Below are 84,440 nucleotides of genomic sequence, written 5' to 3' on the forward strand. Positions count from 1 at the left end.
TCACGCATTCTCCAACACCGGCGCACGGCGGACGGCGGGGCTCAGCGACCCGGCCACCGCCGCCGCGAGCATGGCCGCCGACAACGCCAGCACCGACGGGACCGCGCCCGAGACGGTCAGCAACCACCCGGCCGCCAGCGAAGCCAACGGCATCACACCCCAGGTCAGGGTCATCGCGGCGGCCATCACGCGGGCCATCAGCTCGTTGGGGACGAGCACGGCGGCGTACGTCATGAGGACCACGTTCCACAGCGGGCCGACGAAGGCGCACGCCGCGCCGAGCAGGCCTAACCGGAGAAAACCGCCGCCGGGGAGCGCGAAGAACGGCAGCAGAAGAGCCCACACCCAGGTCACGCCGATGATGACCGCGCGGGCCGGGAACCAGCGATGCAGCCGGGTGGCGGCGAGCGCCCCCACGAAACCCCCGGCGCTGTAGATGCCGAGCATCACGCCGACGGCCGCCGACGACGCGCCTCGGTCGCGGGCCAGCACGACGATCACCAGCACCAGGGCCTGGAAGACGAAGTTGCTGACGGTCAGCAGCAGGATCGCCGCGCGCACCAGCGGATTTCGCCACACCCAGCGCAGCCCGTCGAGCGCCGAGCGCCACAGCGGTTCAACTGGCGACGAGGCACGAAGGTCCTTGCGGACCAAGAGCAGACCAAGGGCGGAGAGGAGGTACGAGATGGCGTCGGCCACGAACGGGACGGCGCGCCCGATGCCGAACAGCAACCCGCCCAGCGGCGGCCCGATGAGGCCGGCGCCCCGGGAGCGGGCCTCGTTCTGGGCGACCGCCGACGGCAACAGAGCCGCGGGCACGATCAGCGGCAATGCGGCCCGCTCGGCCAGGCCGAAGAACACGGCGCACAGGCCCTGCACGAAGGCGACCACGGCCAGGTGGGCGACCGTGATGCGGCCCCACCACAGGGCGAGCGGGACGGTCGCCAGGGCCAGGCCGGCGACGATCTCGCTGACCAGCAGGACCGTGCGGCGGTTCCAGCGGTCGACGAGCGGGCCGGCCGGCAGGTTGGCGATCAGGAAGGGCAGCGTGCCGGCGGCGCCGACCAGGCCGGCGTCGGCGGGCGAGCCGGTGGTGACGAGCACGAGCAGGGGCATGGCTGTGCTCGTCACGGTGGCGCCGAGGGTGGACACGAGCTGCGCGGAGAAGACGGCGACGAAGTCGCGGTTGCGCCACAAACTCATGGGGTCGGGAAGGCGTGGAAGACGACGGCGACGTGCCGGCTGCCGGGCGACGCCTCGGCGGGCGTCCGGTGCCACTTGCTGAGCAGCGCGATGTACTCCTCGCCGAATTGCGCCAGCTCGGAGGGGGTGAGGGCGGTGCCGCCGTACGAGTGCTGGGCCGCCAGGGCGAACTCCCCGAACGATTCCCGATTCCCCAGGTACGCGATGAGCTCGTCCTGCGACCGGGTGAACCACTGCCGCCCGATCTCCTCCGCCGCCGCGGCCACCGAGGGCGACGACGGCGCGCGCGGGAGGCGGATGTCCTGCGGGACCGCCCGCCAGTAGCGCCGCCGGCCGGCCGAGCGCGCGGCGTCCTCGGCGATGAAGCCGAACCGGGCCAGCTGCCGCAGGTGGTAGCTGGTCGCGCCGCGGTCCTCGCCGAAGGCGGTGGCGAGGTCGGCCGAGGTGGCCGGCCCGTTGCGCTGGAGCCAGGTCAGCAGTCGTTGCCGCAGGGGGTGCGCGAGGGCCTTCAGCGCATCGATGTCGGTCAGCTCGGCCATGATGACAAGATATCTTTGCAAAGGTTTCTTCGCAACAGCGTCCGGAGAACAATGAAGGCGTGCTGCTTCAGGTGACACCCAACGGGCCGTGGGGCAAGGACCGCCACCCGGCCATGCCGGTCGGGCGGGCCGAGCTGCTGGCCGAGTTGCGCGAGTGCTTCCGGGCCGGCGCCACCGGCGTCCATCTGCACGTGCGCGACGACGCCGGGGCCGAGACGCTCGAGCCGGCCGTCGTCAACGAGACCTGCCGCGAGGTGCGCGCGGCCGCCGCCGAGGAGGGCATCGCCGCCGAGATCGGGCTGACCACCGGCGCGTGGATCGTGCCCGGCGTGGCCGACCGCATCGCGATGATCCGGGAGTGGGAGGGCGTCGACTGCGCGACGGTCAACCTCTCCGAGGAGGGCTTCGAACGGGTGATGGCGGCGATGCTCGAGACCGGTGTCGGCATCGACGTCGGGCTGTGGGCGCCGGTCGAGATGGGCGCGCTCGTCGCGTCCGGCCTGCTCCCCCAGGCGCAGCGGGTCAGCATCGAGCTCGACCCGGGCGAACCCTACTTCCTGACCGGCGAGCCCACCGACCTGGCGCGGCAGGTGAACGACGCGCTGGACGCGGCCGGCTCGACCTGCCCCCGGCTCACGCACGGCATGAACGACTGGACCTGGCCCCTGGTGGCGGACGCTTTCCGGCGCGGTCACGACACGCGGGTGGGCTTCGAGGATTCCGTACGCCTACCCGGCGGCGCCGTGGCGAGCAGCAACGCCGATCTGGTCCGCGCGGCCGTGGAGCTGCGAACCAGGAAGAGCTAAATGTACTGAGTGGTCCGCGCCTCGAAGCCGAGCGGCGTCGCCACCGGGTTCCACAGGCCGACGAACTTCTTCTTGGCCGCCTGCGCCTGCTTCGAGTACTCCTGCGACTTCGTGTACGCCGCCTTGCGGGCCGCCGTGTTGGCGCAGCCGCCCTTGACCGTCGGCTCGGCCCAGGCCACGAACTGCTGGTCGGCGCCGAGCGCGGCCTGCAGCGCGGACTTCAGCGTGGACCGCAGCTCGCCGGAGTCGATGGCCGTGACGTCGGCGGCGTCGAGGTCGGCGATCTGGCCGTTGCGCTCCTCCCCCACCTTCTGCATGTCGGCCAGCGCCGCGTCGAGCTGGGTGCAGCGGTTGACCTTGTCGATCGCCTGGTTGAGCTTGGCCCGGCTGGCGGCGCTGCGGTCGAGGATCGCGTTGATCACCTCGGCCTGCTGCCGCGCGTCCGGCGCCGCCTGGTCGGACTTGCCGACGGCGGTCGTGGTGGTCGGCAGCGGCAGGGCGACCGGGTCGTCGGCGCGGCTCTGCCGGAACAGCAGCACGCCGACGCCGATCACGGCGAGGAACAGCACGACGGCGAACCCGATCAGGATCGGCACGAGCGGGCTGCGGCGCGGCGGCCCCGACTGCTGCGGCGCGCCGGGATAGGCCATCGGCGTGGTCGGCGCCGGCCCGGCCGGCACGAAGGCGGGCGCGGTCAGCGTGGCGTTGCAGCGGGCACAGACGGCCGCCGCGGGGTCGTTGGCAAAGCCGCACACCGCGCAATCCATGCCAGGCAGGCTAACTATCACCCGCCAACCGGCGGTACCCCCTTACGCACCAAGAGTGATCACTGCCAGTATCCCGACAGTTCGCCGACCAGGTAGCCGGGCTCGCCCCGCTTCACGCTGTGCTTGAGCATCGCGATCGGCACCGTGGCGTTGCCGTCGTCGACCTTCACGTACGGCCGGCCGGACCACGGGTCGCCGGGGCCGGGCGTGCCCGGAACGTAGTTCCACCGGGTGCCCCAACTGCGGCGGGTCACCTCGCCGAAGTACCAGACCGCGCCGTCGGCGAAGGACGACGTGAAGTCGGGTCGCTCGGCCATCACCTCTTCGAGGGCGGTCAGCGACTCCGGCGAGAAATCCCAGGTGGCTTCCGCGCGGCCGGTCTCGGCCACCCAGGACGGGAACGCGGCGGCGCGGGCGGCCAGCCAGTCGGCGAGCCAGGGATCGACGGCGGGCGCGGGCGCGGCCACGGGGGCCTCCCCCGCGGCGGCCCACCTTTCCAGAGCCTCGCGGAGAACGTGCGCGGACTTTTCCCGTACGGCCGCGGAAAGCAACCGCAAGGGAGCGATCGCCGGACCCGCGCCGGCCGGCGCGAGGACCGGCATGTCATCGCGGGAATCCCAGTCCCACCGGCCGCCGCCGGCCCGCCGGAATGCCTCGCCCACATAGGCCGTCGCCGATTCGAGAAAGCTGCCGCCGGGCACCCCGCGCGCGATCAGCTCCGATTCCAGAGCGTCGAGCGAATCGGCGGAGTAATCGAACGGGAAATCGGCGGGCAGCTCGAAGTCGCGCAGACGGTCGAGGACGATGTCGATCTCGTCCTGCCAGGTGGTGAGGCCGGTCATGGCGGCGAGCCTACTGAATCCGCGCCCGGCCGACCGGCCCCGATATGGCACAGATCGACGCCTGCCTGGGCTTTCGGCACCAAGATCCGATTTGTGCGGACAAGCCGCCCCCACGATTGATGATCGTCTAGATAAGGTCGGCCCTTCGCAAGGTCCGAACTGGACATACGGGGAAGGGCACGACGTTTTGAGCAAGCGGACGAGAAGCCCACGCGGGCTGGCGGTGGCGTGCGTTCTGGCCGTGCTGGCGACGGTGGTGGGGTGGCCGCCGGTCGCGGCGCAGGCGGCGCCGAACCTGCGGTGCGACAGCCGGTACAACATCACGAAGACGCCACCGAAGAAGAGCGAGCTGCCGGGCTTCAACGGCAAGACCGAGACGCCGAACCCGTCGGGAAACCGGCGCACCTACGACTACGCGAACCCGGGTGAGAACGCGCGCGGCATCAAGCTGCCCGACGACCCCGACGATTTGATTCCGTACGGGACGGACACCGGCAAATACCCGTCCGGCACCAAGGAGCACGTCTACGCGGCGTGGAACCGTTACGTCGAGCGCAAGAAGGCCGAGGGCAAACCGCAGCTCGGCTTCGACAAATGGCTCAACCGCTACGTGCCCAACCAGGGCAACGACGCGCGCGGCAAGGCGTACGAGAAACTGGTCGCCGAAGACCTCGGCCTGGGCGGCCAGGACTGGCTCTGCCAGGACAACATCCCGGGCAGCGACACGACCCGCAAATACGACGCGATCAACCACCGGATGAAGATCGCGTACGAGTTCAAGTCCGGCCGCACGTTCGACGTGGCGCAGCTGGTCAAGGACCGGGAGAACGCGGCGCGCAGCGGTTACAAGCTGGTCTACATCTTCGGCGACAAGCCGACCGCGAAGACCGTGCGCGAGCTCAGGGCGGCCGGGATCGACATCCACCGGATGAGCGCGACCGGCGTGGTCAACAACCGGGCGGTCCCGGTCAAGGGCGTGCCCAGCTCGCAGATCATGAACCCGCGCCCGAACGTGCCGTCCGGCGGCGCGCTCAACGACCTGGCCGCCGGCTCCGGCCGGAACAAGGCCGAGGCCCGGCTGATCGCCGACGCCGACGACGATCTGGCCCGCCAGTCGCCCCGGCCCGACGCGCGCCTGCGCCGGCCCGGCGGCATCGACTTCTCCACCATGGAACTGCGCTACGTCTCGGACGAGGCGACCAACGGCTTCGAGTACGCGTTCGAGGCCGACGACGTGGTCGAGGAGGAGGACGACCCGTCGTTCGGCGGCCTGGAGAACGCCGAGCTGTCCTCGGACTCGCTGTTCACCTGGCTGGCGCTGCCGAACTCGTCCTTCTGGGTGAACCTCAACCCGGACCAGCCCGACAAGGTCATCGACCCCGCGCTGGGCAGGACCGACGCCGGCCGGGTGCTGCTCGAGGCCGACTTCGCGCTCAAGAAGGCGCATGCCGAGCTGCTCGACCCGTCGACCGCGCTGGGCGACAAGTTCTGGGACGCGGTGCATTTCGACAGCGTCGAGACGTACCCGTGCCTGCCCCTGCGGCTCTGGATCGACGCGAAGCCGGCCAGCGTCCGCCAGGACGGCGGCAAGCTCTACATCCTCGACGCGCCGCTAAAGGCCAGCGCCGAGTACATGACGACCACGACGCTGCCGACCGGCGCCACGCCGTGCAAGCAGTCGGAAGCGGTCGCCAAGCAGAACGTCGCCGAGTACAACAAGATCATCCAGCCCGCGCTCGAAAAGAAGATCAACACCGAGCCCGAGTTCGCCGACCTGCGGCGCGTCTACATGAGCCGGATCGCGGCCGAGTGGATCAAGCAGCGGGACGCGAAGAAGGCCGGCGCGTTCCACGCGATCATCTCCTCGAACGACATCGCCCGCTGGCCGGCCCGCACCAAGTGGAGCGCGCAGGAGGTCTGGCAGCGGTACTACAAGTCGTTCAAGGAGGGCGAGTACCAGTACACCCGCGAGGTCTCCAGCGGCGGGCAGACGCTGACGCTGGAGTTCGCCCTCGGCGGCGTCGACTTCGGCAAGGCGCCGAGCGTCGCCATGCCGGCGAAGACCTTCACGACCCAGCACCCGGCGCTTCCGGCGACGGTCAAGGAGTCGGTGTACGAGCCGGTGGCGTACGCGAAGGCCGGCGACGACACCGAGCTGAGCTGGCTCGGCGGCGACGCCCTCGAGAAGCGCGACACCGGCGGTGGCACCGGCACCACGCCGCCGACCAGCGTCGTGGCCGAGCCGCCCGCCGGCGGTGGCGGGGGCGGCGAGCCCGGCCTGCCGATCACCGGCACGAACGTGACCGCGATCGCCGCGATCGGCATCCTGCTGCTGGGCGGCGGCGCGGCCCTGCTGTTCTGGCAGCGCCGGCGGGGACGGTCCTTCGAGGCCTGACCCACCGCTTCACCCAAGCTGACGCCCGGCCGTGCACGCCGTCACGGCCGGGCGTCACCGCGTCCGGCATCACCGCCGCCGCCCGGCGCGGCGTCACCACGTCCGGCATCACCGCCGCCGCCCGGCGCGGCATCACCACGTCCGGCATCGCCGCCGCCCGGCGCGGCATCACCACCTCCGGCATCACCGCCGCCGCCCGGCGCGGCGTCACCACGCGTCGGCCGCCGCGGCGTATTCACGCGTCGGCCGCCGCGGCGTATTACTGTGCCGTCATGGCGGAGATGCGGCGGTGCCCACGCTGCGGGCACCAGACCCGGGCCGACCGGATGGTGAAGGGCTTCGGCCGCGAGTGCGCGACCCAGCTCGGCTTGGTCGGCCGCACCAGCGACACCGGCCACGAGGGCCCCGACCTGCTCGACCTCCTCGACGACGAGCGGCCCGGGCGGTCAGGGCGGTCAGGGCGGTCAGGGCTCGAGGTCGACCGCGGCGCGGAATGAGCCGTCCATGTGGAAGGGCACCGAGTCGTGCTCGTGCGTGACCAGCCACCGGCCGTCGATGCGGCGCAGGCCCAGCGTCACGCGGTAGTGCAGGGTGAACTCGTGGCCGCCGGTCGAGGCGGTCATCGCGTCGATGCTGGTGGCGAACGCGACGTCGCCGTCGGCGGTGATCTCCAACGAGCTGACCTCGCGGCGGGGCGGCGCGTCGAACTTGTCGATCCACGCCTGCAGCGGCTTCGGATCGCGGCCGGCCTCGGCGCCGCCCAGGGGCGGGGCCAGCGAGAACGACACCACCTCGGTCGCGTTGTAGGCCTGCACCGCCGCCGCGTCGCCGGACTCCAGGGCCTTCGCCCGGGCCAGGATGACGTCCTTGATCTCCTGCATCTCGACCTCCTGAGGATTTACCTTCGCGGGTACGTCGAAGCAGCGGCGCCGGTTTCGACATCCTGGTGAGGCTCGTCGCGAGCCGGAGAGCCGGAGAGCCAGAGGGAGAGACCATGAAATACCTGATCCTCATCCAGTCGAACGCCCGGAGCCTCGCCGCCTGGGACAAGATGACCGACGACGAGCGCACGGCGTTCGGCCGCGACCACCTGAGCCTGTCCGCCGAGATGGGCGACGCCGGCGTGCTGGTCGTCTCGGAAGGGCTGGCCGATCCGGGGCTGGCCCGGTGGGTGAAGGTGCGCGAGGAGCGCACGATCGCCTCCGACGGACCGTACGCCGAGGTCAAGGAGCATCTGGCCGGCTTCTACCTGATCGACTGCCCGACCATGGACGAGGCGGTCGCGTGGGCGGCCAAGGTGCCCGACGCGAAGTACACCGAGGTCGAGGTGCGCCCGGTGCTCGACATGAGCGGATGGGAGTTCTGACCGGGCTCGAGGACCTGCTGCGTGCGTCCGCGCCGCGGGCCCTCGCCGCGGTCGCGCGCCGCTACGGCGACTTCGACGCGGCCGAGGACGCCGTGCAGGAGGCGCTGCTGGCGGCCGCGAAGCAGTGGCCCGACGAGGGCGTCCCGAATGATCCGGCGGCGTGGCTGATCCGGGTGGCGGCGCGCCGCCACATCGAGATGGTGCGGAACGAGCAGGCGCGACGGCGCCGGGAGGCGATTCCCCAGGATCCGCCACCGGAGGTACGCGGTGACGACGAGCTGACCTTGCTGGTGCTCTGCTGCCACCCCGCCCTGTCGCCGCCGGCGCAGGTGGCGCTGACCCTGCGCGCGGTCGGCGGCCTGACCACGGCCGAGATCGCCCGGGCCCTGCTCGTGCCGGAGGCGACCGTCGGGCAGCGGATCAGCCGGGCCAAGCAGCGCATCCGGGAGACCGGCGCGCGGTTCGCGATGCCGCCCGCCTCGGAGATCGGCGAGCGGCTCACCGGCGTACGACAGGTGCTGTATTTGATCTTCAACGAGGGATCGACGGCAAGCTCGGGCGGATCGCTGCACCGGGTCGAGCTGAGCGCCGAGGCGATCCGGCTGACCCGGCAATTGCGCGACCTGCTCCCGGACGATGGCGAGGTGGCCGGGTTGCTCGCGTTGATGCTGCTCACCGACGCGCGGCGGCCGGCCCGGACCCGTCCCGACGGCGCGCTCGTGCCGCTCGCCGCGCAGGACCGCGGGAAATGGGATCAGGCCGCCATCGCCGAGGGCATCGACATCATCACCGACGCCCTGAAGCGGTTCCCGGTCGGCCCGTTCCAGGTGCAGGCGGCGATCGCGGCCGTGCACGACGAGGCACCGGCCGCCGACCGCACCGACTGGCCGCAGATCCTCCAGCTGTACCGGCTGCTCGAGGCGCTCGCGCCGGGCCCGATGGTGACGCTGAACCGGATCGTCGCGCTCGCCGAGGTGGACGGGCCGCTGGTCGGGCTGCGGGAGCTGGAGTCGTTGTCGCCGGCGGTGGAGCACCGGGTGGCCGCGGTCCGGGCCCACCTGCTGGAGAGGTCGGGCGCGCGGGATGCGGCCTGCGGCGAGTACCGGCGGGCCGCGAAGCTGACGCTGAGCCTGCCCGAGCAGCGCTACCTGGAGTCCCAGGCGTCCCGCCTGTCCTGATTCCGCAGGGCCGCTCGCCGCGCGCCGATCTGCAGGAGGTGCTGACCAGCAGATGGCGGCCCGCCGCCTGGTAGGTCTCTACTGGATCCAGACCTGGGTGGCCGGCGTGCTCCACCTGAGCTTCGCCGTCATGCTGGCGATCGCCGTGGTCGGTCTGGTCCGCGCCCGCCGCCCCGGCAAGGACCTGCCCGGGCTGCTCGACGCGCTGATGATCTCGACCGGCGCCGCCATGCTCTCCTGGGTCTTCCTGATCGTCCCGTACGTCCGCGCCGACGACCTCTCGCTGCTGGACCGGGCCGTGTCGCCGGCCTACCCGGTCTCCGACATCCTGGTGCCGGCCGTGCTGGGCCGCCTGGTGACCGGCCGCGGCGAGCGCCCGGCGGCGTTCCGGCTGATCGTGGCGAGCGTGCTGGCGCTGCTGGTGGCCGAGGGCGCCGCGCCGCGCGGCCGGATCGTCGCGCCGGCCGTGGCCAGCCTGGTGGCGCCGGCCGTGCTCGCGATCGAGCGGCTGCGCGGCATGCCGATCGACGTGCCCGTCATCGTGGCCGGCCGCACGGTGCTGTTCCTGCTGGTCATCGCCCGGCTCCAGGGCCTGGTGCGACTGCTCTCCGGCGCGCTGCGCGCGGTCGAGGAGCAGGCCACGACCGACCAGCTGACCGGGCTGGCCAGCCGTCGCCGCTTCCACGACCGGTGGGCGGCCGCGCTCGGCGCGTCGGTCGGCCCGACGGCGCTGCTCTACATCGACCTCGACGGCTTCAAGCCGGTGAACGACGCCTTCGGCCACGAGGCCGGCGACGTGGCGCTCGCCTGGGCGGCGACGAGTTCGCGGTGATCCTGCCGTGGACCGACGAGCCCACCGCCGACGCCCGCACCGTCGCCATGTACGCGGCGAAGGCGGCAGGCCGCCATCGCGTCCACCGCGACCGCGAGCCGGCCGCTCAACCGCCGGCCCGGCGCCGGTTGCGGCATTCCGCAGCGGCCTGGACACGGCGGCGCCTCCGAAGAAACAGTGTGGCCGAAACGGGTGTGCGCACGGGGAGGAAACACTTGAGGCTGCTCAGAATCGCACCTACACCGCTTCCGCCGGGCTGAAGGGCGCCGGATGTCTACGCGGGCGGCTTCAAGCCGGACGGAATCTACGACGGCGTCGACGCGGTCGAACCCGCCTACCACCCGAACCACCCGAGACCGGGCGTGACACGTACAGCGAACAGACGTCCGCGGGGCGCGACCCGCCCTGTCGTTCGGCACCGAAGGGAGTACCAAGATGATCATGCCAATTGGCGCCGGCCGACGGCCGATCCGGACAATGCTGTCCCTGCTCATGGTTGCTGTCCTGCTCGTGGTGACGGCTACCCGGCCGGCAGCGGCCGCCGAGCCGGCGAGCGGCGTCGCGAAGCCGTCCCCGGCCGAACTGCGAGTCCTGCACGAACGAGCCCTTCGTCCGGCTCAGGCGCCGCGGCTGGGCGGCGGCACTTCCTCGAGGGCGACCATGCAGAACGTCCCCTCGCACCGATGCATCGGCATCAGTGCCGGCCTCGCCGGAATCTGGGACTGCACGACGAACGACGATCAGATGTGGCGTTGGGGCAACTGCCGCTGGGACGGGTCCCAGTGCTGGTACGAACTGGTCAACCAGAAGGAGGAGTGCCTGGCCGTCGCCAATCGCAGCACCGCGGCCGGGGCCCGCATCGTCGGTTACCGCTGCGTCTCCAGCCCGGACCAGTACTGGCTGCTGTTCGACAACCCGAGCTACCCGGGGACCAAGCTGCTGGCGAACTACAACGGGTTCTACTCGACCTCGTCGAGCTGGGTAGCGGGCGTTGCGGCGGGACGGACGGACAACGGGGCCGAAGTGGTGCTGTGGTGGCCCGACGGCAGCAAGAACCAGCAATGGGGCACGGCCCTCTACCCGCCGGAATAGCGACCGCTCGCCTCACCAGCTCCAGGCTTTGATGATCTCGGTGCGGTGGGCCGGCGCGCCGTCGACGGGGGCCGGGTCGTCGGGGGTGGGCTCGATGCCGCCGGCGGCCACCCGGTCGAGGGTGCGCAGGCCCACCGGGCCGACCGAGCCGAAGATCGTGTAGTTCGGCCGCAACGCGGAGTCGGCGTAGACCAGGAAGAACTGGCTGCCGTTGGTGTCCGGCCCGGCGTTCGCCATGGCCAGGACGCCCCGGGCGTAGACGCGGCGCGCGCCGGTCGGGTCGGTCGGCGCCGGCGGCAGGTTCGTCGGCAGCTCGTCCTTGAAGCTGTAGCCGGGGCCGCCCTCGCCCGTGCCGGTCGGGTCGCCGCATTGCAGCACGCTCAGCGTCGGGTACGCGGTGAGCCGGTGGCAGATGGTCCGGTCGTAGAAGCGGTGCCGCACGAGGTGCAGGAAGCTCTGCACCGTGCACGGCGCCGCCGCCCGGTCGAGCCGCACCGGTATCGGGCCGAGGTTGGTGCTCAGCAGCACCGGCGCGTAGCCGTGCGACGGCGTCCGGGCCGGGTCGCGGGGCAGCGGCACCGGGCGCGCGGCCGGATCGTCGGGCGTCGGCGTGTACTGGCAGGGGCCGCCGGTGGGCTGCGTGGGATCGCCGCCCGCCCACGCCGGGGAGGCGCCGCCGGCGCCGATCGTTACCGCGGACAGGACGGTGACCAGCAATGCCCGGATCATTCGTCTTGTTTAATCGACGGCTATTGATGCCGTCAACCGGTGCACCCCGGGAGATTCGCAAAATCGGATTAGCCACGACTCGCGCTTCCCAACGGGATGTGCAAGTCTGAAAACCGTTGTGATCTACGTCATAACCCAGTAATTGGCGGACGGAGGATCAATGAGGCTTCTACATCCGACAGAGGTGAGCGAACGCCCGGCTCGATGGACGGCGACCCTGTGCGTGCTCACCCTCATGGCATCACTCGCGGCCTGCTCCAGCGGTCCCCAGGGGACCGTGGTCAACCTGTACGGCGGAGCGAGCGGCACCGGCTTTGACAAGATCATCGCCAACTGCAACCAGGCGGCCGCGGGCCGCTACACGATCGTCGGGAACCTGCTGCCGAGCGACGCCGACGGCCAGCGCGACCAGTTCGTACGCCGGCTCGCGGCGCACGACTCGGGCATGGACCTGCTCGGCATGGACGTGACCTGGACCGCCGAGTTCGCCGAGGCCGGCTGGATCCGCGAGCTGACCGGCGACGAGAAGGCGCAGGCCATCAAGGACACCCTGCAGCCGCCGATCGACACGGCCACCTGGAAGGACAAGTTGTACGGCATTCCCCGTACGACCAATGTGCAGTTGCTCTGGTACCGCAAGTCGCTGGTGCCGACGCCGCCGAAGACCTTCGACGAGATGATCCAGATGGCGCAGCAGCTCAAGGCGCAGGGCAAGCCGTACGAGATCGGCCTGACCGCCGCCCAGTACGAGGGCTACGTCGTCAACATCAACAACCTGGTGACCGGGTACGGCGGCACGCTGGTCAACGCGGACAGCACGGCGCCCACCATCGACGACAAGACCGTGCAGGCCCTGGCCATGATGCGGCGGCTCGCCAGCTCCGGTGTCACCAGCGACTCGCTGTCCAACGCCCAGGAGCCGGAGGTCTTCGCCGACCTGCAGGCGGAACGGTCGGCCTTCTCGCTCAACTGGCCGTACGTGCTCAGCGCCATGCGCGAGGCCAACCCGAAGCTCGTGGACGACCTCGGCTTCGCGCCGTACCCGTCGATCAACGGCGGCGAGCCCAAGGTGACGCTGGGCGGGATGAACTACGCGATCAGCACGTACAGCAAGCACCCGGCCGAGGCGTTCGAGGCCGGCATGTGCATGCGCAACGAGAAGAACGCGCTGAGCGCCGCGATCGACGCCGGTGACGTGCCGGCCCTGGGCACCGTGTTCGACAACCCCGAGTTCATCAAGGCGTACCCGATGAAGGACGTCATGCTGACCGAGCTGAAGAACGCCGTGCCGCGCCCGATCTCGCCGGTCTACCAGAACATCTCCACCATCGTCTCCACCACGCTGTCGCCGCCCGGGAAGATCAACCCGCAGGCGTCCGCGGACAAGCTCCGCAAGTCGATTCAAGCCGCGATCGAGGGCAAGGGGATCCTGCCGTGACCGCAATGCCGACACCGGCGGCCGCGGAGACGGCCGATACCCGAATCGAAGACGAGACCACCCAGATCGCACGCCAGCGCGACAACGAGGCCAAGCGAGCGGAACGCAAGCTCGGGCTCCTCCTGGTGGCTCCCGCGGTCACCATCATGCTCCTGGTGACCGCCTACCCGGTCCTCTACGCGGTCTGGCTGTCGCTCAACCGGGCCGACCTGCGCAAGCCCAACGACAACAAGTTCATCTGGTTCGATAACTACATCACCGTGCTGTCCAGCCCGATCTGGTGGACCGCGTTCGGCGTGACCATGCTGATCACGGTGGTCAGCGCGGCCCTCGAGCTGGCCCTGGGCATGGCGCTGGCGATCGTCATGCACCGCACGATCGTCGGGCGCGGGCTGGTGCGGACGTCGGCCCTGATCCCGTACGCGATCGTGACCGTGGTCGCCGCGTTCTCCTGGCGCTTCGCCTGGACCGAGGATCTGGGCTGGCTCGCGCCGAGCGGCTCGGCGCCGCTGACCAAGTTCGGCAGCTCGATCGCGATCATCATCCTGGCCGAGGTCTGGAAGACGGTCCCGTTCATGGCGCTGCTGCTCATGGCCGGCCTCGCGCTGGTCCCCGAGGACCTACTGAAGGCGGCCTCGATGGACGGCGCCTCGGCGTGGAAACGCTTCTGGATGGTCACGGTGCCGCTGATCAAGCCGGCCATCCTGGTCGCGCTGTTGTTCCGCACGCTCGATGCGTTCCGGATCTTCGACAACATCTTCATCCTCACCAACGGGGCCAACCACACCAGCTCGGTGTCGATGATCACCTACAGCAACCTGATCCGCGGGCTGAACCTCGGCATCGGCTCGGCCATGTCGGTGTTGATCTTCCTCACCACCGGCATCATCGCGTTCCTGTTCATCAAGCTCTTCGGCGCGGCCGCACCGGGAGCCGACGCCGGAGGGAGGCGGTAACCATGCAGCCCGAGACGACCAACCGCAAGCTGATGTGGTGGGGAATCAACATCATCGTGCTGCTGTACGCGTTCATTCCCGTGTTCTGGCTCTTCTCGCTGTCCGTGAAGGACGCCGCCACGCTCAACGACGGCAAGTACTTTCCGACCAGCCCCACCGGGGACAGCTACAAGGCGATCTTCAAGAACGAGGACTTCGTACGCTCACTGATCAACTCGATCGGGATCTGCCTGATCTCGACACTGGTCGCCATCGTGCTCGGCACCATGGCGGCGTACGCGATCGCTCGTCTGCAGTTCCCGGGCAAGAAGGCGATCGTGGCGCTCGCCCTGCTGATCTCGATGTTCCCGCAGATCGCGCTCGTCACCCCGCTGTTCAAGATCGAGACGGCGCTGCGGCTGTTCGACACGTGGCCCGGCCTGATCATCCCGTACATCACCTTCGCGCTGCCGCTGGCGATCTACACGCTCGCGGCGTTCTTCCGGGAGATCCCGTGGGACCTGGAGAAGGCGGCGAAGATGGACGGCGCCACTCCGTACCAGGCGTTCCGGCAGGTCATCACGCCGCTCGCGATGCCCGGCGTGTTCACCACGGCGATCCTGGTCTTCATCGCGTGCTGGAACGACTTCCTGTTCGCCCTGTCGCTGACCTCGACGTCGAGGGCGCGGACCGTGCCGGCCGCGATGAGCTACTTCACCGGCGCCACCACCTTCGAGAAGCCGACCGGACCGATCGCGGCCGCGGCCGTGGTCATCACCATCCCCATCGTGCTGTTCGTGCTGGTCTTCCAGCGGCGCATCGTCGCCGGCCTGACCTCCGGCGCGGTCAAGGGCTGACCGACGAGACCCTGAGGAGCCGAAATGGCCGAGATCGTTCTGGAGCATGTCGTCAAGCGCTACCCCGACGGGTCGCTGGCTGTGGACGACTTCAACCTCGACATCGCCGACGGCGAGTTCATCATCCTGGTCGGCCCGTCCGGCTGCGGTAAGTCGACCACCCTCAACATGGTGGCCGGCCTCGAGGACATCACCGCCGGCAAGCTGATCATCGACGGTCAGGTGGTGAACGACAAGGCGCCCAAGGACCGCGACATCGCCATGGTGTTCCAGTCCTACGCGCTGTACCCGCACATGACCGTCCGCGAGAACATGGGCTTCCCGCTGCGCCTGGCCGGGATGGACAAGGTGACCATCCGGCAGAAGGTGGACGAGGCGGCCGAGATGCTGGAGCTGACCCAGCACCTGGACCGCAAGCCGTCCAACCTCTCCGGCGGCCAGCGGCAGCGCGTCGCCATGGGACGGGCGATCGTCCGCTCCCCCAAGGCGTTCCTCATGGACGAGCCGTTGTCGAACCTGGACGCCAAGCTGCGCGTCCAGATGCGTACGCAGATCTCCCGCATCCAGAAGTCGCTGGGCACCACGACGCTGTACGTGACCCACGACCAGACCGAGGCGATGACGCTCGGCGACCGGGTCGTGGTCATGCGCGCCGGCGTCGTGCAGCAGGTCGGCACCCCCGCCCACCTGTACGCCCACCCGTCGAACCTGTTCGTGGCCGGCTTCATCGGCAGCCCGTCGATGAACTTCCTGCCCGGGCAGCTACGCGGGGGCGGCACCGTGGTGACCGCCCTCGGCGAGGCCCAGCTGCCCGACCGGTCCCGGCAGGCGCTGGACAGCGCGGCCGGCGACCGGGAGGTGGTCGTGGGCATCCGGCCCGAGCACTTCGAGGACGCGTCCATGGTCGGCGACAAGCCGGGCGCGACCTTCGACGCGCCGATCGACATCGTCGAGGCAATGGGGTCGGACGTCTACGCGTACTTCACCGTCACGGGCGAGGGCGCGCACTCGGCCGAGCTCGACGACCTGGCCAAGGACACGGGCAACGACATGCACGGCGCCGGCACCTCGATCACCGCCCGGCTGGACGCCGCGTCCGACGTCCGCCGCGGCCGGAACGCCCGGCTCTGGTACGACACGGCGAAGATCCATCTGTTCGACGCGGCGTCCGGCAAGAACCTCCTCGCCGGCGACACCGCCACCGAACCTGCCACCGACGGCGGCAGCCACCGCGCCACCGACTGAGGGAGGACCGGATGAGCCCCGCGGGCCCCTGGTGGCGCCACGCGGTCATCTACCAGGTCTACGTGCGGAGTTTCGCGGACTCCGACGGCGACGGGATCGGCGACCTGCCGGGCGTCCGATCCCGCCTGCCGTACCTGCGTGACCTGGGTGTCGACGCGCTCTGGCTCAATCCGTTCTATCCGTCGCCGCAGGCCGACGCGGGCTACGACGTGGCGGACTACCGCGACGTCGACCCGCGCTTCGGCACCCTCGCCGACGCCGAGGCGCTGATCGACGAGGCGCACGAGCACGGCCTCCGGGTGATCTTCGACCTCGTGCCCAACCACACCTCCGACGAGCACCCGTGGTTCCGGGCCGCTCTCGCCTCGCCGCCCGGCAGTCGCGAGCGGGCCCGGTACCTGTTCCGCGACGGGCAGGGATCCCGGCCACCCAACAACTGGGGAAGCGCGTTCGGCGGCCGGGCCTGGACCCGGGTCGCCGACGGGCAGTGGTACCTGCACCTGTTCGCGCCGCAACAGCCCGACCTGGACTGGACCAACGAGGACGTACGGGCGGAGTTCCGCTCGATCCTGCGGTTCTGGTTCGATCGGGGGGTCGACGGCTTCCGCATCGACGTCGCGCACGGCCTGGCCAAGGACCCGGCGATGACCGACCTCGGCGCCGCGCACGCCACCTCGGGCCCGGCCGTCGCGGGCCACCCGCACTGGGATCTCGACGAGGTGCACGACGTCTACCGCGACTGGCGGCGGATCAGCGACACCTACCCCGGTGACCGGACCTTCGTGGGCGAGATCTGGGTGGCCGACCCGGTGCGGCTCGCCCGCTACCTGCGCCCCGACGAGCTGCACACCGCGTTCAACTTCACGTTCCTGCTGGCGCCCTGGGACGCCGAGGCGCTCCGGCACGCCGTCGACGAGAGCATGCGGGCGCTGACCGAGGTCGGCGCTCCGGCCACGTGGGTGCTGTCCAACCACGACGTGGTCCGGCACGTCACCCGCTACGGGGGCGGCCCGACCGGCCTCCGGCGGGCCCGGGCCGCGGCGCTGCTCATGCTCGCCCTGCCCGGCGGGGCCTACGTCTATCAGGGCGAGGAGCTCGGCCTGCCCGAGGTTCAGGACCTGCCCGCCGAGCTGCGACAAGATCCCTCCTTCCACCGTACGAACGGAGCCGACCCGGGCCGGGACGGCTGCCGGGTGCCGCTCCCCTGGTCCGGCGCCGCCCCGCCGTTCGGCTTCGGCCCCGGCGCGACGTGGCTGCCGCAGCCGCCGGCGTGGGCCGACCTGACCGCGGACCGGCAGGCCGCCGACGGCTCGTCGATGCTGTCGCTCTACCGCGCCGCGCTCCGCCACCGAGCCGCCGTGACCGCCGCCGGTGCCGAGACCCTGACCTGGCTGCCGGCCACCCCGGACGTGCTGGCCTTCGAGCGCGCCCCCGGCTTCTTCTGCGTGCTCAACGCGGGCGACCGCCCGGCCGCGACGCCGCCCGGCGTACGGGGAAAGTTGCTGTTGACCAGTGACCCGATCGCCGCCGACCGCGTCCTTCCCCCGGCCACCGCCGCCTGGTATCTCGACGAATCCGGCGCCGCGTAGCCGGTTGACAGTGTTGGCACAGTGGTGGTGTGAGTCGACCGGGCAGGAGGTGGTGGCAGCATTCCTCCGCCGCGCTGTTCGTCGGGGCGGCGCTGGCGCTGATCGGAAATCTCGCCACCAATACGGTCCAGGTCGACGCGCGATGGTGGCCGTGGTTGTTGTGGGGCCTGGTCGGCGCTCTGATCGCGGCGGCGGCGGCGAGCGAGGTGACCCGAGGCGACGGTGACTCCGTCGACGACGCGGAAATCAAACGCACCGTCCGAGACCTCGCACAACGGCTCCTGACCGCCTACCAGAAGCAGGAATGGCATTACGGCGTAAGCCAGACCCCACCGCTCGAAGTGCGATTCCGGTCCTCGGGGCCGGTGAACACCGACGGCTCGGAAGACCCGTTCGACGAGGACGGCTGGGAACGGTTTCCTCTCGACGGCGACGTCGGCCAGATCGTCGATGCCTTTCTCGGCCTCGCCCGCCGTCAGTTGATCGTGCTCGGCGAGCCGGGCGCCGGCAAGAGCGTCCTCGCGCTGCTGCTCTCGCGTCGCCTGCTCGCGGAGCAGACCGCCGACGACGCGGTGCCGGTGTTCCTCCCGATCTCGTCGTGGGACCCGACGGCCGAATCGGTCGATGAGTTCGTGATCGGACGGCTTCGGCTGGAGCATCCGAAGCTGTTCGCCGGGAAGAACGGCGCACACCTCGCGCGCATGCTGATGACGCCCCTGGGCACCAACGGCGAGCGGGCCCCCGTCCAGCATGTGTTCCCGATCCTGGACGGCTTGGACGAGCTCCCCGCGGATCGCGTCCCTGCCGCCATCACCAGGCTCCACGAGTTCATGTCGTCGGGGCGACCGGTCCTCGTGACCTGCCGCAGCCGCGAGTACGCGCTGTTCATGCGGGACCGGCGCGGTGACCTCGAACGCGCCGCGGTGATCGAGATCCAGCCGGTCGCCCTGGAGAACGCGATCGCCTTCCTCGGCCGGCCGCGGGCGGAGCGTGCTCGCTGGAAGCCGGTGTTCGCACTCCTGCGCGAGCAACCCGGCGGCGCCCTGGCCACCACCTTGACCACGCCCCTCATGGTCGCGATGACGCGCATCGCCTATCGAGAGCCGGGGAGCGACCCGGCCGAGCTCACGACCTTGCGGACCCGGACCGCGATCGTCTATCGCCTGATCGACCGCTATCTGGACGTCGCCTACGACCCCGACGAGCCGAGACTGGTTCCCGGAGCACCTTTGCACCGCTATCCGCCCGAGCGGGCAGCGCGATGGCTCGGCACGCTCGCGTACCACTCCTACCAACAGGGCACCCGCGACCTGGGCTGGCGCGCGCTCCCCTTCGCCCTCATGAACGCCCGGCCCGCTGTCGCCGAATTTCTGGTGGCGACCACCGCCGTGGTGGCCGCCGCCGCATGCGGTTACGCCGCCGGCGCGCTCCGCGGAGCGATCGCGGCGGCATTCATCGTCTTCGCGGTCAGTGTTGAATGGGCGCCGCTGCACGGCGACGGCCAGCGCGGGTTACGGTTCGCCGCCGTACCCTCGCTTGCCGTCGTCACGGGATTGGCCACCGGCATCCTGGTCAAGGCGCCCTGGACCGGTGTGGTCGCGGGCGTGGCCGGCGCCTCGGCCTACGTGATCGTTACCTCGTTGCGGCGGCCACGTGCACCATGGCTGCGCATGGGAGCCTGGTGGCTGCTCGGTACCGGCGCCTTCGCGATCATGGCAGCGTGGCAGGCGGCCGATGATCGCCGGAGCTGGACGGTGACCGCCGCGCTGGTGCTCGGCGGCGCCGCGCTGCTGAGCGGGCCCGGTTGGCCCTGGGCCGAGCACCAGGCGAACCATCTGCTGCTCGTCGTCCGCGGCTGGCTGCCGCTGCGCACCACCCGGTTCGCCGAGGACGCCTACACCCGTGGCGTGCTGCGCCGCAGCGGCTCCGTCTGGCAGTTCCGGCACGCGCTCATCAACGACCGTCTGGCGATGCGGACGCGGCGATGGTCCCTGTACCAACTGGCCGCCGCGGGCGACCTGCCCGCGCAGCGCGAGCTCGCCGACTCCGCGGCGGACGCCGGCGACAGCGAAACCGTGCTGACCATCCTCCGCCGTCGGGCTGCCCGGCACGACGGGGACGCCACCGTGATACTGGCCGGGCTGCTGCACAGCCGCGGCGAGACCGAGGCGTCAGTGACGTTGCTCCGGGAGGAGGCTCGGCGGGGACGCGAGGACGCCGCCAACGCGCTCGCCGAGCATCTGCTCGAGAGTGGCGACGAGGCCGAGCTGCGCGCCCTGGCCGAGCAGGGTTTCATCCAAGCGGTGCGGCACATGAGCGGCCGCCTCCGAGGCCGCGGCGACATCCGCGAGGCGGTGGCGCTCGAACGCGCCGCCATCCTGCGAGGCGATCGCTCCGAGGCGTACGGGCGTGCCATGGAACTCGGTTTGACCGCGGATCCGGAGATCATGGCGATCGTCATCAGGCGATCACAGTCGTCGGACACCTGGATCCGCCGACGCCTTCCGTCCGCCAGGCGGATACTGGCGAGACAGGACCTGGAGAGGCTGGCCTCGCGCGGGGACGTTGCCGGCTTGACCCGCATGGCGGATCGAGGGAACAAGCTTGCGGCCATCAGCCTCGCCGACCTCCTGGCCAAACTGGGCGATAAGGACGCGTTGACCGCGCGGGCCGCGCGAGGCGACAAGTACGCACGGCACGAGCTGATCGTGCTGCTCGAGAGCCTCGGCGACGAGGCGGCGCTGCTCCCACTCGTCGACGCAAAGCACGAGTACGACGCGGCCGAACCATTGTCCGGCCTGTACGTGCGCAATGGCCGGCCCGATCAGGCCATCGCCATCCTGCGTCCCGCGGCGCCGGTGCAGGTCGACGCGGCTGTTCTCCTGGCCACGCTCCTCGCCGACCGGACAGGTGTCGACGACGCGATCGCCGTGCTGCGACCCCACGCTCGCGGAAGTGCCCTCGCCGCCAAAGAGCTGGCCGGCCTGCTGCTGCGATGTGGCGACCGGGATCGGGCGGCCGGGACCCTGCGGCGTCATTCTCGACACGACAGCCCTTGTGCCACCGCGCTCGCCGACCTCCAGGCCGACCAGGGCGACATCCGCGGCGCGATCGAGGTGCTCGAAGAGCGCGCCGCGCGGGAAAAGACGATCTATGGATTCCATCAAGAGGCCGCGGAGCACCTTTTCGCCTTCCTCCGCCGACGCACGGATCAGACTCGGCTGCGCGCCTGGGCGGCCCGCGACGCGAAGGCGGTCCCTCACCTGGTCGCGCTGCTCACCGACCTCGGCGACATCGACGCCGCGATCGCCCTGCTTCGGCCGCACGCCGACCGAAGCAGGACGCCGAGGTTCCGGGCACCGCTTGCCACGCTGCTGCGCGAACGGGGCGACATCGACGAGCTGAGGAGGCGTGGCCAGCTCGGCGACGGGTTCGCCGGCCTCGGCTACATGCAACTGGCTCTGGAACGCGAGCAACACGCCGAGGCCGCGCCGATGCTTTCCGCCTATGCGGAAAGCCCCAGAAGATTCGGGCTGGACTCCTCGTCCGTGACCACGCTGGCGCGGATCCTGGTGCAGCAGGATCGCCTCGACCTGCTGCGGCGTTTGGCAAAATCCAGTCCCGGCAACGCCGCGGCGGTGGCGACGGCACTCGGCGATGAGGGCCGCCGCGGGCAAGCCATCGACCTGCTCAGCGAGATCTACGGCAAGGCCGTCGCCGAACAACTGAGCAGAAAATCCGCCGCGGGATCCATCCCGCCTCCCGCCTGACCGCTAGGGCTGGTCCCAGGCGATGTGCCAGCGGCGCCGGTTGGTCTTGGCGTGGTACATCGCCAGGTCGGCTCGGCGGACCAGCTCGGTCATCGTCGCCGGCCGGCGGTTGCCGATGGTGACGCCGATCGACGCGGTGACCGCGAGCCGGAAGCCGCCGATGGTCATCGGCTCGGCGACCGCGTCGGAGATCGCGCCGACCAGGGCCGGCCAGTCGCGGAGGGGGCCGGCCAGCGAGGACTCGGTGACTACGGCCGCGAACTCGTCGCCGCTCAGGCGGACCGCCAGGTCGCCGGCCAGGCCCGCGGACAGCCGCCGGCCGACCGTGCACAGCACCTCGTCGCCGACGGCGTGGCCGTAGCGGTCGTTCACCGGCTTGAAGCCGTTCAGGTCGAGCACCAGCACCGCGAACCGGGTGGCCTCGCGGAGCATCGCCGGGCCGACGGCGTTGAGCAGACGGCGGTTGGCCAGGCCGGTGAGCTCGTCGTGGTGGATGGCCCACCACAGTGCGGCGCGCTCGGACTCCAGCACGGCGACCTGCGCCCGCAGCCGGGTCAGCTCGGACTCGGCGGCCTCCTCACCGTCCGGCATCGCCGCGGCCAGGCCGACGGCGCGATGGACGATATCCATTGAGGTCCCCCTCTGACCACAGCGGACGGTGGGATGGATGGTCATCATCCCCTGTCAAACTTCCACCGTGCAAGATTTCACGGTGCAGAAGTTCAGGCCGACGTCTCGCTGGGGCGCTTGCCATCGCCTACGCTCGGTACGCAAAATTTCATGAAGAAAGAAAGACGGAGCCCGACGGCGGTATTTGGCGCCTTATTTCCGAAATTTCGGCGGTCTATGCCCTTCCGGAATTACGAAGAGTAACGGCCGTGTTATGGCAGAGGAGCGGGGATCATGCAGGGCGACCTGGAGTGGATGATGTCGAGCCGGTCGACCGGCAACGGCGGTAGCTGCGTCGAGGTCCGGCGGCACGCGGGTCTGATCGAGGTGCGCAACAGCAAGCGGCCCGAGGTGAGCACCGTGCACTTCACCGTCGAGGAGTGGGACTCGTTCCTCGACGGCGCTAAGAAGGGCGAGTTCGACGGGCTGCTGTCCGGCTGAGGTCAGGGCTTGCGGCCGACCCCGGCCCAGATGCCGCCGGCCCGGGGGCTCTCGACCCGGTCCACGACGGCGCCGGCTCGCCACTCCTGGGCCCAGACCACGCCGGGGTCGATCACGTCGAGGCCGGTGAACAGGCTCTCGACCTCGGCGCGGGTGCGGATGGTGCCGGGGGTCGCGGTCCGGCGCTGGTAGACGTCCTCGGTCGCGGTGAACAGCGCGAAGCTCTCGGTGGCGCTGTGTGAGATGACGAAGTGGCTTCCGGGGGCGACCGCGCCGATCAGGGTTGCCACCGCCTCGTCCGCGACCTCGTGCTCGGGGACGAAGTGCAGCACGGCGGCCAGGATCACGCCGATCGGCTCGTCGAAGTCGAGCAGGCGGCGCACCTCGGGGTGGTCGAGGACGGCCCGCGGCTGCCGCGCGTCGCCGAGCACCGCCACCGCGTCGGTGTCGCCGTCGAGGATGTCGAGGCTCTCGGCCACCGCCACCGGGTCGATGTCGACGTAGGCGACCCGCGTCCCGGGCCGGATCCGCCGGGCGATCGAATGCACGTTGTCGACGGTCGGGATGCCGGAGCCGATGTCGAGGAACTGCCGGATGCCGGACTCGGACAGGTGCCGCACCGCGTTCACCACGAAGGCGCGGTTGGCCCGGGCCGCCTCGGGAATGAACGGGAACCGCTCGATGACGGCGTCGGCGGCCGCCCGGTCGGCCGGGAAGTTGTGCACGCCCCCGAGGTAGTAGTCGTACATCCGGGCGGCGGTCGCGGCCTTGGCCTCAGTCATGTGGGTTCCTGCCCCCGTTCGATGCGTGGAACTCCGCGATCGGCACGGAGGCGTCGCAGATCAGGTCGAAGATGCGCCGGTACTCCCGCACCTCGGCCGGCTCCTCCAGGTACAGCGCCCCGACGTGGGACTCGAGGTAGACCACGTCGGGGTCCTCGGCGTCCTCGAAATCCATGATCCGGAATGCCCCGGCCATGGCGGCGTGCGCGCCGGCCGACCACGGCAGCACCCTGATCTCGACGTGCTCCTGCCGGGCCGCCGCGCACAGGTGCTCGATCTGCTCGGCGAGCACGCCGGGGCCGCCCACCTGCCGGGTCAGCACGCCCTCGCCGAGCACGGTGACCAGGCACGGCTTCGGGTGCCGCGACGCCATCGCGGCCTGGCGCTGCATCCGCAGCTTCACGTGCCGCTCGGTCGTCTCGGTCTCCGCGGGCTGCTCGGCGCCGTAGATGGCGCGGGCGTACTGCTCGGTCTGCAGCTCGCCGGGGACCACCTCGCCCTCGTACGTGCGGATGGCGCTCGCGCTCGCCTCGAGGCCGACGTAGAGCTTGAACCAGTCCGGAATCACGGGATTCGCGTCCCACCACTCCTCCTGGGACGTGCCGAGCGCGAGGTCGGACAGCGCGTTGGCGACGCTCTCGTCCACTCCGTACAGCCAGCACAACGCGCGCACGTTGGCGACGGTGACCGGAACCTTGCCGGTCTCGATGCGGTGCAGGGTCGGCTCGGAGATGCCGAGCTTGGCCTCCGCGACCTCGCGCCTGCTCTTGCCGTTGGCCACGCGTAACCGCGTCAGCCTGCGCCCCAGTGCCCGGCGCACCACGCGCTGACCGGTGACCGGCACCCTCTCACCTCCGCGCCGCGGCCGCGAGACCGTGCTGGTGTTGTGAGCCACACCATACCGTCGAGATCGCCGTGACCGAAAGTCACGGCACGAACCTGGGATTACACGGCCGCCCGGAGTTCCTAGCCTGGTCTCACCCTGCACTCTCGACGGAGGCCCCGGCCATGAGGGGAACGAAAGCACTCATCATCCTGACCACACTCGCGGTCGCCACCGGTTGCGCCGGCGGCCCGCGGACCACGACCGCCGGCAGCACGCCGGCCACGGCCGCCGGCAGCACGCCGGCCACCACCGCCCGCGGCACCGCCGCGTCCCCGCCCCTCACCTCGAAGGCGCGGCCGATAGCGGCCACGACCGGCGCCGGCTGGGCGACGACGCCCACCACCGTCCGGCACGACCCGCCCGTCCCCCCGGTGCCCGTGCTCTCCGGAGTTCGCTACGCGGCCCACGACGGCTACGACCGGATCGTGTTCGACATCCCGGGCAACCTTCCGGGCTATACGGTCAAATACGTTTCCGAGGTACGCCGCGACGGCTCCGACCAGCCGATGTCGGTGCCCGGCACGGCGTACCTCCTCATCGTGCTGCACCCGGCCCAGGCACACCGCCCGGACGGCACGCCGACCGTGAGCGGCGTCCACCGCACCGGTCTGGCCGGCATCGAGGCGTACGCGCTGGCCGGCGATTACGAGGGCTACGTCTCGATCGCGCTCGGCGTCGACGGCGTCCGGAAATACCACGTCGGCGAGCTGAGCAACCGGATCTACGTCGACGTCGCCGTCTGACCCGCTAGGTCACGGCGCAGGAGACGGCCGGGGGCGTGTTCGTGGTGGCGGACGAGGCGAGGAAGCCGAACGTGGCGGACGCGCCCGCGGCGAGGCGGCCGTTCCAGTCGGCGTTGCGGGCGGTCACCGTGGCGCCGGCCTGGGTGACCGTGGCGTTCCAGGCCTGGCTCACGGTCTGGCCGTTGGCGAAGGTGAAGGTCGCGGTCCAGCCGCCGGTGGCCGACGCCGAGCCGTTGGTGACGGTGACCTCGCCCTGGAAGCCGCCCGTCCACTGCGAGGCGACCCGGTAGGTCGCGGTGCAGGAGCCACCAACGGGCGGCGTGGTGGTCGGCGGCGTGGTTGGCGGGGTGGTCGATGGGATCGCGCCGCCGAGCACGGCCGCGAGCGAGGGATACCAGGCGTCGGACATCTTCTGGAAGCCGGTGTCGTTCGGGTGCACGCCGTCCACGTTGTCGGCGACCGCGTCGTACCCGCTCCACAGGTCGGCCACGACGATCGGTGACGCGGCCGTGCTGAGCCCGGCCGCCCACGCCGGGATCGCGTTGTTCAGCGCCACCACGTCGGCCGGGCAGGTGGCGCAGGCGGCCGCGCTCATCGGGATGATCTGCGCGACGACGATCTTCATGGCCGGGTTCTGGGCGCGCATCTGGCCGACCAGCTTGGTGAAGGCGGCCAGCTTGTCGGCGAGCGGGATGTAGCCGCCCCACATGTCGTTGGTGCCCAGGTGCATGAGCACGACGTCGGGCTTGGCGGCGGCCAGCCACGGCGGCAGCTGGTCGTTGGCGGCGATCCCGGTGGCCGCGTACCCGCCGTGTCCCTCGTGGTCGAAGTCGTACGCGTACCCGGGATTGCAGCCCCCGCCGTCCGACTGGGTGCCGACAAAGTCGACGTTGGTGTAGCCGGCGGTCTGGAGGCGATGCCAGAGCTTGGCCCGCCAGCAGCCCGGGCCGGCCGTGATCGAGTCGCCGAGCGGCATGATCCGCACCGGGGTGGCGGCGTGGGCGGCGGGCGCCACGGCGATCACGGCCGTCAGCGCCAGCAGGACGGAGAGCAGAAGTCTTCGCATGAGTACTCCATTCACGGGTATCGATGGGAGCGCTCCCGGGAGCATACGTCGCATTTTGCGACGCCTGGCGCGAGAAGCCGCGATTAACGTCGGTCGGCATGAAGGCCCTCGTCTATCACGGCCCCGGGCAGAAGTCCTGGGAGGACGTTCCCGACGCGACGATCCAGGAGCCGACCGACGTGGTCGTCCGGGTGGACACCACCACGATCTGCGGCACCGACCTGCACATCCTGCACGGCGACGTGGCCGCCGTGACCGACGGGCGAATCCTCGGCCACGAGGCGGTCGGCACGGTCGTCGAGACCGGCGACGCGGTCAAGGGGTTCGCCGCCGGCGACCGGGTGCTGGTGCCGGCGATCACCAAGTGCGGCCGCTGCGAGTACTGCCAGCGCGGCATGCCGTCGCACTGCCAGACCGTCGGCGGGATCGGCTGGATCTTCGGCCATCTCATCGACGGGACCCAGGCCGAGCTGGTCCGGGTGCCGTACGCCGACACGTCGCTCTACGCCGTGCCCGGGAACGTGGCCGACGAGCAGGCGATCTTCCTGGCCGACGCGCTGCCCACCGGGTACGAGGTCGGTGTCCTGGCCGGCGAGGTGCGGCCGGGCAGCACCGTCGCCGTGGTCGGCGCCGGCGCCGTGGGACTGGCCGCCATCCTGACCACCGGCCTGTGGGGCGCCTCCCGGGTCATCGCGATCGACTCCAACAAGTTCCGGCTCGAGAAGGCCCTCGAGTTCGGCGCGACCGACGCGTTCGAGGCCGGCCAGAGCACGGCCGGCGACGTCATGGCGCTGACCGACGGGCTCGGCGTCGACGTGGCCATCGAGGCGGTCGGCTATCCCGAGACGCTGCTGGCCGCCGCGTCACTGGTGCGGCCGGGCGGCACGATCGCCAACATCGGCGTGCACGGCGTCCCGGTCGAGCTGCCGATGCAGGAGATGTGGATCAAGAACGTGCGGCTGACCATGGGCCTGGTCGACACGGTCTCGATCCCGACGCTGCTGAAGATGGTCGCGAGCGGCCGCATCCCGGCCGAGAAGATGGGCACCCACTCGTTCACCTTCGATCAGATGGATGACGCGTACGGCGTCTTCGGCAACGCCGCCGCCAACGCCGCGCTGAAGGTGATCATCAAGCCCGCCTGACAAGATGGGCCCATGGGGCACACTTCCGGACCACCGCGGATCGCGCCGCTGACCGCGGCCGAGCGCAGCGATCGACAGGCGGCGCTGGTCGAGCAGGCCGGGGCGGAGCTCGGCGTCTACACGACGCTGGTGCGCCATCCCGACCTGTTCGGCGACTACCTGCCGTTCGGCCAGCGGCTGCTGCAGCACTCCACCCTGGAGGCGCGCGACCGGGAGCTGGTGATCCTGCGTGTCTCGTGGCGGTGCCGGTGCGCGTACGTCTGGGCGCATCACGTGGCCGTGGGTCGCGCCGCCGGCCTGGCCGACGAGGAGCTCGCGGCGCTGAGCACCGAGGCGGCGGCCGGGACGCTGGTGCGCGCGGCCGACGAGCTGGTGCGCGACCACCGCCTCGGCGATGCCACGTGGGCCGAGCTGGCCGGCCGCTACCCGACCGAGAAGATCATCGAGATCTGCCTGCTGGCCGGCCAGTACGCCATGCTCGCGGGCGCGCTGAACTCGCTCGGCGTGCGGCTCGAGGACGGCTTCCCGGCGCCCGGCTGGGCCGCCGATGGACGTCCTTGAGAACGGCTCCCCCGCCGACCGGCCGGCGACCTGGCCGCGCTACCTGATTCGGGTACGGGCGGAGACGGCGCCCGATCATGCCGGTTTCCAGAGACTGGTCGCCGCCGTGCTCCCCGCGGCCGCCGAGAAGGCGACGGCCGGCTATGACGCCGTCGAGGCCGCGTCCCACGCCGCGATCCCGCTGGACGGCGACGCGCAGGCGGCGCTGGTCGTGGCCGGCCGGGTCGACTGCGCCGCCGGGCGGGCCGGGGACGGGAAGGTGACCATCGAGGTCGACGACCAGCGGACGACCGTGACGCTACCGGCGATCGGCGAGGACAGCTGGGTGACGGCGATCAGGGGCCACCTGTGCCACCACCGAGGTCTTTGAGGATGCGGTGCAGGATGTCGGGCGTCTCGCTCAGCGGCGCCGCCTCGATGAACAGCCGCCCGATCGCCGCCGTGTAGCGGTCGACCTCTTCGCGCTTGTCCAGGTAGAGGCCGCCGGTCAGGTGCTCGATGTAGACGACGTCGGACAACTCCTGGTAGGGAAAGCGCAGCACGCTGAAGGCGCCGCCGGACGCCGCGTGCCCGCCCGAGGCGAAGGGCATGACCTGCAGCTGTACGCCGGGCGAGCCGGTGAGCTCGAGCAGGGCGGCGATCTGCTCGCGCAGCACGGCGTGCCCGCCGATCGGCCGGCGCAGCACCGCCTCGTCGATCACGGCCCACAGCTTCGGCGCGTCCGGCCGCGACAGCAGGGCCTTGCGCTCCATCCGCAGGCGGGCGCGGCGCTCGATCTCCTCGCCGGCCGACGGGTCGTAGCCGAGACTGATCACGGCGCGGGCGTACGCCGCGGTCTGCAGCAGGCCCGGGACGAACTGGATCTCGTACGTGCGAATGAGCTCCGCCGCCTGCTCGAAGTCGAGATAGGTCTGCAGCCACGAGTCGAGCACATCGCCGTACGCGTGCCACCAGCTCGGGGAGTTCGCCTCCCGGGCGAAGGTCATCAGCCGCTGGCGCTCGTCCGGATCGTCGACGCCGTAGAGGGTCAGCAGGTCGGCGATGTCGCGTTCCTTGAAGCCGACCCGGCCCAGCTCCATCCGGCTGATCTTCGACTCGGACGCCCGGATCGGGTCGCCCGCCTCCTCGCGGCTCAGCCGGGCGGCCCGGCGCAGGGCACGCAGACGAGAGCCGAGCTGCATGCGGCGTACGGTCGAACCGCCGCCCTGTCCCTGGCTCACCTGACTGCCCGCCCCTGGTCCGGCCGATCACTCGTCCCCGGTTCATTCATCCACAGTGGAACGCGATGATCGTCGAGCGATAGCATACCCACGAACGGCTCGAACCGAACCTTGACGGGAGCCCAGCATGACCGACCCCGGCGCGAAGCTCGACACCACCATCCCGCATTCCGCCCGCGTGTGGAACTACTGGCTCGGCGGCAAGGACAACTTCGAGGTCGACCGCGCGGTCGGCGACCAGTTCTCCGGCTTCTACCCCGACATCACCGTGGTGGCGCGATCGTCGCGGGGGTTCCTGAAGCGGGCGGTCACGTTCCTGGCCGAGGAGGCCGGCATCCGGCAGTTCCTCGACATCGGCACCGGCATGCCCACGGCGGAGAACACGCACCAGGTGGCCCAGGCCGCCGCCCCCGACGCCCGCATCGTCTACGTCGACAACGACCCGCTGGTGCTGGTCCACGCCCGGGCCCTGCTGACCGGCACCGCCGAGGGCGCCACCGAGTACATCGACGCCGACCTGCGCGACCCGGCCGCGATCCTGAAGGCCGCCGGCCGCACCACGCTCGACCTCACCAAGCCCACCGGCCTGATCCTGATGAACATCCTCGGTCACGTGCCCAACCTGGACGACGCGGTGTCGATCGTCCGCCAGTTGCTGGGCGCGCTGCCCTCCGGCAGCTACCTGGTCACCGCCGACGGCACCAACGTCCTCGACGGCCCGGCCTTCGAGGAGGCGATCGGCGTGTGGAACGCGAACGCCCCGCTCTCCTACCACCTGCGCCGGCCGGAAGAGCTGGCCCGCTTCCTGGAGGGCCTGGAGGTCATCGAGCCGGGCCTGGTCCCGTGCAACACGTGGCGCCCGGCCCCCGGCGCCACCGGCGACGACCTGCGCGAGGTCGACGAGTTCGGCGCGGTGGGCCGCAAGCCCTGACCGGTCAGTGGTGGTCGCGGTGGTGGGCGGCCAGCACGTCCAGCCCGAAGTCGTTCGACGGGTCTCGCCAGACCGAGTGGGCGTGGTTCGCGTTTCGCTGGGTGTTGTCCCACTCCAGCAGCAGGCGCGGGCCCTGCACCCGGTAGTAGTGCGGCGCGCCCGGGTCGGTGGGGCCCGCCCACGCGAAATGCACCTCGTCGAGGGCGGCGTCGTCGTACGACGGGGACACCTCGGCGGGCACGCGGCCGAGATACGTGGCCAGCAGGGCCTGGAGCAGCGAGCGCTGGTCGGGGGACATGGCCTGGGCGGGCACGCCCTTCGGCACCGCGGTGTATTCGAGCGCCGCGTGATCCGACTCGGTGTAGCCGGCCGCGGCGTCGATGGCGTCGCTCAAGGCCTGGAGCTTGGCCTGCTCCACCGGGTCGGGGAAGCGCTCGTCGCGCCAGATGCCGGCCAGCGGGATGACCCGGTTGCCGGGGGCGACCGCGGTGCGGTTGGCCGTCACGAAATCGGACGGGGCCTTGGGCGAGAGGATGGCCACCCTCGGATCAAGGGACTTCACCAGCGTACGGGCGAGGTCCTCGACCTTTCCGAGCGGCCGGTTGACCGCGCCGCCCAGCAGTTCCGACGACGCGGGGTCGGCGCCCATGAAGCAGGGGGTGGTCGCCGCCACCGCGCCGGCGACGATCAGGTTGTTGAGCGAGACGTGGTGGCCGCCGAACCGCCAGCCCCACGTGCCGCCGGGGACGGGGTCGCCGAAGACGCGCAGGTAGTACAGGCCCGGGTCGCGGCCGCGCTCGCGGTCGAAGCGGGTCACGAAGCCCTCGGTGTGGTCGAGGACGTTCTCCAGGCCCATCGTGGTGGCGACCGTGACGAAACCGGGCCGCGACAGGCCCGACGCCACCAGGCGCATCGCCGCCCGCTGCTGGGCCGGCCGCTGCTGGTGGAGGGTGAGGCCGCCGTGGTCGGTCGGGGTGTAGAACCAGCGGCGGCGCTCGGCGTCGGAGGTCTCGGCCGACGGCATCGCCCCGGCGGCGATCGCCCGCTGGTCGTCGGTCAGCAGCTCGAGCCAGGCCCGGGCCGCGGCGGCCATGGTCGAGGCGAGCTCTTCGGTCATGGCCGTCAATCTAACCCGTGCAGCAGGAGTGGCGGCTCTCCTCGACATAGTGCGGGTCGTGCCACCAGTAGCGGTCAGCGGGAGCGGGGGCCGGCGAGGCGAGCGCGGCCTTGGCGATGGAGCCGAACGGCGCGAGCAACGAGTCCACCGTGTGCAACTCCCCCGCGGCCATCACCTGACGGACGTTCGCGGCCTGCTTGATGTCGGCCAGCGGATCGCCGCCCAGCACGACGAGATCCGCGTAGTAGCCGGGCGCGACAAGGCCCAGCGGCTCCGCCAGGAACTCGCCCGGAATCCGGGTGGCGGTGCTCAGAGCTTCAAAGGCGCTCATCCCGTACGCGACCATGGCGCGCAGGTTGAGATGAGTGCTCACCACGTTGGGGGAGATCGGCGAGTCCGTCCCGGTGATCACCCGGCCCCCGCCGCGGGTCAGGGCGATCAGGTGCGCGACCTGCCGGGCCAGGTTCTGCCGGGCGACGGTCTGGTCCGTGGTCCGGGCGGCGGTGGCGATGGCCTGGAGGTTCGCGTACTCCCACGCCGGGTAGAGCGTGCGCACCCGGACGTCGGTCAGCAGGCTGTCGTCGTCGGCCAGCAGCGTGGTCGCCCCGAACAGCGTCGGCGTCCGGGACGCACCGGTGGCGGTGAAGATCTCGGTCACGTCGTCGTAGACCGTGCCGAGCGCCGTCACCGTGCGGGAGAAGCCGAACCGGCTGGTGGCGCCGACGTGCTCCTGGCCGTCGCCGCCGAACGCGAACGCCGGGTAGTGGTAGTGCGAGGTGGCCGGGATGCGGTGGCGGTGCGCCCACCGGATCACCTGCCGCTGCCGCTCGGGGGCGAGGCGCACGTACGCCTTCATCAGGTCGTAGTCCAGGGCCTCGGCCCGCGCCAGCTCGAGCGCGAGCTGCGCCGGCTCGTACGTGGGCCGCATGAAGTTGTAGAAGATCCGGCCGCCGTCGATCGCCTCGCCGGTCGCGAAGTACCGCGGGCCGAGGCGGGCGCCGGACTGGATCGACTCGCGCTCCTCGACCATGTGGTAGGCCGGGCTGCCGGGCGAGCGCGTGGTCGTGATGCCCAGCGACAGCCACAGCGGACCCTGCTTGGCGCCGTACGAGTAGCCCTGCATCTCCCGGTGGTGATGCATGTCGATCAGGCCGGGCGCGACCACCCCGTCCCGGGCGTCGACCAGGCGGCCGTCGCGGCCGGCCCGGTGCGGCTCGACGGCGGTGATCCGGTGGCCCTCGACCACGACGTCGACGTCCCGGACCAGCTCGCGGCGCGCGCCGTCCCACAGGCGGCCGGCGCGGATCACCGTACGGCCGCGTGGTGACGTGTTGGCCCAGGTGAGCGGGACCGGCACGCTCGAGGGTGACCCACCGGCCGCCGGAATCGTCCGCAGCCGTCCGTTGTGCAGGTAGAGCAGCCGCCGCGAGTCACCGCTCCAGCTCGGCGCGTCGGTGACCTCGTGGGTGATCGCCCGCGGCGTGCCGGCAAAGCTGCCGTCGGCCCGCACGTCGACCACGTGGAGCACGCTGGCCAGCACGAACGCCATCTTGCGGCCGTCCGGCGACCAGACCGGGCCGTCGTCGCCGCGGGTCTGGATCGAGCGGTGCGGCAGCGGGTCCACGTAGCGGCCGGCGCCGGTGGCGGTGTCGACCAGCAGGATCTTGCTGAGCCCCTCCCGGTAGCGGGCCGAGTAGGGCACCACGGCGGCGAGCGCGATCGTCCGGCCGTCGGCCGACCAGCTCGGCCGGCCCGGCTCGAAGGTGGCCGCGTAGAGCTGCCGGACCGCGCCGCTCGCCACGTCGACCGTGTGGAGCGCGCCGGTCTGGTCGAGGAACGCGAGCGCCGACGAGTCGGCCGACCAGCTGCCCGAGACGGCGGCGGCGGCGAGGTGGGTCAGCTGCCGGTCGGCGCCCGTCGCCAGGTCGCGCAGCCAGATGTCGAGCTTCCCGCCGCGGTCGGTCGAGTAGGACAGGTAGCGCCCGTCCGGTGACCAGGCCGGGTCCGACTTCCACCAGTGGTCGCGGGTGAGCGGCCGCGGCGGCTGCCCGATCCGCATGGTCCAGATGTCGTTGAGCGCGCGGAACGCGACCGACCGGCCGTCCGGCGACAGCACCGGGCTGCCGATGCCGAAGACCGGCTTGGGCGTACGGGATTCGAAGTCCCGGGTTCTCTTGGCATACCGCGGTTTCGTCAGCCCGAGCGGTGCCACGAAGCCGATCTTGGAGACCTTGCCCGATTTGTCCCGGCGACGGATGCCCCCGCCCGCCGCATAGACGATCTCCCCCGCCGGAGTCCACGTCGCCGGGAACGGAAACACCTCTTCTCCGGTGATGTACGCCGAACCATCGCGCCAGAGCTCACTACGGCCGTCGAGCGTCACCTGGTAGGTCAGCGACCGGCCGTCCGGGGTCCAGGCGGGACCGTGGATGACCTGGCCGGCGGGCACGGTGACGGCGGTCGAGCGGGCGCCGGTCGCGAGCGCGACGACGTCGATGCGGGTGTTGGCGACCACGAACGCGATCCGGCGGCCGTCCGGCGACCAGGCCGGCTCGTACTCCTCGGCGGCGGTGTCGGCGACCGCGGTGATCGCGCCCGATGCGAGATCAAGGACGTGAATCCCGTACGAGCCGGAGAGGTCCCCCGAGAAGGCCAGCCGATCCCCGCCCGGCGCGAAGCACGGCTCGCGGTGGTCGAACGGCCCCGAGGTGAGCCGCCGCAGGCCGGAACCGTCCGGCCGGATCACCCACAGGTCGAAGTTCCCGGTCCGGTAGGACGAGAACGCGATCGTCCCCCCGTCGGGCGACCAGGCCGGCCACGCGATGTCGAACAGGTCCCCGGTCAGCCGCCGCGCCGGGCCGCCCGAGGCGGGCAGCACCCACAGCACGCCGACGAGGTCCATCGCGAGGCGGCGACCGTCCGGCGACACCCGCACGCCGAGGTTCGTGCCCCGGTCGACGCCCGTCTTCCGGGTCGGCGCGGCGGCGGCCCGGGTCGCGGCCGGTCCGAGCACGGTGGTGCCGGCCAGGCCGGCGAGGAGCTGACGTCTGCTGACAGCGGTCATCATCCCAATAGACACCCATCCATGGATGACGGCAAGGCGGCGCGGGTCCGCCATGATGGGCGAATGCCCCGAGGTCTGTCCTACGCCGACGCGGTCCGCATTCTCGGCGGTTCCGGCCCGCTCACCCAGGTGGTGGACAACCTCTTGGGCGGCGTGCTCAGCCTGGCCACCGCGGGCGGGAGCGACGTCGCGCTGAGCCTGTTCGACGCCAAGGCCGAGGCGGTCCGGCTGGGCGGCCTGGTCACTGCCAAGATCAATGAGGTGGTCCGGGGCCTCGGCCGTTACCAGCGCAGCGAGCGGCTCCTGGCGGCGCACGGCGTGCTCGTGGTCGCCGCCGTCTTCGAGGCCCTGGACGACTGCTTCCGGTCGGCCGGCCTGAAGCCGGCCGAGTTCACCCGCGACGACCAGCTCCTGCTGCTCAAGTCGCCGGCCGGGCGGGACGCCGTGTCCCGGCTGCTCGACACCCCGATCCCGCTGCCGTCGCCGGCCCGGTCCTATGCCGACCTGCTCGACGAGATCCGCGGCTGGTCCCGGCCGGTCGCCGACCACCTCGCCGAGCACGTGCGCGGCCTCGCCGTGTGGGACGACCGCGTCGAGCACCCGATCGCGACCGAGCTGCCGCGCCGGGCCGCCGACCGCTACGACGAGGCCCACCGCCGGCTGGCCGCCGAGATCCCCGAGTTCGCGATCTGGTCGGGCCGGCTCGAGGCCCGGGCGACCGCGCAGAGCCTGCGCCGGCTCGAGACCCTGCTGCTGCGCGCCGCGGCCGGCCGCGACCCGGGCCGGCACCGCGCCGCGCTGGCCCGGGCCTATCGCTCCCGGCTGACCCGCCCGGTTCTCGACGGCGACGCCGGCGACCTGGTGCTGCCCGACCTCGGGGACGCCTACGTCGACCCGCGCTTCCGGGTGAAGACGGCCGGGGCCGGGGCGCGGCCCTCCGACGAGACCTGGTGGGACGGTGAGGTCCGCGACGACCTGCACGACTTCCTGGCCACCTACCTGACCACGCGGGACGCCGCCGCCGTGCCGCTGCTGCTGCTCGGCCAGCCCGGCGCCGGCAAGTCCTCGCTCACCCACATCCTCGCCGCCCGCCTGCCCGCGAGCGACTATCTCGTGGCCCGGGTGCCGCTGCGCGAGGTGCCGGCCGAGGCCGACATCCAGGACCAGATCGAGCTGGCGGTGCGGGCCGCGATCGGCGAGACGGTGGCCTGGGCCGAGCTGGCCGAGGACGCCGGGCGCCCGCTTGCGGTGGTCCTGCTCGACGGCTTCGACGAGCTGCTCCAGGCGACCGGCCTGCACCGGTCCGACTATCTCCAGCGGGTGGCCGCCTTCCAGGAGCGCGAGCTGGCGCAGGGCCGCCCGGTGGCGGTGGTCGTCACCAGCCGGGTCGCGGTGGCCGACCGGGCCCGCGTCCCGGCCGGCACGCCCGTCGTCCGGCTCGAGCCGTTCGGCGAGCCGCAGATCGACCAGTGGCTGCGGGTGTGGAACGAGGCCAACCCGCCGGTCGAGCCGCTGCGCCCGCCGATGCTGGCGCCGCTGCGCGAGCTGGCCGGGCAGCCCCTGCTGCTGCTCATGCTCGCGCTCTACCACGCCAGCGGGAACCCGCTCGCCGACGACATCGACGCCGCCGCGCTCTACGAGCGGCTGCTGAGCGAGTTCGCCGGTCGCGAGGTGCGCCGGGTGCACGCCGGCCGCCCCGAGTCGGAGATGCCGGCCCGGATCGAGGAGGAGCTGCTGCGGCTGTCGGTGGTGGCCTTCGCGATGTTCCACCGCGGCCGCCAGTGGGCGACCGAGCCCGAGCTGGACGCCGATCTCGCCGGCCTCGGCCTCGCCCCCGCGCGCGCCGGCGACACCGAGCGGTTCAGCACCCCGCTGACCGCGGCGCAGGAGATGGTCGGCCGGTTCTTCTTCATCCAGCGGGCGCGGGCGCTGCGCGACGACAAGCGGCTTCAGACGTACGAGTTCCTGCACGCCACCTTCGGCGAGTACCTGGTGGCCCGGCTCGTCGTGCAGGCCGTACGGGACACCACCGCGCGGGAGCGGGCCGCCACGCTCGCCCTCCGGTTCGGCGCCCAGCCCGAGGCCGACCTGTTGCAGGACCTGCTCGGCTACACGCCGCTGACCGCCCGCAACACCGTCCTCCAGTTCGTCCGGTCCCTGCTCGACGCCCCCGACCGGGCCGAGGTCCGCGCGTTCCTGGTCGGCCGCACCCGCCAGGCGGTGACCCGGCCCGGCTACACGCCCGGCCGCTACCGACCGGTCGACAAGCGCGTCGACCACTGGATGGCCACCTACTCGTTCAACCTGGTGCTGCTCACCCTGGCCGGCGGCGGCGATCTGCGGGCCTCGGACCTGTTCACCGAGGCCGCCGACCCGGCCGACTGGATGCGCGGCACGGCCCTGCAGTGGCGGGCCGCGATCCCGGGCGCCATGTTCCTCGAGTCGCTGGAGCACCTCACCGTTCTCCGCGAACCCGGTCGCGACGTCGTCCTCTCCCTCGGCCCGCCGTCGCACCCGCCCCTGGACATGAACTGGTCGAACCGCATGCGCCCGCCGGAGCACGGCGGCTACCTCGCGAACTTCGACTGGGGACCGGTCCTCAACTCGATGACCCTGAGCAACAGCCTCAGCGACGACGCCCTCCGGCACGCCCTCGAGCCGCTGCTGCGGCGGATGCCGGACGCCGTGCGGTTCTTCGCCGTCCACGACTCGGGCGAGGTGGAGTCGATCGCGCACGGCCTGATCGAGCTGCTCCTGGCGCCGGGCCCGGAGGCGTACGAGCGGATGGCGGAGATCCTGCTGAAGGCCAACACCGACGACCGGGGCGGCACCGTCGAAAAGACGGGCGAGGTGCTGACGCTGGTCCTCCGGTCGCTGCGCGGGGACCTCGACCGTCTCGACCCGGACGAGGCGGTGAACCTGATCTACCGGCTCGGCGGCTCGGAGGCGGTCAGCGGCGAGCACTACGCCGAGCTGGTGCTTCTCCAGCTGCACCCGCACCTGACCGCCGCCAACCGCACCCGGTACGTCGGCGTGTTCGCCGGGAACTACCTCACCGGCGTCGACGAGTTCGGCGACACGTTCTTCCGGCCCCTGGTGACCCGGGCCGCCGAGCGCGGCCAGCTGGACCGGCTGCTGCGGACGATCGCCGAGGTGCTCGGCCGGCGGGACGACCCCGGGCTGCTGCGCGCGCTACAGGAAGGGCACTGACATGCACGACGACATCCCGCTCACCGTCGGGCGCGCGACCCGCGTGCTGACCGAGCGCATCCGGCCCGCGATCCACCCCGAAGCGGTGCCGCTGGACGTCGCCTGGCATGCCCTGCCCGGCGAGCCGATCCCGCCCGCGGCCGGCCTCGCCCTCGACTACGAGCCCTACGCGGTCGGCACGCCGTGGGGCCCGGCCTGGAACACGACCTGGTTCCGGCTGCGCGGGCAGGTCCCGCCGGCCTGGCGCGGCAAGCGGGTCGAGGCCGTCGTCGACCTCGGCTTCGACGCGAACATGCCCGGCTTCCAGTGCGAGGCCCTGGTCTACCGCCCGGACGGCAGCCCGGTGAAGTCGATCAATCCGCGCAACCAGTGGATCCCGGTCGGCGACGCGCCCGCCGTCGAGCTCTATCTCGAAGCGGCCGCCAACCCCGTCCTGCTCGACTACCACCCGTTCCGGCCGACCCGCGAGGGCGACATCCGGACGTCGTCGCCGCGTCCGCTCTACACGACCCGGCGGATGGACCTCGCGCTCTTCGACGAGCAGGCGTACGAGCTCGCCCTCGACCTCGAGGTGCTGCTGGAGCTGCAGGCCACGCTGCCCGCCTCGGCCCCGCGCCGGATGCGCGTCCTCCAGGCGCTCGACGACGCCCTCGACGTGCTCGACCTGCAGGACATCGGCGCCACCGCGGCCGCCGCGCGGGCCGAGCTGCGCGACGTGCTGGCGGCGCCGGCCGAGCACAGCGCCCACCACGTCGCGGCGATCGGCCACGCGCACATCGACTCGGCCTGGCTCTGGCCGGTGCGGGAGACCATCCGCAAGGTCGCGCGCACCACCGCCGGCATGACCGAGCTGATCGACCTCGACCCCGATTTCCGGTACGGGATGTCCAGCGCCCAGCAGTACGCCTGGCTCAAGGAGCATCGGCCCGAGGTGTGGGACCGGGTCGTCAAGGCGGTCCGGGACGGCCGGTTCGTTCCGCTCGGCGGCATGTGGGTGGAGAGCGACACGGTGATGCCCACCGGCGAGGCGCTGGTGCGGCAGTTCACGTACGGGCAGAGGTTCTTCCGCGAGGAGTTCGGCGTCGAGTGCCAGGGCGTGTGGCTGCCGGACAGCTTCGGCTACTCCCCCGCGCTGCCGCAGCTGATGCGCCGGGCCGGGTTCCGCTGGTTCTTCACCCAGAAGATCTCGTGGAACCAGGTGAACAAGTTCCCGCACCACACCTTCCTGTGGGAGGGCATCGACGGCTCCCGGATCTTCACCCACTTCCCGCCGATGGACACCTACAACTCCCAGCTCTCCGGCGCCGAGCTGGCCAAGGCGACGTCGCAGTTCCGGGAGAGCCGTCACGCGTCGATGTCGCTGGCGCCGGTCGGCTGGGGTGACGGCGGCGGCGGGACGACGCGGGAGATGACCGGCCGGGCGTCGCGGCTGCGCGACCTCGAGGGCAGCGCGACGGTGCGGTGGGAGCATCCGAACGACTTCTTCGAGCGGGCGCGGGCCGAGCTGACGCACCCGCCGGTGTGGGTGGGCGAGCTCTATCTCGAGTTGCACCGGGCCACGCTGACCAGCCAGCACCGGACCAAGCAGGGCAACCGGCGCAGCGAGCACCTGCTCATCGAGGCCGAGCTGTGGGCGGCGACGGCGGCGGTGCGGGCCGGGCATCCGTATCCGTACGACGAGCTGGACCGGGTCTGGCGGGAGGTGTTGCTGCACCAGTTCCACGACATCCTGCCCGGGACGTCGATCGCCTGGGTGCATCGGGAGGCCGTCGCCGCGTACGCCCGCATCCGCGAAGCGGTGTCCTCGGTGATCGCCGACGCGTGCCGCGCGCTGATCGGCCCCGGCGACACCAGGATCGCGCTGAATCCGGCGCCCTTCACCCGCGACGGTGTCCCGGCCCTCGCGGCCGCCCCGGCAACGCCGCCCACGGGATCGGTCTCGGTCAACGGCAATGTGCTCTCGAACGGCATCGTGTCGGTGACCGTCTCGGACGAGGGACTGATCACCTCGGCCGTCGACCTCGCCTCCGGCCGCGACGCGATCGCGCCCGGCCGGGAGGGCAACCTGCTCCAGCTGCACCAGGATTTCCCGAACCGGTGGGACGCCTGGGACGTCGACCGTTTCTACCGCAACCGGGCGACCGATCTGCGCGCGGTGGAGTCGATGTCGTTCACCGAGGACGACGCCGGCGCGCACGTCCTGATCGTCCGCGCGTTCTCGAGGTCGCGTGTCCGGCAGACGCTGACGCTGGCGCCGGGGAGCCGCGTCCTGCGCATCGACCAGGAAACCGACTGGCACGAGACCGAGAAGTTCCTGAAGATCGCCTTCCCCTTCGACGTACGCGCGGAGCACGCCACGGCCGAGACCCAGTTCGGCAATCAGAAGCGGGTCACGCACACCAACACCAGTTGGGAGGCGGCCAAGTTCGAGGCGTCCATGCACCGTTACGTCCTGGTCGAGGAGCCGGGCTTCGGCGCCGCCCTGGTCACCGACTCCACCTACGGATACGACCTGACCCGGGACACCGCGATGACGACCACGGTCCGGTTGTCGCTGCTCCGGGCGCCGCGCTTTCCCGACCCGGAAACCGACCAGGGCCACCAGACCTGCTCGTACGGCTTGGTGATCGGCGCTTCGGTGGCCGAGGCGACCGAGGCCGGCATCGCCATGAACCTCCCGCCGCGCGTCGTGTCCGGCGGCCACGGCTTCGACCCGCTGGTGTCGCTCGCCGGCGATCCCGGCATCCTGATCTCGGCCGTGAAGCTGGCCGACGACCGCTCCGGCGACCTGATCGTCCGCGTCTACGAGTCCCGGGGCCGCCGCGCCACCGGCGCCCTCCACGTGGACGGGCCGTTCCGCGCGGCCCATGTCGCATCCCTCCTGGAGGTCCCGGAGGATCCTCCGCTGTCGCCCGCTTCGGTGCCGCTGCACCTGACGGCGTTCGAGGTGCGCACCGTCCGCCTGGCGCGGTGACCGCTATTCGGTGGACGCCGGCTTGGCGTCCGCTTCCGGCTCCGGCTCCGGCTCCGGGAATCGCTGCAGAAGCGGGAAGTCGGTGGCCAGCCGGGTCAGGTCGTCGGAGCGGTCGGCCTCCTCGAGAAGCCGGTGAATCAGGATCAGCGCCTCGCCACTGCCGCGCTTCGCCGCGTCACGCAGGAACTTCTCGGCCTCGCCGGGCCGGTCCCGGGCCACCAGCAGGGTGCCCAGCCGGGTCATCGCGGTGATGCTGCGAAGCTGGGCCGCGCGCCGGTACCAGTCCTCCGCCTCATCCAGATGTCCGGCCGCCTGGCTGCGCGCCGCGAGGGCGCACATCGCATCCGGGTGGCCGTACGCCGCCGCCTCCCGGAACCATGCCGTGGCCTCCCGGCGGCGGCCGCGACGATCGAGCGCGGCGGCGACGTTCACCATGGCCTCGATGCGCCCGCTCAGCGCGGCGCGGCGCCACCAGCGGATCGCCGCGCGGCGCCGGCCGGTGCGCTCCAGGAGTGCGCCGAAGTCGTTCTGGGCGGCGGCGTTCTGCCTCCGGGCGGCACGGCGCAGCCACTCCTCGCCCTCCCGGGTCCGGCCGCGTTCCACGAGCCGGCCGCCGAGGATCGTCATGGACGCGGTGTTCCCGGCCTCGGCGGCTCGCCGCAGCCATCGCTCGCTCTCCTGAATCCGGTCGCCCTGCGGCTTCAGCAGCAGGTAGAGGCGGTACATCGCATCCCGGCCACCGGCCTCGGCGGCGCGCGTCCACCATTTCTCCGCCTCCTGCGAACGGCCGCGGCGATAGAGAGCGAAGGCGAGGTCGTCCATGGCCCGCCGCCGGCCGGCCTCCGCGTCGCGCCGCACCGACACCTCCACGAGCCGGTCCTGGAGGCGGGCGTGCCGGAACTGGTAGGTGGCGCCCGCGCGGCGCAGGACACGGCGCCGGAAGGCGTCGTCGAGGAACGCGAGCAGGCGCGGCGGGAAGCCGTGCGCGATCAGCCCGGGCCGGGCGCAGGTCAGCTCTCCCCACGAGGTGAACGAGAGCGCGCCCACCAACCCGAAGGCGACCGCCGTGGACAGTGCCGCGAGCGCGGCCGGGAGACCCGCGATCTTGACGTAGACCACGGCCAGCGGAACCACCAGCACGATCGCCACCGAGCCGAACCTCATCAGCGCGACCGATCGATCCGACCGGAACGACGTGGCCGGGTCGGACGCCACGATCGATCGCGGCGATCCGTCGTGCCGGCTCGGCAGGCCCATCGCCATCGCGACGTACAGCAGCAGGATGAGGACGGAGGTCCCGACGTAGGGTCCGAGCGCGACCGCACCCGTGGACAGGCGGCCCCACGAGAGGACCGCGACCAGGAACATCTGCCATCCCGCCAGGAAGAACACATAGACCGCGATCCGCCGGAGCGTGACGCTGCGCTGGACGCCGCCGACCGCCTGGCCGCCGCGCCACCGCGCCCATCGATCGGCGCCCGCGGTGACCGGGGTCGGAAGCGTGAAGTACAGCAGCGTCACGGTGGGGATCAAGAACACCGCGTCGACCATCAGCACGAAGGCGATCAACGAGGGCACCTCGGAGGACCGGACGAGCACCAGCACCAGGTTCCAGTTGACGACACCCACGAGAAAGCCGTAGACGGCCCGCATCAGCCACGTGAGCGACGTCCACATGCGCGACATCTGCCACCAGGCGATCTCGGACTGCCGGTCGCGGTGCAGGGCGACGGCGAGCTTGGTCAACCACCGCCGGCTGTCGGCCGCCCCGAACCGGCGCCGCGGGGCCGGCGGCGCGTGCCCGGCCGGCGCCGGTGCGCGTTCCCGATAGGCCGTCGTGATCATCTGATCCAGCAGGCGATTCTCCACATCGACCCGGCTGCCGGCGTGCAGCAGGTCGTTGGGGTTCCAGCCGCCTCCGTCGTAGGCGACGCGGGCGAGGCTGACCATCAGCGCGGTGGACAACGCCTGCCGGATCGGGCTCCAGGCTTCCGCCCGCATGGCCGCCGCCACCTCGGCCCACCGTTCCGGCGCGGACGTGTCGCTGGCCGACAGGAACTCGACGATGTCGTCCACCTCGAGCGGGTCGATCTCCACCACCGCGGCGCCGGCCAGCGCCTTTCCCCCGCCGGACACCGCGTTCTGGTATTCACCCCCGCGGCAGGTCAGCACGAACGGGCGATCGTCCGCGAAGGCCCGGTCGATCTCGGCGAGGGCCTCCTGGTGGTGGGCGATCGGCAGCTCGTCCAGGCCGTCGAGAACCGGCAGGATCCGCCGGCTGAGGGCGTGCGCGAGCGCGCCGCTCTGCTTCGGCGTCATCCCGGCGACCACCGCCGGATAGTCCTCGATGATCCGACGGGCGATCCACACGTCCAGGTGCTCGTGCAGCGGATTCCACGACGAGATGGACAGCAGCACGGGCACCGGTTCGTCCCGCTCCGGGCCGGGCTCGTGGATCAGGCCCAGGGTCAGCAGGATCGCCAGCGCGGTCTTGCCGGTGCCGGGATCGCCGAGAACGACGAGCTGCCGTCGGGGAAGGGCACGGTACCGGGTCACGACCTCGGCGGCGTTGCCGTGCAACCGGAGGCGGACCGGGCGGCCACCGACCACGGCGCCGACCACGGTGGCCGCCTTCGGCGTGACCGGCCGGAACGTGGCCTTCCAGCGAACCGCGATGGGCGCCGGCTCGTACAGGCCGCGCAGCGCCGCCTCGTCCGTCCACTGGTCCCGGACCGCGGCGACCAGCCGGGCCGTCACCGCACGCGTCCGGTCCTCGTCGAGCAGCCCGTCGGTGGCCCGGTCACCGCGAGCGAACCAGAAGACGCCGCCCAGGGAGATGAAGAAGGACAGCACCGCGAGGTAGCCGGAGACGACGCTGCCGAGCTTGTCGAGCGCGTCGAGCCGGGTCGACGCGCCCTGGGCGATCCAGAGCAGGACGGCGGCGAGGCCGGCCGAGGCCCCGATGACGATCATCCAGCCGGCCGTCCTGCCACGGTCGTGTCGAGCCACACCGACACTCTATGGCCGCGCGCCCGGCGACCCGCATCGTCGCCGTACGCGTCTTCGTGACGGTCCGGGGTGCGCGGGGGCAGCCTTTTGTGCAGCGTCCGCCCGCGGGCTTGTCCGCGCCCCGCCCCGCCACCGATGCTGAAGGACGGTCGCCGGTGCGGCCTGCCCCACGGCGGCGCGGATCGGAGGAATCGGTGACGGTCTCGGTGAGGCCGCGATGACCTACGGGCTGGGTGTGGACCTCGGCACCACCTGGACCGCGGCCGCCGTCCGGCGCGGCGACGCCGTCGAGGTGCTGCGGCTCGGCAGCCGGCGGCCCGAGATCCCGTCGGTGATCTTCCTGCCCGCCGAGGGGCCGGTGCTGATCGGTGAGCCGGCCGCGCGGCGGGGCGAGGAGCAACCCGAACGGCTGGCCCGCGAGTTCAAGCGGCGGGTCGGCGACCCGGTGCCGCTGCTGGTCGGCGGCTCGCCCTACTCGGCCCACGCGCTGCTGGCCCGCCAGCTGGAGCACGTGCTGGCCGTCGCCACCACCAACGAGCAGGGCCCGCCCGGGTCGGTGGTGCTCACCTGCCCGGCGAACTGGGGTCCGTACAAACGCGACCTGCTGGAGCAGGCGGCGCGGCTGGCCGACGCGCCGGGGGTGGAGCTGCGCACCGAGCCGGAGGCGGCGGCGATCTCGTACGCCGCGGGCGAGCACATGGCCGACGGCGACCTGGTGGCCGTCTACGACCTGGGCGGCGGCACCTTCGACGCGGCCGTGCTGCGCCGCACCGCGGCCGGGTTCGAGCTGCTCGGCGTCCCCGAGGGGATCGAGCAGCTGGGCGGCGCCGACTTCGACGAGGCGGTCTTCGACCACGTGACCCGGGCCTTGCCGCCCGACCGCCTGGCCGGCGACGATCCCGAGCTGCTGGCGGCGCTGGTCCGCCTGCGCCGCGACTGCGTGGAGGCGAAGGAGGCGCTGTCCTTCGACACCGACGTGATGATCCCGGTGGCGCTGCCCGGCCTGCACACCCGCGTGCGCCTGACCCGGCGCGAGTTCGAGGCGATGATCGCCCCCGCTCTGCAGGAGACGGTGCGCTCGCTGACCCGCGCGCTGCGGTCGGCCCAGGTCGAACCCGCCCAGCTGCGGGCGATCCTGATGGCCGGCGGCTCGTCGCGGATCCCGCTGGCCGGTTCCCTGGTCAGCACCGCGTTCGACCGCCCGGTCGTGGTCGACCCCAACCCCGAGCACAGCATCGCCCTCGGCGCGGCCCGCATGACCGCCCCTCTCCCGCCACCGCCCGCACCGTCCACACCGCCCACGCTGCCGCTCCCCACGCTGCCGCTCCCGGCGCCGCCGCCCACGCCGCCGCCCACGCCGCCGCCCGCGCCCACTCCCGCCGCCGCACCGCGCCGCCGCCGCACCCGCGTCCTGGTCGCGGCCGCCGTCGCCGTCCTGATGATCGCCGCCGGCGTCCCGATCGCCGTCCGGCTGGCGCGCGGCGCCGGCCAACCGACCGCGGCCCCGAAATCCTCGGCCCCGGTCTGCGGCTTCACCGACGACTTCACCGGCGCCACGCTCGACCCCGCCTGGCAGCTCAACCGCAAGGATCTGAAGATCACCGTCGGCGACGGCGCCGCCGAGCTCGACGCCCCCGACGGCACCGACATCTACAAGGCCAACATGACCGCCCCGATGCTGCTGCGCCCCGTCACCGGCGACTTCGTGCTCGAGGCCACCCTGGACGCCTCACCCGCCACCTTCTACCAGGGCGCCGGCCTGCTGCTCTGGAACGGCCCGACGAGCTACCTGCGCATCGAGCGCGGCATCGGCAAGACCACCGGGACGATCGGCTTCGAGTACAACGACGGCGCCGGTCACAAGTGGGTGCACGGCCCGCTCGACAAGCAACCGATCACCACCACGGCCACCCGCCTCGTCCTCCGCATGGCCCGCTCGGGCGACACCCTGACCGGCTCCTGGCGCCCGGCCGACCAGCCCGCGTTCGCCGACCTGGCCACCATCACGATGAACCTGCCGCCGACCGTGCGGGTCGGCGTGTCCGCCCTCAACCGAGCCCAGCAGGGCGCGAAGCCGGCCCCGTTCCACGCCCGCTACGACCGCGTCGCGGTGACCTGCTGAGCGCAAGCCGGCGACGGTCACACGAAAGCGGTACGCCGCTCGGGCAATTCCTGCGGCTCGATCAAGGGATGGGCGTGATCCGGTTCGCGAAACATACTGTTTCGCGAACCGATTCCGACGGAGGCATTTCCGATGGAGCAACATTTCCCCGCCGCGTACGAGCCGGTGCGCCCCATCGGAAAAGGCGGCATGGGCGAGGTCTGGGAGTCGATCGAGCGCGGCTCCGGCATGCGGGTGGCGATCAAGATGCCGACGCCGTGGTCCGGCGTCGAGAACATGCAGCGTTTCCAGCGCGAGATCCGCCTGCAGAGCCAGCTCACGCACCCGAACATCCTCCCCATCCTGGATTTCGACGTCGATGCGGACGTGCCGTGGTTCGCGGCGCCGCTGGCCGTCGCGAACCTCCACGACACCCTGCCGAAAGTGAGCGACGCGCAGGCTCTCGCCCTCTACATGGAGGTCGTCGAGGGCATTTCCTTCGCCCATCGCAACCGCGTGCTGCATCGCGACGTGAAACCGGCAAATGTTCTCGTGTTCGAGTCCGACAACGGCGACGGGATATACGCGGCGGTCTCCGATTTCGGCCTCGGGCGCAAATACACGCGGGACACGCCGTTCGAGACCGAGCCCTACGTCGGGTTCGGCACCGAGGGCTTCGCCGCCCCCGAACAGTGGCTCGACCTGCGCTCGGTCGACCACCGCGCCGACATCTTCAGCCTCGGCCGGCTGCTGGAGTACGTGCTGAGCGAGGTCGTGCCCGCCGACTCGCCGCTGGTCCGCCGCCTCGAGTACTGCATCCGCACGTCCACGGCGCGCAACCGGGACGAGCGCTACCAGAGCGCGGAGGAGCTCGCCGCCGACCTGCGGCTGGCGCTCGACCGGCCCACGTCGCTGCAACGCCCGGTCGACACGGTGCTGAGCATGGTGCAGGGCCTGCTCGAGATCGGCGACTTCGACGCGGCGGCGACCCGGGAGCTGGCCCAGTTCCTGCTCGAGAACCGGCACGACTACCGGCTGATGCTCAGCATGCTGCCCCGCATCCCGGCCCGGCTCTGGGCCGCCCTGGCCCGGCACCACGCGGCGGTGCTGCCGGTGGTGCTGGAGAGCTACGTCGAGGTCCTGGAGAGCCCGCTCGCCGTCGACTCGGCGATGGCGGCGATGCGGCTGCTGGAGGAGATGCTGGCGGTCTCGCCGGACGCGCGCATCCACGAGCTGAGCCTCGAGGCGATGCTCCGGCTGGCGATCCGCTACGAGATGGGCGAGTTCGGGTACGTCGTCTCGCGCAGCCTGATCGAGGAGAGCGACGCCACGGTCATCCAGGCTCTCGCCCGGCACATCCGCGACGATCCCGAGGCGGCCGCGTGGTGCGCCCGGCATCTCGGTCGCGCCGGCCTGCCGCCCCTGTTGCGGGACGCGATCCAGGCGGCGGCCTGATGGCGTACGTCTCCTCGCTGGCCCGCCAGATCGAGTCGCTGCTCGTGGCCCAGGGCTGGCAGTGCCGGGCGACCCGCTTCACGCTGTCGGTGACCGAGCCCGCCGTCCTGACGCCCACCTCGCACACGTGGATGGCGGGCGACGCCTCGGCGATGACCGACAGCGACATCCGGTCCGTGCGGCCCAGCCTCGTCATCGTCCCCGACCAGGCCTCCACGCTCGACGTCGGGCGCATCGAGGCGTGCATGGACGAGGTCGGCCGCGAGCCCCAGGTGGAGCGGCTGACGTCGTTCGTGGACCGGCTCTGGGACGCGCCGCAGGCCGCCGTCCGCGCCCGCCTCGACGCCCAGTTGCAGGATCAGCTGTTCGAGTCGCTGATCCCCAAGGGCCTGCCGGTCCAGCCGACCCCGGACGACCGGCACGCGCCTCAGCAGGTTCTGCTCGGCGGCACCAAGGTGCCCGACCACTACCTGCTGGAGAAGGCGCTGCCGGTCGCCGGGTCGTGGCTCGCCGTGCTCGCCGACGCCGGGCAGGGCAAGAGCGAGCTGCTGCAGTGGCACGAGTGGCGGTACGCGGTCTTCTACGAGTCGGCCCGGGCCCAGAAGGTCCGGACGCTGCCGCCGGTCGCGCTGCGTGTCCCGCTGCGTGGCCTGCACGCGCTGTCCCTCGACGCGATCGCGCACTACCTCTCCCGCCCCGATCCCGACAACGGGCTGCCCGCGGTGCGCAACATCGGCACCGGGGAGTGCCTGCGTCAACTGCTGCGGATCGGCCGGGTGGTCCTGCTCCTCGACGGGCTCGACGAGCTGCTGATCAGCCGGGAGAAGCTCGCCGACGGCCTCGCCGAGCTGAAGAAGGTGCAGCTCGACGGCGGCCAGTTCGTCGTGTCCAGCCGGTTCGGTCACCTGACCTCACGGACCGCCCTCGCCGGCGTGTTCGCCGAGCAGGAGATCGCCCGCATCGAGTCGATGACCCCGGCCGACGCGCACAAGCTGCTCACCAAGTACAACGCGAGCGGCGAGAAGGCCGACGCCATCCTCAAGCGGCTGAACGCCTCGCCGGCGCAGCGGATCCCGCTGTTCCTGCTGATGGCCTACGCGGTTGATCTCTCCACCGAGCTGGACTCCCACGTACGGCAATCGCGTACCCGCGTCCTCGCCGAGCTGTTGCGTCTGTTCTGCCAGCGCGACGAGCCCCGCCTCGAGGTGTCCACCGACGACCAGATCCAGCTGCTCACCGAGCTCGCGCACTGGATGTTCCTGGACGGCGACCTGACCCCCGACAAGGCGCTGGAGCTGCTCGGCATCGACCAGTCCGAGCCGCGCGCCGCGATCATCCTCAACCCGCACGCGCTGCTCACCCGGGCCGCCGGCCGCAGCGTCTACTTCAAGTACCCGCAGTTCCTGGCGTTCTTCACGGCGCGGGCGCTGGCCGAGGACTGGTCGCACTACGGCTTCGAGTCGATCGTCGCCGAGTTGCGCACCCGCAAGCTCGACGAGCCGACGGTCGAGTTCCTGGCCCGGCTGGTCGAGGACTCCGATCTGCTGCGCGCCTGGGCGGCGACGCAGAACGAGTCCAAGCTCGTACGGCGTAATCTCCTCGCTCTCGCGCTGGCCCGGCTGGACGACGACGCCCTCGGCGAGTCACCCGCCGTGCGCTCGCGGCGGCTCGCCACCCTGCTCGGCGGCCAGCGGCTCGAGGACGTGAGCATGGTCGACCTGTCGCTGGTGCGGCTCGACTTCACCGGCTGGACCCTGGCCCGGATCCAGGGCCGCGGCGGCTCGATGCAGTACTGCCTGAACCTCGAGCACTGCCAGTACGACGACTCGATCCGGACGCTGGACGACCACGAGGGCACCGACCTGCCCGACCACGTCAACGAGCAGGCGCTGCTGACGAGCGGCGCCGACCGGCTGAGCCGCCTGATCCGCCCGCTGCTGCGCAAGGGATCGCACACGTTCATCCCGATCCAGAACCTGGCCGAGGCCAAGGACAACGACGGCTGGAAGCTGATCCGCAAGGCCGGCCTGGCCAGCCAGGAGCGCCGCGGCACCGGCGGCGAGCACTGCTGGCTGGTCAACGACCACGGCGTCGCCCTGCTCAACGCCTTCATCACGGCCGAGGCCAGTTCGCCGGCCGCCGTCCGCCAGCTGGCCCGGAACGAGCGGCCGCTGCGCAAGCTCCTGCTGGCCCTGGCCGCCTGACCGCCGGGCGTCCACAATGTACCGAGGCCCGGTCGAGAACCTCGGGAGGCGCCGTGGCGGCGAAGGTGGTGGAGCGGACCGCGTTCGGCGCGGCCATGATGCGGGCTCTGGAGCAGTACGACCCCCGGCCGCTCTTCGAGGATCCGGTCACCGTGCGGCTGATCGCGCGGTGGCAGCGGGCCATCGTGGTCAACCGGGCGTTGCGCGCGGCCTTCCTCGCGCTCATGGCGCGCTCCGGGCCCGGTTTCTACGGGACCACCGTCTGCCGCACGCGGGCCATCGACGACGCCTGTCGCGCGGCGGTCGGCGGCGGCGTCACGCAGGTGGTGATTCTCGGCGCCGGGCTCGACACCCGCGCGTACCGGATGACCGAGCTCTTGACCTGTTCGGTCTGGGAGCTGGACCTGCCGGGGGTGCAGGAGGCGAAGAAGCGCGCGCTGGGCGTGCTTCCCGGGCACGTACGCTACCGGCCGATCGATTTCACCCGGCGCGCGATTCCGGAGGTCATCCCCGACGCCGCGGCCGTGCCGACACTGGTCCTCTGCGAGGCGGTGAGCCTCTATCTCCCGGTGCGTGCGGTCGAGAGCATCTTCGCGTACGCCGTAAACCGCCCCGCCGGAAGAAGGCTCGTGCTCACCTACCTGCCCCGCGCGGTCGCCGACGATCCGCGCTATGCCCGGTGGGCCCGCCGCCTGCACTGGGACACGGCGTTCGCGCCGGACGACCTGGCCGCGCGGCTGGCCGCCCACGGCCTGACCGTGGCCGAGGACCTCGGCGCCGACGAGCACCGCGACCGGCTGCTGCGCCCGCTCGGCCGCACGCTGGACGTGTTCGACGGCGAGCGACTGGTGATCGCCGACGTCCGCGAGACCTCCGCCGGCCCCGCACCCGATCTCCACAACTGATCATTACCGTCCGGGTCGTGCCGCCGCCGCGCGGCCCCGGCGGTCGCGGGTCACCTGCCGGCGGGCCGGCTCGCGCTGCCCGACTACGGCGCGCTCGGGCGGGTGCGCCACCCCTGGTTCGTCACCTGGTCCTCGGCGCTGCTCGCGGCGGCGAGCCATCTCGCGCTCGACCGGCTGGAGGCCGGCGTCCCGGTCTCCGAATACGTGATGCACGTGCTGGGCGTGGCCGGCCCGGCGGCGATCCTGCTGTGGATCGGCCGCCACCGCCCGCTGCGCCGCTGGCACGGGGAACCGCCGCCGGTCCGCACCCGCCCCGCGGTGTTCTGGACGGCCGCCGCCGCGGTCACGCTGCCGCTCGCCGCCGCGACCCCGTTCCTGCCGGCCGCCGGCCTGGTGCACACCACCGCCGTCCGACTGCTCTGCGCCTGCGCGACCGGCCTGCTCGGCGCCGCGTCGATCGTCTCGGCCCCGCGCCGCTGATCTCAGCCCAGCGCATCGAACGAGGCCGTCACACCCAGCGCCAGCAGCACCCGGCACAGCACCGCGTAACCGGAGCCGGCACGGTAGTCGTCGTACTTGCGGGCCTTGCCGCCGATCGGCCGCACCTTCACGCGACCCGGCCGCAGCTCGACCCGCTCGATCGCGGCCCAGGGCGTGAGCCGGCCATCCTTGCTTCCCACGAGGCCGTCGCGGGTCACCCGGACCTGGCCGCGCACGAGGACGCCGCCGGCGCGCACGGCCTCGGCCTGCCGCTCCACGACGCGGGCGACGGCCCGGTCGGTGATGAGGTCGGCGATCGACGGGAAGCGGGGAATGGCCTGCCCGACCTCCGCCGGCATGAGCGCGGCGATCAGACCACCCGCCGGCCCGTACGGGTCGAGAGCGTTGCGATATCTGGCGGTGACCGGCACGGTGCGGCCGTCGGCGAGGGTCAGCCGGTACCCCTCGTAGTCCCCGGTGGACGACGACTCCGAGCCGGCCGAGCTCCACTCGTCGACCGCGTCGGTCACCTCGTCCCAGCGGACCACGCGCGGCCGCCCGTCGGGGTCGACCTCGGCCAGGCCGCCGGTGTAGCCGTAGAGCCAACGGGTGAACCGGCGGCGGCGCGCCACCACGGTGAGCACCACGCCGGCGTAGATCGGAATCACGAACGGCGCGAGGCCGAGCAGCGGGACCGATTTCCCCGGCGCGACGACCATGAGCAGGACGGTGACGGCGAGATAGGCGGCGACCGGCAGGAAAAGGCGCAATCCCCGCCGTACGCCCAGGGGCGGTTGCACTTCGGTTTGGTAGATGCCCAGCGTGTCGCCCAGATCGAGCGCCCGGCCGACCTGCGCCGCGTGCTGCCGGTGTGGGGTGAAGCGTTCCTCCTGCTCCGCCACGCGGCGCCGGAAACCCTGGTCCAGTCGCTGCCGCGCCTCGGGACTCATTCCCATACGCACCTGGGTAGCACCGCCCGGCAACCGCGCACCACGGTCGTTCACCTTTGGACATAGTCCCTTGGGAGGATCGACAGTGTTTGCGCGCGCACCCGACAATCGCGCTCATGGAGCTCATTGTCCGCCGGGCCCTGTCCTATCTCACGGCTTATCGTGGTGTGCTCTGGTTCCTCGTGCTTCCCGCCGTTCTGCTGCTGATCCCGAACGGCCGGGCGGTCGTGCTGCCCATTCTGGTGGGTTATCTCGTCGCGATCGCCATCCTCGGCGTACGCGCGTTGTTCCGGCGCCGGCGACACCGCCAGGAGTACGTCGTGCCGCGCGAGCTGCCGCCGGCGCCGGCCCTGGTCGGACGGGACGACGAGATTGCTGACCTGCGGGAACGGCTGACCCGCGGCCGGTCGTCGATCGTCGGCGTGCGCGGGCCGGCGGGCATCGGCAAGACGGTGCTGGCGCTGCACGTCGGGCAGTCGGTCAGCTCCCATTATCCGGACGGGCAGCTGTTCGCCCGGCTGCGCCTGTCGGCCGACGAGACAACCACGACCGTACGCATTCTCAAGCAATTCATCTGGTCTCTCCAGGGCCCGTGGGACAACCAGCCCGGCGACGATTTGGACGAACTGGTAAGCCTTTATCGGAAACTCACGCGGTTCCGGCGGGTGCTGGTCGTCCTCGACGACGCCACCTCCCCCGAGATGGTCCGCCGACTGCTGCCCAGCGGCGCCGAGTGCGCGGTGATCGTGACCAGCCAGCAGCGGCTCGACCTGCCGGCCGAGGCGCACTGGTGCCGGCTCGGCAGCCTGGCCCGCGGCGACGGCCAGCGTCTGCTGGAGACGGTGGTCGGCGGCACCCTGGCCGAGGAGGCCGAGCACGGCGTCACCACCGAGGTCGTCGAGCAGGCCCGGCACCTGCCGCTGGTGCTGCGGCTGGTCGGCAACCTGGTGGCGGCCCGCTCGCCGGCCGACCTGACCACCTCGTTCCGGCTGCTCGAGCGCTCGCCGGCCACGCACGAGGCGCTCGACGTCGGCTACAACCTGCTGACCGCCGAGGAGCAGCGCGCGGTCCGGCTGCTCGGCCTGCTGCGCGAGGGCGAGGCGCTGGCGCCGTGGATGCTGGCCGGCCTCACCGGGCTGACCGCCGACGACGCCCGGGTCTTCGCCAACCGCCTCGTGCAGGTGGGCATGGTCGAGCGGGTCGCGGCCCGGGAGCCGGGACTCGTCGAGTACCAGGTGCTCGACCACGCCCGGCGGTACGCGCAGGCACGGGACGAGGACGACGAGCAGGACGCCCGCGAGCTGCGCGCGGCCCGGGCCGCCCGGCAGGACGAGACGCACCTGGCCGACCCCGAGGAGATCGCCCGCCTGCAGGAGCGCGGCGAGCTGACCGAGGCGCTCACCAAGGTGGCGGACGCGATGGCGTGGGCGGCCGAGCACGGCCGGGACACCTCGCTGCCGATGACCCAGATCGTCGCGGCCGAGCTGTACGTCGAGCTGGGCGACCTGGAGGCGGCGGAGGACCTGGTCGAGGCGGCGGCGTCGGCCGGCGAGCCGATGATCCGGGTGCACGTGATGCGGGTCGCCGGCCGGATCCTGCGCCGCCAGGGCCAGCCGCGGGTGGCCGAGCAGATCCTCTCCGACGCGCTGCGCCACCTGGAGGCGGCCGGCTCGGGCGGCGCCGACGTCACGGCCGAGAAGGTGCGGCTGCTGCGGCACCTGGCCGACGCCCGGCGCGACTGCGGGCTGCTGACCCGGGCCCGGGAGGATCTCGACGATGCGTCGTCGCTTGCGACGGCGCTGCCGGTCCGGGTGTCCACGTCGCTCACCTGGTCGCGGGCCGCGATCAGCCGGCGGGCCGGCGAGCTGGACCAGGCCGCGGCGCAGCTGCTCGCGGCGGCCGGGCAGGCCCGGGACGAGCGGGTCTGGCGGGCCTGGATCAGCCTCGACCTCGCCCGGGTGCGGCTCGACACCGACCGGGTCGCCGAGGCCGGCGCGCTGGTCGAGCGGGCGCTGGAGTCGTTCGTCCAGATGGGACACCGCTACGGCAAGGCCAAGGCGCGCGAGGTGCTGGCCGAGGTCCGGCACCGGGAGGCGCCGGGCCAGCCCGAGCCGGCGGTGGCCGAGCTCGAGCGGGCGCTGGAGACGCTGCGCAACTGCGGCGACCGGTGGGCCGAGGCCGCCGTCGCCCGCAAGCTGGCCGGCCTGCTGCCGGCCGCCCGCGGCGACGAGGCCGTGATGCTGCTGCGGGTGGCGGCCGAGGGGTTCGCCTCGGTCGGCGACGACAAGAACGCGGCCCGGTCCCGCCGCCGGCAGCGGTCCGTCGCCTGGCGGCGGGTGCTGCGCCGATCGGCGGTCGGCTGGTCCGACGTGCTGGCGCTGCCCCGCACCCGCCCGATCGAGCGGTGGAGTGGGTTGATCGAGGCGGCCGAGCGATGAGACGCCGGGGGCGGGCGCTCCAGTTCGCCGGGTTTCTCGGCCTGTGCGCGGGCGCGTTCGCCATCACCTTCTTCGACCCGCAGAACGTCCTGCTGCGGATCCTGCTGGCGACCGGCGCGACGGGGCTGTTCCTGCTCGACCGCATCGGCGTCGGGCGGCGCGGCGAGCCGCCCGAGGGGCTGGGGCTGCGCTCGGAGATCCTGCGGCGGTTCCCGGCCATCGTCGGCTGGCTGCCCGGCTTCCGGCTGTCCCGCCCCGACCGGCTGCCCGAGCCGCTGTCCAGCTTTCGCGGCCGGTCCGCCGAGCTGGCCGAGCTGGCCGCCAAGCTGGCCGAGAAGCGGCTGGTGATCCTGCACGGCATGCCCGGCGTCGGCAAGTCCGCGCTCGGCCAGGAGCTGGCGCACCGGGTCAAGGCCGACTACCCGGACGGGCAGCTCTACGAGAACCTCGGGCACGGCCCGAACGCCAAGGACCCGATCGTGGTGCTCAAGGACTTCCTCAAAGAGCTCGGCTGGCCCGAGCGGGAGATCCCGGTCGACCCGGCGAAGCGGATCAACCTGTTCCGGACGCTCACCAACAACCGCCGCGTCCTGGTCGTGCTCGACGCCGCCCGCGACCCGAGCCAGCTGCGCGACCTGCTGCCCGGCGGTCCCGGCTGCGCGGTCATCGTGACCAGCCGGCAGAACCTCTCGGTCGACTCGGACCGCTTCCCGTACCTGGTGCAGGCGCCGACGGTGCCGGACGCGACGCTGATCCTGCACGCGCACGCCCGGGTCAACCCGTCCGAGCAGCCCACGCACGCCGCCGCCATCGTGTGGGCGTGCGGGCGGCTGCCCCGCGCCCTGGTGGCCGCCGGCGCGCTGGTGCGGCGCGGTGACACGTACGCGGAGGTCGCCGGCGCCCTCACCGACGGCGACCGCAGTCCGCTGGCGCTGCTGACGGTCGAGGGCACCGACCTCGGCACCGACTTCCGCAGCGAGTTCAAGCAGCTGACCGCCCGCGAGCAGAAGGCGCTCCAGCTGCTCACCCTGGTCGGGTCGCCGACGTTCGTCTCGTGGACGCTGGTGCCGATGCTCGGGACCAACCTGGAGGAGGCCGAGAAGATCGTCGCCCGGCTCCGCGGCGTGCAGTTGCTGGAGACGGCGAGCCCGACCGGGCCGAGCCGCAGCCGCTTCCACCCGCTGGTCCGCGAGTTCGTTTCGGCCCTGCCCCTGCCCGAGCGGGCGAGCGCCGAGGCGGCGCTGGCCCACGGCTACCTGATGGTGATCCGGGCGGTGCTGGCCGGCGCCGGCGAGAACGTGAGCGCGCCGGCCGGCGCCGACGCGGCGCTGCTGCCCCCGCCGTACGTGATCGACCACATCCTCAAGCACCGCGAGCGCTGGGTCCGCGACGAGTACACCAACCTGCTGCGCGCGGTGCGCAGCGCGCCGGCCGGCCTGGCCTGGCGGATCGCCCGCTGGCTCGGCGACCACGTGCCGCGCGGTTCGCTCAAGCAGCAGGTGCACGAGGTGCTGGAGACCATCGTGGACAGCGCGACGACGCCCGCCCAGGGCCGGCTCTGGGTGCAGCTGGCGCTGGCGGGGCACGCCACCGCGGTCGGCGAGTACCGGATCGCGCGCACCAACCTGCAGGCGGTGCTGCAGCGGCGATCCCGCTCGCCGCTGGTCGAGGCCGTCGCGTACCGCCGCCTGGCCCAGCTCGAGCTCGCGGTGGGCGACCGGCCCGCCGCCGAGGAGGCCGCCGCGCAGGCCCGGCGGCGGTTGAACGGCAACGGCGCGGTCGCGGCCCGCTCGGCCTACCAGCCGACCGGCGAGGAGGGTCTGCTGCGGCTGATCATGTACCGGGGGCGGAGCTGGGGCGACGCGGCGAGCTGGAGCCTGGCCGTGCCGGGCGAGGCGGTGCAGGGCTTCCACGACATCGCGCAGTTCATGATGGCGCTGACCCACGCCGAGTTCCACCGCCGCCGGCGCGAGTGGGACTCGGCCCGGCGCCTGCTCGACAACACGTATGCCTACCAGCGCGACGACGCGTACCGGGTGGCGTCGATCGAGTACGAGCGCGCCCGGGTCGAGCTGAGCCAGGCGCTGCGCACGACCGGGCCGGAGCGCCGCCGCCGCGTCGAGAGCGCGATCGCCTTCGCGGCCCGCTCGGTGCTCATCAACAAGCAGATGGGCAGCGACATCGCCGAGCTGCGCGGCCGCTGCCACCTCTCCCGCGCGCTGACCGCCGGCGGCTACTACGCCGAGGCGACCCGCCAGGCGGTCGGCGCCGAGGCCGGCCTGCGCACGATCGCCCGCGACGCGATCGGCAACGCGTACGACCTGCTGCTGGCCCGGGTGCGCCGGGCTCGCGGCGAGGCCCTGCTCGGCACCCTGTCGTCGCCGGGCGCACCCGACGAGGACCACGGCGAGGGCCCGCACGAGGTGGTCGCCCTGCTGCGCGACGCCCAGAACCTGTTCACGACGTACGGCGAGTGGTGGGCGGGCGCCGAGCTCGACCTGGTGCTGAGCCGGGCCCACCGCCTGGCCGGCGAGCACGCCCTGGCGCTGAAGCAGGCGTCCAGCGCGCTGGCCGCCTTCGACGCCGTCGACGACCCCGACATCTGCCGCGTGGCGATGGCCGAGGTCCTGGCCGCCACCGACGCGCTCGCCCGGGCCCCGCGCATGCTGGTGCCGCCGCAGGCCGGGCCGCCGCGCCGCGAGCCCGCCGCCTCCTGACCTGCGTTGTGGACGGCCGCCGGGCGGCGGCCGGGCCCCCGGGTGGACGGCGCCGCCTACGTCGAGGCCGACGTCGCGGACGTGGCGAGCGCGCTCGGCTCGGTGGCCGCGGTGGTGGCCCGGCACGACCGCATCGACTGCCTGGTCAACGCAGCCGGCCTGACCGCGTGGGGAACGCTGCTGGACACCACACCGGAGCTGTTCGACCAGCACGCGGCGGTGAACCTGCGGGGACCGTTCTTCCTCATGCAGGCGGCCGTCGCCGACATGGTGAGGGCGGGGCGAGCCGGGCACGATCGTGAACATCATCTCCAGCTCGGAACTGGGCGCCAGCCGCACCTGGCGCCGTACGTCGCGGCCAAGGCCGGGCTGGCCGGGCTTACCCGCAACGCCGCGCACGCGCACCGCTTCGACCGCGTCCGCGTCAACGGCCTGGACATCGGCTGGACCGACACCGAGGGCGCGGACGCGGTGCAGCGGGCGGTTCCACGACGCCTGGGACGACTGGCGCGAGCGCGCCGGCCGGGAGCTGCCCGCGGGCCGGCTGGCCGGGGTCGACGAGATCGCCGGCTTCGCGGTCTTTCTGCTGTCGGCCCGCAGCGGCGTCGTCACCGGCTCGGTGCTGAACTGGGACCAGAACGTCTCGGGCGCGCACGACTAGAACTCGACCGGTGGGGCGTTGTGCGGGGTGATGACCTGCACGGCCGAGGGGTTGGTGCGGATCGGGCCGGGCAGCACGCCGTGGGCCTGCATGATGGCGAGGCACGCGCGCCGCAGGTCGGTGCGCAGGTCGTGGTGCAGGACGGCGGACAAGCGGCGCGAGCGCAGCAGCGCCGTGTTCTCCTCGTCGAGGTCGTGGGCCACGAAGACGTCGTAGCGGCGGCCGAGCGCGGCGAACGCGGAGACCACGGCCGCGTTGCCGCCCGCGCCGGCGTAGAGCGAATAGACCGCGCGCACCGCGGGGCTCGCCGACAGGACCTCGCGGATTCCGGAAGCGACCGCGCCCGGCGAGTCCGAGGCGTCGACCACCTCGAGGACGCGGCGGGCCGGGGACAGCTCGGCGCGGAAGCCGGCCTCGCGCTCGTCCTCGCCGCGGAACGAGCCGTGCCCGCGCACCACCAGCACATCGCCGGAGCGGTCGCCGAGCCACTGCTGGATCAGGTAGGCGGCCGTCGCGCCGGCCGCGACGTTGTCGATGCCGACGTAGGCGATGCGCGGCGTCGCCGGCAGGTCGGTGACCAGGGTGACCAGCGGGGCCGGCAGGCGGCGGGCGGCCGCCACCACCGCCGGCACGTCGGGGGCCTTCAGGATCACGCCGTGGGTGCGCTTGCCGATCTTCTCCAGGACGGGCACCACCGACCCGCCGTCGAGCAGGTGGAACCGGGCCCGGAACACCGCCGGGCGCAGGCTCGGCAGCGACGCCTCCAGGGCCGCCCGGATGGTGGCCGAGAAGCGCGGCGGCGCCTGCACCACGACGTCGACCATGAACGTGCGACCGCCGAGCCGGACCTGGGCGCGCTGGCGGTCGAGGTCGGCGATCGCCAGGTGGACCTCGCGGACCGTGCTCTCCCGCACCCCGCCCCGATCGTGCAGCACCCGGTCGACCGTGGCCTCGCTGAGACCGGCCTGGGCGGCGATCTCGCGGATCCGGTAAGGGTGCTTCACGCGTACACGATGATGGGCTTTTGAGGGGTTCGCAATGCGCCGCGGCAGAAGGCGAAGACCTAGCGTGACGTCATGACTACCTGGTTCACCGCCGCATCGACCGACCTGGACGCGTTCCGGGCGGTCTGCGAGCGGAAGACGGAGCTCACCGACTACCCGCACGCCGCCGACGTCGCCGAGAACGTGCTGATCTACCCGGGCACCCTGCCGGACACCCCCGAGGTGCGGGGCGAGCTGATCCGGGCCCTGATGGACGGCCCGGGCGTCGTCGTCTTCGCCGGAGCGTTCGCCGCCGGCGTGGTCGACCGGGCCACCGCGGTCTTCGCCGGGCTGATCGCCGAGCAGAAGGCGGCCGGCGTCACCGGCGGCGACCACTTCGCCAAGCCCGGCGCCAACGACCGGGTGTGGGGCGCGCTCGACAAGTTCGCGCTGCGTGACCCCGAGGCGTTCGCGGCGTACTACGACAACGACGCCCTCGCGCTGGTCAGCAACGCCTGGCTGGGCGCCGGCTACCAGGTGACCTCGCAGGTCAACGTGGTCAACCCGGGCGGCACGGCGCAGGTCGCCCACCGCGACTACCACCTCGGGTTCATGTCGCAGGAGCAGGCGCTGCGCTACCCCGCGCACATCCACCTGCTGTCGCCGGCGCTGACCCTGCAGGGCGCGGTGGCGCACGTCGACATGCCGGTGGAGACCGGGCCGACGCTCTACCTGCCGCACTCGCAGAAATACCCGGCCGGCTACGTCGCCTTCCACCGGCCCGAGTTCACCGCCTATTTCGACGAGCACCGGGTTCAGCTGCCGCTGCACAAGGGCGATGCCGCGTTCTTCAATCCGGCCGTGTTCCACGGTGCGGGGGACAACCATTCCGCGGACGTACGCCGGATGGCGAACCTTCTGCAGATCTCCTCCGCCTTCGGCCGGGCGATGGAGACCGTCGACCGCACGGCGATGGTCTCCGCCCTCTACCCCGTCCTGCGCGACCACCCGGGCAACGTGGACCACGTCATCGCCGCCTCGGCCGAGGGCTACGCCTTCCCCACCGACCTCGACGTCAACCAGCCCGTCGGCGGCCTCGCCCCGCCGACCCAGGCCGAGCTCGTCCGCCGGGCCCTCGACGAGAAGTGGGACGCCGCCCGCTTCGAGGACGCGCTCAGGTCGGCGGGATGAGCGGCAGCAGCTTCGGCTTGTACCCCGCGAGATATTGCACCGGGTCGGCGCCGAGCACCGCGCTGAGCACCGTGCCGAAGACGTCCCGGAAGTCGGTGGTCGCCTTCAGGTCGCCGTCGTCGAGGTCGGTCAGGCTCGGCTGCTCGCCGTAGAAGCCTCCGGCCACCGCGGGACCGAGCACGAACATCGGCCCGGCGGTGCCGTGGTCGGTGCCGTCCGACGCGTTCGCCCGCACCCGCCGGCCGAACTCGCTGTAGACGACCACGGTGACCCGGCGGCCGGCCTCGATCTTCGCCATCCGGTCGTGGAAGGCGGCGAGCGCCTGGTCGAGCTGGGCGAGCAGGGTCTCCTGCCCCTGCCGCTCGGAGGCGTGCGTGTCGAAGCCGCCGAGGCTCACCGAGTAGACCTTCGTCGGCACGCCGGCCGCGATGCAGCGAGCGACCAGGGCGAGCTGGGCGCCGAGCGCGCCGCTGCCGCCGGTCGCGGTGCCGCCGGCCATCGGGGCGCCGCTGTCGGTCTGCCCGGCGGCGACCCTGCCCGCCTCGCGCACCTCGCGGTCCATGGTGATCAGGTCGGCGTGCGCGGCGGCGGCCCGGGCCTGCATGGCCGGCTCGCCCGGCTGGACCCGGCCGAGCCGGGCGATCACGTCGGCGCCGATCCAGTCCGGCAGGTCGAGCTCGCGGTAGTTGACGCAGGCGCCGACGTGGGTGCGGCCGACCAGCAGCGGCGGGAGCACGGTCTCGAAGCTGACGGCGGTCTCGACCGGGGACTTCGTGCCGTCCAGCCAGCGGCCCACCCAGCCCGTGTTGGTCGGGCCGCTCGGCGATGCGGACTGCCAGATGTCCATCGACCGGAAGTGGCTGTGGTCGGGCTTCGGGTACTGCACGCCGCGGACGATCCCCAGGCGCTTCGCGTCCCACAGGCGCTTCAGCCCGGACAGCTTCGGGTTGAGCCCGAGCGTGTCGTCGAGGTGCAGCACGGCCTCGGGCGCGTAGGCGAGCTCGGGCCGGGCGTCGTGATAGGCCGGGTCCGCGTACGGGATCAGCGTGTTGAGCCCGTCGTTGCCCCCGTAGAGGGTAACCAGGACCAGCCTCGGCTCGTTCGCGGGCGGCGCGGCGCCCGGCTCGCCGCCCTTCGCCAGCAGCTCGTGCAGCCCGAGCGTGATGCCCCCGCCGGCCAGGACGGCGGCGCCGGTGACGCCCGAGGCGAGCAGGAAGCGGCGCCGGGTCAGTGCGTCCATGTCAGGTCACCTGGTACTCGGGGCTCACGAGACCGATCGCCAGCCGGAGCTTCGGGTCGGTCACGTCCTTCAGGACCGCGTACGTCCGGTCGGTCCACTTGTCGACGCAGAGCAGGTAGGCGAGGCTCTCGGGGGTCACCGCCTCCGGATCGGCCAGGTCGGCGAGGTCCTTGGCCATGGAGAGCTTCTTGTTGGCGGCGGCCGCGGTCAGCCACGCCGTGCCGGACGGCCAGCCGCCGACGCTGGGCGGGGCGAACGGCCGCTGGCCGAGCGCGCCGAGCGCCCAGTAGAACCGGTCGAACAGCACCGGGGGCAGGCCCGACGGGCGCAGCGCGAGCTGGCGCAGGGCGCCGGCGAACCACTCCACCGGCTGCTTGACCAGGCTGCCGCCGGTGGCCCGGAACTCCTCGGCCTCGAACATGGCGCGCAGCATCGGCATCGGGTGCGGGAACGCGCCGGCCATCCGCTCGCGGACCCGGTCGGGAACCGGCTGGCTGCTCGACGCGTACCGGAACCACATCCGGGTCGCCACGAAGCGCGGGCAGGGCTTCTGCTGGACCAGCAGGTCGACCAGGGTGTGCGCGGTGAAGGCGGCGGTCACGCCGAGGATCGTCTTGGGGCCGTCGTCGTGGTGCGCGGGCTCGAAGATGATCTTCTCCGAGAAGGCCGAGACCTGGTAGCCGGTCAGCGCCTTGGCCGCCTGCTTGACGTCCTTCTCGCGGTAGTGGCCGATGCCGAGGACGAACAGCTCGCACAGCTCGCGGGCCAGGTTCTCGTTCGGGGCGTCCTTGCGGTTCTTGTGGCCGTCGAGGAAGTAGACCAGCGCCCGGTCCTCGACCATCCGGTGCGCCATCGCGATGAAGTCGGGCGATTCCCGCATCGTGCGGTGCTGATCGAGCATGAACCGCGGGTTCGCCACATTTGTCGCCCAGTGCCCCTGCCAGAAGAACTGGAGCCGCTCGAAGGCCTGGTGGTCGGCGACGACCATGCGGTCGAGCCACCAGCGGGCCAGCTGCTGGGTCTGGGCGAGACGCGTCGCCGACGCCCGCTCGTGCTGCTCGGGCGTCGGGTTCTGCGGGTCGGGCAGCTCGGCGAACGGATCGCGGGCGATGTCCGGGATCGGGGCGCCGAGCGCGCCGATGTCCGGTCCCGAGGGCTCGAACAGGGCGGTCAGCGTGGGGGTGTAACCCGACTGCCGGGCCGCCGTGAGCTCGGCCGGAGTGGGACCGAAACCGGCGCGGCGCAGCAACAGCCCCACGTCGTCGGTCACCTTTCGAAAGATAGGCGAACGCGAACATGTCGGCAAACGAGGCCGGAGGCGGGGCACCGCGCCGAGGGCCGCTCACATATTCTCCCGGGGAACCGCACGAGAACACGGGGGCCCCTCGCCTGACACGAACGCCGTCTATGATCAGCCGCCGAACGTCCGTCCCCCCGCGCGACATGTCTGGATTGAACGAGTGACGACTACGCCACCGACCGGTGATCCCCGAGCTCAGCGACCGGTCTCCGGGCCCGAGATCCTGGTGCTCGGCACCGCGGAGTGGAGCTCGCCGATCGCGACCAACCAGCACTACGTGGTGCGGGAGCTGGCGCGGCAGTTCGACGTCACGTTCGTCGAGTCGCTGGGGCTGCGCCGGCCCAAGCTCGACGCCAAGGACGTCGGCCGGATGGCCCGGCGGCTGGGCAACGCCGCGCGCGGCCAGGAGGCGGCCGCGTCGTACCGGCCGATCCCGGACGGCGTGAAGGTCATCTCCCCGATCATCGCCCCGGTTCACCGCGCGCCGACCCGGGTGCCCAACCGCATGCTGCTGCACCGGGCCGTCGCCGAGTGGCGGCAGAGCTCGCGGCCCAAGCTGCTCTGGACCTTCACCCCGGTTACGTACGAGCTCGAGGACGTCGCCGACGCCACGCTGTACCACTGCGTCGACATCCTCAGCGAGTTCCCGGGCATCGACGGCGTCGCGATCGAGCGGGGCGAGAAGAACCTCGCGGCCCGCGCCCGCCTGGCCATCGCCACCAGCCACGCCGTCGGCGTCCACCTGACCGGCGCCGGCTTCCCGGCCGGCACGGTCCGCACCCTGTCGAACGTGGCCGACGTCGAGGTCTTCACGAGGGCGGCCCTGGCCCCGGCCCGGCGGCGGCCGTCGGCGGTGTTCGCCGGCAACCTGACGCCCCACAAGATCGACTTCGAGCTGCTGCGCACCCTGGCCCGGGCCCTGCAGGGCCGCGGCGACCTGCTGCTGGCAGGCCCGGTCGCGGCCGGCGGCGGCGGCTTCGACGGCCAGCTCGCCGAGCTGCAGAGCCTCGGCGCCAAGTACCTCGGCGTGCTCAACCTCGAGCAGCTGGCCGAGGTGGTCGGCGGCGCCACGGTCGGGCTCATCCCGTACGCGATGAACAGCTACACCGCCGGCGTCAGCCCGCTGAAGTGCTACGAGTACCTCGCGGGCGGCATCAACGTGATCAGCACCCCGATCCCCGAGGTCGTGCGGGCCGTGCGGCCGCCGTTCATCGAGGTCGCCGAGTCACCCGAGGCGTTCGTCAACCGGGTGCTGGCCACGATCATGCCCGCCTCCGACGCCGAGACCCGCGCCCGCATCGACTACTCCCAGGAGTTCGGCTGGTTGGGCCGCGGCCGCCTGCTGCGCGGCATCGTGACCGAGATCATGGGCCGGCCCGCGGTGAACGCCGGTGTCTAACCCGCCCCCGGCCAGTGAGCGCCGCAGCCTGATGGCGGCAGCGCTGGCCGCCGGGTCGTCACCGCGCGTGCAGGCGGCGGCGCTGCTCGTGCTCGCGGTGCCACAGATCTACCTGCTCCCCAAGAACAGCTCGGACGTCTCCCTCAGCACGTTCCTCACCGTGCTGCTGGCGATCGGCGTCCTGGTCCGGTTCCTCCGCCGGCCGACCCGGCGCCCGTTCCCCGACATGATGCTGTTCGGCACGCTCGGCCTGCTGCTCGTGCTGCGGGTCGTCGCGGTCGCCTGGTCGCCGGAGCCGTCGGCCGCGCTGCAGCCGGTGGTCCTGCTCGGCAGCTTCCTGGTCGTGCTGCTGATCATGCTGGACGCCGTGCCGCTGCTGAGGTACATCGAGCGGCTGTACTGGCCGTTCGTGGGGCTGGAGATCTTCCTGGTCGTGCTCTTCCGGTTCGCGCCCGGCGTCGAGGGCTGGTACCTGCGGCACATCGGCGGCTACTTCGCCGGGCAGAACGCCATCGCGGCGCTGTTCGACCTGCGGAACAACAACGTCTTCGACCACGCCAAGGCCGGCGGCGTCTTCGTCAACGCGAACGTGGCGGCGATGTTCCTGGGCGTGAACGGCCTGGCCGCGCTCGCCGTCTACGCCGTCACCCGCACCCGCTGGGTCGGCGTGCTCGGCGTCGTCTCGATCCTCACCGTGCTGCTCACCGGCTCCAAATCGGCCGCCGTGCTGGCGGTCACGCTGCCGATCCTGGCCGTCGGCGCCATCTACCTGAGCCGCTCGACCATGCCGGCCCGGAAACGCTACCGGCTGTTCGGCGGCATCGCGGCGGCCGCGGTCGCCGCCGTCGGCGTGATGCTCAGCATCGGCGCCCTGCGCAAGGCGCTGGTCGACGCGTTCGTCGGCCGGGCCGAGATCTGGGGCTTCGGCGCCGACTCGTTCGGAAAGAAGCCGGTACAGGGCCTCGGCTTCGGCGGCTGGGACGAAGGCTTCCCGGCCTACGCCGCCGCGCACGGGCTCTACCGCAGCTTCCCGCCGCACAACCTGCTGCTGGCGACCTGGTCGACCACCGGCATACCGGGTCTCCTCCTGACCCTCGCGTTCTTCGTGCTGGCGTTCCGCGTCATCTATCGCGCCCTGACCGGCCGGGTGCCGGTCGACAAGAGGTTCGCCGCGTTCGCGGGGGCCGCCATCGCCTGGATCTTCATCCAGGGCATGGGCGAGAACACGGACGTCTTCGGTGAGATCCACCTCATTCCCATCGTTGCTCTGCTCTACGTGCTTTTGATCAAGCCAACTGGCGAGGAGGACCCGGGCGATGTCACTGACGCCCACCGTCGGCATAGTGCGGCACCAGCAGTTTCTGCCGTCGGAGACGTTCATCCGAAACCAGGCTCTGGCACTACGTACCTTTCGGCCACTTTTCGTGGCGAAGGACAAGGTCCCGGAAGTCACGCCGGCAGTCGACGCGGTTAGCGTCGCCGACTTCGGCCGCCGGGCCGTCCTGGCCTACACGCTGACCCGCTCGCCCGGGCCGATGCGCGCCGCGCTCGCCGAGCGTGGCGTCGCGCTGCTGCACGCCCACTTCGGGCCCGAGGCCGTCTACGTCACGCCGCTGGCCAAGGCGCTGGGCATCCCGCTGGTCACGACGCTGCACGGGTTCGACGTGTCGGTCTCCAAGTCGCAGCTGGTGGCGTCGCGCAAGCCGTCCTGGATCAACTACGTCACGTGGCGGGACGACCTGTTCACGCACGGCCGCGTCTTCATCGCGGTCTCCGAGCACGTGCGCCGGCGCGCGATCGAGTGGGGTTACCCGGCCGACCGCGTCGTCGTGCTGCCGATCGGCGTCGACGTCGACCGCATCCAGCCGGCCCCGATCCCGGAGACCCCGCGCATCCTGCACATCGCGCGCCTGGTGGAGAAGAAGGGCACCGCCGACCTGCTGCGGGCGTTCGCGGACGTACGCCGGGCCGTGCCCCGCGCCGAGCTGGCCATCATCGGCCAGGGCCCGCTGCGCGAGTCGCTCGAGGCGAGCGCGGCCGAGCTCGGCATCGCCGACGCCGTCCAGTTCCTCGGCGTGCGCACGCACGCCGAGACCCTGCAGTGGCTCAGCCACTCCCGGGTCGTCTGCGTGCCCAGCGTCACCGCGCCCAACGGCGACCAGGAGGGCCTGGTCACCGTGCTCATGGAGGCCGGCGCCGCCGGCGTCCCGCTGGTCGCCACCGACCACGGCGGCACCCACGAGGCGGTCACCGAGGGGGTCAACGGCTTCCTGGTGCCCGAGCACGACCCGGCCGCCCTGGCCGACCGGCTCATCGCCCTGCTGCGCGACCCGGCGCTGGGCGAGCGGTTCGGCAAGGCCGGCCGCGAGATGGTGCTGCACCGGTTCAACCTGCGCCGGCAGACCGACAAGCTCGAGGCCCTGTACAGGACGCTGCGGTGACCGACTCGATCCTGATCTTCGCCCGCTCCACGCCGCACCACCGCACGGGCGGCATGGAGACGGTGGCGTGGGCGCTGGCCGCCGAGTGGGCCCGTACCGTCCGCGACGTCCGGGTGGTCACCACCGACATCCCGAACCCGCCGGCGCCCGCACCCTTCGTCGAGGACGGCGTCCGGGTCATCCCGCTCGCCGGCACCCGCCCCGGCGAGTACTCGGCCGAGTGGTGGGAGGCGTCCCGGGCGTACTGGGCGTCGCTCACCACGGCCCCCGACGTGGTGCTGTCGGTGAGCGCCGGCGCGTACGGCGTGGTCCGCGACCGGGCCGGCCACCCGCGCGTCCCGTTCGTCATGCAGGCGCACGGCACCTCGGCCATGGAGATCGGCTCGAAGCTGCGCGCCCACGACCTGCGCTCGCTGGCCACCTCCCCCAAGAACATGCTCGGCCTGGCCAAGGACCTCGCCCGCTACCGCGACTTCGACGCGATCGTGGCGATCGGCGAGAACGTGGCCCAGTCGCTGGCGGCCCCGCCGCAGAGCTGGTCGGTGCCGCCGGAGCGGATCCGGCTGATTCCCAACGGCGTACGCCCGGAGGACCACGGCTTCGACCGGGTGAGCCGGGCCAAGGTCCGCGACGCGCTCGGCATCGACGAGTCGGTCTCGGTGATCGCGTCGATCGGCCGCCTGCACGTCCAGAAGCGGGTCGACCGGGCGCTGCGGGCCGCGGCCGCGCTGCGCGACCGGGGGCTCGGCAGCCGGTACGCGTTCCTGATCGTCGGCGACGGCCCGGAGGAGCAGAAGCTGCACGCCCTCGCCCGCGACCTGCGGCTGGACGGCATCGTGCGGTTCACCGGGCGGGTGCACAAGGACGACGTCCGGGCGTACTACGCCGCCGCCGACGTCGCCCTGCTCACCACCGCCCGGCTCGAGGGGCTGCCGATGGCCGTGCTCGAGGCCCTGGCCTGCGGACTGCCCTCGGTCGTGCCCACCGGCTCGCTCGGCACCAGCCGGCTCGACCGGGTGGTGCGCGAGGCCGACCCCGCCGACGCCGTGCGCCTGGCCGACGTGCTTCTCGACGTCACCCGCTTCCGCGGCGCGCGCGACAGCCTGCTGCCCGAGGAGTTCACGCTCGCGTACTCCGCCCGCAGCTACCTCGCCGCGTTCCAGGGCCTGGTCCGGGCGCCGTGACCAGGATCTTCGTCAAGCTGGTCCTCGGCGGCATGGCCGGGAAGGTCCTCGGCGTCGTCCGGGAGGTGCTGCTCGCGGCCCTCTTCGGCGCCGGCAAGGTGGTGGCGGCCCAGCGGATCGCGCTGACCGGGACGATGGTCCCGATCAACTTCTTCACCGCCGACGCGCTGTCGGCCGGCTTCCTGCCGCTGTACGTCCAGTACCGGCAGGACCGCCCGGCGATGGCCGCGGTGCTCTACCGCAACGTGCGCAACATCCTGGTCGGCTTCTCGTTCGTGCTCGTGCTCGCGCTGGTGCTCGGCCGGCACTACTGGGTCGACGTGCTCGGGCCCGGCCTCGACGGCGAGACCGCGAACATGGCCGCGTCGATGCTGGTCATCGCCGGGCTCGGCATGCCGTTCTACATCCAATACAACATGTACGTGCTGGTCGGGCTCGCCCACGACGACACCCGCATGTTCAACATCCGGCCGTCGTTCCAGAGCGTCGGCCTGATCACGGCGACCCTGCTCGCCTACTTCACCGGCCACGCGACCCTGCTCGCCTGGGGCTTCACCGGCCCGTACGTGCTTCTCTGCGCCCTCGGCACGCTCTGGACCCACCAGCGCCGCTACCTGCACGTGCCGGCCGTCGACGGCACCGGCATCCACCTGTCGTACCGGGTGGCCCGCCACACCGCGCTCACCCTGTTCTGGAAGCGGCTGCGGCCGCTGCTGCTGATCCCGCTGATCCTGCAGGGGTCGATCGCCGTCGAGCGGGCGGTCGGCTCGCTGCTCGGCGTCGAGGTCGTCGCCGCGACCGAGTACTCGCGCTTCATCGTCGACTCCTGCATGGCGCTGCTCGCGGCCCCGCTCGGCCTGGCCGGCCTGACCTCGTTCGCCAAGATGGCCGCCCACGAGGTCTCGGGTGGCCTGCGCCGGCTCGTTCCGCCGGTGCTGCTCCTGACGATCCCGCTGTCGCTGATCCTGACCCTCAACGCCAAGGGCATCGTGACCCTCGCGTACGCCCGGGGGCAGTTCGACGAGCAGGCGGTCGACATCTCGTCGGTCATGCTGGTCGGCTTCGCCCTCGGCATCTGGGCCCAGGTCATCGGCTACACGCTCGTCAAGATCCTCAACGCGCGCGGGGCGAACTTCAAGGTCGCCGTCGTCAACGCGGTCGCCTTCGGCTCGGCGATCCTGGTCGACCTGCTGCTCTACCGGTACTGGGGCGCGTTCACGCTCGGCGTCGCGTCCTCGATCTGCGGCCTGCTGATGTTCGCGGTCTCCGCGCACTGGCTGGGCGTGCTGAAGTTCAGCATGCTGCGGCTCGCCGAGCTGGCGCCCGGCGCGACCCTGGCGGGCGTGGCCGGCTGGCTGCTGGCCGGCGACGGCATCCTCCGGCTGGTCGCCTCGTGCGCCGCGATCGGGGTGCTGTTCCTCGGCTACGTCGCGGCGGTGCCGCCGCTGCGCCACGCGTACCTCGACACCTTCCTGCGCAAGCTCAAGCGCAAGCCCGACTCCCCCGACAACGACGAGGCCAACCCGGCCGTGAGGAGCAACGCATGACCTACCCCGACTATGCACCGGCTCGCCAACCGGGCGCCGGCGTCCTGGCCGGCCGGTCCGTCGCGCTCGTTCACGAATGGTTCGGCGCCACCGGCGGCTCGGAGAACGTCTTCCGGCGCATCGCCGACATCGTGCCGCACGGCAAGAAGTTCGTGCTGTGGAAGGACCACGACTCGGACGAGCCCGGCCTGAGCGAGTCGTGGATGGCGAACACGCCGCTGCGCAAATCCAAGGCGGGCGCGCTGCCGCTGATGCCGCTGGCCTGGCGCACGCTGAGCAAGGAGAGGTTCGACGTCGTCATCTCGTCGAGCCACGCGTTCGCGCACACCGTGCGGCTCGGCCCGCCGGAGACGACCCGCTACCTCAGCTACATCCACTCCCCCGCGCGCTACGTCTGGAGTCCCGACTTCGACGGCCGCGGGTCGAGCCCGTTGCTGACGCTGCCCCGGGCCGCCCTGCAGAAGGCCGACGTCAAACTGAGCAAACACGTGCACGCGTACGCGGCGAACTCGCGCGAGGTCCGGGACCGGATCAACCGGTTCTGGAAGCGGGACGCGGTCGTCATCAACCCGCCGGTCGACGTCGACTACTTCGGCTCGGCGCCGGCCGCCGACCGCTACCAGCCCCGCGACTACCTGCTCGGGCTGGGGCGCTGGATCCCGTACAAGAACTTCGATCTGATCATCGAGATCGCCGAGGCCGCGGGCATGCCGGTGGTCATCGCGGGCTCGGGCCCCGAGGAGGAGAACCTTCGCAAGGTGGCCGACAAGGTCCGGGTGCCGGTGCACTTCGAGGTGCGGCCGAGCCGCGAGCGGTTGCGCACCCTGTACTGGGGCGCGCGGGCGCTGCTGTTCCCGGTGCACGAGGACTTCGGCATCATCCCGGTCGAGGCGCAGGCGTGCGGCACGCCGGTGATCGGGCTGGCCCGCGGCGGCCTGCTCGAGACCGTGGCGCACGGCGAGACCGGCTACCTGCTGGACTCCCGCGACCCGCGCGACTTCGCCCAGGCGGTGTGGCACCTCAACCAGCTGTCGCCGCACCGGATCGCGGCCCAGGCGGCGACGTTCTCGGAGCGGGAGTTCGCCGCGAAGATGAGCGCCTGGATCGAGCACGAGACGCGCTGATGGCGCTTTCGAGGTGAGAGCCCGATCGCCGGATCCAACGCAAAGGCCGAGCCACAGGTAGCGGGTGGTGCCGCGCGACTTTGCTCTGCTTACCCATACGCGCATCGTGAATCGATATGCGCCATGCGCGTATTGGTAAGCAGAGCAAAGCGCCGGCGCGGGGGCCCGGCATGGCCGGCGTGACCCGGCATGGCCGGCGTGACCTGGCGCGACCTGGCATGGCCGACGCGACCCGGCATGGCCGGCGTGACCTGGCGCGACCTGGCACGGCCGACGCGACCTGGCACGGCCGACGCGACCTGGCACGGCCGACGCGACCTGGCATGGCCGGCGCGACCTGGCATGGCCGGCGCGACCCGGCACGGCCGGCGTGACCCGCGCCGGCTGTCCACTCGCCGCTAGAAGACCAGCTCGTTGTGGAAGAACGTGGCGAGCTTGCGCAGCTGGGCCGACTGCGTCACCGGCGCGGTCATGCGGAGGACCAGCTGGCTGTCGAGCTCGCCGCTCTCCCCGCCGCGGTAGTAGCCGATCACCGTCAACGCGTGCCGCTGCTGGCCGTCGACGTCGAGAACCGTCTCGGCCAGCGTCGAGTAGGGGCCGGTGCGGATCCACTGCGCGCCCCAGGCCTCCTCGTTCTTGCGGAGCTCGGTCTGCTGCTGCGCGCTGCACGGCTGGGCGCACGGCCGGACCACCAGCTCGCCGCCGAGCTGCTCGGGGGCGCCGCTCGGGGTGCCGCAGTTGTACTTGATGTAGCCCTCGGCGCGGGCCGCGAGCGTGCACTGCCAGCCGGCCGGCAGCTTCACCGGGAACGCGATGCCGTCGAGCTTGACCGTGGTCACCTTGTCCCACGGCGTGTAGGCCGGGAACTTGACCGGCCAGACGTTGACCGGCTTGGGCGGCTCGGCGCCCGGGCTGGCCGGCGGGGCCGTCGGCACGGTGCCGACCGCCTGCGGCGCGGCCGAGGCGGTGGGCTTGCCGTTCGGGTCGTCGCCGCCGCCGGCCCGGGCCAGCGCGAAGATCGTGCCACCGACGGCGAGCAGGACCACGATGACGCCGGCCAGGCCGATCCACAGGCCCTTGCGGCTCTTGCGCGGCGGGGACGGCTCGATGCGCCGCTGCGGCGAGGAGAACGGGTTCTGCTCGGCGGCCGGCGAGTAGCCCAGGCCGTACTGGTCGACGGCGTAGGGATCGCCGCCGCTCGACACCGGCGAGACCGGGGTGCCGCTGGTCGGGATGCCACTGGTCGGGGTGCCGCTCATCGGGGTGGCGCTGGTCGGGGTGCCGCTGGCCGGGAAAACCGCGGCCGACGAGTTCCAGCTCGGTTGCTGCTGCTGTTGCTGCGGCACCGGCACGGACGGCGCGGTGGCCGGCTCGTTGGCGATCACCCGCTGGCCGAGCGACTCGAACACGCGCTCGGCGCCGGCGCCGGCGCCGACCGGGCCCGCGTAGGCGGCCCAGGGCACCTCGGCCTGCACGTCGGCGCGCACGTAATGCGGACGGTCGGGGCCGGGCTCGGACAGGGCGCTGACGGTGGCCGCGAAGGCGTCACGCCAGCCCTGGTCACGGGCCGCGGTGTCGAGCACGGCGACGGTCAGCGGCCGCCCCTGCTCGTCGACGGCCGACCACACGCTTCCCACCTGGCACTGACCCAGCGGCTCGCCGAGCCGGTACGGGCTTACTGGCTGCATTCCGACCTTTCCCCCGAGTATTCCTGTCTGCGAATACTAGCGGGGCGCTGCCCGCGCGTCGTGCCCTGGTCAAGGCACCATAAATCACTCCGGGGGCAGCGAGACAGCGGCCGACAGACCACCCTTTCCCGGCTCTGCGGGCAGCACCCGGGTGACCCGTCCGGCGGCGGCGTCGACCCGCGAGACGCCGCCCGCGAAGTCGCCGTCCAGAACCCAGACGGTCGAGCGGCCAGCGACCAGCCCGAACGACGGATCGTCCGGATCGGCGGCGGCGAACGGGATCCGCGCCAGCACGTCCCCGGTGGCGGCGTCGATGCGTACGACCTCGGACCGGTCCTCGTCGCCCACCCAGAGTGACCCCATCGCCGAGGTTGCCGGCAGGTCCTGGGAGACCGTGGAAACGCGCACCTCGTGGTGATCGGCGAGGCGCATCGCGCTGCCGCAGTTGCCGAGCGCCCAGCCGCCCACGATCGACAGGGCCAGCTCGCCGTGGCCGAGGCTGATCGTGCCGAGCTCCTGTCCCGTGTCCGGGTCGAGGTGGCGGACGGCCGGCTCGTTCAGTCCGGTCGCGTAGAGCCCGGTCGTGAGTTGCGAGATGCCCTTCGTCAGCGCCTGCGACTGCATCTCACCGGGCTTGGCCGGATTTATGCGGATGAGGGTGCCGCCGTCGGTGATCCAGAGCCAACGGTCGGAGATGGCCGGGGACCGCGGGGTGAAGCGCGCCGGAAGCGCCGAGTCGCTGATGTCGCCCTTCGCCGACACCCGCCAGAGGTGGCCGGGCTGGGCGATCCACAACGCGCCGTGGGCGAAGAAGACCAGATTGCCGCCGTACGGCCGGACCGCCGGCACGTTCTTCCGCCCGGTCACCCGCGCACCGGCCGCGTCGACGATGGTCAGCTCGCCGAACTCGGGCCGGTAGGCGTAGAGCCGGCCGTCCCCCGACGCCAGGATCGGCGGGAACGGCTGCCCGGCCCGCCCGAGGTCGACGGTGGCCGTGACCCGGTTGGTGCGGCCGTCGATCGCTCTGAGGTCGCCGTGCTCGTCGGCCACCCAGAGGGCCTCGTTCGCGGGGGTGGGGGCCGCGGGGGTCGCGCTGGGGTTCACGGGGGTGAGCTTGCCGCCCCAGCAGTCGTCGCGGTGGCCGAGGTGGCAGGCCGACGTGAGGCCGGCCGCCAGCATGAGCACCGTGAGAGATCGCCAAACCGGCGAACGCGTCGTCATCATCGGCGGCGGAAGAAGCCCTCCGTGTCGCGGGAACGGGCCTCCCGCAGGCGTTCGCCCGCGAGCCGCATTCCCGTCTCCTCGTCGACCAGGCAACCGGCCAGCAACGACCGGGCCCGCGCCCGCACGGCCGGCTCGTCCGGGTGACCGGGCGCCCACTGCTCCGGCTCCCCCACGGTCAGCCCGGCCCGGCCGGCGGCCAGCGCCGTCGCGCCCGCCGGCACGCCGCCCAGCCGCTCGAGGTGGCCCGGCGACAGCACCTGGAACCACATGCCGTCCGGCACCAGCAGGTCGGGCACGTGCTCTCCGCCCGGCCGCCGGCCGCTCCACTGTGGCGAGAGCGCCTCGCGGGCGTTCGGCGCGGCGTCGACCCCACCCCAGGCGAGGTCGCCGGCGTGGGCCGCCAGCAGGTCGCGCTGACCGCGCATGGCGGCCGCCACGTCCTGGCCGGCGGCGGTCAGCGTCGCCTGCTTGACCGCGCCCATCAGCGACGCCTCCACCGCCGCCACCGTCGCCGTCGACGCGAAGTCGCTGGCCACGATGGCGACCGGCGCGTGCGTGGCCAGCGCCGGGCGGAGGGCCTCGGTGACGCCGGGCCAGGCCAGCTCGAACTCGGCCGAGATCACCACGCCCTGCGGCGGCAGCTCGGGGGCCGTGTGCCAGACCCACGCCGCGGCGATCTCCAGGAGGGCGTCGGCGCCCAGGGGCGCCGGGCCCAGGGGTGCGCCGAGCGGGCCGCGCAGCCACGCCCGGGCGGCGGGGACCAGACCGGTGATCGCGGCGTAGCGGTCACCGATCTTGCCCGGCGCGCCGAGCGTGGCCTCGCCGACGCCGGCCTCGGCCAAGCGGCCGGCGATCAGGTCGGGAACGGCGCCGAAGGACGCGACCGGCGCCGTTCCGAAGTCGATGGTCAGCAGATGGCCGGCGGGCACGGCGACCGGCGTCGGCACATAGGCCGCGCCGAGCGCCGCGATGTCCCGCGTGGCGGCGGTCAGCGCCGAGCGCACCCGCGACGGGTCCTCCGGGGAGCGCACCAGCAGCAATGCGTTGCTGCCGCTGCGCCACCGGTCCGTCAGGCCCGGCTCGACGCTGACCGCCATGAAACCTCCTAAGCAACCGTCATCAGACGGGTACGACCGGCACCTCGGGGATGATCGGGATCGGCACACACCAGCCGCAACTGAGCACGCCGTGCTCCGCCTCGCTGTTCCCGTTGTCCTCGTTGGTCTCGGCCTTCGCCCGCGCGCCGGCCGGGACCTTGTCGCCGTCGTCGGTGAAGTAGACGTGGCCGGCCGGTTCGCCCAGCCCCCAAACGTAGACCTCGGACGGGATGATCGTGTACCAGTGCTTCCACACCGGGAACGTGGTCGCCCAGTGCTGCAGCTCGGTGCCGCGATCGAACTGAATCCCGTACCAGAGCATCGCCGTGTCCTGGTATCGCTGGAGCTGGGCATTCACGTCGGCCGTGGTGCTCTCTCCCTCGTACCTCTTGACCTCGTAGATGTTCCGTTCCTTGGTCACGATGTCGATCCGGAACCCGCGGTAGCCGATCTCCGGGTCGATGCCGGGCACGCCCGGCTGGTCGCCGACCTCCCAGTCGATGTCCTTGCTGATGAACGTCCCCATGCCGAGCTGGTCGTCCTTGAACCGGTCCCACCAGTCCTCGTACTGGCGGGCCAGCTCGTTGATGGCCAGCGCGTGCGCCGCCTTCTCCTCGCCGCCGTCGTTCCACATGTCGCTGAGGCAGTCCTCGACGCCGGAGAGGCAGTCCGACGACATGTTCCAGCCGCGGGTCCACAGCGGGCCCTTGCTCTGGAAGCACTTCTGGTGGCGGGTCAGGTCGTTGCCCGGGTCCGGGTTCTCCCAGCAGTCCAGCCAGTCGTTCGGCTCGCCGAGGAGCGAGGCGATCGACGCCAGGATGTCGAAGAGCGCGAACTGCCCGAGCGGGTCGACCATGTTCAGCGGATCGTTGTTGGCATACGGGTACGGGCTGGCCGGCCGCGTGGATCCGACCAGGACCGAGAGCGGGTCACGGGAGTCGAACCGGCCCTCGCCGGGCGAGTACCAGCGGGCCCGCAGGTACACCGACTCCGCCCCGGCCGACAGCTCGCCCCGGTACCCGAAGCGCGGGCCGTCGGCGGTCGGCAGGCCGGCGACGTCCGGGTTCCCGAACGCGTCATAACGAGCGGCCAGCGCCCACGGCGAGGTCGGCAGGGTCCACAGCGTCGAGCCGTACGCGTCCTGGGAGAACGCGGCCGAGCCGACCGGTGTGTCGGCCGAGACGCGCCCGTTCCCGTACACGAAATCGGTGCTGTTGTCCGCCCGCAGGATCTGCGGGGTCCGTTCGCCGGCGCTCCACTCGAACGTCCGCTTCGGTCCCTTGTCCGGGCCGATGCTGACGAGCAGGCCGTCGGCGTTGTAGACCGACTTCTCCACTGACGTGAGCAGCAGGTGCGTGGTCTTGCGGGTGACCGGCTCGCCGAACGAGTCGTACTCGATCGACTCCGACTGACCCGGGCTTGCTCGGCGGGTGAGACGGCCGGACGAGTCGTACGTGTAATCGGTGTGCTTGATGCCGTAGTCGGTCGACACGAGCTGGTCGGCGGCGTCGTACTTGTAGGTCGTGTCCGGCCCGATGCCCGACACCTTGGTGCGGTTGCCGTTGGCGTCGTACGCGATCGACGTGTCGCCCAGCCCCGGGTCATCCACCTTCACCAGCTGACCGGCGGGGTCGTACGCGAACTTGGTGCTCACGCCGAAGTCGCTCTGCTTGACCACCCGCCCGTCGCCGTCCCGCTCGAGCGCCGTGTCCTGCGGTTTGGCCAGGCCGCCCCACTGCTTGTACCGGACCAGCAGGCCGCCGTCGTAGCCGTAGCTGCGCAGGATGCCGTCGGGCAGGTCGGCGGCGAGCACCTGGCCGTCCGGGTTGACCGTGTACTTGGTCTTCCCGGCCCGCGGGTCGTCGACCCCGGTCAGGCGGTTGTTGTCGTCGTAGCCGTAGGTGACGGTCAGCTTGTCCGGGTACTTCAGGCTGGTCCGCCGGCCGTCCGCGTCGTAGGTGACGGCGTACGCGTTCTTGTTCGGCTGGGTGTAGCCGGTGACCCGGCCGGCCTTGTCGTACGCGTACGTCGTGGTGCCCGAGGCGTCGGTCATGCTGGTCCGGCGGCCGTCGTCGTCGTACCCGAAACTCTGCGTCTTGCCGTCGTCGCCGGTCCGCTTGAGCAGCTCGCCGACCGCGTCGTACTCCATCTTCAGCGTCTTGCCGGCCGGGTCGGCGACGGCGGTCAGGTTGCCCGACGCGTCGTAGGTCTGCTTGGTGACCCGGCCCAGCGGATCGGCCGACGAGAGCTGCCGGCCCGCCTTGTCGTACGTGTACTTCGTCGCGGATCCGCTCGGCTCGGTGATCGAGAGCAAATTCCCGCTTGCGTCGTACGCGTACCCGGTCGCCTGCCCGTTCTCGTTGGTGCTGCGGGTGAGCTGCCCCGCAGCGTCGTATTCGGACTTGCTGACCGCGCCCGTCGGGTCGGTCGTCTTGATCTGGTTGCCCTTGGCGTCGTACTCGTAGCTGGTCACGCCGCCGCGCGGGCTGGTCGACCGCACGAGCCGGCCGACGGTGTTGTACTCGTACTTCGTGACCAGCCCGGCCGGGGTGGTCTGCGTCAGGCGGTGGCCGTCGGCGTCGTACGTGTACTTCGTGACCCCGCCCATCGCGTCGGTGACCGAGACCAGCCGGCCTGCGGCGTCCCAGCCGTTGGTGACGACGTGGCCGAGCGGCGTGGTCGTGGTGAGAAGACGACCGACCTTGTCGTACGCGTACTTGGCGACCGCGCCGGTCGGATCGGTGCGGGTGGCGACGCGCCCGGCGGCGTCGTAGGACTGCCGGGAGACGTTGCCCATCGGGTCGGTGGTCGCGGTGAGCCGCCCCTTGGCGTCGTACTCGTATTTGGTGGTGCGGCCCATCGCGTCGGTCACCGAGGTGACCAGACCACGGCTGTCGTACGTGGTCTTGCGCGTCCCCGCCGGAGCCGAGCGCTGCGTCTGCTGGCCGTCGGCGTCGTACGAGTAGGCGATGGTGTTGCCGTTCGGGCTGGTCACCTCGCTGACCCGGCCGAACGGGTCGTAGCTGAACTTCTCCACGCCCCCGACCGGGTTCGTCTGGGTCGCCACCTTGCCGGTCGCGTTGTAGGTGTAGGTGGTGGTGCGGTCCAGCGCGTCGGTGACGCCGGTGATCCGCCCGTTGCCGTCGTAGCTGTTCTTGGTGACGCCGCCGGCCGGGTCGGTCGCGTCGAGCAGCAGCCCCGACGCGGTGTAGCGGTACTTCGTCACGGCGCCGAGCGCATCGGTGACCGAGGTGACCCGGCCCGAGGCGTCGTAGCCGTACCTGGTGGTGGCGCCGCGCGGGGTGGTGACCTCGGTGGGCCGGCCGACCGCGTCGTACGCGTACTTCGTGATCCCGCCGACCGCATCGGTCAGCGAGGTGAGACGGCGGCCCGCGTCGTAGGCGTAGGAGACCTTCGCCCCCGCCGGGTCGACGGTCTCGGTGACCAGGCCGTCCACCACCGTGTTGGTGCTGGTGGCGCCCGTCGGGTCGATGACCTGCGACGGGGTGCGGTCGTCGCCGGTGTAGGCGTACCGGCTGACCGCGCCGGCCGGGTCGGTCATCGTGACGACCCGGTCCTGCCCGTCGTACTCGTACCTGGTGACCGAGTCGCCGATGCTGCGGCTCACCACGTTGCCGCGCGCGTCGTAGGCGATCGCGATGTCGGTGCCGCCCGCGCTGTGCACGCCGGTGATCCGGCCGCTGCCGTCGAACGTCTGCGTGACGGTGCCGCCGGCCGGGTCCTCGACCGAGGTCAGCCGCCCCGACTTGTCGTGGTGGTAGGTCGCGGTCACGTCGTCGGTGCCGGTGACCTTCAGCGTTCCCGCGTCGTCGTCGTAGACGAAGGCGGCCTCGCCACCGGTGCCGTACTCCTGGTGGGTCACCCGGCCGTCGCCGTCGTACTTGTTGATCACGACGGTGCGGTCCTCGGCGTCGGTCACGGTGCCGACCCGGCCGCCGTCGGCCGCATACTTGGCGATCACGCCGGTCGGTCCGGTCACGCCGGTCAGAAAACCGTTGCCGTCGTACGCGTACGCGATGGTCCGCCCGTCGTTGGCGGCCACCCCGGTGATGCGGTCGCCGGTCCAGGTGACGGCCAGGCTCGCGCCCGCCGAGTGGGTGGCCGAGGTCAGCCGCCCCTGGTCGTCGTAGCCGAAGGTGACCCGGGTGCCGTTCGAGGCCCGGGACACGCCCCGCCCGTTCGCGTCGAACGTCCACACCTCGCCGGACAGGTTGCGCAGCGCGTAGGTGCCGTCCGCGTTGCGGGTCAGGTCGGCGTCGAGATCCGGCGGCCGCGCGAAGCCGCTGCCCGTCGCCGTGAAGGTCAGGACCCGGCCGTCGTCACCGTGGTACGCGACCGATCCGTCGTCGTTGGCCTTGAGATACGCGCTGAGATCGGCCGTCCAGCCCGTGCCGAACGGTCCCGTCGTGTCGTCGAGCGAGTTGTAGGTGCGGCCCCAGTGCAGCATCGCCGCCGGAAAATCCAGGTCACCGGCCGACACCGAGTAGTTCCCGGTGGCCGAGTTGACCCCGCTTCCCGCGATCCCGTAGATCGCGTGCGACCCGTACAACTCCGCGACGGGCCGGTCCACGAGCGGCGCCGCCTGAGCGGCGCCGACCGCGACATTGAGAGTGAGCAGAACGGTCAGGGCAGCAGCCAGCCACATTCGCCGATGCATGATCCTCCCCCGATTTCACACACCGTAGTCGATCTGTCGCGTTCGGACGCTACACCGATCCTCGTCGATGCGTTGCCCCGCCCGAGAGTTGGCACATGCTTAGACAGACGTCAATGTGGGCCGTTCTCGCAGATAGGAGAGGGTCGATCGGTGACAGCCCGAGTCGGATGTTCGACTCCCGGACACTCGCCGGCCGGACCGCCCGCCGCGAGCCCGCTAGATCAAACCGTGATCCCCGGCGAACCTGGCAAAGTCGGCGCCACCGCGCGTGCCGTTGTGATCAGACGACGCCGTCGCGCCTCCATGACCGCGTGCGCGTAGCCGGGTGGCGGATGAGTGTGTCGCGGCCGAACTCACGGCCGGCCACACCGACCGCCGCCACCGGCAGCAGGAACTCGGCCGCGAAGGCATCGACGACCGCCTCACGCAGCGCGACGCGTGCACGCCGAGATCGCTCGAGTATGCGCATCCACCGCGCCGCCTCCCGCGCGGAGGACTCCGAGACGACCCGGCCGGGCTAGTCGACGATCGGAGCGATGTCGAGCCGGAACGATCCCCGGCCGGCGTCGGTCGCCTCCTCTTCGAGCAGCCCGGCGCGGCGCGACAGCACGGGCGGCGGCGGGCTCCCGCTGCTCTGCTACGGTTCGGCCATGTCGTCGCCGACTGCCGGCGCTGAGGCGGCCGCTCGCCCCTGGTGGCAGTGGGCGCTCGGCTGGCTGGCCCTGGCCGCGCACGTGGCCATCCTGACGTTCTACGTCGCGAGCGGCCTGCTCGCGCCCGGCTGGGCGGTGGCCCTCCTGCTGCTCGTCTGGCTCGCCCTGCTGGCGCTGGCCATCGGGCTGCTCCGCCGCCACCGTCCGCTGTGGGTGGTGGCCGTGCCCGTGCTCGCCGCGCTGATCTGGTTCGGCGCCCTCACCGCGGGCGAGCACTGGCTCGGCTGGACCGGCTGATCCTCTACCCCAGCTCGCGCAGGCGTTCGGCCACCCTCTCCGGCCGGGTGTCGTTGATCCAGGCGCCCATCGCCGACTCCACGCCGGCTAGATACTTCAGCTTCCCCGGGGCGCGCAGGATCGAGAACACCTGGAGATGCAGGCGGAACCGGTCACGGTCGGCGCGGGCCGGGGCCTGGAAGACGCCCGAGATGTACGGCAACGCGCCCACCCCGGGGAAGAACCGGTCCAGCCGCCCGAGAACGTCCAGGTAGATCAGCGCCAGGTCGTCGCGCTCGGGGGAGGTCAGGGCCGGGAGGTCGGGGACGTCGCGGTGCGGCGCCAGGTGCACCTCGATCGGCCAGCGGGCGGCCGCCGGCACGTACGCGGTCCAGTGCTCCGAGGTCGCCACCACGCGAGTGCCCGCCCGGCGTTCGGCGTCGAGGATGTCGCGGAACAGGTTGCCGCCGCGGTGGGCGGACGCCATCGCGATCATCCGGGCGGCCTTGGGCGGCACGAACGGGAACGCGTAGATCTGCCCGTGCGGGTGCGGCAGCGTCACGCCGATCTCGCGGCCGCGGTTCTCGAACGGGAACACGTACTCGATCTCGGGGCGCGCGCCGAGCACGGCGGTCCGGTCGGCCCAGGCCTCGATCACGGTGCGGGCCCGGTGGGGGGTCAGGCTTCCGAACGACCCTTGCGCCACGGACGAGAAGCAGACCACCTCCGTACGCCCGCGGGCCGGCCGCGCCGGCCAGAGCGGATCGCCGTCGACGACGTCGGGCTCGCCGGTCGCCCGCGGCGAGAACGACGGGAAACGGTTCTCGAAGACCACGACGTCGTACGCGGACTCGGCGATCTCGGTCGGGAAGCCACCCGGGACGGTGGGCGCGAGCGGGTCCTGGTCGGCGGCCGGCAGGAAGGTCCGGTCGTTGCGCAGCGCCGCGATCGCCACCCACTCCCCGGTCAGCGGGTCGTAGCGCATCTCCGGATCGGCCGACGCGACCGGCAGCGGCCGCACGTCGACCGCTTCCCGCGCACCGAACGGCGGCGTGTCGTCGAAGTAGACGATCTCGCGGCCGTCGGCCATCCGGCGCGAAGTCCGGCGTACGAGATGGGGCTCCCGAAAGAGCGAGTGGCTCTCGAGGGTGAGCGAGTCGATCGCCAGAAGTTGCCCGTCCGAGGCCGCGAGCCGATCGCGCGCGTCGGCCGGCAGCGACACCGTCGACCCCGACGCCATCGGCAGCAGGTGAAGCGTGACGCGCGACCGCTCGCCGACGCCGGCGTCCCGGAGGCTGACGATCCACTCGGACCCGTCCCAGAACCGGTCGGTGACGGTGCGGCCGTCGACCCGCAGTTGCCCGACGTCCCCGGCCCAGCGGATGCGCAGGTAGGAGTCCGTGCCCGGTTCGGGAAGCGCAAGCCGGTAGACCGCGGCGAGCTCGTCGAAGGCCTCGTCGGAGGGCGCCGACTGCCGCCCGTCGAACTTCCCGTAGGCGACCGGGACGGCCGTGCTCGCCTCGCGGATGAGCTCGGCGTCGACGCTTGTGGACGACCGCGCGAAATTGTCGTAGGCGGGTGCTTCACTTGCCCCCACCCAGAGAGGGTGGGGGTCGGGATCGGCGGCCGCACCCTCGAGCGGCAGATCCACAAACCCGCGGGCGACCACGTCGTACACGCGAACGTCCGGCCCGAAAGCCTCGATGCGCCCATCAGCGCCCCACGTCAATTCGGCGGCCGACAGCAACAACCGCCGCGCCGGGCCGTCCTCGCACACCCAGATCTCGTCGGCCAGGGCCGCGGGCAGCACCAACAGGTCGAGCCGACCCTCACCCTCACTTGACCGCAGCCGCACCGGCGTCAACCCCGGCGAGACCGTGGCGGCCGACCCCCCGACCGAGTAACTCACCTCGATGCCGGCCTCCGCGACCAGCACCAGCGTCGGCACGTCACCGTCCAGCACGGTCAGCGCCGACGCCGTCGCCCAATCCAGCCGCACTCCACCCAGGGTCAGCGCGAGCGGCCAGCGGGCCAGCGTCCCCGGCGGCACCGCGATCGGGGCGGCCGGCAGCACCAGGTCCTCCGCGCCGAGGGCGACCCGGAACTGGGCGCCGTCGTACGCCCGCAGCGGCACGTGCGGCTGGTGCCAGGCGATGAACAGGAAGCCGCTCGACCCGTCACTGCGCAGCGCGTACCGCAGAGTCGTGTCGTCATCGACGCCCGACGGTCGCACCGGCGGCAGGCTCGACGGCATCTCGGCCAGCCCCGCGCCGAACGCCTTCAGGAATGCGTGCTGCCGCCGGAGCAGGGCGTGGCTCCCGGCGAGCAGACCGGCCTCCCCGATCGGCGCGTGGAAGTCGTAGCCGAGCCGGGGCATGTCGTTCGGATAACCGGTCGCATGCGACTCCTGCATGCCGCCGGCTGAAGACGACGACGGGTTCGTTCCCCCGGCGTACATGTAATAGCCCTGCCACGCCGAGCCGTTGCCGATCTTGCAATGGGCGATCGCGGCGACATCGAGGGGCGCCGGTCGCGGCCGGCGGTGGTACGCGGTGGCCATCCCGCCGCCCAGCTCGCAGGTGGCCGGGGGGAAAAGATCCGAGGGGGTACGCGAGGAAGCCGGCATCCCCTGCAGCTGCATCCGCCGCACGTCCGCCCCGATGCCGGGGTCGTCCCAGACGTGCGAGAAGAAGTAGTGGTCGCGGAACGTCGGGTCCCAGGGCGCGTCGGCGTCGACCCAGAACCCGTCGCCGTACCCGCCGTAGAGCGGCAGCACCTGTTCGTCCGGCAGCTCCGCCCCGCCCCACGCGGTCGCCGTCCACAGCGGCGCCGACATGCCGGCCTCCCGGGCCAGCCGCTTGAGCGTCGCGATGTGCCCGGGCTGGTCGTAGAGCTCGTTCTCGATCTGGATGCCGAGCACCGGGCCGTCGGGACCGCACCGGCCGTCGAGCGCGCCGGCCAGCTGACCGAACCACTCCCGGACGAGCGAGAGGTAGCGCGGGTCGTCGGTGCGGTGGCGGACCGGCGCCTCCTGCACCCAGTCCGGGAAGCCGCCGTTGCGCGACTCGCCGTGGCACCACGGGCCGATCCGCAGGATCACGTCGAGGCCCTCGGCCACGGCCAGGTCGACGAACGCCGCCACGTCGAGGTTGCCGTCGAAGCGGGGCTCGCCGCGGTGCTCGACGTGGTGCAGCCAGAAGACGTAGCTGGCCGCGACCGTCACGCCGCCGGCCCGCAGCTGCCGCAGGCGCCGCCGCCACCGGGCCCGGGGCAGGCGGCTGTAGTGGATCTCGCCGGACACCGGGATCACCGGGACGCCGTCGCGGATCAGGTGCCGGCTGGTCAGCCCGACGCCCGGGCGCGCGTCCTCGTCGTTGCTCATCCGGGGCCGGCGCGGCGGCTCCGACCAGGGATGGTGCGCGACGTTCAGCACGGGTGACTCCTCTGCGGCAGCGTTTCACGAGCGCGACGACTGTAACCGGTCACAGGCGCCTGGCTCCGCACGATACAGGCCGTTAACGGTCGCGACGCAAGGGCTTGACATTTGCGGGGGCGCGCAGCACTGTAACCGGTCACAGGTCCTGTTCGGTGACGCACGTCTCCCCCGGCAGCGACCGCGGCCGCGCGCCCACCGCGGTCGGCCGATCGAGGAGGATCGATGAAGAAGACACTTCTGCCGTTGGCCGGATTCATGGCCGCGGCTCTCTTGATGACCAGCGCCTGCTCGGGCGGGAGCGACGGCGACAATGCGAGCGGCGGCAGCACGCCCAAGCCCGGCGAGAAGGTCGAGCTGACCTACTGGACCTGGGCGCCGAACATGGACAAGGTCGTCGAGGGCTGGAACAGCACGCACCCCGACATCCATGTGACGGTCAACAAGCAGGACGGCGGCGACCCGGCCGTCACCAAGCTGCTCACCGCGATCAAGGCCGGCAGCGGCGCCCCCGACGTCATGCAGGCCGAGTACCAGAAGATCCCGACCCTGGTCTCGGCGAACGCGCTGGCCGACATCGGCAAGGACGCCGGCAGCCTCAAGTCGAAGTTCCCCGACTCGGCGTGGAACGCGGTGACCCTCGGCTCGGACGCGCTCTACGGCGTCCCGCAGGACAGCGGCCCGATGATGTTCTACTACCGCACCGACGTCTTCCAGAAGCTCGGCCTCGAGGCGCCGAAGACCTGGGACGACTACGCGGCGGCCGCCCGCAAGATCCACTCGGCGAACAAGAAGCAGTACCTCGGCACGTTCTCGGCCAACGACCCGGGCTGGTTCTCCGGCCTCTCGCAGCAGGCCGGCGCGTCCTGGTGGGGCGTGAACGGCGACACCTGGTCGGTCGCGATCAACGACACGAACACGCAGAAGGTGGCGAGCTACTGGGGCGGCCTGGTCCAGGAGGGCGTCGTCGACAACAAGCCGATGTACACCCCGGAGTGGAACGCCGCGCTCAACGACGGCACCCAGGTCGGCTGGCTGAGCTCGGTGTGGGGCCCGGGCGTGCTCGAGGGCAGCGCCAAGAGCACCAAGGGCAAGTGGAAGGCGGCCCTGATGCCGCAGTGGGACGCGTCGAGCCCGAAGAACGGCAACTGGGGCGGTTCGGCCACCAGCGTCACCACGCAGAGCAAGCACCAGGCCCAGGCGGCCCAGTTCATCGCCTGGCTCAACACCGACCCGGCCGGCGTCAAGGCGCTCGCGACCACGGCCAACGTCTACCCGGCCAGCGTCGACGCGTCGGCGGCCCTGACCTCGCCGCCCGCGTTCCTCTCCGACCAGGCCGACTTCTACAGCATCGCGGCCGAGTCGGCGAAGATCACCAACCCGTTCACCTACGGCCCGAACGTCAACGTCGCCTACAGCTCGTACAACGACGCGTTCGGCAAGGCGGCGCAGTCGAAGAAGGCCGCGGACTTCGGGGCGGCGCTGGCCACCATGCAGCAGACCACGCTCGACGACATGAAGAACACCGGCTTCAAGGTCGCCGGTTGACGGTTTCACCGGCGCGGGGGGGGGGGGGGGGGGGGGGGGGGGGGGGGGGGGGAAGGGGGGGGGGGGGGGGGGGGGGGGGGGGGGGGGGGGGGGGGGGGAGGAAGGGGGGGAAGGGCGAGGGG

At 72.0% G+C, this 84,440-nt stretch carries 61 protein-coding genes and 1 pseudogene; 38 read left to right on the top strand and 24 right to left on the bottom strand.

The window, feature by feature from the left end; all coding sequences use genetic code 11:
• Positions 1-1,203: an MFS transporter gene (locus tag ACZ6TB_RS43055; RefSeq protein ID WP_465565756.1), complete on the bottom strand. Its 1,203-nt coding sequence runs from the start codon at positions 1,201-1,203 to the stop codon at positions 1-3.
• Positions 1,200-1,742 carry an ArsR/SmtB family transcription factor gene (locus ACZ6TB_RS43060; RefSeq protein ID WP_465565759.1) on the bottom strand — a complete coding sequence of 181 codons (543 nt, stop codon included), beginning with the start codon at positions 1,740-1,742 and terminating at the stop codon, positions 1,200-1,202. Before ACZ6TB_RS43060 ends, ACZ6TB_RS43055 begins: the two co-directional genes overlap by 4 nt.
• A 59-nt stretch (positions 1,743-1,801) precedes the next feature.
• Here ACZ6TB_RS43060 and ACZ6TB_RS43065 point away from each other — a divergent pair, with 59 nt between their 5' ends.
• The gene (locus tag ACZ6TB_RS43065) at positions 1,802-2,548 is read left to right on the top strand and encodes a 3-keto-5-aminohexanoate cleavage protein (RefSeq protein ID WP_465565762.1); all 747 of its coding nucleotides are present in this window, start codon (positions 1,802-1,804) and stop codon (positions 2,546-2,548) included.
• Here ACZ6TB_RS43065 and ACZ6TB_RS43070 read toward each other — a convergent pair.
• On the bottom strand, positions 2,545-3,315 hold the full coding sequence (locus ACZ6TB_RS43070; protein ID WP_465565765.1) for a hypothetical protein: 771 nt from the start codon (positions 3,313-3,315) through the stop codon (positions 2,545-2,547). The genes ACZ6TB_RS43065 and ACZ6TB_RS43070 overlap by 4 nt on opposite strands.
• Positions 3,316-3,374: 59 nt before the next feature.
• The gene (locus ACZ6TB_RS43075; RefSeq protein ID WP_465565768.1) at positions 3,375-4,157 is read right to left on the bottom strand and encodes a hypothetical protein; all 783 of its coding nucleotides are present in this window, start codon (positions 4,155-4,157) and stop codon (positions 3,375-3,377) included.
• Between the two features lie 223 nt (positions 4,158-4,380).
• Between ACZ6TB_RS43075 and ACZ6TB_RS43080 the strand changes: the two genes are divergently transcribed.
• Positions 4,381-6,552, top strand: coding sequence for an LPXTG cell wall anchor domain-containing protein (locus tag ACZ6TB_RS43080; RefSeq protein WP_465565771.1), 2,172 nt, complete (start codon positions 4,381-4,383; stop codon positions 6,550-6,552).
• A 272-nt stretch (positions 6,553-6,824) separates the two neighbouring features.
• Positions 6,825-7,049, top strand: coding sequence for a hypothetical protein (locus ACZ6TB_RS43085; RefSeq protein WP_465565774.1), 225 nt, complete (start codon positions 6,825-6,827; stop codon positions 7,047-7,049).
• On the opposite strand, the gene ACZ6TB_RS43090 is transcribed toward ACZ6TB_RS43085, so the two are convergent.
• On the bottom strand, positions 7,017-7,433 hold the full coding sequence (locus ACZ6TB_RS43090) for a nuclear transport factor 2 family protein (RefSeq protein WP_465565777.1): 417 nt from the start codon (positions 7,431-7,433) through the stop codon (positions 7,017-7,019). The two genes, ACZ6TB_RS43085 and ACZ6TB_RS43090, sit on opposite strands and share 33 nt — an antisense overlap.
• A gap of 113 nt (positions 7,434-7,546) precedes the next feature.
• Between ACZ6TB_RS43090 and ACZ6TB_RS43095 the strand changes: the two genes are divergently transcribed.
• The 4 genes from ACZ6TB_RS43095 (at position 7,547) to ACZ6TB_RS43110 (ending at position 11,020) form a co-directional block, all read left to right on the top strand.
• A complete protein-coding gene (locus ACZ6TB_RS43095; RefSeq protein ID WP_465565779.1) occupies positions 7,547-7,918 on the top strand; it encodes a YciI family protein in 372 nt (123 codons plus the stop codon).
• Entirely contained in the window at positions 7,906-9,096 is a 1,191-nt protein-coding gene (locus ACZ6TB_RS43100) for an RNA polymerase sigma factor (protein WP_465565782.1), read from the top strand. Before ACZ6TB_RS43095 ends, ACZ6TB_RS43100 begins: the two co-directional genes overlap by 13 nt.
• 52 nt (positions 9,097-9,148) lie before the next feature.
• Entirely contained in the window at positions 9,149-9,928 is a 780-nt protein-coding gene (locus tag ACZ6TB_RS43105) for a GGDEF domain-containing protein (RefSeq protein ID WP_465565785.1), read from the top strand.
• Between the two features lie 435 nt (positions 9,929-10,363).
• Complete coding sequence (locus ACZ6TB_RS43110; protein WP_465565788.1) at positions 10,364-11,020, top strand: RICIN domain-containing protein; 657 nt, start codon at positions 10,364-10,366, stop codon at positions 11,018-11,020.
• A gap of 12 nt (positions 11,021-11,032) precedes the next feature.
• Here ACZ6TB_RS43110 and ACZ6TB_RS43115 read toward each other — a convergent pair whose 3' ends face one another.
• Entirely contained in the window at positions 11,033-11,749 is a 717-nt protein-coding gene (locus tag ACZ6TB_RS43115; protein WP_465565791.1) for a peptidylprolyl isomerase, read from the bottom strand.
• Positions 11,750-11,933: 184 nt separating this feature from the next.
• Between ACZ6TB_RS43115 and ACZ6TB_RS43120 the strand changes: the two genes are divergently transcribed.
• Genes ACZ6TB_RS43120 through ACZ6TB_RS43145 form a run of 6 tightly spaced genes read left to right on the top strand, consistent with a single transcriptional unit; the run spans position 11,934 to position 21,583 of the window.
• On the top strand, positions 11,934-13,187 hold the full coding sequence (locus tag ACZ6TB_RS43120; RefSeq protein ID WP_465565794.1) for an ABC transporter substrate-binding protein: 1,254 nt from the start codon (positions 11,934-11,936) through the stop codon (positions 13,185-13,187).
• Between the two features lie 5 nt (positions 13,188-13,192).
• The gene (locus tag ACZ6TB_RS43125) at positions 13,193-14,143 is read left to right on the top strand and encodes a carbohydrate ABC transporter permease (protein ID WP_465565986.1); all 951 of its coding nucleotides are present in this window, start codon (positions 13,193-13,195) and stop codon (positions 14,141-14,143) included.
• Positions 14,144-14,145: 2 nt separating this feature from the next.
• Positions 14,146-14,979: a carbohydrate ABC transporter permease gene (locus tag ACZ6TB_RS43130; RefSeq protein WP_465565797.1), complete on the top strand. Its 834-nt coding sequence runs from the start codon at positions 14,146-14,148 to the stop codon at positions 14,977-14,979.
• Between the two features lie 24 nt (positions 14,980-15,003).
• The gene (locus tag ACZ6TB_RS43135) at positions 15,004-16,224 is read left to right on the top strand and encodes an ABC transporter ATP-binding protein (protein ID WP_465565800.1); all 1,221 of its coding nucleotides are present in this window, start codon (positions 15,004-15,006) and stop codon (positions 16,222-16,224) included.
• A gap of 11 nt (positions 16,225-16,235) precedes the next feature.
• Complete coding sequence (locus ACZ6TB_RS43140; protein ID WP_465565803.1) at positions 16,236-17,813, top strand: glycoside hydrolase family 13 protein; 1,578 nt, start codon at positions 16,236-16,238, stop codon at positions 17,811-17,813.
• Between the two features lie 29 nt (positions 17,814-17,842).
• A complete protein-coding gene (locus ACZ6TB_RS43145) occupies positions 17,843-21,583 on the top strand; it encodes a hypothetical protein (RefSeq protein ID WP_465565806.1) in 3,741 nt (1,246 codons plus the stop codon).
• Between the two features lie 3 nt (positions 21,584-21,586).
• Here ACZ6TB_RS43145 and ACZ6TB_RS43150 read toward each other — a convergent pair whose 3' ends face one another.
• Positions 21,587-22,213: a GGDEF domain-containing protein gene (locus tag ACZ6TB_RS43150; protein ID WP_465565809.1), complete on the bottom strand. Its 627-nt coding sequence runs from the start codon at positions 22,211-22,213 to the stop codon at positions 21,587-21,589.
• 273 nt (positions 22,214-22,486) lie between these two features.
• On the opposite strand from ACZ6TB_RS43150, the gene ACZ6TB_RS43155 reads away from it, so the two are divergent.
• Positions 22,487-22,693 (top strand): DUF397 domain-containing protein, encoded by a 207-nt coding sequence (locus ACZ6TB_RS43155; protein ID WP_465565812.1) that lies wholly within the window; start codon positions 22,487-22,489, stop codon positions 22,691-22,693.
• Positions 22,694-22,695: 2 nt separating this feature from the next.
• Here ACZ6TB_RS43155 and ACZ6TB_RS43160 read toward each other — a convergent pair whose 3' ends face one another.
• Both ACZ6TB_RS43160 and ACZ6TB_RS43165 read right to left on the bottom strand, forming a co-directional pair.
• Positions 22,696-23,475 carry an SAM-dependent methyltransferase gene (locus ACZ6TB_RS43160; protein WP_465565815.1) on the bottom strand — a complete coding sequence of 260 codons (780 nt, stop codon included), beginning with the start codon at positions 23,473-23,475 and terminating at the stop codon, positions 22,696-22,698.
• Positions 23,468-24,319 carry a helix-turn-helix domain-containing protein gene (locus ACZ6TB_RS43165; RefSeq protein WP_465565818.1) on the bottom strand — a complete coding sequence of 284 codons (852 nt, stop codon included), beginning with the start codon at positions 24,317-24,319 and terminating at the stop codon, positions 23,468-23,470. Before ACZ6TB_RS43165 ends, ACZ6TB_RS43160 begins: the two co-directional genes overlap by 8 nt.
• A 164-nt stretch (positions 24,320-24,483) precedes the next feature.
• Here ACZ6TB_RS43165 and ACZ6TB_RS43170 point away from each other — a divergent pair, with 164 nt between their 5' ends.
• Positions 24,484-25,104 (top strand): AMIN-like domain-containing (lipo)protein, encoded by a 621-nt coding sequence (locus ACZ6TB_RS43170; protein ID WP_465565821.1) that lies wholly within the window; start codon positions 24,484-24,486, stop codon positions 25,102-25,104.
• 4 nt (positions 25,105-25,108) lie between these two features.
• On the opposite strand, the gene ACZ6TB_RS43175 is transcribed toward ACZ6TB_RS43170, so the two are convergent.
• The gene (locus tag ACZ6TB_RS43175) at positions 25,109-26,170 is read right to left on the bottom strand and encodes a cellulose binding domain-containing protein (protein WP_465565824.1); all 1,062 of its coding nucleotides are present in this window, start codon (positions 26,168-26,170) and stop codon (positions 25,109-25,111) included.
• A 98-nt stretch (positions 26,171-26,268) separates the two neighbouring features.
• Between ACZ6TB_RS43175 and ACZ6TB_RS43180 the strand changes: the two genes are divergently transcribed.
• Genes ACZ6TB_RS43180 through ACZ6TB_RS43190 form a run of 3 tightly spaced genes read left to right on the top strand, consistent with a single transcriptional unit; the run spans position 26,269 to position 28,246 of the window.
• Positions 26,269-27,315, top strand: a complete 1,047-nt coding sequence (locus ACZ6TB_RS43180; RefSeq protein WP_465565827.1) for an alcohol dehydrogenase catalytic domain-containing protein — start codon at positions 26,269-26,271, stop codon at positions 27,313-27,315.
• Between the two features lie 12 nt (positions 27,316-27,327).
• Positions 27,328-27,876, top strand: coding sequence for a carboxymuconolactone decarboxylase family protein (locus ACZ6TB_RS43185; protein ID WP_465565830.1), 549 nt, complete (start codon positions 27,328-27,330; stop codon positions 27,874-27,876).
• The gene (locus tag ACZ6TB_RS43190; protein WP_465565833.1) at positions 27,863-28,246 is read left to right on the top strand and encodes a hypothetical protein; all 384 of its coding nucleotides are present in this window, start codon (positions 27,863-27,865) and stop codon (positions 28,244-28,246) included. Before ACZ6TB_RS43185 ends, ACZ6TB_RS43190 begins: the two co-directional genes overlap by 14 nt.
• Here ACZ6TB_RS43190 and ACZ6TB_RS43195 read toward each other — a convergent pair.
• Entirely contained in the window at positions 28,212-29,057 is an 846-nt protein-coding gene (locus ACZ6TB_RS43195; protein ID WP_465565836.1) for a DUF5753 domain-containing protein, read from the bottom strand. The two genes, ACZ6TB_RS43190 and ACZ6TB_RS43195, sit on opposite strands and share 35 nt — an antisense overlap.
• 166 nt (positions 29,058-29,223) lie before the next feature.
• Between ACZ6TB_RS43195 and ACZ6TB_RS43200 the strand changes: the two genes are divergently transcribed.
• Complete coding sequence (locus tag ACZ6TB_RS43200) at positions 29,224-30,027, top strand: SAM-dependent methyltransferase (RefSeq protein WP_465565839.1); 804 nt, start codon at positions 29,224-29,226, stop codon at positions 30,025-30,027.
• A gap of 4 nt (positions 30,028-30,031) precedes the next feature.
• On the opposite strand, the gene ACZ6TB_RS43205 is transcribed toward ACZ6TB_RS43200, so the two are convergent.
• On the bottom strand, positions 30,032-31,144 hold the full coding sequence (locus ACZ6TB_RS43205; protein ID WP_465565842.1) for a DUF3500 domain-containing protein: 1,113 nt from the start codon (positions 31,142-31,144) through the stop codon (positions 30,032-30,034).
• Between the two features lie 10 nt (positions 31,145-31,154).
• Entirely contained in the window at positions 31,155-34,208 is a 3,054-nt protein-coding gene (locus ACZ6TB_RS43210; protein ID WP_465565845.1) for an amidohydrolase family protein, read from the bottom strand.
• A 63-nt stretch (positions 34,209-34,271) separates the two neighbouring features.
• Between ACZ6TB_RS43210 and ACZ6TB_RS43215 the strand changes: the two genes are divergently transcribed.
• Together ACZ6TB_RS43215 and ACZ6TB_RS43220 are read left to right on the top strand one after the other, a co-directional pair.
• Positions 34,272-37,418: an NACHT domain-containing protein gene (locus ACZ6TB_RS43215; protein ID WP_465565848.1), complete on the top strand. Its 3,147-nt coding sequence runs from the start codon at positions 34,272-34,274 to the stop codon at positions 37,416-37,418.
• A gap of 1 nt (position 37,419) precedes the next feature.
• On the top strand, positions 37,420-40,392 hold the full coding sequence (locus ACZ6TB_RS43220) for an alpha-mannosidase (RefSeq protein WP_465565851.1): 2,973 nt from the start codon (positions 37,420-37,422) through the stop codon (positions 40,390-40,392).
• A 3-nt stretch (positions 40,393-40,395) separates the two neighbouring features.
• Here the strand turns inward: ACZ6TB_RS43220 and ACZ6TB_RS43225 are convergent, their stop codons facing one another.
• Positions 40,396-43,401, bottom strand: a complete 3,006-nt coding sequence (locus ACZ6TB_RS43225) for a hypothetical protein (RefSeq protein ID WP_465565854.1) — start codon at positions 43,399-43,401, stop codon at positions 40,396-40,398.
• Positions 43,402-43,618: 217 nt separating this feature from the next.
• On the opposite strand from ACZ6TB_RS43225, the gene ACZ6TB_RS43230 reads away from it, so the two are divergent.
• The 5 genes from ACZ6TB_RS43230 (at position 43,619) to ACZ6TB_RS43250 (ending at position 50,546) form a co-directional block, all read left to right on the top strand.
• Positions 43,619-45,523, top strand: a complete 1,905-nt coding sequence (locus tag ACZ6TB_RS43230) for an Hsp70 family protein (protein WP_465565857.1) — start codon at positions 43,619-43,621, stop codon at positions 45,521-45,523.
• A gap of 132 nt (positions 45,524-45,655) precedes the next feature.
• Complete coding sequence (locus ACZ6TB_RS43235) at positions 45,656-46,957, top strand: serine/threonine-protein kinase (protein WP_465565860.1); 1,302 nt, start codon at positions 45,656-45,658, stop codon at positions 46,955-46,957.
• The gene (locus ACZ6TB_RS43240) at positions 46,957-49,161 is read left to right on the top strand and encodes an NACHT domain-containing protein (RefSeq protein WP_465565862.1); all 2,205 of its coding nucleotides are present in this window, start codon (positions 46,957-46,959) and stop codon (positions 49,159-49,161) included. Before ACZ6TB_RS43235 ends, ACZ6TB_RS43240 begins: the two co-directional genes overlap by 1 nt.
• Positions 49,162-49,214: 53 nt before the next feature.
• The gene (locus ACZ6TB_RS43245; protein ID WP_465565865.1) at positions 49,215-50,066 is read left to right on the top strand and encodes a class I SAM-dependent methyltransferase; all 852 of its coding nucleotides are present in this window, start codon (positions 49,215-49,217) and stop codon (positions 50,064-50,066) included.
• 102 nt (positions 50,067-50,168) lie between these two features.
• Positions 50,169-50,546: a hypothetical protein gene (locus tag ACZ6TB_RS43250; protein ID WP_465565867.1), complete on the top strand. Its 378-nt coding sequence runs from the start codon at positions 50,169-50,171 to the stop codon at positions 50,544-50,546.
• Between the two features lie 2 nt (positions 50,547-50,548).
• Here ACZ6TB_RS43250 and ACZ6TB_RS43255 read toward each other — a convergent pair whose 3' ends face one another.
• Positions 50,549-51,502 (bottom strand): hypothetical protein, encoded by a 954-nt coding sequence (locus ACZ6TB_RS43255; RefSeq protein WP_465565870.1) that lies wholly within the window; start codon positions 51,500-51,502, stop codon positions 50,549-50,551.
• A 110-nt stretch (positions 51,503-51,612) separates the two neighbouring features.
• On the opposite strand from ACZ6TB_RS43255, the gene ACZ6TB_RS43260 reads away from it, so the two are divergent.
• The 3 genes and pseudogenes from ACZ6TB_RS43260 to ACZ6TB_RS43270 all read left to right on the top strand — a co-directional run.
• Entirely contained in the window at positions 51,613-53,934 is a 2,322-nt protein-coding gene (locus tag ACZ6TB_RS43260; protein WP_465565872.1) for an NB-ARC domain-containing protein, read from the top strand.
• Positions 53,931-56,651: an NB-ARC domain-containing protein gene (locus ACZ6TB_RS43265; protein ID WP_465565875.1), complete on the top strand. Its 2,721-nt coding sequence runs from the start codon at positions 53,931-53,933 to the stop codon at positions 56,649-56,651. The genes ACZ6TB_RS43260 and ACZ6TB_RS43265 overlap by 4 nt, the downstream gene beginning before the upstream one ends.
• Before the next feature lie 102 nt (positions 56,652-56,753).
• Positions 56,754-57,071 (top strand): annotated as a pseudogene (locus ACZ6TB_RS43270) (SDR family NAD(P)-dependent oxidoreductase); the annotation flags it as partial.
• Positions 57,072-57,308: 237 nt separating this feature from the next.
• On the opposite strand, the gene ACZ6TB_RS43275 reads toward ACZ6TB_RS43270, so the two are convergent.
• Positions 57,309-58,316: a LacI family DNA-binding transcriptional regulator gene (locus ACZ6TB_RS43275; protein ID WP_465565878.1), complete on the bottom strand. Its 1,008-nt coding sequence runs from the start codon at positions 58,314-58,316 to the stop codon at positions 57,309-57,311.
• A gap of 72 nt (positions 58,317-58,388) precedes the next feature.
• Here ACZ6TB_RS43275 and ACZ6TB_RS43280 point away from each other — a divergent pair, with 72 nt between their 5' ends.
• Complete coding sequence (locus tag ACZ6TB_RS43280; RefSeq protein WP_465565881.1) at positions 58,389-59,486, top strand: phytanoyl-CoA dioxygenase family protein; 1,098 nt, start codon at positions 58,389-58,391, stop codon at positions 59,484-59,486.
• On the opposite strand, the gene ACZ6TB_RS43285 is transcribed toward ACZ6TB_RS43280, so the two are convergent.
• Both ACZ6TB_RS43285 and ACZ6TB_RS43290 read right to left on the bottom strand, forming a co-directional pair.
• Positions 59,470-60,726 (bottom strand): DUF1501 domain-containing protein, encoded by a 1,257-nt coding sequence (locus ACZ6TB_RS43285; protein WP_465565884.1) that lies wholly within the window; start codon positions 60,724-60,726, stop codon positions 59,470-59,472. The two genes, ACZ6TB_RS43280 and ACZ6TB_RS43285, sit on opposite strands and share 17 nt — an antisense overlap.
• A 1-nt stretch (position 60,727) precedes the next feature.
• Entirely contained in the window at positions 60,728-61,996 is a 1,269-nt protein-coding gene (locus ACZ6TB_RS43290) for a DUF1800 domain-containing protein (protein ID WP_465565887.1), read from the bottom strand.
• Positions 61,997-62,186: 190 nt separating this feature from the next.
• Here ACZ6TB_RS43290 and ACZ6TB_RS43295 point away from each other — a divergent pair, with 190 nt between their 5' ends.
• The 6 genes from ACZ6TB_RS43295 to ACZ6TB_RS43320 are packed head-to-tail and all read left to right on the top strand — an operon-like array spanning position 62,187 to position 69,721.
• A complete protein-coding gene (locus tag ACZ6TB_RS43295) occupies positions 62,187-63,425 on the top strand; it encodes a glycosyltransferase family protein (protein WP_465565889.1) in 1,239 nt (412 codons plus the stop codon).
• Positions 63,418-64,899, top strand: a complete 1,482-nt coding sequence (locus ACZ6TB_RS43300) for an O-antigen ligase family protein (protein ID WP_465565892.1) — start codon at positions 63,418-63,420, stop codon at positions 64,897-64,899. Before ACZ6TB_RS43295 ends, ACZ6TB_RS43300 begins: the two co-directional genes overlap by 8 nt.
• Positions 64,850-65,866 (top strand): glycosyltransferase, encoded by a 1,017-nt coding sequence (locus ACZ6TB_RS43305; protein ID WP_465565895.1) that lies wholly within the window; start codon positions 64,850-64,852, stop codon positions 65,864-65,866. The genes ACZ6TB_RS43300 and ACZ6TB_RS43305 overlap by 50 nt, the downstream gene beginning before the upstream one ends.
• Complete coding sequence (locus ACZ6TB_RS43310) at positions 65,863-67,050, top strand: glycosyltransferase family 4 protein (protein WP_465565898.1); 1,188 nt, start codon at positions 65,863-65,865, stop codon at positions 67,048-67,050. The genes ACZ6TB_RS43305 and ACZ6TB_RS43310 overlap by 4 nt, the downstream gene beginning before the upstream one ends.
• Positions 67,047-68,597 (top strand): lipid II flippase MurJ, encoded by a 1,551-nt coding sequence (locus tag ACZ6TB_RS43315; RefSeq protein WP_465565901.1) that lies wholly within the window; start codon positions 67,047-67,049, stop codon positions 68,595-68,597. Before ACZ6TB_RS43310 ends, ACZ6TB_RS43315 begins: the two co-directional genes overlap by 4 nt.
• The gene (locus ACZ6TB_RS43320; RefSeq protein ID WP_465565904.1) at positions 68,594-69,721 is read left to right on the top strand and encodes a glycosyltransferase; all 1,128 of its coding nucleotides are present in this window, start codon (positions 68,594-68,596) and stop codon (positions 69,719-69,721) included. The genes ACZ6TB_RS43315 and ACZ6TB_RS43320 overlap by 4 nt, the downstream gene beginning before the upstream one ends.
• Before the next feature lie 398 nt (positions 69,722-70,119).
• Here the strand turns inward: ACZ6TB_RS43320 and ACZ6TB_RS43325 are convergent, their stop codons facing one another.
• The 5 genes from ACZ6TB_RS43325 to ACZ6TB_RS43345 form a co-directional block, all read right to left on the bottom strand.
• Positions 70,120-71,409 carry a hypothetical protein gene (locus tag ACZ6TB_RS43325; RefSeq protein ID WP_465565907.1) on the bottom strand — a complete coding sequence of 430 codons (1,290 nt, stop codon included), beginning with the start codon at positions 71,407-71,409 and terminating at the stop codon, positions 70,120-70,122.
• 84 nt (positions 71,410-71,493) lie between these two features.
• Entirely contained in the window at positions 71,494-72,594 is a 1,101-nt protein-coding gene (locus ACZ6TB_RS43330; protein WP_465565910.1) for an NHL repeat-containing protein, read from the bottom strand.
• A gap of 35 nt (positions 72,595-72,629) precedes the next feature.
• On the bottom strand, positions 72,630-73,730 hold the full coding sequence (locus ACZ6TB_RS43335) for a hypothetical protein (RefSeq protein ID WP_465565913.1): 1,101 nt from the start codon (positions 73,728-73,730) through the stop codon (positions 72,630-72,632).
• A 22-nt stretch (positions 73,731-73,752) separates the two neighbouring features.
• A complete protein-coding gene (locus tag ACZ6TB_RS43340) occupies positions 73,753-78,408 on the bottom strand; it encodes a DUF6531 domain-containing protein (RefSeq protein ID WP_465565915.1) in 4,656 nt (1,551 codons plus the stop codon).
• Between the two features lie 280 nt (positions 78,409-78,688).
• Positions 78,689-78,877 carry a hypothetical protein gene (locus ACZ6TB_RS43345; RefSeq protein WP_465565916.1) on the bottom strand — a complete coding sequence of 63 codons (189 nt, stop codon included), beginning with the start codon at positions 78,875-78,877 and terminating at the stop codon, positions 78,689-78,691.
• Between the two features lie 181 nt (positions 78,878-79,058).
• On the opposite strand from ACZ6TB_RS43345, the gene ACZ6TB_RS43350 reads away from it, so the two are divergent.
• On the top strand, positions 79,059-79,358 hold the full coding sequence (locus ACZ6TB_RS43350; RefSeq protein ID WP_465565919.1) for a hypothetical protein: 300 nt from the start codon (positions 79,059-79,061) through the stop codon (positions 79,356-79,358).
• Positions 79,359-79,362: 4 nt separating this feature from the next.
• Here the strand turns inward: ACZ6TB_RS43350 and galT are convergent, their stop codons facing one another.
• On the bottom strand, positions 79,363-82,770 hold the full coding sequence (gene galT / locus ACZ6TB_RS43355) for a galactose-1-phosphate uridylyltransferase (protein WP_465565922.1): 3,408 nt from the start codon (positions 82,768-82,770) through the stop codon (positions 79,363-79,365).
• Positions 82,771-82,995: 225 nt separating this feature from the next.
• Here galT and ACZ6TB_RS43360 point away from each other — a divergent pair, with 225 nt between their 5' ends.
• Entirely contained in the window at positions 82,996-84,318 is a 1,323-nt protein-coding gene (locus ACZ6TB_RS43360; RefSeq protein ID WP_465565925.1) for an ABC transporter substrate-binding protein, read from the top strand.
• Positions 84,319-84,440: the final 122 nt, after the last annotated feature.

This window comes from Actinoplanes sp. NPDC051537, assembly GCF_055586105.1.

Bases quoted from the DNA above. Each gene is read 5' to 3' on its own strand.
- ACZ6TB_RS43055 (WP_465565756.1), bottom strand. From the start codon at position 1,203: ATGAGTTTGTGGCGCAACCGCGACTTCGTCGCCGTCTTCTCCGCGCAG.
- ACZ6TB_RS43060 (WP_465565759.1), bottom strand. From the start codon at position 1,742: ATGGCCGAGCTGACCGACATCGATGCGCTGAAGGCCCTCGCGCACCCC.
- ACZ6TB_RS43070 (WP_465565765.1), bottom strand. From the start codon at position 3,315: ATGGATTGCGCGGTGTGCGGCTTTGCCAACGACCCCGCGGCGGCCGTC.
- ACZ6TB_RS43075 (WP_465565768.1), bottom strand. From the start codon at position 4,157: ATGACCGGCCTCACCACCTGGCAGGACGAGATCGACATCGTCCTCGAC.
- ACZ6TB_RS43085 (WP_465565774.1), top strand. From the start codon at position 6,825: ATGGCGGAGATGCGGCGGTGCCCACGCTGCGGGCACCAGACCCGGGCC.
- ACZ6TB_RS43090 (WP_465565777.1), bottom strand. From the start codon at position 7,433: ATGCAGGAGATCAAGGACGTCATCCTGGCCCGGGCGAAGGCCCTGGAG.
- ACZ6TB_RS43095 (WP_465565779.1), top strand. From the start codon at position 7,547: ATGAAATACCTGATCCTCATCCAGTCGAACGCCCGGAGCCTCGCCGCC.
- ACZ6TB_RS43100 (WP_465565782.1), top strand. From the start codon at position 7,906: ATGGGAGTTCTGACCGGGCTCGAGGACCTGCTGCGTGCGTCCGCGCCG.
- ACZ6TB_RS43105 (WP_465565785.1), top strand. From the start codon at position 9,149: ATGGCGGCCCGCCGCCTGGTAGGTCTCTACTGGATCCAGACCTGGGTG.
- ACZ6TB_RS43110 (WP_465565788.1), top strand. From the start codon at position 10,364: ATGATCATGCCAATTGGCGCCGGCCGACGGCCGATCCGGACAATGCTG.
- ACZ6TB_RS43115 (WP_465565791.1), bottom strand. From the start codon at position 11,749: ATGATCCGGGCATTGCTGGTCACCGTCCTGTCCGCGGTAACGATCGGC.
- ACZ6TB_RS43125 (WP_465565986.1), top strand. From the start codon at position 13,193: ATGCCGACACCGGCGGCCGCGGAGACGGCCGATACCCGAATCGAAGAC.
- ACZ6TB_RS43130 (WP_465565797.1), top strand. From the start codon at position 14,146: ATGCAGCCCGAGACGACCAACCGCAAGCTGATGTGGTGGGGAATCAAC.
- ACZ6TB_RS43135 (WP_465565800.1), top strand. From the start codon at position 15,004: ATGGCCGAGATCGTTCTGGAGCATGTCGTCAAGCGCTACCCCGACGGG.
- ACZ6TB_RS43140 (WP_465565803.1), top strand. From the start codon at position 16,236: ATGAGCCCCGCGGGCCCCTGGTGGCGCCACGCGGTCATCTACCAGGTC.
- ACZ6TB_RS43150 (WP_465565809.1), bottom strand. From the start codon at position 22,213: ATGGATATCGTCCATCGCGCCGTCGGCCTGGCCGCGGCGATGCCGGAC.
- ACZ6TB_RS43155 (WP_465565812.1), top strand. From the start codon at position 22,487: ATGCAGGGCGACCTGGAGTGGATGATGTCGAGCCGGTCGACCGGCAAC.
- ACZ6TB_RS43160 (WP_465565815.1), bottom strand. From the start codon at position 23,475: ATGACTGAGGCCAAGGCCGCGACCGCCGCCCGGATGTACGACTACTAC.
- ACZ6TB_RS43170 (WP_465565821.1), top strand. From the start codon at position 24,484: ATGAGGGGAACGAAAGCACTCATCATCCTGACCACACTCGCGGTCGCC.
- ACZ6TB_RS43175 (WP_465565824.1), bottom strand. From the start codon at position 26,170: ATGCGAAGACTTCTGCTCTCCGTCCTGCTGGCGCTGACGGCCGTGATC.
- ACZ6TB_RS43180 (WP_465565827.1), top strand. From the start codon at position 26,269: ATGAAGGCCCTCGTCTATCACGGCCCCGGGCAGAAGTCCTGGGAGGAC.
- ACZ6TB_RS43185 (WP_465565830.1), top strand. From the start codon at position 27,328: ATGGGGCACACTTCCGGACCACCGCGGATCGCGCCGCTGACCGCGGCC.
- ACZ6TB_RS43190 (WP_465565833.1), top strand. From the start codon at position 27,863: ATGGACGTCCTTGAGAACGGCTCCCCCGCCGACCGGCCGGCGACCTGG.
- ACZ6TB_RS43195 (WP_465565836.1), bottom strand. From the start codon at position 29,057: ATGCAGCTCGGCTCTCGTCTGCGTGCCCTGCGCCGGGCCGCCCGGCTG.
- ACZ6TB_RS43200 (WP_465565839.1), top strand. From the start codon at position 29,224: ATGACCGACCCCGGCGCGAAGCTCGACACCACCATCCCGCATTCCGCC.
- ACZ6TB_RS43205 (WP_465565842.1), bottom strand. From the start codon at position 31,144: ATGACCGAAGAGCTCGCCTCGACCATGGCCGCCGCGGCCCGGGCCTGG.
- ACZ6TB_RS43210 (WP_465565845.1), bottom strand. From the start codon at position 34,208: ATGACCGCTGTCAGCAGACGTCAGCTCCTCGCCGGCCTGGCCGGCACC.
- ACZ6TB_RS43215 (WP_465565848.1), top strand. From the start codon at position 34,272: ATGCCCCGAGGTCTGTCCTACGCCGACGCGGTCCGCATTCTCGGCGGT.
- ACZ6TB_RS43220 (WP_465565851.1), top strand. From the start codon at position 37,420: ATGCACGACGACATCCCGCTCACCGTCGGGCGCGCGACCCGCGTGCTG.
- ACZ6TB_RS43230 (WP_465565857.1), top strand. From the start codon at position 43,619: ATGACCTACGGGCTGGGTGTGGACCTCGGCACCACCTGGACCGCGGCC.
- ACZ6TB_RS43235 (WP_465565860.1), top strand. From the start codon at position 45,656: ATGGAGCAACATTTCCCCGCCGCGTACGAGCCGGTGCGCCCCATCGGA.
- ACZ6TB_RS43240 (WP_465565862.1), top strand. From the start codon at position 46,957: ATGGCGTACGTCTCCTCGCTGGCCCGCCAGATCGAGTCGCTGCTCGTG.
- ACZ6TB_RS43255 (WP_465565870.1), bottom strand. From the start codon at position 51,502: ATGGGAATGAGTCCCGAGGCGCGGCAGCGACTGGACCAGGGTTTCCGG.
- ACZ6TB_RS43260 (WP_465565872.1), top strand. From the start codon at position 51,613: ATGGAGCTCATTGTCCGCCGGGCCCTGTCCTATCTCACGGCTTATCGT.
- ACZ6TB_RS43265 (WP_465565875.1), top strand. From the start codon at position 53,931: ATGAGACGCCGGGGGCGGGCGCTCCAGTTCGCCGGGTTTCTCGGCCTG.
- ACZ6TB_RS43280 (WP_465565881.1), top strand. From the start codon at position 58,389: ATGACTACCTGGTTCACCGCCGCATCGACCGACCTGGACGCGTTCCGG.
- ACZ6TB_RS43285 (WP_465565884.1), bottom strand. From the start codon at position 60,726: ATGGACGCACTGACCCGGCGCCGCTTCCTGCTCGCCTCGGGCGTCACC.
- ACZ6TB_RS43320 (WP_465565904.1), top strand. From the start codon at position 68,594: ATGACCTACCCCGACTATGCACCGGCTCGCCAACCGGGCGCCGGCGTC.
- ACZ6TB_RS43325 (WP_465565907.1), bottom strand. From the start codon at position 71,409: ATGCAGCCAGTAAGCCCGTACCGGCTCGGCGAGCCGCTGGGTCAGTGC.
- ACZ6TB_RS43335 (WP_465565913.1), bottom strand. From the start codon at position 73,730: ATGGCGGTCAGCGTCGAGCCGGGCCTGACGGACCGGTGGCGCAGCGGC.
- ACZ6TB_RS43340 (WP_465565915.1), bottom strand. From the start codon at position 78,408: ATGCATCGGCGAATGTGGCTGGCTGCTGCCCTGACCGTTCTGCTCACT.
- ACZ6TB_RS43345 (WP_465565916.1), bottom strand. From the start codon at position 78,877: ATGCGCATACTCGAGCGATCTCGGCGTGCACGCGTCGCGCTGCGTGAG.
- ACZ6TB_RS43350 (WP_465565919.1), top strand. From the start codon at position 79,059: ATGTCGTCGCCGACTGCCGGCGCTGAGGCGGCCGCTCGCCCCTGGTGG.
- ACZ6TB_RS43360 (WP_465565925.1), top strand. From the start codon at position 82,996: ATGAAGAAGACACTTCTGCCGTTGGCCGGATTCATGGCCGCGGCTCTC.